General features: G+C 46.0%; 103 protein-coding genes (1 of these 103 only partly in view). 74 read left to right on the forward strand and 29 right to left on the reverse strand.

Annotated features, from left to right (window positions below; translation table 11 throughout):
- From yaaA to deoD, 9 genes are all read left to right on the forward strand, one after another.
- Positions 1–710, forward strand: the 3' portion of a protein-coding gene (gene yaaA, locus VNE01S_RS05035) for a peroxide stress protein YaaA (RefSeq protein WP_053396709.1). It extends 64 nt beyond the left edge of the window; only the last 710 of its 774 coding nucleotides appear in the window; the start codon falls outside the window, past its left edge; the stop codon is at positions 708–710.
- Positions 711–727: 17 nt separating this feature from the next.
- A complete protein-coding gene (locus VNE01S_RS19685) occupies positions 728–865 on the forward strand; it encodes a DUF5363 family protein (RefSeq protein ID WP_162208414.1) in 138 nt (45 codons plus the stop codon).
- 2 nt (positions 866–867) lie between these two features.
- On the forward strand, positions 868–1,641 hold the full coding sequence (locus VNE01S_RS05040; RefSeq protein WP_053396810.1) for a TatD family hydrolase: 774 nt from the start codon (positions 868–870) through the stop codon (positions 1,639–1,641).
- A 218-nt stretch (positions 1,642–1,859) separates the two neighbouring features.
- Positions 1,860–3,074: a NupC/NupG family nucleoside CNT transporter gene (locus tag VNE01S_RS05045; RefSeq protein ID WP_061781628.1), complete on the forward strand. Its 1,215-nt coding sequence runs from the start codon at positions 1,860–1,862 to the stop codon at positions 3,072–3,074.
- A 370-nt stretch (positions 3,075–3,444) separates the two neighbouring features.
- Complete coding sequence (locus VNE01S_RS05050; protein ID WP_053396711.1) at positions 3,445–3,615, forward strand: XapX domain-containing protein; 171 nt, start codon at positions 3,445–3,447, stop codon at positions 3,613–3,615.
- A gap of 260 nt (positions 3,616–3,875) precedes the next feature.
- Positions 3,876–4,652, forward strand: coding sequence for a deoxyribose-phosphate aldolase (deoC, locus tag VNE01S_RS05055; protein ID WP_053396712.1), 777 nt, complete (start codon positions 3,876–3,878; stop codon positions 4,650–4,652).
- An 84-nt stretch (positions 4,653–4,736) separates the two neighbouring features.
- The gene (deoA, locus tag VNE01S_RS05060) at positions 4,737–6,065 is read left to right on the forward strand and encodes a thymidine phosphorylase (RefSeq protein ID WP_053396713.1); all 1,329 of its coding nucleotides are present in this window, start codon (positions 4,737–4,739) and stop codon (positions 6,063–6,065) included.
- A 61-nt stretch (positions 6,066–6,126) separates the two neighbouring features.
- Positions 6,127–7,347, forward strand: coding sequence for a phosphopentomutase (locus tag VNE01S_RS05065; protein ID WP_053396714.1), 1,221 nt, complete (start codon positions 6,127–6,129; stop codon positions 7,345–7,347).
- Positions 7,348–7,414: 67 nt separating this feature from the next.
- Positions 7,415–8,134: a purine-nucleoside phosphorylase gene (gene deoD, locus VNE01S_RS05070; protein ID WP_053396715.1), complete on the forward strand. Its 720-nt coding sequence runs from the start codon at positions 7,415–7,417 to the stop codon at positions 8,132–8,134.
- 82 nt (positions 8,135–8,216) lie between these two features.
- On the opposite strand, the gene VNE01S_RS05075 is transcribed toward deoD, so the two are convergent.
- Entirely contained in the window at positions 8,217–8,822 is a 606-nt protein-coding gene (locus VNE01S_RS05075; protein ID WP_053396716.1) for a YtjB family periplasmic protein, read from the reverse strand.
- A gap of 102 nt (positions 8,823–8,924) precedes the next feature.
- Here VNE01S_RS05075 and serB point away from each other — a divergent pair, with 102 nt between their 5' ends.
- Positions 8,925–9,908 (forward strand): phosphoserine phosphatase, encoded by a 984-nt coding sequence (gene serB / locus VNE01S_RS05080; protein ID WP_053396717.1) that lies wholly within the window; start codon positions 8,925–8,927, stop codon positions 9,906–9,908.
- Between the two features lie 48 nt (positions 9,909–9,956).
- Here serB and VNE01S_RS05085 read toward each other — a convergent pair whose 3' ends face one another.
- Positions 9,957–12,302 carry a PilZ domain-containing protein gene (locus VNE01S_RS05085; RefSeq protein WP_053396718.1) on the reverse strand — a complete coding sequence of 782 codons (2,346 nt, stop codon included), beginning with the start codon at positions 12,300–12,302 and terminating at the stop codon, positions 9,957–9,959.
- Between the two features lie 272 nt (positions 12,303–12,574).
- Here VNE01S_RS05085 and radA point away from each other — a divergent pair, with 272 nt between their 5' ends.
- Positions 12,575–13,954 carry a DNA repair protein RadA gene (gene radA, locus VNE01S_RS05090; RefSeq protein WP_053396719.1) on the forward strand — a complete coding sequence of 460 codons (1,380 nt, stop codon included), beginning with the start codon at positions 12,575–12,577 and terminating at the stop codon, positions 13,952–13,954.
- Positions 13,955–14,016: 62 nt separating this feature from the next.
- Here the strand turns inward: radA and csdA are convergent, their stop codons facing one another.
- The 8 genes from csdA to VNE01S_RS05130 form a co-directional block, all read right to left on the reverse strand.
- On the reverse strand, positions 14,017–15,228 hold the full coding sequence (gene csdA, locus VNE01S_RS05095; RefSeq protein ID WP_053396720.1) for a cysteine desulfurase CsdA: 1,212 nt from the start codon (positions 15,226–15,228) through the stop codon (positions 14,017–14,019).
- Positions 15,228–15,827 carry a DJ-1 family glyoxalase III gene (locus tag VNE01S_RS05100; protein ID WP_053396721.1) on the reverse strand — a complete coding sequence of 200 codons (600 nt, stop codon included), beginning with the start codon at positions 15,825–15,827 and terminating at the stop codon, positions 15,228–15,230. The genes csdA and VNE01S_RS05100 overlap by 1 nt, the downstream gene beginning before the upstream one ends.
- A complete protein-coding gene (panE, locus tag VNE01S_RS05105; RefSeq protein WP_053396722.1) occupies positions 15,824–16,714 on the reverse strand; it encodes a 2-dehydropantoate 2-reductase in 891 nt (296 codons plus the stop codon). The genes VNE01S_RS05100 and panE overlap by 4 nt, the downstream gene beginning before the upstream one ends.
- A 107-nt stretch (positions 16,715–16,821) precedes the next feature.
- Positions 16,822–17,598, reverse strand: coding sequence for an outer membrane protein OmpK (locus VNE01S_RS05110; RefSeq protein WP_053396723.1), 777 nt, complete (start codon positions 17,596–17,598; stop codon positions 16,822–16,824).
- A 489-nt stretch (positions 17,599–18,087) separates the two neighbouring features.
- A complete protein-coding gene (locus tag VNE01S_RS05115; RefSeq protein WP_053396724.1) occupies positions 18,088–19,479 on the reverse strand; it encodes an AmpG family muropeptide MFS transporter in 1,392 nt (463 codons plus the stop codon).
- 71 nt (positions 19,480–19,550) lie between these two features.
- A complete protein-coding gene (locus tag VNE01S_RS05120; RefSeq protein ID WP_053396725.1) occupies positions 19,551–20,096 on the reverse strand; it encodes a peptidylprolyl isomerase in 546 nt (181 codons plus the stop codon).
- Positions 20,096–20,665, reverse strand: coding sequence for a YajG family lipoprotein (locus VNE01S_RS05125; RefSeq protein ID WP_053396726.1), 570 nt, complete (start codon positions 20,663–20,665; stop codon positions 20,096–20,098). Before VNE01S_RS05125 ends, VNE01S_RS05120 begins: the two co-directional genes overlap by 1 nt.
- Positions 20,666–20,716: 51 nt before the next feature.
- A complete protein-coding gene (locus tag VNE01S_RS05130) occupies positions 20,717–21,844 on the reverse strand; it encodes a methyltransferase (protein ID WP_053396727.1) in 1,128 nt (375 codons plus the stop codon).
- 142 nt (positions 21,845–21,986) lie between these two features.
- Here VNE01S_RS05130 and bolA point away from each other — a divergent pair, with 142 nt between their 5' ends.
- The 10 genes from bolA to VNE01S_RS05180 all read left to right on the forward strand — a co-directional run bounded on the left by bolA (position 21,987) and on the right by VNE01S_RS05180 (position 30,364).
- The gene (bolA, locus tag VNE01S_RS05135; protein ID WP_053396728.1) at positions 21,987–22,295 is read left to right on the forward strand and encodes a transcriptional regulator BolA; all 309 of its coding nucleotides are present in this window, start codon (positions 21,987–21,989) and stop codon (positions 22,293–22,295) included.
- A gap of 435 nt (positions 22,296–22,730) precedes the next feature.
- The gene (locus tag VNE01S_RS05140; RefSeq protein WP_053396729.1) at positions 22,731–24,071 is read left to right on the forward strand and encodes a Na(+)-translocating NADH-quinone reductase subunit A; all 1,341 of its coding nucleotides are present in this window, start codon (positions 22,731–22,733) and stop codon (positions 24,069–24,071) included.
- 5 nt (positions 24,072–24,076) lie between these two features.
- Positions 24,077–25,321 carry an NADH:ubiquinone reductase (Na(+)-transporting) subunit B gene (locus VNE01S_RS05145; protein ID WP_053396730.1) on the forward strand — a complete coding sequence of 415 codons (1,245 nt, stop codon included), beginning with the start codon at positions 24,077–24,079 and terminating at the stop codon, positions 25,319–25,321.
- Entirely contained in the window at positions 25,311–26,081 is a 771-nt protein-coding gene (locus VNE01S_RS05150) for a Na(+)-translocating NADH-quinone reductase subunit C (protein ID WP_053396731.1), read from the forward strand. The genes VNE01S_RS05145 and VNE01S_RS05150 overlap by 11 nt, the downstream gene beginning before the upstream one ends.
- Positions 26,081–26,713, forward strand: a complete 633-nt coding sequence (locus VNE01S_RS05155) for an NADH:ubiquinone reductase (Na(+)-transporting) subunit D (protein ID WP_053396732.1) — start codon at positions 26,081–26,083, stop codon at positions 26,711–26,713. The genes VNE01S_RS05150 and VNE01S_RS05155 overlap by 1 nt, the downstream gene beginning before the upstream one ends.
- Positions 26,714–26,720: 7 nt before the next feature.
- Entirely contained in the window at positions 26,721–27,317 is a 597-nt protein-coding gene (nqrE, locus tag VNE01S_RS05160) for an NADH:ubiquinone reductase (Na(+)-transporting) subunit E (protein WP_053396733.1), read from the forward strand.
- Positions 27,318–27,350: 33 nt separating this feature from the next.
- A complete protein-coding gene (nqrF, locus tag VNE01S_RS05165; protein ID WP_053396734.1) occupies positions 27,351–28,574 on the forward strand; it encodes an NADH:ubiquinone reductase (Na(+)-transporting) subunit F in 1,224 nt (407 codons plus the stop codon).
- Positions 28,575–28,724: 150 nt separating this feature from the next.
- Entirely contained in the window at positions 28,725–29,729 is a 1,005-nt protein-coding gene (locus VNE01S_RS05170) for an FAD:protein FMN transferase (RefSeq protein WP_053396735.1), read from the forward strand.
- Positions 29,730–29,751: 22 nt separating this feature from the next.
- Positions 29,752–29,985: a (Na+)-NQR maturation NqrM gene (gene nqrM, locus VNE01S_RS05175; RefSeq protein WP_053396736.1), complete on the forward strand. Its 234-nt coding sequence runs from the start codon at positions 29,752–29,754 to the stop codon at positions 29,983–29,985.
- Between the two features lie 145 nt (positions 29,986–30,130).
- Positions 30,131–30,364, forward strand: a complete 234-nt coding sequence (locus tag VNE01S_RS05180) for a DUF2789 domain-containing protein (RefSeq protein ID WP_053396737.1) — start codon at positions 30,131–30,133, stop codon at positions 30,362–30,364.
- Between the two features lie 65 nt (positions 30,365–30,429).
- Here the strand turns inward: VNE01S_RS05180 and VNE01S_RS05185 are convergent, their stop codons facing one another.
- Complete coding sequence (locus tag VNE01S_RS05185; protein WP_156309902.1) at positions 30,430–31,512, reverse strand: hypothetical protein; 1,083 nt, start codon at positions 31,510–31,512, stop codon at positions 30,430–30,432.
- Between the two features lie 230 nt (positions 31,513–31,742).
- Between VNE01S_RS05185 and dinB the strand changes: the two genes are divergently transcribed.
- On the forward strand, positions 31,743–32,807 hold the full coding sequence (dinB, locus tag VNE01S_RS05190) for a DNA polymerase IV (protein ID WP_053396739.1): 1,065 nt from the start codon (positions 31,743–31,745) through the stop codon (positions 32,805–32,807).
- On the opposite strand, the gene VNE01S_RS05195 is transcribed toward dinB, so the two are convergent.
- The gene (locus VNE01S_RS05195) at positions 32,793–34,742 is read right to left on the reverse strand and encodes a RecQ family ATP-dependent DNA helicase (RefSeq protein ID WP_053396740.1); all 1,950 of its coding nucleotides are present in this window, start codon (positions 34,740–34,742) and stop codon (positions 32,793–32,795) included. The two genes, dinB and VNE01S_RS05195, sit on opposite strands and share 15 nt — an antisense overlap.
- Before the next feature lie 78 nt (positions 34,743–34,820).
- Here VNE01S_RS05195 and VNE01S_RS05200 point away from each other — a divergent pair, with 78 nt between their 5' ends.
- The 3 genes from VNE01S_RS05200 (at position 34,821) to VNE01S_RS05210 (ending at position 37,676) form a co-directional block, all read left to right on the forward strand.
- Complete coding sequence (locus VNE01S_RS05200; protein WP_053396741.1) at positions 34,821–35,297, forward strand: GreA/GreB family elongation factor; 477 nt, start codon at positions 34,821–34,823, stop codon at positions 35,295–35,297.
- A gap of 55 nt (positions 35,298–35,352) precedes the next feature.
- A complete protein-coding gene (locus tag VNE01S_RS05205) occupies positions 35,353–36,096 on the forward strand; it encodes a YggN family protein (RefSeq protein WP_053396811.1) in 744 nt (247 codons plus the stop codon).
- A gap of 215 nt (positions 36,097–36,311) precedes the next feature.
- A complete protein-coding gene (locus tag VNE01S_RS05210) occupies positions 36,312–37,676 on the forward strand; it encodes a sodium-dependent transporter (protein ID WP_053396742.1) in 1,365 nt (454 codons plus the stop codon).
- 48 nt (positions 37,677–37,724) lie between these two features.
- Here VNE01S_RS05210 and VNE01S_RS05215 read toward each other — a convergent pair whose 3' ends face one another.
- From VNE01S_RS05215 to VNE01S_RS05230, 4 genes are all read right to left on the reverse strand, one after another.
- Positions 37,725–38,792, reverse strand: coding sequence for a succinylglutamate desuccinylase/aspartoacylase family protein (locus VNE01S_RS05215; protein WP_373278529.1), 1,068 nt, complete (start codon positions 38,790–38,792; stop codon positions 37,725–37,727).
- Positions 38,779–39,684, reverse strand: a complete 906-nt coding sequence (gene rimK, locus VNE01S_RS05220) for a 30S ribosomal protein S6--L-glutamate ligase (protein ID WP_053396744.1) — start codon at positions 39,682–39,684, stop codon at positions 38,779–38,781. Before rimK ends, VNE01S_RS05215 begins: the two co-directional genes overlap by 14 nt.
- Positions 39,684–40,124, reverse strand: coding sequence for an ATP-dependent zinc protease family protein (locus VNE01S_RS05225; RefSeq protein WP_053396745.1), 441 nt, complete (start codon positions 40,122–40,124; stop codon positions 39,684–39,686). Before VNE01S_RS05225 ends, rimK begins: the two co-directional genes overlap by 1 nt.
- Positions 40,125–40,389: 265 nt before the next feature.
- Positions 40,390–41,862 carry an aminoacyl-histidine dipeptidase gene (locus VNE01S_RS05230; RefSeq protein ID WP_053396746.1) on the reverse strand — a complete coding sequence of 491 codons (1,473 nt, stop codon included), beginning with the start codon at positions 41,860–41,862 and terminating at the stop codon, positions 40,390–40,392.
- A 466-nt stretch (positions 41,863–42,328) separates the two neighbouring features.
- Here VNE01S_RS05230 and vcdP point away from each other — a divergent pair, with 466 nt between their 5' ends.
- The 15 genes from vcdP to pgpA all read left to right on the forward strand — a co-directional run bounded on the left by vcdP (position 42,329) and on the right by pgpA (position 55,354).
- Positions 42,329–42,415, forward strand: a complete 87-nt coding sequence (gene vcdP / locus VNE01S_RS19820) for a small protein VcdP (protein ID WP_486679478.1) — start codon at positions 42,329–42,331, stop codon at positions 42,413–42,415.
- A 468-nt stretch (positions 42,416–42,883) separates the two neighbouring features.
- Positions 42,884–44,173 (forward strand): NCS2 family permease, encoded by a 1,290-nt coding sequence (locus tag VNE01S_RS05235; protein WP_053396747.1) that lies wholly within the window; start codon positions 42,884–42,886, stop codon positions 44,171–44,173.
- 79 nt (positions 44,174–44,252) lie between these two features.
- Positions 44,253–44,717, forward strand: coding sequence for a xanthine phosphoribosyltransferase (gene gpt, locus VNE01S_RS05240; protein ID WP_053396748.1), 465 nt, complete (start codon positions 44,253–44,255; stop codon positions 44,715–44,717).
- Between the two features lie 99 nt (positions 44,718–44,816).
- Positions 44,817–46,064: an esterase FrsA gene (frsA, locus tag VNE01S_RS05245; protein WP_053396749.1), complete on the forward strand. Its 1,248-nt coding sequence runs from the start codon at positions 44,817–44,819 to the stop codon at positions 46,062–46,064.
- A 102-nt stretch (positions 46,065–46,166) separates the two neighbouring features.
- On the forward strand, positions 46,167–46,556 hold the full coding sequence (crl, locus tag VNE01S_RS05250) for a sigma factor-binding protein Crl (RefSeq protein ID WP_053396750.1): 390 nt from the start codon (positions 46,167–46,169) through the stop codon (positions 46,554–46,556).
- A 182-nt stretch (positions 46,557–46,738) separates the two neighbouring features.
- Positions 46,739–47,872 carry a glutamate 5-kinase gene (gene proB / locus VNE01S_RS05255; protein WP_053396751.1) on the forward strand — a complete coding sequence of 378 codons (1,134 nt, stop codon included), beginning with the start codon at positions 46,739–46,741 and terminating at the stop codon, positions 47,870–47,872.
- A gap of 17 nt (positions 47,873–47,889) precedes the next feature.
- Positions 47,890–49,140, forward strand: coding sequence for a glutamate-5-semialdehyde dehydrogenase (locus VNE01S_RS05260; protein ID WP_053396752.1), 1,251 nt, complete (start codon positions 47,890–47,892; stop codon positions 49,138–49,140).
- A gap of 104 nt (positions 49,141–49,244) precedes the next feature.
- Positions 49,245–49,694 (forward strand): transcriptional regulator NrdR, encoded by a 450-nt coding sequence (nrdR, locus tag VNE01S_RS05265; RefSeq protein ID WP_053396753.1) that lies wholly within the window; start codon positions 49,245–49,247, stop codon positions 49,692–49,694.
- 12 nt (positions 49,695–49,706) lie between these two features.
- Complete coding sequence (gene ribD / locus VNE01S_RS05270) at positions 49,707–50,813, forward strand: bifunctional diaminohydroxyphosphoribosylaminopyrimidine deaminase/5-amino-6-(5-phosphoribosylamino)uracil reductase RibD (protein ID WP_053396754.1); 1,107 nt, start codon at positions 49,707–49,709, stop codon at positions 50,811–50,813.
- A 2-nt stretch (positions 50,814–50,815) separates the two neighbouring features.
- The gene (locus VNE01S_RS05275) at positions 50,816–51,472 is read left to right on the forward strand and encodes a riboflavin synthase (protein ID WP_053396755.1); all 657 of its coding nucleotides are present in this window, start codon (positions 50,816–50,818) and stop codon (positions 51,470–51,472) included.
- A gap of 62 nt (positions 51,473–51,534) precedes the next feature.
- Positions 51,535–52,644 carry a bifunctional 3,4-dihydroxy-2-butanone-4-phosphate synthase/GTP cyclohydrolase II gene (gene ribBA, locus VNE01S_RS05280; RefSeq protein ID WP_053396756.1) on the forward strand — a complete coding sequence of 370 codons (1,110 nt, stop codon included), beginning with the start codon at positions 51,535–51,537 and terminating at the stop codon, positions 52,642–52,644.
- Positions 52,645–52,817: 173 nt separating this feature from the next.
- Complete coding sequence (gene ribH / locus VNE01S_RS05285) at positions 52,818–53,288, forward strand: 6,7-dimethyl-8-ribityllumazine synthase (RefSeq protein ID WP_053396812.1); 471 nt, start codon at positions 52,818–52,820, stop codon at positions 53,286–53,288.
- Complete coding sequence (gene nusB / locus VNE01S_RS05290; protein WP_053396757.1) at positions 53,288–53,755, forward strand: transcription antitermination factor NusB; 468 nt, start codon at positions 53,288–53,290, stop codon at positions 53,753–53,755. Before ribH ends, nusB begins: the two co-directional genes overlap by 1 nt.
- 114 nt (positions 53,756–53,869) lie before the next feature.
- Positions 53,870–54,838 carry a thiamine-phosphate kinase gene (gene thiL, locus VNE01S_RS05295; RefSeq protein ID WP_053396758.1) on the forward strand — a complete coding sequence of 323 codons (969 nt, stop codon included), beginning with the start codon at positions 53,870–53,872 and terminating at the stop codon, positions 54,836–54,838.
- A 12-nt stretch (positions 54,839–54,850) separates the two neighbouring features.
- The gene (gene pgpA, locus VNE01S_RS05300; RefSeq protein WP_053396759.1) at positions 54,851–55,354 is read left to right on the forward strand and encodes a phosphatidylglycerophosphatase A; all 504 of its coding nucleotides are present in this window, start codon (positions 54,851–54,853) and stop codon (positions 55,352–55,354) included.
- Between the two features lie 58 nt (positions 55,355–55,412).
- On the opposite strand, the gene VNE01S_RS05305 is transcribed toward pgpA, so the two are convergent.
- The 3 genes from VNE01S_RS05305 to map form a co-directional block, all read right to left on the reverse strand.
- Entirely contained in the window at positions 55,413–55,796 is a 384-nt protein-coding gene (locus VNE01S_RS05305; RefSeq protein ID WP_053396760.1) for a DUF3461 family protein, read from the reverse strand.
- A 118-nt stretch (positions 55,797–55,914) separates the two neighbouring features.
- Complete coding sequence (gene glnD, locus VNE01S_RS05310; RefSeq protein ID WP_053396761.1) at positions 55,915–58,536, reverse strand: bifunctional uridylyltransferase/uridylyl-removing protein GlnD; 2,622 nt, start codon at positions 58,534–58,536, stop codon at positions 55,915–55,917.
- 164 nt (positions 58,537–58,700) lie between these two features.
- Positions 58,701–59,579, reverse strand: coding sequence for a type I methionyl aminopeptidase (map, locus tag VNE01S_RS05315; RefSeq protein ID WP_053396762.1), 879 nt, complete (start codon positions 59,577–59,579; stop codon positions 58,701–58,703).
- 374 nt (positions 59,580–59,953) lie between these two features.
- On the opposite strand from map, the gene rpsB reads away from it, so the two are divergent.
- From rpsB to VNE01S_RS05420, 21 genes are all read left to right on the forward strand, one after another.
- On the forward strand, positions 59,954–60,682 hold the full coding sequence (gene rpsB / locus VNE01S_RS05320; RefSeq protein WP_053396763.1) for a 30S ribosomal protein S2: 729 nt from the start codon (positions 59,954–59,956) through the stop codon (positions 60,680–60,682).
- A gap of 132 nt (positions 60,683–60,814) precedes the next feature.
- Complete coding sequence (gene tsf / locus VNE01S_RS05325; protein WP_053396764.1) at positions 60,815–61,657, forward strand: translation elongation factor Ts; 843 nt, start codon at positions 60,815–60,817, stop codon at positions 61,655–61,657.
- Positions 61,658–61,810: 153 nt separating this feature from the next.
- Positions 61,811–62,542: a UMP kinase gene (pyrH, locus tag VNE01S_RS05330; protein ID WP_053396765.1), complete on the forward strand. Its 732-nt coding sequence runs from the start codon at positions 61,811–61,813 to the stop codon at positions 62,540–62,542.
- Between the two features lie 108 nt (positions 62,543–62,650).
- A complete protein-coding gene (frr, locus tag VNE01S_RS05335) occupies positions 62,651–63,208 on the forward strand; it encodes a ribosome recycling factor (protein WP_053396766.1) in 558 nt (185 codons plus the stop codon).
- A gap of 96 nt (positions 63,209–63,304) precedes the next feature.
- Entirely contained in the window at positions 63,305–64,060 is a 756-nt protein-coding gene (uppS, locus tag VNE01S_RS05340) for a polyprenyl diphosphate synthase (RefSeq protein WP_053396767.1), read from the forward strand.
- Positions 64,061–64,072: 12 nt separating this feature from the next.
- Positions 64,073–64,915 (forward strand): phosphatidate cytidylyltransferase, encoded by an 843-nt coding sequence (locus VNE01S_RS05345; protein ID WP_053396768.1) that lies wholly within the window; start codon positions 64,073–64,075, stop codon positions 64,913–64,915.
- A gap of 41 nt (positions 64,916–64,956) precedes the next feature.
- Positions 64,957–66,165, forward strand: a complete 1,209-nt coding sequence (ispC, locus tag VNE01S_RS05350; protein WP_053396769.1) for a 1-deoxy-D-xylulose-5-phosphate reductoisomerase — start codon at positions 64,957–64,959, stop codon at positions 66,163–66,165.
- Positions 66,162–67,520, forward strand: coding sequence for a sigma E protease regulator RseP (rseP, locus tag VNE01S_RS05355; protein WP_053396770.1), 1,359 nt, complete (start codon positions 66,162–66,164; stop codon positions 67,518–67,520). The genes ispC and rseP overlap by 4 nt, the downstream gene beginning before the upstream one ends.
- Positions 67,521–67,558: 38 nt before the next feature.
- Positions 67,559–69,973 carry an outer membrane protein assembly factor BamA gene (bamA, locus tag VNE01S_RS05360; protein ID WP_053396771.1) on the forward strand — a complete coding sequence of 805 codons (2,415 nt, stop codon included), beginning with the start codon at positions 67,559–67,561 and terminating at the stop codon, positions 69,971–69,973.
- A gap of 16 nt (positions 69,974–69,989) precedes the next feature.
- Complete coding sequence (locus VNE01S_RS05365) at positions 69,990–70,499, forward strand: OmpH family outer membrane protein (RefSeq protein ID WP_053396772.1); 510 nt, start codon at positions 69,990–69,992, stop codon at positions 70,497–70,499.
- A 6-nt stretch (positions 70,500–70,505) separates the two neighbouring features.
- Entirely contained in the window at positions 70,506–71,537 is a 1,032-nt protein-coding gene (lpxD, locus tag VNE01S_RS05370) for a UDP-3-O-(3-hydroxymyristoyl)glucosamine N-acyltransferase (protein WP_053396773.1), read from the forward strand.
- A gap of 97 nt (positions 71,538–71,634) precedes the next feature.
- Positions 71,635–72,087: a 3-hydroxyacyl-ACP dehydratase FabZ gene (gene fabZ, locus VNE01S_RS05375; protein WP_053396813.1), complete on the forward strand. Its 453-nt coding sequence runs from the start codon at positions 71,635–71,637 to the stop codon at positions 72,085–72,087.
- 1 nt (position 72,088) lies between these two features.
- Positions 72,089–72,877, forward strand: a complete 789-nt coding sequence (lpxA, locus tag VNE01S_RS05380; protein ID WP_053396774.1) for an acyl-ACP--UDP-N-acetylglucosamine O-acyltransferase — start codon at positions 72,089–72,091, stop codon at positions 72,875–72,877.
- 86 nt (positions 72,878–72,963) lie between these two features.
- Positions 72,964–74,109: a lipid-A-disaccharide synthase gene (gene lpxB / locus VNE01S_RS05385; RefSeq protein WP_053396775.1), complete on the forward strand. Its 1,146-nt coding sequence runs from the start codon at positions 72,964–72,966 to the stop codon at positions 74,107–74,109.
- Between the two features lie 2 nt (positions 74,110–74,111).
- On the forward strand, positions 74,112–74,732 hold the full coding sequence (rnhB, locus tag VNE01S_RS05390) for a ribonuclease HII (protein WP_174522327.1): 621 nt from the start codon (positions 74,112–74,114) through the stop codon (positions 74,730–74,732).
- Between the two features lie 105 nt (positions 74,733–74,837).
- Positions 74,838–78,317: a DNA polymerase III subunit alpha gene (dnaE, locus tag VNE01S_RS05395; protein WP_053396777.1), complete on the forward strand. Its 3,480-nt coding sequence runs from the start codon at positions 74,838–74,840 to the stop codon at positions 78,315–78,317.
- A 36-nt stretch (positions 78,318–78,353) separates the two neighbouring features.
- Positions 78,354–79,313: an acetyl-CoA carboxylase carboxyl transferase subunit alpha gene (accA, locus tag VNE01S_RS05400; protein WP_053396778.1), complete on the forward strand. Its 960-nt coding sequence runs from the start codon at positions 78,354–78,356 to the stop codon at positions 79,311–79,313.
- Positions 79,314–79,409: 96 nt separating this feature from the next.
- Positions 79,410–80,720 (forward strand): tRNA lysidine(34) synthetase TilS, encoded by a 1,311-nt coding sequence (gene tilS / locus VNE01S_RS05405; RefSeq protein ID WP_053396779.1) that lies wholly within the window; start codon positions 79,410–79,412, stop codon positions 80,718–80,720.
- A 75-nt stretch (positions 80,721–80,795) separates the two neighbouring features.
- Positions 80,796–81,110, forward strand: coding sequence for a c-type cytochrome (locus tag VNE01S_RS05410; RefSeq protein WP_053396780.1), 315 nt, complete (start codon positions 80,796–80,798; stop codon positions 81,108–81,110).
- A 106-nt stretch (positions 81,111–81,216) separates the two neighbouring features.
- A complete protein-coding gene (gene glnB, locus VNE01S_RS05415) occupies positions 81,217–81,555 on the forward strand; it encodes a nitrogen regulatory protein P-II (protein WP_053396781.1) in 339 nt (112 codons plus the stop codon).
- A gap of 48 nt (positions 81,556–81,603) precedes the next feature.
- Complete coding sequence (locus VNE01S_RS05420) at positions 81,604–82,452, forward strand: endonuclease/exonuclease/phosphatase family protein (RefSeq protein ID WP_053396782.1); 849 nt, start codon at positions 81,604–81,606, stop codon at positions 82,450–82,452.
- A gap of 1 nt (position 82,453) precedes the next feature.
- Here VNE01S_RS05420 and VNE01S_RS05425 read toward each other — a convergent pair whose 3' ends face one another.
- The 3 genes from VNE01S_RS05425 to gloB form a co-directional block, all read right to left on the reverse strand.
- On the reverse strand, positions 82,454–83,140 hold the full coding sequence (locus tag VNE01S_RS05425; protein WP_053396783.1) for a YIP1 family protein: 687 nt from the start codon (positions 83,138–83,140) through the stop codon (positions 82,454–82,456).
- A complete protein-coding gene (locus VNE01S_RS05430) occupies positions 83,137–84,693 on the reverse strand; it encodes a lytic transglycosylase (protein ID WP_053396784.1) in 1,557 nt (518 codons plus the stop codon). Before VNE01S_RS05430 ends, VNE01S_RS05425 begins: the two co-directional genes overlap by 4 nt.
- A 70-nt stretch (positions 84,694–84,763) precedes the next feature.
- Positions 84,764–85,522, reverse strand: coding sequence for a hydroxyacylglutathione hydrolase (gene gloB, locus VNE01S_RS05435; protein ID WP_053396785.1), 759 nt, complete (start codon positions 85,520–85,522; stop codon positions 84,764–84,766).
- A 38-nt stretch (positions 85,523–85,560) separates the two neighbouring features.
- On the opposite strand from gloB, the gene VNE01S_RS05440 reads away from it, so the two are divergent.
- Complete coding sequence (locus tag VNE01S_RS05440; protein ID WP_053396786.1) at positions 85,561–86,289, forward strand: class I SAM-dependent methyltransferase; 729 nt, start codon at positions 85,561–85,563, stop codon at positions 86,287–86,289.
- Position 86,290: 1 nt separating this feature from the next.
- Here the strand turns inward: VNE01S_RS05440 and rnhA are convergent, their stop codons facing one another.
- Positions 86,291–86,755, reverse strand: coding sequence for a ribonuclease HI (gene rnhA, locus VNE01S_RS05445; protein WP_053396787.1), 465 nt, complete (start codon positions 86,753–86,755; stop codon positions 86,291–86,293).
- A 56-nt stretch (positions 86,756–86,811) separates the two neighbouring features.
- On the opposite strand from rnhA, the gene dnaQ reads away from it, so the two are divergent.
- Positions 86,812–87,552, forward strand: a complete 741-nt coding sequence (dnaQ, locus tag VNE01S_RS05450) for a DNA polymerase III subunit epsilon (protein ID WP_053396788.1) — start codon at positions 86,812–86,814, stop codon at positions 87,550–87,552.
- 8 nt (positions 87,553–87,560) lie between these two features.
- Positions 87,561–88,811 carry a TIGR03503 family protein gene (locus VNE01S_RS05455; RefSeq protein WP_053396789.1) on the forward strand — a complete coding sequence of 417 codons (1,251 nt, stop codon included), beginning with the start codon at positions 87,561–87,563 and terminating at the stop codon, positions 88,809–88,811.
- A gap of 76 nt (positions 88,812–88,887) precedes the next feature.
- Here the strand turns inward: VNE01S_RS05455 and fadE are convergent, their stop codons facing one another.
- A complete protein-coding gene (gene fadE / locus VNE01S_RS05460) occupies positions 88,888–91,341 on the reverse strand; it encodes an acyl-CoA dehydrogenase FadE (RefSeq protein ID WP_053396790.1) in 2,454 nt (817 codons plus the stop codon).
- 304 nt (positions 91,342–91,645) lie between these two features.
- On the opposite strand from fadE, the gene lpcA reads away from it, so the two are divergent.
- On the forward strand, positions 91,646–92,224 hold the full coding sequence (lpcA, locus tag VNE01S_RS05465) for a D-sedoheptulose 7-phosphate isomerase (protein WP_053396791.1): 579 nt from the start codon (positions 91,646–91,648) through the stop codon (positions 92,222–92,224).
- 104 nt (positions 92,225–92,328) lie between these two features.
- A complete protein-coding gene (locus tag VNE01S_RS05470; RefSeq protein WP_053396792.1) occupies positions 92,329–93,174 on the forward strand; it encodes a class II glutamine amidotransferase in 846 nt (281 codons plus the stop codon).
- Between the two features lie 104 nt (positions 93,175–93,278).
- Here the strand turns inward: VNE01S_RS05470 and VNE01S_RS05475 are convergent, their stop codons facing one another.
- Entirely contained in the window at positions 93,279–94,994 is a 1,716-nt protein-coding gene (locus VNE01S_RS05475) for a proline--tRNA ligase (protein ID WP_053396793.1), read from the reverse strand.
- A 112-nt stretch (positions 94,995–95,106) separates the two neighbouring features.
- Positions 95,107–95,802 (reverse strand): tRNA (N6-threonylcarbamoyladenosine(37)-N6)-methyltransferase TrmO, encoded by a 696-nt coding sequence (gene tsaA, locus VNE01S_RS05480; protein ID WP_053396794.1) that lies wholly within the window; start codon positions 95,800–95,802, stop codon positions 95,107–95,109.
- A 121-nt stretch (positions 95,803–95,923) separates the two neighbouring features.
- Here tsaA and VNE01S_RS05485 point away from each other — a divergent pair, with 121 nt between their 5' ends.
- The 3 genes from VNE01S_RS05485 (at position 95,924) to VNE01S_RS05495 (ending at position 98,118) form a co-directional block, all read left to right on the forward strand.
- The gene (locus VNE01S_RS05485) at positions 95,924–96,181 is read left to right on the forward strand and encodes a type B 50S ribosomal protein L31 (protein ID WP_053396795.1); all 258 of its coding nucleotides are present in this window, start codon (positions 95,924–95,926) and stop codon (positions 96,179–96,181) included.
- 3 nt (positions 96,182–96,184) lie between these two features.
- On the forward strand, positions 96,185–96,310 hold the full coding sequence (ykgO, locus tag VNE01S_RS05490; RefSeq protein ID WP_053396796.1) for a type B 50S ribosomal protein L36: 126 nt from the start codon (positions 96,185–96,187) through the stop codon (positions 96,308–96,310).
- A gap of 221 nt (positions 96,311–96,531) precedes the next feature.
- A complete protein-coding gene (locus VNE01S_RS05495; protein ID WP_053396797.1) occupies positions 96,532–98,118 on the forward strand; it encodes an AbgT family transporter in 1,587 nt (528 codons plus the stop codon).
- A gap of 123 nt (positions 98,119–98,241) precedes the next feature.
- On the opposite strand, the gene VNE01S_RS05500 is transcribed toward VNE01S_RS05495, so the two are convergent.
- The 3 genes from VNE01S_RS05500 to metN are packed head-to-tail and all read right to left on the reverse strand — an operon-like array spanning position 98,242 to position 100,783.
- Entirely contained in the window at positions 98,242–99,051 is an 810-nt protein-coding gene (locus VNE01S_RS05500) for a MetQ/NlpA family lipoprotein (RefSeq protein WP_053396798.1), read from the reverse strand.
- A gap of 30 nt (positions 99,052–99,081) precedes the next feature.
- Positions 99,082–99,759 (reverse strand): methionine ABC transporter permease, encoded by a 678-nt coding sequence (locus tag VNE01S_RS05505; protein WP_053396799.1) that lies wholly within the window; start codon positions 99,757–99,759, stop codon positions 99,082–99,084.
- A complete protein-coding gene (gene metN, locus VNE01S_RS05510; RefSeq protein ID WP_053396800.1) occupies positions 99,749–100,783 on the reverse strand; it encodes a methionine ABC transporter ATP-binding protein MetN in 1,035 nt (344 codons plus the stop codon). Before metN ends, VNE01S_RS05505 begins: the two co-directional genes overlap by 11 nt.
- A gap of 217 nt (positions 100,784–101,000) precedes the next feature.
- Between metN and gmhB the strand changes: the two genes are divergently transcribed.
- The 5 genes from gmhB to treC all read left to right on the forward strand — a co-directional run bounded on the left by gmhB (position 101,001) and on the right by treC (position 106,403).
- Positions 101,001–101,552: a D-glycero-beta-D-manno-heptose 1,7-bisphosphate 7-phosphatase gene (gene gmhB, locus VNE01S_RS05515; RefSeq protein ID WP_053396801.1), complete on the forward strand. Its 552-nt coding sequence runs from the start codon at positions 101,001–101,003 to the stop codon at positions 101,550–101,552.
- Between the two features lie 45 nt (positions 101,553–101,597).
- Positions 101,598–101,921: an MliC family protein gene (locus VNE01S_RS05520; RefSeq protein WP_053396802.1), complete on the forward strand. Its 324-nt coding sequence runs from the start codon at positions 101,598–101,600 to the stop codon at positions 101,919–101,921.
- A gap of 104 nt (positions 101,922–102,025) precedes the next feature.
- On the forward strand, positions 102,026–102,973 hold the full coding sequence (gene treR / locus VNE01S_RS05525) for a trehalose operon repressor TreR (protein ID WP_053396803.1): 948 nt from the start codon (positions 102,026–102,028) through the stop codon (positions 102,971–102,973).
- 233 nt (positions 102,974–103,206) lie between these two features.
- The gene (gene treB / locus VNE01S_RS05530) at positions 103,207–104,631 is read left to right on the forward strand and encodes a PTS trehalose transporter subunit IIBC (protein WP_053396814.1); all 1,425 of its coding nucleotides are present in this window, start codon (positions 103,207–103,209) and stop codon (positions 104,629–104,631) included.
- A gap of 80 nt (positions 104,632–104,711) precedes the next feature.
- Positions 104,712–106,403, forward strand: coding sequence for an alpha,alpha-phosphotrehalase (gene treC, locus VNE01S_RS05535; protein ID WP_053396804.1), 1,692 nt, complete (start codon positions 104,712–104,714; stop codon positions 106,401–106,403).
- The last annotated feature ends 146 nt before the right edge of the window (positions 106,404–106,549 follow it).

A 106,549-nucleotide genomic window follows, 5' to 3' on the forward strand; every position in this document is an offset into this window, starting at 1 on the left:
TCACTCAGCCTGAATTGATTGATTATTCGAAAGCGTTGATTGAGGTTTGTCGACAGTTAACCCCTGCAGATGTGTCCAGCCTGATGAAAGTGAGTGATAAGATCGCAGACCTCAACGTCGGCCGTTTTCAGGAATGGAGTGAAGAGTTCACCACGGAGAACTCACGCCAAGCGATTTTGGCGTTCAAAGGGGATGTCTATACTGGCTTAGATGCTCAGACACTCAGTGACGAGGACTTTGATTACGCCCAGCAGCACCTGCGCATGCTTTCTGGTTTATATGGTTTATTGAAACCTCTCGACTTGATGCAACCTTACCGCTTAGAAATGGGTACTAAACTAGAGAATGATAAAGGGAAGAACCTCTATCAATTCTGGGGGAATGTGATCACCGAGAAACTGAATGAAGCACTTGCAGCTCAGGGCGATAATGTCTTAATCAACTTAGCTTCCAATGAGTATTTTAAAGCGGTGAAACCGAAAGCCTTGGATGCACAAGTGATTACACCTGTGTTTAAAGATTGCAAAAACGGTCAGTACAAAGTGATCAGTTTCTACGCGAAAAAAGCGCGCGGTATGATGGCTCGTTATATCATCGAAAATAGAATATCCAGTGTTGCAGATTTGACTAACTTCGACATTGCGGGCTATTACTTTGTAGAGGAAGAGTCGACACCAACCGACTTGGTGTTTAAGCGAGAAGAGCAGTAATTCTTGGAGGGTAGGGCATGATCACTTGGTTTAAGAAGGTAATCGCAAAGTATGATGCTTGGTGTTTATCGATGGGGCTGACGCCTGAAAATAAACGAAGCTGTGTCCCTTACCGCAAAGACCCGACGCACGAAAACAAAACAAAGGCGCGCTAATGATGCGCCTTTTTGATACCCACTGTCATTTTGACTTCGAACCCTTCAGTGACGACTTTGCATCTCAGTTGCAGCAAGCTCATCAGCACGGCGTTACACGACTGCTGATCCCGGCTATTGGACCTTCAAATTGGCAAAAGGTTATCGATCTTTCAAGCCAGTATCCATCAATCTACTATGCTTTGGGCTTTCACCCTTATTTTCTGGATGGTGACAGCATTCAGTATTTGCAATCGCTAGAGACATTATTGTCAGGCTCTGATCCAAATTGTGTCGCTGTGGGCGAGTGTGGCTTGGATGCAATGATTGATGTAGAGATGGGACTGCAAGAGATGCTGTTTATCAGACAGATTGAATTAGCCAGCCAATCGAAAAAACCGCTGATCCTGCATGCACGAAAAACGCATAATCGACTCATTCAATTATTGAAGCAGTATCGGTTTCAGTATAGCGGTATTCTTCACGGTTTTTCTGGCAGCTACCAGCAGGCGCAGCAGTTCATTGAGCTTGGTTTCTATATTGGGGTAGGCGGTGTCATTACATACCCAAGAGCAAATAAAACCCGCCAAGCGATCGCGCAACTGCCAATAGAGCGGTTGGTCTTGGAGACTGACGCACCAGACATGCCGTTGAGTGGTCACCAAGGGGAAGACAATCACCCCAAAATGTTGGCAGCGGTGTTAGATTGTCTGGCTGAGCTAAGGCCTGAATCAAAAAGTGAGATAGGGCAGGCTGTTTGGAATAATAGCAGCCGAGCACTAGGCCTTTGTGAATAGAATCTAAACGAAGTATGGATGCTGTGATTTAATATGCATATAAAGGAGATTTGTATCACAATGTGGAATGAATGTTAGTTTGATCTTATTAGAAACTGTGAACACGGCAGTACTTTGTTGATGGACGGATGAGTATAATTGCGGTTGCTTTTTTAGCTCCATTTTGTAACACGCCAAACAAATAACCTATAAGGAAGTCATAAACTATGAGCCTGTTTATGAGCCTGTTTATGAGCCTAGTCGGTATGGCAGTTTTGCTAGGTATAGCATTACTACTGTCTGATAACCGCAAAGCTATCAATCTAAGAACTGTGGGTGGCGCTTTTGCTATCCAATTTATTATCGGTGGTTTCGTTCTTTACGTGCCATGGGGTCGTGATCTACTGGCTGGTTTCTCAGCTGGTGTACAAAACGTTATCGACTACGGTAAAGACGGTACTGGTTTCCTATTTGGCAGCCTAGTTAACTTCTCAGTTGACGGTATCGGTTTCATTTTTGCGTTCCAAGTACTTCCAACGCTAATCTTCTTCTCATCGCTAATCTCTGTACTTTACTACATCGGTGTTATGCAATGGGTTATCAAGATTCTTGGTGGCGGTCTACAAAAAGCACTAGGTACATCACGTGCCGAGTCTATGTCTGCAGCAGCGAACATTTTCGTAGGTCAAACAGAAGCGCCTCTAGTGGTACGTCCGTTTGTTCCTAGAATGACACAGTCTGAGCTATTTGCAGTAATGTGTGGTGGTCTAGCGTCAGTTGCTGGTGGTGTACTAGCTGGTTACGCAGCAATGGGTGTTCCTCTAGAATACCTAGTTGCGGCATCATTCATGGCGGCACCAGGTGGTCTTTTATTCGCTAAGATCATTAAGCCAGAAACTGACACGGCAGATGAAGATCTAGATAAAGACATCGACGGTGGTGAAGACAAGCCGGCTAACGTTATCGACGCAGCTGCGGGCGGTGCATCTGTTGGTCTAATCGCACTTATCAACGGTATTCTAGGTGGTCTTGGTGGTTGGTTCGGCATGCCGGAGCTAACTCTAGAACTTCTACTAGGTTACCTATTCTCTCCTCTAGCATTCCTAATCGGTGTGCCATGGGAAGAAGCAACATTCGCGGGTTCATTCATCGGCCAGAAACTGGTAGTAAACGAATTCGTAGCTTACCTAAACTTCGTACCTTACGTTGGTGACGCTGCACAAGTGGTTCCAGCAACAGGTGCAGTAATGTCTGAGAAGACTCAAGCAATTATCGCATTCGCTCTATGTGGTTTCGCAAACCTTTCTTCTATCGCGATTCTACTAGGTGGTCTAGGTGGTCTAGCGCCAAACCGTCGTCACGACATCGCTCGTATGGGTGTTAAAGCGGTTTGTGCGGGTACGCTATCTAACCTAATGGCGGCGACAATCGCTGGCTTCTTCCTATCTTTCTAATTAAGTAAGAGAAAGATTATATAGACGCCACTTTAAAAAGCCCCGTAGTCACATTCTTGTGCTACGGGGCTTTTTTGTTTTCTGCATAGTCAGTGCGATAGCTAAGTGACTGGGGGCGAGTCCCTGTTGTCTTGTTCTCACACTAACTATCTTGAAAACGGAGAGTGTTTAGCTTTGATTAAGTTAAGCGCTCAAACAATGTCTGAGCTCGGTTCAGACAACCAGAGACTTGACGTTTGCGGTAGGTAAGTCCGCGCAAACGTTGAACAGGATCTTTTTTGAGATACAAACCGTTTGCGCTCTATGAGCAACTACAGTTCTGCGACAAATATCTATAATGTATATATGTATAGAAAGTAGGGTAAAACTCATGAATGAAGTTATCCTCGCAATCCTCGCAGGTTTTGTCGTTGGAGTCCTGTTTTCTGCCATTAAGTTACCCATACCTGCTCCGCCTGTTTTGTCGGGTGTGATGGGGATTGTCGGGGTTTACTTAGGTGGCATAGCTTATCAATGGATTATTGAAAAGTTTTTTAGCTAGCGTTAATCAATACATGGAGTATGATTTCTGTTGGCAGCAACGTTAAGTTGCTTGGGTGTTATGCCCATATACGTTAGACACCGCAATCGCAGATTGTTGTGCCATAGACCAAACTGGTACTGTGCGGTGACAGGGATAGCAATTGGTATATTTTTCGCTGTATATACCGAGTCTTCAAGGAACCAAGTCCGTTCATAAATGAATGCGACCTTAAAAAGAATCAAGGTTGTAACTTTTTTGAATATTGATCGGAGATAGAAATGAGCGATTTAAAAGCAGCAGCACTACGTGCACTTAAACTAATGGACCTAACTACGCTGAATGATGATGACACTGATGCGAAAGTTATCTCTCTATGTCATGACGCAAAATCAGCAGTAGGTAACACAGCTGCAATTTGTATTTACCCTCGCTTTATTCCTATTGCTAAGAAGACACTTCGCGAGCAAGGTACACCAGAAATTCGCATCGCAACCGTAACGAATTTCCCACACGGTAACGATGACATCGAAATCGCAGTTGCAGAAACAAAAGCTGCTGTGGCTTACGGTGCAGATGAAGTAGACGTCGTTTTCCCATACCGCGCCCTAATGGCGGGTGATGAGAAAGTGGGCTTCGAGTTAGTTAAGCAATGTAAAGAAGCCTGTGGCGATATTCTTCTAAAAGTGATCATCGAAACAGGTGAACTGAAAGAAGAAGCATTGATCAAGAAAGCGTCGCAAATCTGTATCGAAGCGGGCGCAGACTTTATTAAAACATCCACAGGTAAAGTGCCTGTAAACGCAACCCCAGAATACGCACGCATGATGCTAGAAGTCATCCGCGATATGGGCGTAGCAGAAACCGTTGGTTTCAAACCTGCTGGTGGTGTACGTACTGCAGAAGACGCAGCTGCGTACCTAGCAATGGCAGACGAAATCTTAGGTGATGGCTGGGTTGATGCTCGACACTACCGTTTCGGTGCGTCAAGCCTGCTAACCAACCTCCTAAATACATTAGAAGTAACAGACGAAACGGCTGATCCAGCCGCGTACTAATTACAACAGTCTGAATGTGGTGAGCGTTCGCTTGCCACATACCTTTTACTCTACAAACCACCTAATAATGTGTGGGAGGCTCTAATGTATTTACCACAAGAAATTATCCGTAAAAAACGCGACGGCGAAGTACTGACCGCGGAAGAAATCAACTTTTTTATTCAAGGTGTTGCGAACAATACCGTGTCTGAAGGCCAGATCGCTGCATTCGCAATGACGATCTTTTTCAACGAAATGACGATGCCAGAACGTATTGCCCTGACGTGTGCAATGCGTGACTCAGGCATGGTGATTGACTGGAGCCACAAGAACTTCGGCGGTCCGATTGTCGATAAACACTCAACTGGTGGCGTTGGTGACGTAACCTCATTGATGCTTGGCCCTATGGTGGCAGCATGTGGTGGTTTTGTACCAATGATCTCAGGTCGCGGCCTTGGTCACACGGGCGGTACGCTTGATAAGCTTGAGTCAATTCCGGGCTACAACATCACCCCAACCAATGAAGTATTTGGTGATGTCACCAAAGATGCGGGCGTCGCAATCATCGGCCAAACGGGCGACCTTGCTCCGGCAGACAAACGTGTGTACGCAACGCGCGATATCACCGCAACGGTCGACAACATCTCTTTGATTACTGCGTCAATTCTGTCTAAGAAACTGGCAGCAGGTCTTGAATCACTGGTTATGGACGTAAAAGTAGGTTCTGGTGCGTTTATGCCGACTTACGAAGCGTCTGAAGAGCTGGCGAAGTCGATTGTTGCCGTAGCAAATGGCGCTGGCACCAAGACAACGGCCATCCTGACTGATATGAACCAGGTACTGGCTTCTTCAGCCGGTAACGCGGTGGAAGTACGCGAAGCGGTTCGATTCCTAACAGGCGAATACCGTAACCCACGTTTACTTGAAGTGACTATCGCATCGTGCGCAGAAATGTTGGTGCTAGGTAAACTGGCTGAAAACACAGAAGACGCGCGTGCGAAACTGATGAACGTGCTGGATAACGGCAAAGCAGCAGAGTGCTTCGGTAAGATGGTGGCAGGCCTCGGCGGCCCGGCAGACTTTGTTGAAAACTACGACAACTACCTAGAAAAAGCAGACATCATCAAGCCCGTCTTTGCGGATCAAACGGGTGTGGTATCCGCGATGGATACACGTGCCATTGGTATGGCTGTTGTGGCTATGGGTGGCGGTCGTCGAGTGGCGACTGACAAGATTGATTACGCAGTGGGTTTTGATGGTTTCATCCGTTTGGGCGAAGAAGCATCAAGCGACAAACCGCTAGCGATGATTCACGCGCGCAGTGAAGAGCAGTGGCAAGAAGCAGCACAAGCACTGAAAAATGCCATTACGATTGGCGGTGAATATACACCGACTCCAGAGGTCTACCGCCAGATCCGCGCAGAAGATATTTAATTAGTAATAAAAAAGGCCTGCTGCATTCCAATGATTACCGAGTGGGCCTAAGGAACGAGCAATGAAAAGAGCATTTATTTTAGTACTAGACTCATTCGGTATTGGCGCGACAGCAGACGCTGAAAAGTTTGGTGACGTTGGTTCAGACACGCTAGGTCATATTGCAGAGCAGTGTGAAAAAGGTTTGGCGGATAATGCCGATCGTAGTGGCGCACTTAAGCTACCTAACCTATCGAAACTGGGTTTGGCGATGGCGCACAAAGAATCAACGGGTCAGTTTGCCCCAGGTCTGGATGCAGATGTTGACATCATTGGTGCATACGGCCACGCCGCTGAGCTATCTTCAGGTAAAGACACGCCGTCTGGTCACTGGGAAATTGCTGGTGTGCCTGTTTTGTTTGATTGGGGTTACTTCACAGACAAAGCAAACAGCTTCCCGAAAGAGCTGACTGATCGCATCCTAGAGCGTGCGGGCCTAGACGGGTTCCTAGGTAACTGTCACGCGTCTGGTACGCAGGTTCTTGATGATCTGGGTGAAGAGCACATGAAGACTGGCATGCCAATCTTCTATACCTCAGCGGACTCTGTATTCCAGATCGCTTGTCACGAAGAGACATTCGGCCTTGAGCGTCTACTTGAGCTTTGCCAAATTGCGCGTGAAGAGCTAGAAGATTACAACATTGGCCGTGTTATCGCGCGCCCATTCATTGGCCCGGGTAAAGGTCAGTTTGAGCGTACGGGTAACCGCCGCGATTTGTCTGTTGAACCACCATCAGCGACTATCTTACAAAAGCTAGTGGATGAGAAGGGCGGTCAGGTTCATTCCATCGGTAAGATCTCAGATATTTATGCAGGTTGCGGGATCACTAAGAAAACCAAAGCGACAGGCATTCCAGCGCTATTTGAAGCAACGAAAGAAGCGATCAAAGAAGCGGGTGATAACACCATCGTCTTCACTAACTTCGTTGATTTCGACTCGGCATACGGCCACCGCCGCGATGTAGCGGGTTACGCAGCTGCGCTTGAATATTTTGATGGCCGTATTCACGAAGTGCTAGAGCTAATGGAAGAGGACGATGTACTTATCCTAACTGCAGACCACGGTTGTGATCCAACATGGCAAGGCACTGACCATACTCGTGAACACATCCCTGTGATTGTGTACGGTCAGAAAGTTCCTGCTGGTTCACTAGGTCTTCGCGACACATTCGCAGACATCGGTCAAACCTTGGCGAGCTACTTCGGTACGTCTCCAATGGATTACGGTAAGAACTTTCTATAACCAATTGATGAGCAGAGAGGCATAGTGCCTCTCTACTTTTTTGTTCAGATATAAGGAATATACAGACATGGCTACTCCACATATTAACGCTGAAATAGGTTCATTTGCAGACGTCGTTCTAATGCCGGGTGACCCTCTACGTGCTAAGTACATTGCAGAAACCTTCCTAGAAGACGTAGTACAGGTGTGTGATGTTCGCAATATGTTTGGTTTCACTGGTACATACAAAGGCCGTAAGGTTTCTGTTATGGGCCACGGTATGGGTATCCCATCTTGTTCAATCTACGCGACGGAGTTAATTAAAGACTTTGGCGTCAAGAAGATCATTCGTGTCGGTAGCTGCGGTGCAGTGAGCGAAGATATCAAAGTACGTGATGTTGTGATTGGCATGGGCGCATGTACGGATTCTAAAGTGAACCGTATTCGCTTTAAGGGCCATGACTTTGCAGCAATTGCGGACTACAAGATGGTTCGCGCCGCTGAAGATGCAGCAAAAGCCCGCGGTGTTGATGTGAAAGTCGGTAACCTATTCTCAGCAGAGCTATTCTACACGCCAGACCCAGAAATGTTCGATGTGATGGACAAGTACGGCATTGTTGGTGTTGAAATGGAGGCCGCTGGCATCTACGGTGTATGTGCGGAATATGGTGCTAAAGCGCTAACGATTTGTACCGTATCAGACCACATTAAAACAGGTGAGCAAACCACCTCCGATGAGCGTCAGACTACGTTCAATGACATGATGTTGATCGCGTTAGATTCAGTGATCCTAGGTGATGACGAATAAATCACATTAGCGTGTTGATGATAAACTAAAAAGCCTTGGCATTTGCCAAGGCTTTTTATTAAGTAGGTTTGGAGAAGAGTTTTTAGCTGATCTCCTTCAGCAATAAGTTTTCGCCTTTTTTCTTCGGTTTTCTGCGAATGACAACCGCCAGCAATAATCCAGCAATAAAACTCAATCCAACCATGGTGTACATATAGCGATCGCTTTTACGGTAGTAGTGATCGGAGAAAGCAGTCACGCGTCCGGTTTCAAAGGTAATGCGCACAAAGCCGATCACGGCATTATCGTGAAAAACGGGTTCGACAAGTTGTTGTTTGCCGATACGAGCAGTTTCTAATGGTGTGTCTAACCCCAGAGTTTCTCTCACCGTGGAGGCATTATCGCTGGATGCCAAACGAATACCTTCGGCATTGTAGATAGCCGCATCATAAACCAAGCGATCTTTTGATAATTGGTTGGTCAGTTTGAGTAGGCGCTCTTGATCTTGAGTAGAAAGCAGCTCCCCTGCAGAAAGGGCGGCTTGGGTAACCAGCACTTGAGTGAGCGTTTTGAGCTGATTTTGCTGGATTTGCTCATTACCCTTGGTAATTTTGACACTATTCACGCCGATGACAGCCACCATGGCTATCAGAGCCAGAATGGCAAGGGCTCTGACCGCGACTCGAAATGAGAATAGAGAAGAATCCATGTGACCCCAAAGATTAAATTATTTAGCTATACGCATATTGATACTTGCGTAGTCAAATTGCAATAGGGTAACTTGTTGCAAGGTTTTCTTAGGATTAGATACATGGACAGGTTAAACACACTATCAATACGACGCCACATTCCGCTGATAAACCGCTTGCCGGAAACTCGTTTGTCGAATCAATTTGATGTCGCTAAGGCAAACTGGATTGTTTACGCGCCTTTTCTATCGGCTGGGCAATTTGAAGATATTGATTTCTTTACGGGTGTCTACAACGCGGTTGTGGAAGTTTGGAAAGTGGGGCAATACGAAGTTGCTTTGATGGAAGGTGATTTAACACCTGAGCACGAACAAATTTTGCAAGCGCTGGAGCTAGATTACGCGAAACTGCAAGACTTACCGGATCTGACTAAGCCTGGGGTTGTGGTCTTTGATATGGATTCAACCGCAATTCAGATCGAGTGCATTGATGAGATCGCTAAGCTAGCTGGTGTGGGTGAAGAAGTTGCCGAAGTGACCGAGCGCGCGATGCTTGGGGAACTAGACTTCGAACAAAGCTTACGCCAACGAGTAGGCAAGCTTAAGGGAGCAGACGAGTCCATTTTGAGCGAAGTCAGAAATGAACTGCCGCTGATGCCAGATTTACCCGAGCTTATTTATACGTTGAAGCAGTTTGGTTGGAAAACCGCGATAGCATCGGGTGGGTTTACCTATTTTTCCGATCACTTAAAAGCTCAGTTAGAGCTCGATTTCGCCCGCTCCAATAAGTTGGAGATCATTGATGGCAAGTTGACGGGCAAAGTGTTGGGTGAAGTGGTTGATGCGCAAATTAAAGCGGATATCTTGCAAGACTTAGCCGAGCAGTTTGAGATTGAATCTCACAATACCATTGCTGTGGGTGATGGCGCCAATGACTTAACGATGATGGGCGTAGCAGGCTTAGGGATCGCTTATCACGCGAAGCCAAAAGTGGAACAACAAGCTCAAGCGGCTATTCGCTACAGTGGGTTAGGCGGTGTGATTTGTATTCTTTCTGCAATGCTAGTGAAGAAAAAGCGCGTCAGCTTTTCTCCAATCCCGCAGTAGACAAAGCACAGACAGTAATAAAGGCGAACTTGGTTCGCCTTTTTTGTTTTATTGGGTTAGCTCTAATCGGATCAGAACTTCTTCGGTGATATCGATTAACTCACCGTAGCCCACAATCCCCATGATCTCATTTTCCAAGGTACGCGCTTTCGGCATGCTAATTTGACTGAGTTCCTCAAGGTCTTTCTGCATTAAGTTTGTCATCGCGTTGAACACAGGCGCACTTGAAATTCTTAAAGCATAGAACTCACCCATCGATTGCGCTTTCTTGATAAAAGCGATGCGCTCTTTGACACTACGGAACTCGCTGCTTAATTTGGACTCTATCGATTGAATTCGATTACCAAACCTCATTGCCGTCAAATACAGCTCATGGTATTGAGGCTGCGCTCCATCTATACGTTTCATCGGCTGGGCTAATAGCGTGTTAGTGCGCCCTTTATAAATGGGTTCTAGCGAGTAGTTTTGACCGTTCCCCAACTTGGCGAGTAGAGCCACATGGGGAGGTAGTGGGTAATTGATACCAATAACTCGCGGTCTTAGGTTCGCGCCTTTCTTTTCGATGTAGACCGGGGTGCACACAATCTTGTCGAGAAGAATGTCGTGCAGGCCTTCGAGTAGTTTATTACTTGGTAACAGCTCTTTCTTCGCTACCAGCTTTTCTTGGTTATGGCTTATCAAGCGGCCAAAAAATGCAATGGTGCGCAGTGTATAGCTTTCTTCCACAATGGCGAGCTGGATATTTTTCCCGTTTGGGCTCACGCGTACAACTTTGTACGGCACTGCATCCAACAAGACTTTCTTATCGTACTGCTGCAGCTCTTTGTAATTGAGCTCGCAAGCATCGCCCGCTTTTAGCGAGCTAGACTCAGAAAGAAGAATACTGACACCATGCTGAGATAAGTCCACAGTGTGTCCAGTCAAGGTTTGATGCGTGTCTGTAGAGAGCGAAATGGGGGAAGAAAACTGGTATCTGGGCTCTTTACGACGTGATTTTGCATCAAAATAAAGACAGGTCGGATTGTATTGGGGATTCCTGTCGTGTTTGAATCCGTTGAGCTCGCTACTTGCTAGCCTAGGTTTGTCGGTCAGTAAGTAGTCTGGGCTGCTTGTATCATCGCCAATCTCTTGCAAGATGCCGCAATGTGTTAAGGCATTCGGATCGACATTGAGCTCGGTTGAGTGATGAGATAGCTCTTCTTTTTCTTCTTTCGATAGTTCAAAGACAGAGAGTCGGAATGCTTTCCAACTCTTTCTTTTGGCGCCGATATGCCAGAATAACTGACGAGTTTCGCGTGTCGCTTCAGGCATCATCATCGAGAAAAAATGGATTTTGCTTTGATGCTCATGGGTAAATGAGTAAAGAACATTATTACTGCCCCGCATTCCAGGGGTAGTGAGATGAGACATCCGCTGCGAATTGAAAAGGTTACTTAATGTTTGTTGGTTTCGCTCGTCTTGCCAGTATTGCCAAATCGGCTGGTTATGTTCCGTCATCAACACAAGCTTGAGTTCGCTGCCACTAAAAAAGACAGGTAAACAGTTGGTGTGTTTTAAGTAAGTGTGCTCATACCCGCGGGTGCGTGCGCGAAGTATCTTGTCCTGATTATCATGCTTGGCTCTTTGGTTATCGCTTTTCAGGCATTGTTCTATAACCTCGGCCAGCGTATCGCTGTCATCCACTTTTACTAAGCGTACATATTTAACGGCATCTGTTTCATATGACTCTTCTATTCCCACAATTCGGTAAGGGATTGGGCTAAGGATGCCCTCTATATCGCTCGACTTTGCCAGTTCAACAAAACGAACTTTGATGACTTCCCCTAATTTGTAGTTGAAGGCTGCCGGCACTTTGAATTTGGCGCCCGAGGGCGATAAGTCAACGGTGACTGCATGGACAAGGTGCCCGTTTGACAATTTAAATTCGATTTGAGATGAGATTTTAAAACGGTTTTCTTTACGTTTGAGATCGTAACCGAGGTTAATCGCTTCAACTTCAAGGGGATGAGAGTCTTCATTTTTGGTGTTATTTAATGACACCCCTTTTTGTTTCATTACGCGGAAGTTATTGTGAGTATTGCAAAGCGCCTCCCAGACACCTTCTGTATAGCCACCAAACTTATGCGTATTTTTATGGTAAGCATTAAACGCAACATCATCGAGCCAGTGCTTTCTCCCATCCAGCTCATACTCCCGGCATTCACCCTGCACACGGCCCCTTAAGTCGACACTTTTTGTGCACGGCGCCATAACACGATTGAGTTCCATCTTAACCAATAGCTTTACCGAAGGGGCTTCACCTTTCGTCATCTGGTTGAGTAGGACATCGAAATCGCTCGAGTGATAGGCGGGAATAAGCCTTTCTGCTAATGAGAGAATTTCTGATTGCTGCATAAGGGGTGTTTTAATGCTCCATGCTGGATTAGTACCTAAGTAACTTCTTCCTTTGTACCCTGCGCCAGTATTTTTCAGCGTTAAGCTGATCGCAAATTTGGTTTTCACATTGTCCCGAAATTATATCTGAGACAAGGTTTTTAGTACGGCATCTTGAAGTTACACGGATATATCGACCTTGATATTAAGATCTTTAGTGATATGTTACGGCGAATCAAGCAAAATTAGGCGCAAAGCAATATCCAACTTCACAATTTATAACTTGAGGCGACATGGCAAAAGCGAAAACAGCATATGTGTGTAACGACTGTGGGGCAGACTTTCCAAGATGGCAGGGGCAATGTAATGCCTGTGGTTCGTGGAATACCATCAGTGAAGTTCGATTAGCAGCTTCTCCTGCGGCGGCGAGGAATGAACGTTTATCAGGTTATGCGGGTAACAGTGGTGAAACAACCGTTCAAACATTAGCAGAAATTGATCTTCAGGAAGTGCCTCGTTTTACCAGCGGCTTCAAAGAATTTGATCGCGTTTTGGGTGGCGGTGTTGTGCCTGGGGCAGCCATACTGATCGGTGGTAACCCAGGTGCGGGTAAGTCGACATTGTTGCTGCAAACCATGTGCTTGCTCGCATCTCAAATGCCAACACTGTACGTGACGGGTGAGGAGTCGTTACAGCAAGTTGCCATGCGTGCCTCCCGCCTTGGTTTGCCAAAAGACAACCTGAAAATGTTGTCTGAAACCAATGTCGATCGTATTTGTCAGATTGCTGAGAAAGAGCAACCCAAGATCATGGTGATCGACTCGATCCAGGTTATGCATGTGGCTGACGTGCAATCGTCACCGGGCAGTGTGGCGCAAGTGAGAGAGTCTGCGACGGCTTTAACGCGATATGCTAAGCAGAATAATGTCTCTGTATTTATTGTCGGTCACGTGACGAAAGACGGCACGTTGGCCGGTCCGAAAGTGTTGGAGCATATCATTGACTGTTCGGTGTTGATTGATGGTGGCTCTGATAGTCGATTCCGTACTTTACGTAGTCATAAAAACCGTTTTGGTGCAGTGAATGAGCTGGGCGTGTTTGCTATGACAGGACAGGGGATGAAAGAGGTGAGTAACCCTTCGGCGATCTTTTTATCTCGCGGAGAAGAAGAAACCTCGGGCAGTTCGGTCATGGTCGTATGGGAAGGGACACGCCCGCTACTTGTTGAAATTCAGGCGCTGGTGGACTACTCCCAACTGGCAAACCCACGCCGCGTGGCAGTGGGGTTAGAGCAGAACCGTTTGTCGTTGCTTTTGGCGGTATTACATAAACACGGCGGGCTACAAATGGCCGACCAAGATGTGTTCGTCAACGTCGTTGGTGGTGTGAAAGTAACGGAGACCAGTGCTGATTTGGCGTTGGTGATGGCGCTGCTGTCGAGCTTTAGAGACAGACCATTACCCAAAGATGTGGTGGTATTTGGTGAGGTTGGCTTAGCCGGAGAAATTCGCCCGGTGCCGAGTGGTCAAGAGCGTTTAAACGAGGCATTTAAGCACGGCTTTAAGAAGGCAATCGTCCCTGCGGCGAATATGCCAAAAGGCGGGATCCCTGGGATGCAGATCCACGGTGTGAAGAAACTGTCTGAAGCAATCGAAGCGTTTGATGAGCTGTAACCAGTACATATAAAAGAAGCGAGCCCAAGTGGCTCGCTTCTTATATTTAGGAGCAACAAGATTTAGAGCATATCGACTGCTTTTTCGACGGCTTGGATCAGGCGATCGACATCTTCAGCTGTGTTATAGATAGCGAAAGAAGCTCTTATGGTTCCTTTCACATTTAATGCGTCCATTAACGGGTGCGCACAGTGATGTCCAGCTCTAACCGCAACGCCCTGCTGATCAAGCAGTGTCGCGATATCTTGATGGTGGACGCCTTCAATAATGAAAGAGAGCACCGATGCATCTTTTTGATAGCCGAGAACTTGAACGCCTTCAATCTGACTGAGTCGAGTATAGGTATTGTGGACAAGCGAATGAATATGTTGTTCTACTTCCTGTTGCTCAAAAGAGCGATACCAGTTAATCGCGGTTTCGAGTGCAATGGCACCCGCCACATTTGGCGTGCCAGCCTCAAATTTCCCCGGTAGTTCACTGTAGGTGGTCCCAGAAAAAGAAACCCTTTCGACCATCTTGCCACCGCCATGCCAAGGCGGCATCGATTCCAGTAACGCTAGCTTGCCATATAGCACACCAATTCCAGCCGGCGCGTATAATTTATGCCCTGAAAAGACGTAAAAGTCGGCGCCTAATGCGCTGACGTTTACTGGCTCATGCACAATACCCTGTGCGCCATCCACAACCACTACAGCTCCCGCTTGGTGAGACCGTTCAATAATACGTTCGATAGGCTGACGCGTTCCAGTCACGTTGGTGATGTGGGCCACCGCGACAATTTTCGTTTTACTTGGGAGCAACGTGTCAAACGCAGATAGGTCAAGTTGGCAATCTACAGTCATTGGGATCTTTACGACTTTTGCGCCCGTTTGCTCTGCGACAATTTGCCATGGAACAATATTCGCGTGGTGTTCCATCTCGCCGACAAGAATCTCATCACCCGGTTGTAAGGTGCTGCGCGCGTAAGTTTGCGCGATCAGGTTGAGTGCTTCAGTGGCACCTCGAGTCCAAATGATTTCTTTACTTGATTTTGCACCAATGAAGTTTGCTACGGTGTGACGCGCAGATTCAAACTGGCTGGTCGCGTTGGCCGTTAAGCTGTGACTGCCGCGGTGCACGTTGGCGTTTTGCTGGCTGTAATAATCACTGATGGCTTCAATAACACACTGGGGCTTTTGTGTGGTTGCAGCGCTATCTAAGTAGACTAAGCGCTGGCCATTGATGTTCTGCTTGAGTGCCGGAAATTGAGCCGTAACTTGATTGATATCCAACATTATTCTTCACCGAATTTTTGGTAGTGCAGAGTAGGGAGCGTTACCATAGGCTCAGCGACTGTCCAAGCATGTTTTTTACCGGAGAGTTGGATGATGATCTCCATGGCAAATTCGAGTGCTGTGCCTGGACCTTGGCTGGTTAACAAGTTGTGGTTGATGTCATAGGTGACGCGCTTAACTCGCCAGTTTTGTTCTGCAATATGATCTTGAAAGCTTGGGTGACAAGTCATCAGCGCCTTTGGGTAAAGGTTATGGTGGGTTAATACCAGTGCAGGTGCTGCGCATATCGCCGCCACGAGCTTTCCCTCGTAAGCCTGTTGACGGACAATTTCAACTAGCACTGTACTGTCACGGAATGTTTCTGCACCAACAACGCCGCCAGGAAGGATAACGGCATCAAACTCATCATCGGCAATATCAACCAGCTTGCAATCTGCGGTTAGCGTCACCCCGCGCGATGCCTTCATGGTTAAGTTACCATCGAAATCTGCGCTGGCAACGATGGTTTCATAACCGGCACGAACCATCATATCTATAATAGTGATCGCTTCCATTTCTTCAGTGCCAGGAGCAATCGGGACCAATACTTTTTTACTCATGATGATTTCCAGCTTTGTTCAATTCGTTTTATTTTTTCATAAAGGGCAGCGTTGTTTGGCGCTGCGATATCGTGCACTTTGGCTCTTTCTAGTAAGTATCCGGTGATAAAGTCGATCTCACTTGAACGTTGATAAAAAATGTCCTGCTGCATTGAAGAGTGGTTTTTAGCTGTCTCATTAATTACGGTATAAACCGTCTCTTTTAGTGTAGCCAACGAAGTGGGAATACCTTCTGCATTCATCACTAATGCGACTTCGCTAATCACTTTGGTGAGCATGTCACGGTAAAGATCAGCGGCCAGTTCTCCATTGGTGATTTGATGGAGAGCCGTCAAGGGATTGATAGCACAGTTAATGGCTAATTTATGCCACAGTGCTTCTTGTATGTTTGGGTGCCAGCGAGAGTTGGGGAGCGCATGGTGGAAGACCTGTTCTAGGAACTGGCATTGCAACCCCTTGGCATTGTACCCACCTAACTGCGTGATTCCCTTACCTGTATGCTGTACATGGGAAGGTGCCGGGCGATATGCGCCATGCGTCGTGGTGGCTAATACAAGCGGATTATGGGGAAGTAACGACGCAATACGTTCAGCTGTGCCCATACCGTTGTGCATTAATACAATTATGCAGTCAGGATGAATACGTTCAAGTAAGGGAGTGATGGCATTTTCTACTTGCGGAGCTTTGACGGTGACCAAAAGTAAATCCGCATTATTGAGATCACTGTCTTGGCGGTTGGCGAAGCTGTTTTCGGGGCCGTCATCAACTTTAATTGATTGTACGCTCGATGAACTTCTCGACCATAACGATACGGAGTGGCCAGCGTGAAAAAATGAATAGGCCCAAAGTGACCCGATAGCCCCAGGGCCGAGTACCACAATGTTCATGTGTCAAAGTAGAAAAATGGATTTGCCCAAAGGATAAGGTTATCCATTGAGAAAGCAAATAAAAATGGCACCCGAAGGTGCCATAGGTCATCTCTACGAAACAACAATTAGAAGTTGTATTGTACGCGGTAGATCAATAAGTCTTGGTAATCTTTACGTGCTAGTTTGTTCACTGTGTAGCGGTAAAGCACACCAGTTGACCAGTTTTTATCGAAGTTCCAAAGTAGGTTTAAGCTACCGTTTAGACCCCAGCTCTCTGAACCGTTACCACTAGCAAAATCTGTACTTTGAACATTTGAGTATGCATCGTTGCGTGCGAATTCTAGTTCGTTCCACGTTGAGAATGTGAAGTTTTCGCCAGATAGATCAAAGTTGTAGTAACCTACGTAACCGAACATACCACCATTATCACCGCTGATCTCACCATTGTTGATTTGGTGTACGCCGATAAATGGAGTGAAGCCCCAACCGTCACCTTTCAGGCCAGTGTAGCCCAAACCTAGAACACGGTTTTGCTCATGGAAACCTTTATCGGTATCTGTGTTATACACCTGAGCGTATAGAGAAACACCAGAGTCCGTTAGGTTGTAGTGAATGGTACCTTTTGTTGACGCGCCACGGTCATCACCAGCACGGTCAACGCCTTCGTAGTCATAAAAGCCGTAGATTTGGCCCCAGTCAAATCCTGCACCACCTTCGATACCGATAACAAGTTGGTTACGATCATCAATGTCGTTACCAAAGTTATCAGCGTCATTACCGAAACCTTGATCCCATACTTGGTAGTCGGCATACATGCTGCCGAAACCGTAAAGATATTCTGCTTGTGCTGGTACTGCTGAAACTGCTGCTACTACACCAAGAGCTAAAAGTGATTTACGCATAGTGGTACTCTCTATGTTTGTTCATGTTCAAATGTGTTCGTATAGCCACTGTTGCACAGTCTTTGCCGTGCTTTGTTGATGCGAATAATAGCGATAAAAATCTCAATTTGAAGTGACATGGAGTGTAAAAAAACATAAAACGAGTGATCTGGATCTCGTTAACAAGTAAAAAACAAAAGTGTTTTGGAACTTTCATATTTTTGCATAAAAAGTGATAGGGGTAACGATTGCGTAGTATTTCCCATAAAACTTGACGGCCGTCACACAATAAATTTATGTAAATAAAAAGTGTCAATAACGGCTATGAGATTGCTTGAGTATTGATTGGGTGCTGCACATTTACTGTTTTTAGGCTTGGATCGTGACTGGGTTGGAGAGGGTTTATTAACTGCTTCTGTGATCGTATTCAGTCGCACGATTTATACAAACAGGACAAAGAAAACAAAAAAGGCTTGGTGTTGACCAAGCCTTTTTATTATCTGCGTTTATTTACGAACCTTGCATTTCTTGCTCTGCGCTTTCTTGCGTATCACGTTTCCTTGCTCTATCGAGAATATCGGTAAAGTAGTGACGAAGAGAGTAGAGCATGATCAAACTCGGCACGACCATCAGGGCGGTGAGCACAAAGAACGTCGACCAATCATTCAAGTAATCAACTAACTCTCCTGAAAATGACGCGAGAGTGGTACGGCCAAAGTTGCCCAGTGAGGCTAATAGCGCGTATTGCGTCGCCGAGAACGCTTGTCCAGTGACCACGGTTAAGAATGAGACAAAGGCAACGGTAGAGAATGCCGAGGTAAAGTTGTCTACTACTAGTGTCGCTAAGAAGAGCTGCTCATTTGGGCCTACCTGCGCGATCCAAGAGAACATAAGGTTACTCGATGCCATGGCGATACCACCAATCATTAGCCCTCGAACAATGCCAAACTTCACGTTGACCATACTACCCAGCAAGGTGAATAGGATAGTGAGCCCCCAACCAATCAGTTTTGAGTAGTAGCCAATCTGCTCATTGGAGAAGCCAATTTCTTTGTAGAAGGTAATCGACATTCGGCCTAGGAAAGCCTCACCAATCTTGAATAGGAAAACGAACAGCAGCAGAGTCAGCGCTACGCGGAAACCATTGCTCTTGAAGAAGTCGATGAAGGGCTCAATGACCGTCACGGTAATCCAGGCTAAGATAGGGTTTCCCACCACTTTACTGTGGCGTTGTTCGGCTTCGGCCTGCAACGAGTCTCGATGAGTTTTTGGTTCGCCAACCAGTAAAGTAAACAGCATTAATACCCCGACGATCGCGGCCATACCGTAGTAAACACCATTCCAACCCACAGAGTCGGCATTGATAAAGGCGAGGTAGCCAGGAACGGAGTAACCCGTCCACCAGCCAATAACGGCCATGGCAGAAGCTTGTGGTAATTTCGACGGCTCTGATTTCGGGAAGCTATCAATACGGAAAGCGTCAATAGCAATATCTTGTGTTGATGAAGAGATGGCAATCCCTAAAGCCAACATTGACGTCAGCATCAGGTTTTTCGCCGGGTCAACGCCTGCGATGAAAAGCGTACAAATAAGCACTATGGACTGGCATAGGAAAATCCAGCTTCGTCTTTGCCCTAGTATGGCATGCAGAACAGGCAGCTTTACGCGATCGACAAGCGGAGCCCATAAAAAGTTGATCGCATAGACAGCAAACACACTACCAAAGTAACCAATCGCGGCACGAGTAAGGCCGGCATCTTTTAACCAGCCCGACATATTTGAACCGATCAGAACCCAAGGGAAACCGCTAGAACAACCAAGCATAAAGACCCACATCAGGCGTTTATCCATATAACTACGGATGGTTTCTCGCCAGGACATGGAAGGAGAATCAAATGACATACACGATTCCTTTGTTTTTGAGTATCTGGTCAGTAAAAAGGCTCTAGCTCAAAAGCTAGAGCCTAAAGCGATTAAGGTTGGAGGGTGACTTTGTTAATGATGATAGGGGTAACTGGCACGTCTGCGTAGCGGCCAACAGTGTGAGTCGGCTTGGTCGCCATTGCTTGGATAACATCAAAACCTTGAGTCACTTGACCAAAAACGGCGTAACCCGGCGGACGTTGGTCGTAGTCTAGGAAGTTATTATCCGTTAAGTTGATAAAGAACTGACGCGTAGCCGAGTTCGGGTTGCTGGTTCTTGCCATCGCAATAGAAGCGGTTTGGTTCTTTAAGCCATTAGACGCTTCATTTTTGATTGGCGCGTAAGTCTCTTTCATCTTCATGTCAGTATCAAAGCCACCACCTTGTGCCATGAATCCTGGAATCACGCGGTGGAAAATCGTACCTTCATAGCTACCATCTTCAACGTATTTCAAAAAGTTGGCGACGGTAACTGGCGCTTTTTCTTGGCTTAGCTCAAGAGTAAAGGCACCTAGGTTGGTTTCTACTTCTACTTTTGGGCCTGCAAACACCAGACTACTGACTAAGGCGAGAGAGGCTGTTGCGAGTTTCCACATTAAAATCTCTCCTGCATGTAAGTCTGTAGTTCACGATCGTTAGAAATTTCCTGCAACACCAGTTGAACGACGTCATTAAGTACAACTTCGATGTCTTGGTTTGATGCACTTAGAGCACCAGTGCGCTTTGCCGTGCCAGTATACGTTTTCACCAGTTTGCCTTGTGGCGTTTCAGCGGTAATTTCAACGACCACTTTGCCATCCATGATGTTTTCCATCACGGAATGTTTCACAGACACCAGCATTTCTTGAACTTCGAGTTCTATGCTGTTTTCACTGTTTACTGTATTACGAAAACCTTGAGATTGTAGTTGTTCTAACAGCGCATTTTCGAACGAGATACGAACATTCTGTTTGGCATGGATTGGCTCAATATGAGAGCGGCCACTATCAACCAATGCAACATATTGGGCTGAACGGACATCTTTGCTGGTTAGAGTGAAAGAGGCGTCACGTACGATGTCGCTGCTACTTAATACCGCTTGTGGCATAAAGTTGATCTGCTCTTGCTGCGGTGCTGCACATGCAGTGAGTAGTGCCATGGATGCGGCTAGGACCAGTTTTCTCATTGAATTTTCCTTTGTTCGTCGCTCTAAATTTACAGGCGTTATGATAGTGAACTATTTAGTCGCTTGTAAAATAACAAATTTATCATTGGAAGCGACCAGTCTGACGTTCTTTTTACCAAATAATCGGGATAGTTTTACATCGTAGCCGAGGTGACGGTTGCCGATAACTAATAATTGGCCACCATGAGTAAGAACATGCTTTGCATCACAGAACATTTGCCAAGCAATATGATCAGTAATCGCTTGTTGCTGGTGGAATGGGGGATTGCAGATCACGACATCAGCACACCCTTTGTCGAAGCCGTCCAAGCAGTTGTTTGCAATGCAGTCAAACTTGAAACCTTCGGGCAGGTTTACAGCTAAGTTTTCTCGTGCAGATTCAACTGCCATAAAACTTTCATCGACGCAGGTGATGTGTATTCCTGGATTAAGTTGCCCTAATTTAACGGATAGTACGCCGTTTCCGCAGCCTAAATCGATCACGCGTTTATCACCCAGATCTTGAGGTAAGTGTTCTAGGATAAAGCGCGCACCCAAATCGAGTTTTTCACCGGAATAGACATTGGCAAGGTTTTTCAGCGAGAAGCCGTGATTGTCGACTTCCCAGCAGGTGTATGGCTCTACCTGAGGAGGAGCGATGCAATCTGCTTGTGCAAAAACCAAGCGGTGTTTTTTTCGGGCCAGGGAGGTCGTCGTTGTGCCCAAGTACTTCTCAAACAGTTTAAGCGTTGATGTGTGTATTTCCTTCGCTTTATTTACCGCGATAACGGGCACAGATTCTGAGAGTGAACGGCGCAGTTGCGCCAACTGCCAAGTTAAGTGGCGATTACTTTTAGGGATTTGCATCAGAACCAAGTCGACGTCTGCTGGAATGTCGTCCATGGTTGTGGCGAAGGTAACTTTGCTGCATTCATTGCGGTGTAGGTTCGACAGCGTGCCTTTGTGTGCAATGAAAGAGTCACTCATCATGATGACGTCGTGTTTTTCTGAAAACCAGCAACTGAGCGCACCAAAGTGATCGTTCAGTATCAGAATACGTTTTCCTTCTAACCCTAACTCTTCAACATGGTTAATAAGGTACTCATCGCCAGCATCCCATGCTTGGAGAGTTTCATAACTTCTTTTCGGGAATCGATACAGAGAGAGGGTTCGCTCATGGAGAGTAAGCTCGTTTTTCATAATTGGGGTGCTAGCGATTGAACAACAGGATTAAATTGTCGCAGATGCTAGCCAAACTGAAAACTAAAACCTTTTGCTTTATCAGTAACAAGATTATTATCTGTACTTTAAAGCTGTTCAAAAAAATAGATGGTGACACACTATGCTGCAAGAAGCGATTGAAACGAAGTTGCACAATGCCTTTGATCCCGAACACTTGAAGGTGATCAACGAGAGCTACATGCACAATGTGCCAGCGGGTTCTGAGAGCCACTTTAAAGTGATTGTGGTGAGTGAAGCGTTTGACGGTTTAAGGCTCATTGCTCGTCACCGAGAGGTGAACAAGGTGCTGGCTGATGAGCTCGCGGACCACATACACGCGCTCTCGATGCACACATATACGCCACAAGAGTGGAAAGCGCAAAATGAATCAGCGCCAGATAGCCCAATGTGTTTGGGTGGTTCAAAGTAACACCAATGAGAAGAGGCAGCTATGGTTGCCTCTTTTTTTGTTGATACTATTGATTGTATTAACAATGTATAAACAAATTAATGAGAGGATGAGTTGTAATCAGCTTTGTTTCAAAAAATTAATAGACATTGTCCATAGTCAATATAAGGACTAATACGATTGTGCGATGGTTCAAAGTTATGACTATTCCTTAACCTTTTAAACTCAAAACCTCCCAAATATCCACTCTAACCCCCCCATTGGTCATGGCATCCCATTCCCAAAAGATGCTAGACTATCGCACCTGATAAATCTCTGACAGTTCTTGTTGAGATGTTATTAATTGGATGTTGCGATTTTGGTGTTTCAAACAACACCGAAACCGGACACTAGTGTCGTGTCTAAAAGTTACGCAATCAAAGAATCTTTTTCCCGATAAAAGTAGTGCAAGTGCGTATGATTACAATAAAGAAGGGTTTGGACCTTCCTATCGCAGGAACTCCTACCCAGGTGATTAATGATGGTAAGACCATCAAGAAAGTCGCCTTGCTTGGCGAAGAGTACGTTGGCATGCGTCCTACTATGCATGTTCGCGTAGGTGATGAAGTAAAGAAAGCTCAAGTTCTTTTTGAAGATAAGAAGAACCCAGGTGTTAAATTTACTTCACCAGCAAGTGGTAAAGTGATCGAGGTTAACCGTGGTGCTAAACGTGTTCTTCAATCCGTAGTGATTGAAGTGGCAGGTGAAGAACAGGTTACTTTTGACAAGTTCGAAGCTGCTCAACTAGCAAGTCTTGACCGTGAAGCGGTGAAAACTCAGCTTGTTGATTCAGGTCTTTGGACCGCTTTACGTACTCGTCCGTTCAGCAAGGTTCCAGCAATTGAGTCTTCAACTAAGGCAATCTTTGTGACTGCTATGGATACTAATCCATTAGCGGCGCAGCCGGAGTTGATCATCAATGAGCAACAAGAAGCATTCGTTGCTGGCCTAGATGTACTTTCAACTCTGACTGATGGCAAGGTTTACGTATGTAAGTCTGGCACCAGTCTTCCACGTTCTTCTCAGTCAAATGTCGAAGAGCATGTTTTTGATGGCCCTCACCCAGCAGGTCTTGCTGGCACCCACATGCATTTCCTATACCCAGTAAATGCAGAAAACGTGGCGTGGAGCATCAACTACCAGGACGTTATTGCGTTCGGTAAGTTGTTCCTAACTGGTGAACTTTACACTGATCGTGTTATCTCTCTGGCTGGCCCAGTAGTGAATAACCCTCGTCTAATCCGTACAACTGTAGGTGCTAGCCTAGAAGACATTACGGACAGCGAGTTAATGCCAGGTGAAGTTCGTGTGATTTCTGGTTCGGTACTGACAGGTACTCATGCAACTGGTCCTCACGCCTACCTAGGCCGTTACCATGTACAGGTTTCTGTATTGCGCGAAGGCTATGAGAAAGAATTGTTTGGTTGGGCGATGCCTGGCAAGAACAAGTTCTCTATAACTCGTGCATTCCTTGGTCATATCTTCAAAGGTCAGTTGTTCAATATGACAACAACGACTAACGGCAGTGACCGTTCAATGGTTCCAATCGGCAACTACGAACGTGTAATGCCATTAGATATGGAACCTACTCTGCTACTTCGCGATCTATGCGCAGGCGACACTGACAGTGCACAAGCACTTGGCGCTCTAGAGCTAGACGAAGATGACGTAGCATTGTGTACCTTTGTTTGTCCTGGCAAGTACGAGTACGGTCAACTACTTCGTGAATGCTTAGACAAGATCGAGAAGGAAGGGTAATTTTCATGGCTCTTAAAAAGTTTCTTGAAGACATCGAGCATCATTTTGAGCCTGGTGGTAAACATGAAAAATGGTTTGCCCTGTACGAAGCTGTAGCGACAGTTTTCTACACGCCAGGTCTAGTAACAAAGAAAAGCTCACACGTTCGTGATAGCGTTGACCTAAAACGCATCATGATTATGGTTTGGTTTGCGGTATTCCCAGCAATGTTCTGGGGTATGTACAACGCAGGTGGCCAAGCTATCGCTGCACTTACTCACATGCACGCTGGTGGTGAACTAGCAGCAGTTGTTGCGGGTAACTGGCACTACTGGTTAACGGAAATGCTGGGTGGCACCATTGCTGCCGATGCAGGCGTTGGCAGTAAGATGCTACTGGGTGCGACTTACTTCCTACCTATCTACGCGACGGTATTTATCGTTGGTGGTTTCTGGGAAGTTCTGTTCTGTATGGTGCGTAAGCACGAAGTTAACGAAGGCTTCTTTGTTACTTCTATCTTGTTCGCGCTTATCGTTCCGCCAACACTTCCTCTATGGCAAGCGGCACTAGGTATTACCTTTGGTGTTGTGGTTGCTAAAGAGATCTTTGGTGGTACAGGTCGTAACTTCCTAAACCCTGCGCTTGCAGGCCGTGCTTTCCTATTCTTCGCTTACCCAGCACAAATCTCGGGTGACGTAGTATGGACTGCAGCTGATGGCTTCTCTGGTGCAACGGCTCTTAGCCAATGGGCTCAAGGTGGTAACGGTGCTCTAGTTAACACTGTAACTGGTGCTCCTATCACTTGGATGGATGCGTTCATCGGTAACATCCCTGGCTCTATTGGTGAAGTTTCAACACTGGCTCTGATGATCGGTGCGGCGTTAATCGTTTACATGCGAATCGCTTCATGGCGCATCATCGCGGGTGTATTGATCGGTATGGTTGCAACTGCAACGTTGTTCAACGTTATCGGTTCTGAAACTAACCCAATGTTCAACATGCCATGGCACTGGCACCTAGTTCTAGGTGGTTTTGCATTCGGTATGTTCTTTATGGCGACAGACCCTGTATCAGCTTCATTTACCAACAAAGGTAAGTGGTGGTACGGTGCTCTAATCGGTGTAATGTGTGTTCTTATCCGTGTAGTTAACCCAGCATACCCAGAAGGTATGATGCTGGCGATTCTATTCGCGAACCTGTTTGCACCTCTGTTCGACCACTTAGTTATTGAGAAGAACATCAAGCGGAGACAAGCACGCTATGGCAAGTAATAACGACAGCATTAAAAAGACGCTGGGTGTTGTTATCGGGTTGAGCCTTGTTTGTTCAATCATCGTATCAACAGCAGCAGTAGGTCTACGCGACAAACAAAAAGCGAACGCTGTACTAGATAAGCAATCGAAAATCGTCGAAGTAGCTGGCATTGATGCAGAAGGTAAAAAAGTACCTGAGCTATTTGCACAGTACATCGAACCACGTTTAGTCGATTTCGAAACTGGTAACTTCATTGAAGGTAATGCAGCAACGTTTGATCAGCGTAAAGCGGCAAAAGATCCAGCACAGTCAATCAAGCTATCAGCTGATGAGGATGACGCTAAGATCTTACGTCGTGCTAACCAAGGTGTTGTATACCTTGTGAAAGACGGTGACTCAGTTTCAAAAGTTATCCTACCTGTTCACGGTAACGGCCTATGGTCAATGATGTACGCGTTTGTTGCAGTTGAAACAGACGGTAACACAGTGTCTGGTATCACTTACTACGAGCAAGGTGAAACTCCTGGACTTGGTGGTGAAGTTGAAAACCCATCATGGCGCGCACAGTGGGAAGGCAAAAAACTGTTTGATGAGAACCACAAGCCAGCGATTAAAGTCGTGAAAGGTGGTGCTCCAGCAGGTTCTGAACACGGTGTTGACGGTCTGTCAGGTGCGACACTAACTAGTAATGGTGTCCAACACACATTTGACTTCTGGTTAGGTGACATGGGCTTTGGTCCATTCCTAGCAAAAGTTCGTGACGGAGGTCTGAACTAATGTCTAGTGCACAAAACGTTAAAAAGAGCATTCTAGCGCCAGTATTGGATAACAACCCAATCGCGCTGCAGGTTCTTGGTGTATGTTCTGCTCTGGCAGTAACAACTAAACTAGAAACAGCGTTTGTTATGACTTTGGCGGTAACATTTGTAACTGCACTGTCTAACTTCTTTGTATCTTCAATCCGTAACCACATTCCTAACAGCGTGCGTATCATCGTTCAGATGGCGATCATCGCATCTCTAGTAATCGTGGTAGACCAAGTATTGAAAGCTTACCTATACGATATTTCTAAACAGCTATCAGTATTCGTTGGCCTTATCATTACTAACTGTATCGTAATGGGTCGTGCTGAAGCATTCGCTATGAAGTCTGCGCCAGTACCGTCTCTTATCGATGGTATCGGTAACGGTCTAGGTTACGGTTTCGTTCTAATCACTGTTGGTTTCTTCCGTGAACTACTGGGCAGCGGTAAGTTGTTTGGTATGGAAGTACTACCTCTAGTGAGCAATGGTGGTTGGTACCAGCCTAACGGTCTGATGCTACTAGCACCATCTGCATTCTTCCTAATCGGCTTCCTAATTTGGGCGATTCGTACGTTCAAGCCAGAACAAGTAGAAGCGAAGGAGTAAGGACGTCATGGAACATTACATTAGTCTGTTAGTTAAATCGATTTTCATCGAAAACATGGCTCTGTCTTTCTTCTTAGGTATGTGTACGTTCCTTGCGGTATCTAAGAAAGTTAAGACCTCTTTCGGTCTTGGTGTTGCGGTAGTGGTTGTATTGACTATTGCTGTACCGGTAAACAACCTTGTTTACAACCTGGTTCTGAGAGAGAACGCGTTAGTTGAAGGTGTAGACCTTAGCTTCCTAAACTTCATCACCTTTATCGGTGTAATCGCAGCACTTGTACAAATCCTAGAAATGGTTCTAGACCGTTTCTTCCCACCTTTGTACAACGCGCTTGGTATCTTCCTACCGCTGATCACAGTAAACTGTGCGATCTTCGGTGGTGTATCTTTCATGGTACAACGTGACTACAACTTTGCGGAATCTGTTGTTTACGGTTTCGGCTCTGGTGTGGGTTGGATGCTAGCCATCGTTGCTCTTGCAGGTATCCGTGAGAAGATGAAGTATTCTGACGTACCTCCAGGTCTACGTGGTCTTGGTATCACATTTATCTCTGTAGGTCTTATGGCGTTAGGCTTTATGTCTTTCTCTGGTGTTCAACTGTAAGTCGGGTAAACCGCAACAATTAAGGAATAGTCAATGGACATTATTCTTGGTGTCGTGATGTTTACTCTGATCGTACTGGCTCTAGTACTAGTGATTCTTTTCGCTAAGTCTAAGCTTGTACCAACAGGTGACATTACAATTTCTGTGAACGACGACCCATCACTGGCGATCGTTACACAACCAGGCGGTAAGCTTCTGGGTGCTCTAGCTGGTGCTGGCGTATTCGTATCTTCTGCTTGTGGTGGCGGTGGCTCTTGTGGTCAGTGTCGCGTAAAAATTAAATCAGGTGGTGGCGACATTCTACCAACCGAGCTTGACCACATTACTAAAGGTGAAGCGCGTGAAGGTGAGCGTCTAGCGTGTCAGGTTGCAATGAAAACTGACATGGATATCGAACTTCCTGAAGAAATCTTCGGCGTTAAGAAGTGGGAATGTAGCGTTATCTCTAACGATAACAAAGCGACATTCATCAAAGAGCTTAAGCTGCAAATTCCAGATGGCGAATCAGTACCTTTCCGTGCTGGTGGTTACATCCAGATTGAAGCGCCTGCTCACCACGTGAAATACGCTGACTTCGATGTACCTGAAGAGTACCGCGAAGACTGGGACAAATTTAACCTGTTCCGCTACGAGTCTAAAGTAAACGAAGAGACAATCCGCGCTTACTCAATGGCTAACTACCCAGAAGAAGAAGGTATTATTATGCTGAACGTGCGTATCGCTACGCCGCCGCCTAATAATCCTGACGTACCACCTGGTATCATGTCATCGTACATTTGGTCTCTTAAAGAAGGCGACAAGTGTACAATTTCAGGTCCATTTGGTGAGTTCTTCGCGAAAGATACTGATGCTGAAATGGTATTCATTGGTGGTGGTGCTGGTATGGCGCCAATGCGTTCGCACATCTTTGACCAACTTAAACGTCTAAACTCTACGCGTAAGATGTCTTTCTGGTACGGTGCGCGTTCTAAGCGTGAAATGTTCTATGTAGAAGATTTCGACGGCCTAGCGGCTGAGAACGACAACTTCGTATGGCACTGTGCTCTATCAGATCCAATGCCAGAAGATAACTGGGATGGTTACACAGGTTTCATCCACAACGTATTGTACGAAAACTACCTGAAGGATCACGAAGCTCCTGAAGATTGTGAATACTACATGTGTGGTCCACCAATGATGAACGCGGCTGTTATTGGCATGCTGAAAGATCTTGGTGTAGAAGATGAAAACATCCTTCTAGATGACTTCGGTGGTTAATCTTCCTAAGTGATTGAAATCTATGGCTGACTCAATTGAGTCAGCCATTCTTTTTTTAAACTAAAGTTCTATCGACAGTCGATATTGAAAATTGCACCTGATAGTAGATGCCATTTTCAATATCCATTTACCGACAATAGGAGTTAACAAGTGAAAAAGTGGCTTGTTGCATTTGCTTCTCTATTGATTTTGGCGGGTTGTGAAAAGCCTGCTGAACAAATTCATCTCACTGGCCCGACGATGGGGACCACCTACAACATTAAGTATATTTCAGGTGAAGGTATTCCTGCTCCAGATGATCTCCAAAAGGAAGTCGATCGCTTACTGGAAGAAGTGAATGACCAAATGTCGACTTATCGAGAAGATTCAGAGTTAAGCCGCTTTAACCAACACTCAACATCTGAACCATTTTCGGTATCGACTCAGACGGCTACTGTCGTCAAAGAGGCGATTCGTCTTAACAAAGTGACACTCGGGGCTTTGGATGTGACTGTTGGGCCACTGGTCAACCTATGGGGTTTTGGCCCCGAAGCGCGCCCTGAAATTGTTCCGACAGATGCCGATTTAGCCGAGCGAAGAGCGAAAACGGGCATAGAGCACCTTCAGGTTTCAGGCAATCTGCTACAAAAGGAGATTCCAAGCCTTTATGTTGACCTTTCAACCATTGCCAAAGGTTGGGGAGTTGATGTTGTCGCTGACTACATCCAATCACAAGGTGTGGTGAACTACATGGTTGAAGTGGGTGGTGAAATGCGCCTGAAAGGTGTAAACCGTGAAGGTGTACCTTGGCGTATCGCTATTGAGAAGCCCTCAGTAGAAGAGCGCGCAATTCAAGAAATTATCGAACCGGGAGATATGGCGATTGCGACTTCTGGTGATTACCGTAATTACTTTGAGCGTGATGGTATCCGCTATTCGCATATCATCAATCCAGAAACTGGAAAACCAATCAGTCACAAAGTGGTATCAGTAACAGTATTGGACAAATCATCCATGACGGCAGATGGCTTAGCAACGGGCTTGATGGTGTTGGGTGAAGTGAAAGGAATGCAGGTCGCACAAGAGCATAACATTCCAGTTTTAATGATTGTTAAAACTGACGATGGATTTGAAGAGTTGACGTCAGAGGCTTATAAGCCGTTTATAAACCAATAATTACTTTAGTGAGCGTGTCATTATGAGTACATTTTTAATTACATTTGGTGTTTTTATCGCTGTGATTGCGGCAATGTCAATTGGCTACATCATTCAGAAAAAAGTGGTGAAAGGCAGTTGTGGTGGCCTTGGCGCAGTCGGTATCGAAAAAGTCTGTAACTGCCCAGAACCATGCGATGCGCGTAAAAAGCGTGAGGCACGTGAAGCTGCCCGTGCTGAAAAGCTCGCCGCTTGGGAAAAAGATCGCATTGCGTAAATAGTGCAGAACTTATCAGTAGTTATATTAACCCGGCTTAGTCCGGGTTATTTTTTGCCTTTAATTTGCCCTCTGGTCTTTCCCTGTGATGAAAGTAACTATACTCATGTTAACAAACCTAAAAGCATAGAGAGTGGAGGACATTATGGAACTGCACCAACACGGTATGGCTGAATTGTTTCAACAGCTGGGGTTAGGCAGCTCAGAACAAGATATTAATAAGTTCATTCTTGAGCATCGGCAGCGCCGTGGCTCAACGCTATTGCACGAAGCCAGTTTTTGGACAGACGCTCAAGCGGCTTTTCTTAAGCAAGCCATAGAGGAGGATGCAGACTGGGCAGAGCTGGTCGATCAGCTGGACGTGATGCTGAGGGACTAGAGGTTAGTGAGTAGAATGAAAGCAAAGCGACAAGCCTATGTCGCCTTGCTTTTGAATTGTAAATCCTACTGACGGTCAGTTAAGCGGTAATCCGCTGGAATGTTAAACACGCTGTCGCGAACGCCTTGTTCTGATACTGACGTTACTTCGTAAACGTAGCGTATCAGTGCGTCTTTCTTCCATTCATTCACTTGGTCATCGACTTTTTTGCTTAAGAAGTCGCCGACTAACCCTGTGGCAGATTCAGTTAGTCCGTCAACGCCATTGGTGAAATCAAGTTGCGCCGTAGAGGCTTTTTGTTTTTCATCTTGGCAAGCTTGAGATTGTTGGAAGAACTCCATCTTCAGGCTGAGTGGGTAGCCATCAATGGTGTTTAACTTTTTAAACACTGAGTTCGTCGATTTTGCATCAGTATTCTCTATATCACCCGCAAAGGAGCTGATTGCCTTGAAGCCATCTCGGCCGAGGATTCGTACCAGTGGGTTGTTGTCTCCGACCGCATCTAGGTAGTTATCGGTTGCCTTTGCGTGAACTTTCCAAGCTTGTTTGATATCGCTGTTTGGTGTGGCAGTCCAAACACTAAAACGGAGTAAATTCTGGTCGGCTTTTTTCTTGTCGTCTTCAAATACCACATGCCAAGTAACCGCATATTCGCTGGTTTCCATTCCTGAGATGACGCGCGTCTTGCCTGTTGGCTTAACGTCAAATTCATTCTTTTTAAGTGCAACCGAGCAGTTCATTTCCTCGTAAGATTGAGGTTCTTCAGACTCTTCACCGTCTTGTGTGAATTGGTCAGTAAAACTAAAGCTCGTACAGCCTTCAATCGGGCATTCACGGTATGTTTCTGCGTCGTGGTTTAACTCCCACAGCAAGTTTTTATCGAGTCTGAATATGTCACTACGCTCGAAGTTAGCGAGGCTACTGAGAAAGCTTTCTGCCTCAAAGTCTGATTGAATATGGCGCATGGATGGGCGCGTATACACTGTTTGATTCCCTTTACCATCAGGTAAATACAAACCTTCCATGGAATATTTTGCTTTTACTACTGTGGTTGGATTGAGCGGTGTCGTGTCTTTGACCGGAGCACTACATGCAGCAAGTAGAAATACTGACGACAATGTCAGTAGATGTTTAGAGTTTGTGTTCATTTTGTTTAGCCCTATGCGCTGACTTGTTATTTTATGTGTTGTTGTGCATAACCATATTCGCTTGGTTGTTATTAAATCAATTGATATTTTTGATAAGCGTGATTCTCTCTCAAATATAATATTGAATTACAAGCAACCTCTATTGCTGCCAGCGACGAATAAAGTGTGTTCCCATCGTCTATGGAACGATTTATACTGTTTTTTTAAACAGTGCCTTTTGGGTTAAAGCGATGCTTGAGCGAACAAGGAAAATCATTCATGTCGATATGGACTGCTTTTATGCGGCGGTCGAGATGCGTGATAACCCAAGTTATCGTGGCCGGCCTCTTGCGGTTGGTGGGCATGAGAAACAGCGTGGCGTTCTCAGCACATGCAATTATGAAGCGAGAAAGTTTGGGATTCGGAGTGCGATGCCGACGGCTCGTGCTTTACAGTTATGCCCCAACTTGTTGGTTGTTCCTGGTCGAATGCAGGTCTACAAGCAAGTATCACAACAAATTCGTGAGATCTTTTCGCGCTACACCTCCCTTATTGAGCCACTTTCTCTCGATGAAGCCTATTTGGATGTGACCGAGTCCACCCAGTGTCATGGTTCTGCGACATTGATTGCAGAAGCCATCCGGCGAGATATTTGGAATGAACTCCAGTTGACGGCGTCTGCGGGGGTGGCTCCGGTAAAGTTCCTTGCTAAAGTTGCCTCAGATATGAATAAACCGAACGGGCAATATGTTATCCCTCCCGAGCGCGTACAAGAGGAGGTGGACAAGCTGCCGTTGGACAAGATCCCTGGAGTAGGAAAGGTAAGCTTAGAAAAACTGCATCAAGCGGGCTTCTACAAAGGTGCGGATATTAAAAATAGTGACTACCGCGAGCTACTGCTTCAATTTGGTCGCTTAGGGGCATCATTATGGAAAAAGAGCCATGGTATCGACACCCGAGAGGTGGTGGTAGAAAGAGAGCGAAAGTCAGTCGGCGTTGAACGCACCTTTAGCGAAAATATTTTTACTTACGATGAATGCTGGCGGGTAATTGAAGAAAAGTTGTTTCCTGAGCTAGAGAGGCGGCTTGAAAAGGCCTCCCCAGAAAAGGCCATCATCAAACAAGGGATCAAAGTAAAATTTGCTGATTTTCAACTCACGACGATCGAGCATATCCATACGGAGCTCGATTTAGAGTACTTTAAGCAGCTATTGAGGGATATTCTCAAGCGCCAAAACGAGCGAGAAATTCGTTTGTTGGGCTTAAGTGTCATGCTTAAGCCCGAAGATCAGACTCGGCAACTAAGCTTTTTCTAATGCCTCTCGATCTGTGACTTTGTTTAATACTTCAGCAAAAGGAGTCGCTTCCATTTTTCCAAATCCAGGTAATGAGCGGGCTTTGAGTTTTGTGAGCATCGGTGTCGCGATGCCACAGAGAAACTTGCTTTTTAACTGCGCAGAAAGTGGGTGGGGGGCTTTGTTCTCTAGATCGATGAGCCACGAAGAGAAAGCCTCTTCGTCTATTTCTGGCTGCTGCCTCACCGGTAGCTTGGCAATCTTGCCTCGGCATACACTGCAATGACCACAAGTATGGGGTGCATTGGCGTCACCAAAGTAGTCAGCGAGTCTATGGCTTAGGCATCGTTCTGATTCAAAAAAGGCCAGTAGGTTATGAATGCGGTTAATATCGCTCTGCTCTTTATCGCGATAGAGCTTCTCAAGGTTTTTACTGTAACTCTCCACTGACTCAACAAGCGGTTTCACTCGGTACACTTCCGTCATCAGCTTGCTTTCTAATTCGATCCATCCTTTTTCATGGAAATAGTCCAGGGCGGCAATGGCACGCTGCCTGTCACCGTGAAAATGATTCCATAATGTATCAAAGTCGACCTGACACCATGTTTTCGCTTGCGGTGAGCAATTAAACAACGCAGTGATAAAGTCTCGTCGCTCACCACTAAATTGCTCAATAATCGACGGTTTGTCAGTCATGTACTTAAAACGGTAATCGGCAAAATAGCTGTATTGGGCTTCGATGTGACCAGCCATTTCCATGTACACCAGCAAGGTTTTAAGGGGTAATTGACGAATATTACTCTCGGTAGCCAAACGACTGAGCACCACTTCCCATTGAGGAGACGACTGATTGGCAAGCTCAATAATCTGCTGAATTTCTGCCAGCTCAGGGGTATCGCCGAAGATAAAGTTCTCTAGTGTGGAAATACCATCTTTGTTGGCGAGTAGAATGCACTGAGAAGGCTTGCCGTCTCGACCTGCTCGACCAATCTCTTGTGCGTAGTTTTCGATGGATTTAGGCAGATCATAGTGAACAACCCTGCGAATATCGGATTTATCTACCCCCATACCAAACGCGATGGTCGCAACAATGCAGTCAATTTCGCCCTGCATAAAGGCATGCTGGATTTGTTCTCTGAGATCATTCGCAAGACCAGCGTGGTAGGCTTGGGCGTTAACCCCACTTTTTTGCTGTACGTTGGCAACGCTTTCGGCTGTGCTTTGCAGCGTGACATAAACAATGGTTGGCTCGGTTGGGTTTTTAGCAATAAGTGATAGCAGTTCGTCGGGCTTTTGTTCGCTTTCGCACGGCATCACACTGATGTCTAAGTTAGGGCGATAAAAACCTGTAATAACGACGTCGGATTGATGAATCGCAAATTTATCCTGCATATCTTGGATGACGTCTTTCGTCGCGGTTGCCGTAAGCAACAACGTCTGCGGGATATTGAATTCTCGCACATACTGAGGCAGCTTGAGGTAGTCTGGACGAAAGTTGTGCCCCCATTCAGAAATACAGTGCGCTTCATCCACCACCATCATTGAAATTGGCACCTGAGCTATGAATTGGCGAAAGCGTTCATTTTTGAGCCTTTCAACCGAGATCATCAGTATCTTGATGTTACCGTGTTTGACGCCCTCCATCACTTGCTGGGTTTCTTCGCGGCTAAGCGTTGAGTCGATAGAAGCGGCAGCAATGCCTTTGCCGTTGAGAAAGGCTAACTGATCCTTCATTAAGGCTAATAAGGGGGAAATAACCAAGGTTAAATGGGGAAGTACCGTTGCGGGTAATTGGTAGCACAACGATTTGCCCGAGCCTGTAGGGAATATAGCGGCGCATGAGCGGTTAGCCAGTACGGTTTCAATAACATGCTCTTGCCCGGCACGCAGCGTATCAAAGCCAAATACAGAGCGTAACGTTTGGTATATGTGATTCTCTTGATTCGTACTGTTCATAACTAACTATTCAGGTATCCTTTGCGCGCGATGACATCTATTCTAGGGGGAATTGTATCGATGGGACATGATTTTAGTATGAATAAATCGGAACTGCGCCTAACAATTCTGGAAGTACTAGAGCAAAAACGACAAGTTGCGCACCGCTCGGCGCAGCGAGCAATTGAATCCGCAACCGATGAAGAAACCGTACCAGAGCACAAATACGATACTTTGGCACTCGAAGCTTCTTATTTAGCCCATGGTCAGGCAATGCGCGTTCAAGAGTGTGAACAAGAGATCCGCTTGATCCGCGAATTACACTTATCGACAGAACCGGAAAAAGTGGGGGTGGGTAGCTTATTAACGTTGGTTGATATGGATGAAAACCATCAGCTTTTTTTTGTCGCTCCTTGTGCTGGTGGCCTGAAAGTACGGTTTAATGATAAATTAGTTACCTTGGTTACTTTTGAGTCGCCGCTGGGTAAAGCGTTAAAAGGTAAGCAGCTAGGTGATGAAGTCAGCTACCAAGTTGGCGCAAACGCCTACTATTACGAAATAGAAACCATAGCCTGACATTATTAAATGGCTTTCTGATAGGGTGTGAGTAAATAGACAAGGTGAGATAATGATGAATAGAGTACTGTTAACACTACCTTTACTGCTGTCTGGCCCTGTATTGGCAGCTCAGTGTAAGGTAGATTTAAAAAATGAAATCCACCTAGACGGGAAAGCGGTCGAAATCTATCAAGAAGGTGGAGAAAGCGCGGTTGTTGACGCCAACAATAACCTTCTTATCGCGGGAGAAATGGTTTCTCTCAGTCAAGAACAGAAACAAGCCATCGCAGAATATCGAGATAGTTTAAACAGCTATATCCCACAAGTTAAGCAGATGGCGCAAGATGGATTAGCCCTTGCCAATAATATCGTTGATGATGTTGCCACGAGTTTTGATATGCCTGGTGCTTTCGATAGTGTGAAAGAGTCGATGAAGTCGTTTTACGCCGATGTTGAGTCTCGCTACTACAAAAATGGCGATTTGATCCTGCCGGCAGAAACCTTTGGTTCTATGGCAGACACTTGGACGCAAGACTTAGAAAAAGCAGGTGAGCTGTTTAACGAGGAGTTTATTGCTAGTGCTTTCAACGCGATGTCGGAAAAGATGAAAGCGGAGGGTGGGCTCAACCTGACGCAAATGGCCGACTCTATGGCCGAGCTAAAAGAACGAATTTCTGAACGTTTAGCGGAGCATGAGGAAGATGTCATCAAACAAGGTCAGGAGTTCTGTGACTCTTTGGATGAGATGGCTGAACAAGAACAGCAATTACACCAAAAGATCCCCGAATTGAAAGACTACCAAATCTTCACTATTTAATTACCGTTCAGAGGGCGCTTAAGGCGCTCTCTTTGTTTCTCTCCGCTTTTTGAGTGCCTCAATAGCATTAAACTTGAGTGTACGCGTCATTTTATGAACTGAATTTCTATTCGTTGATCTGGTTGTCGAGTTATTAACCAGATCTTGCTTGTTGTATAGTGCATATTACTATATTGTACTAGCTAACTAGTTCATTGATATTCTGTGTGAGTAGTATGACACAACAAACCTCTTCTCAGCCTCGCGAACATTTTGGTTCCCGTCTTGGTTTTATACTTGCAGCAGCAGGTGCGGCAGTCGGTCTTGGTAACATCTGGGGTTTTCCTACTCAGGCGGCAAGTAACGGTGGTGGTGCTTTTCTGCTGGTATACCTAGTGATGATTCTTGTCGTCGCTTTCCCTATGCTGGTGGTTGAAATGGCGATTGGTCGTCACGGGCAAGCAAACCCTGTTGATAGTATGCGCTCATTAACCGCTAATCCTATTGGACAACGATTGGGTGGCGCTGTCGGCTGGATTGGCCTAAGTGTTCCTAGTGCTGTTTTGGCGTTTTATAGCATTGTAGGCGGCTGGTTGATTTGCTTTTTACTTGGTGCCATTACCGACATCTTAGGTCTAGAGGCGGCAACGGCTTGGTTTAAAGGTTTTAGCGTTGAAAGAAACCTATTTGGCACGATCACCTTCTACGTGTTGACCGTTCTGATTGTTCAGGGTGGTGTCAAACAGGGGATTGAAAAGTGGTCAACTCGTTTAATGCCAGCACTGTTTGTTCTGTTTGCACTGCTGTTCGCGTACATCATGACTCAATCTGGTGCGATGGAAGGGCTGAAGCATTACTTGGTGCCAGACTTCGAAAAAATCATGGATCGTAAGTTGATCCTAGCAGCGATGGGGCAGGGGTTCTTCTCTCTGACTATCGGCGGGTGTTCCATGCTGATTTATGGTTCGTACCTAAGTAAAAAAGAGAACCTGCCTAAAATGGCGATGAATGTGACGCTAGTTGATACCGCTGTGGCCTTTATCGCTGGTTTGGTTGTGATGCCGGCTATGTTTGTCGCGATGCAAAAAGGTGTTCAGATTTATGCCGAAGACGGTTCGCTACTTAGCTCAGATACGTTGGTCTTTACCGTGTTACCGCTTATGTTTGACAGCTTAGGTCTGCTGGGTCAACTGTTTGCCATTGTGTTCTTTTTACTGCTGACTATCGCCGCGCTAACGTCTTCCATTTCGATGTTGGAATGTCCAGTCGCATTGGTGAGTGAACGCTTTAATACCAAAAGAGGCACAACAAGCTGGGTGTTAGGCGGATTGATTGCGCTTTTCAGTGTGGTTATTGTGTACAATTTTGGCAACTTATTTGGGTTGGTTGCAACCGTAGCGACGCAATATTTACAGCCAACGGCCGCGCTGCTGTTCTGTCTGTTCGGTGGTTGGGTATGGAACCGTCACTCTAAAGTGAAAGAATTAGAACAAGGTAACCCTGAATTTACGTTAGGCCTATTCGGTAAACTGTGGCCAGCGTATGTGAAGTTTGTTTGCCCAATTTTGGTTGCCACTGTGATTTGGGCTTCATTCGGCTAAAGAAACACGTAGAGATACCAAGAGCCCGCGTAATCTGCGGGCTTTTGTTTACATGGAAGGCGTGGTTATCTGGCCGGTTGTTAATGGCTCTCTGTCTGTGTCAGAGACATCTTCAATAAATTCACCAACGGCTTGCTCAATTTCCTCGTCGTCTTCCTTAAAGTAAGCTAAGTGGAAGACGGCATCCCCTTCGTTAACCAGCGGCAGTGTTTGTTGGCCAATGACTATCCCACTCTTGGGGGCTGTCAGGGCTATTTCACTGTGTCCGAGCGGGGCACTGATGTAAGCCAGTACTTGCCCTTTCTCAACTTTATCGCCCAGTGTCACTAGGGTACGCAGAATGCCATCGCTTTCTGCACGCATCCAACTCGTCGACTTTGCGATCACGGATGAAGGCAGTTTTTTACGACTCGCACGTAGCATGCCTATGGCACGCATCACGCGTTGAACCCCCAAGAAACCAGCGTTGATGCAGATAGGTTCAAAACGTAGTGCTTCTCCTGCCTCGTAGGTCAATACCGGAATGCCCAGCTTTTCTGCTTCACTGCGTAACGAGCCATCACGAAGAGGCGCGTCGATAATGACGGGGGTAGCAAAAGCTTGAGCTATGCGTAGAGACTCTGGATTGCTCAAATCTGCTCTGATTTGAGGCAGATTCGTCCGATGGATCGCACCAGTATGTAAGTCCAAAATATAGTCACACCGCCTTGCGACTTGATCGAAGAAGGTGTGTGCCATCCTAGAGGCAAAAGAGCCTCTTTCACTCCCTGGGAAACAGCGGTTAAGATCTCGGCGATCGGGTAGGTAACGGGACTTATGAATAAAGCCAAATACGTTGACGATCGGAACCGCAATCAACGTCCCTTTTAGTCGATCAGCATCAATGGTGTTAATCAGGTGTCTAACGATCTCGACACCGTTAAGTTCGTCACCATGTATGGCTGCATTGACCATCAGCACAGGACCAGCATATCTACCATTCACTATCTCCACCGGAATCGACAGCGGCGAGTGGGTGTAGAGCTTGGCTGCCTCTAGCTCCATCATTTTTCGCTCTCCCGGTGAGATAGACTCACCGAGAAAATCAAACACAGAATTTCGTTTAGCCTTTACCACGGGTTCTCGTCCTCTGACTGGCTGCATTTTTTTCAATAAACTCAACGATCATGCCTGCAATGTCTTTGCCCGTTGCATGCTCTATCCCTTCAAGGCCCGGAGATGAGTTGACTTCCATGACCAGAGGTCCACGTTCAGAACGAAGAAGATCCACGCCCGCCACATTTAACCCCATGACCTTGGCTGCTTCGACTGCGGTGCGGCGTTCTTGAGGCGTAATTTTCACGAGCGATGCACTGCCACCTCTGTGTAGGTTTGAGCGAAATTCGCCTTCTGCGCCTTGACGCTTCATTGCTGCAATCACTTTATCGCCAATCACGAAGCAGCGGATATCCGCGCCACCAGCTTCCTTAATGTATTCTTGTACCATGATGTTGGCTTTCAGCCCTAAGAAAGCTTCAATGACACTTTCTGCCGCTTTGCGTGTTTCTGCTAATACCACGCCAATCCCTTGAGTACCTTCAAGCAATTTGATGACGACAGGGGCACCACCGACCATATCAAGCAAGTCTTTGACATCGTCCGGTTTACTGGCAAATCCAGTAATTGGCATACCAATACCTTTACGAGACAGCAACTGCATTGAACGCAGTTTGTCACGTGAACGCGTAATGGCTACCGACTCATTGACCGGGTAAACGCCCATCATCTCAAATTGACGCAGCACAGCTGTACCATAGAACGTTACCGATGCGCCGATGCGAGGAATAATGGCGTTATAGTCAGATAGCTGCTCGCCTTTGAAATGAATCTCAGGTTTCTCTGAGTTGATATTCATATAACAGCGCAGTGCATCGATGACTTTCACTTCGTGACCACGCTCATTGCACGCTTCAATCAGGCGTCGTGTGGAGTACAGCTTAGCGTTACGAGATAGAATACCAATCTTCATTATTTACTTTCCTCGAAAGGGACTAAAAATGATTCCGCTGGGTCAACGACAATGCGGTTATTCATTGCTGTTCGGCCTAGCAGCATGCGAAAAGCCATGTTTTCTCTGTTCGTGAGCGTAATCTCTATTGGCCATTGTTGGCCGCCGATATTTACTTCGGATTCGATGACATAGCGTGACTCTTCATGGCCACCAGAGTCGCGTACCGTACGTTCATCCATCACTTTCGCTTCACAAACAACTTCGACCTCAGAGTTATGCTGAATTGGGTGGATCCAAAACCTAACCCACAACGTATCGCCTTTGTGAAAGCTTTCCACTTTAAATGCGTGTAAGCAGGACGTTCTTGCCCCGGTATCAATCTTGGCTTTGATCTTGTCGATACCCAAATTCGGGAGGCTAAGCATTTCACGCCACCCAACAATCAGTTTTTCTTTCATAGCAATAACTATTTAAAAGTAGAGTCAAGATGTTCTAGTGAGGTGAACATCGCCAACATAACTCGTAGAAGTATAGACGAGTATGGCTTGAAGCCGCGGAAGGAGAGTGTGTCCCAGAGCCTCAAGGAGGGCGAATGTAGCAACCGTAAGTAGAGGTGACTAACGAAAAAAAATCACCGTTACGACAAAATTTATTTATGGCGTGCTGTGGGACAGGTAATAAAAAAGCCAGCAATAATGCTGGCTCTGGAAGGATTGAGTAAGGTTATGCCTTCTCTGGAATGGCTTCGAGTAACGCAACCATTTGATCCCAGTAAAGCGATACCGTATCGATTTTCACTTTCTCATCTGGAGAGTGTGGGAACTTGATTGTCGGACCAAACGAAACCATATCCATATTTGGGTAAGGTTCTTTGAATAGGCCGCACTCTAGGCCAGCGTGAATCACCATAATGTTTGGTTTGTGGCCGTAAATGCCTTCATACATATCACGGAATATTGCCATGATTTCTGAGTCTGCATCGGGTTTCCAGCCTGGGTATGCGCCAGAGAATTCGATCTCGGCACCGGCGAGTTCCGCAACAGACGTTAGCATGCTTTCGACTTGTTGACGGCCTGAGTCAATCAGCGAGCGTACAAGGCAAAGAACGTTAACTTGGTTTTCTTCGGTTGTAATCACACCCACGTTAAGTGATGTTTCTACCACGCCTTCGATTTCATCGCTCATACGGATCACGCCATTAGGGCATGCGTTTAATGCTGCGATAAAGCGTTGCTGATCCGCGGTTGCAAAAACGTTGGCATCAGTTTCAATCGCTTCATTGAAAGACACAATGTTCGTTTCGATTTTACCAAGCTCTTGGCTGATCAGGTTAGTATAGAACTCGAACAGTTCAGCAAGCTTCGCTTCATTTTCAGCAGGGATAGCTACAGTGACAAAGGCTTCACGAGGGATTGCGTTACGCAGGCTACCACCACGGAATTCAATTAAGCGTAGGTCTAGCTCTTGTGCATGGCCTGCCAAGAAACGTGCAACCAGTTTGTTGGCATTACCTCGGCCTGTGTGAATGTCACAACCTGAGTGGCCGCCTTTTAAGCCTTTTAGGATCAACTGACGTGTGATGTAACCAGCAGGAAGTGCTTCACGTTGGATATTGAATGTCATCGCGCCATCGATACCGCCTGCGCAACCCATATAGACTTCGCCTTCTTGCTCTGAGTCAGTGTTCAGAAGGATTTCACCTTCCAACCAACCTGCTTCAAGACCAAACGCGCCTGTCATGCCAGCTTCTTCATCAATTGTTAGCAGAACCTCAATTGGCCCGTGTTTGATGTCTTTTGACGCCAACACGGCTAGACAAGAAGACATACCAATGCCGTTGTCTGCACCCAGAGTGGTCCCTTTTGCGGTGACCCATTCGCCATCAATGTACGGTTGAATAGGATCTTTAGTGAAGTCGTGATCCGTATCTTCGTTCTTCTGAGGAACCATATCGATGTGTGCTTGAAGAACAACACCTTTCTTGTTTTCCATACCCGGCGTAGCCGGTTTTTTAATGAAAACATTGCCCGTTGGATCGCGGCGAACGTCTAAACCTTGTTGCTTAGCCCAGTCAATAATGTATTGGGCAAGTGCCTCTTCATGTTTTGAAGGGTGAGGGATAGAACAGATCTTATCGAAGAATTGCCAAAGCGGGGCAGGTGATAAGTTGCTGATTTCAGAATGGAATTCAGACACGGATGACTCCTTGTAACGAATAATGCCAGATCTTGTGGGGGAGTTAAGCATAAAATGCAGAACAAAAAACTAAATCTGACCTATTAAATAGAGGGATACAGAATAGCACTACCCGTCTCTGGGGAATAGTACGAGGCGAAAGTAAATGTTTCGGAGCTATCACAGAATCTAAATGAAGTGAAAATTTCAAATACTCATCAATGTTCTTATGTGTTTGTTGTTAAATTAAACAATAAAATGATATTTCTGTAATTAAATTACAGTGCTCATTTGATCTTAGTCACTTTATGAATTTTTTGTGATTCTAATCACTATTTTTCTTGTAATTAAATTTCTTTGGGGTATATTTGTATCAACTTCGAAAGCGAAGAGAAAATGCTCAAAGGATGAGTCCGATTTGTCGCCTCCAAGGAACCGAGAAATCAATACTTGTTATCTGTTTTATTTGATTTAGAAGGTGATATTTATGAAAGGTTTACCAAGTGCAGCGTTCTGGCTAAACAGCTCTGTTTATACTGGCAGCTTTGCATACCCAACAACTTTTGGTTACTAATCCAAAACTTGTACTCTCGAACAGTTTGTTCACCCCTATATATTGGAATTTATTTACAGCTCTTGCTTAGCTGACATGATTCAACCGCCACTCATTATTGAGTGGCGTTTTTTTATCTTCTCATTCCTCTTCATAAAATGCCTCGATTGCCATTCAGAGCATATATTGCGCATATTATTCGCATAAATTCATACGAACACTCCCGTAAAAATTCGTTTACTCGCTGAAAGTTTACGACATGGCGCAAAAAAGCATCTTTTAGTGTTTTTATTCAAATACTTTTTTACTTACTGATTAAAAAAGGTTTTTTACTATTTCTAGTCATACAGTGAGTGGGGGTATGGCGTGTTACTAATAGAAATATTGGTTATAGAGTCAGATCTGTCTGGAATTTGATATTTGATGACTTTATAATTCCCGCCAATCGATTACGCAACCGTTTACCCTCAATCCCTATAGGATTCGATTATGTTCGAAAAACTATTCAAGCTCAGTGAAAACGGCACTAACGTGAAAACTGAGATCATCGCAGGTGTTACTACCTTTTTGACAATGGCCTACATCATATTTGTGAACCCAGCTATTTTGGCTGACACAGGTATGGACCGTGGGGCAGTCTTTGTTGCTACGTGTGTGGCAGCGGCTATTGGCTGTTTCATCATGGGTTTTGTCGCTAACTACCCAATTGCGCAGGCGCCAGGTATGGGCCTTAACGCTTTCTTTACTTATTCGGTTGTACTTGGCATGGGGTATACGTGGCAAGTGGCTTTAGCTGCGGTATTCTGTTCAGGTTTACTGTTCATCTTGCTCAGCGTATTTAAGATTCGCGAATGGATTATCAACTCGATTCCGCTTTCACTGCGTACCGGCATTTCTGCGGGTATTGGCCTTTTTCTTGCGTTTATCGCACTGAAAAATGCGGGTATCGTCGCTGATAACCCAGCAACACTTGTCTCTCTTGGTTCAATTACATCTTTACCAGCGGTTCTTGCGTCAATTGGTTTCTTTCTGACCATTGCCTTGGTGCACCGTGGGGTTAAAGGTGCCGTAATGATCGCTATTCTTGCTGTTACGGGGCTAGGTCTACTATTTGGTGATGTTCAGTGGGCCGGTTTGATGTCTACACCACCAAGCATTGCACCTACTTTCCTTCAGCTTGATTTTTCTGCGGTATTCGAAGTGGGCATGATCTCTGTTGTGTTTGCATTCCTGTTCGTAGACTTATTTGATACGGCGGGCACTTTGGTTGGTGTTTCGCAAAAAGCAGGGCTTGTGGGCGAAGATGGAAAAATTCCTCGCTTGAATAAAGCGCTGCTGGCTGACTCAACAGCCACTTCAGTGGGAGCCTTGTTAGGTACATCCAACACCACTTCATATATTGAGAGTGTTTCTGGTGTTTCTGCTGGTGGGCGCACAGGTTTAACTGCTGTGGTTGTTGGCATTTTGTTCTTACTTGCACTATTCTTCTCGCCACTGGCAGGAATGATTCCAGCATATGCGACCGCGGGAGCGTTATTTTATGTGGCGATCCTGATGCTTTCTGGCTTGGTAAGTATCGACTGGCGTGATTTAACAGAAGCGGCTCCGGTTGTTGTAACGTGTCTGCTTATGCCTCTGACTTTCTCAATTGCAGAAGGTATTTCTCTGGGCTTCATCGCGTACGCTGCTATTAAACTGTTTAGTGGTAAAGGGCGCAGTGTTTCTCTGAGCGTTTGGATAATGTCTGCCATCTTTATCATCAAATACATCGTCGCTTAATAGGTTTTCAAGGGTCTGTATTGCTAGAGCCGATCTTGTAATACAGGCCCTCACATTTTTAGATTTTAGGTTAATAATAATGAGCAAGAAATTTGTCATCACTTGGGACCAAATGCACACATACTGCCGTGAACTAGCAGAAAAACAGATGCCAGCAGAACAGTGGAAGGGCATTTGGGCAGTGAGCCGTGGTGGTTTGGTTCCTGGCGCTATTCTGGCGCGTGAACTCGGTATTCGTTACGTAGATACCATCTGTATCTCTAGCTACGACCATGATCATCAACGCGACATGAGTGTAATCAAAGCGCCAGAAGGTGACGGTGAAGGGTACTTAATCGTTGAAGACCTTGTAGACAGCGGTGATACTGCGCGTAAACTGCGTGATCTATACCCTAAAGCGAAATTGATTGCGGTTTGTGCAAAACCATCAGGTGCCGCTTTGCTTGACGACTATGTTGTCGATATTGCTCAGGAAACTTGGATTGAGCAGCCATGGGATATGGCGATTCAATACATTGAACCTATCAATCGCAAGCAAAAATAATGCTTCACTGAGCTAAGTTTCAGTTTCTTGATAAATGACCCTTCATTGGGTCATTTTTTTTATTACTATTGTCTCAACAGCAATTATTTAGGTTCGATTATGTCCGAAGAAGTGAGTAAAAACCTCTCAGAGACTCTTTTTGTTAAACACAAGCAAGCGCGAGAGACTTCAGCACTGATTCAGTATATGCCAAGTAGCCAGTCGTTATTGGAAGAAAAACGTGAGCAAGAAGGCTACCGATGGTATCGCAATTTACGTCGTATGCAGTGGGCTTGGCAGGGCTTAGATCCGATAGAAATCGAAGCTGTTCTTGCTAAAATTGCTTCTTCTAAACATTCACGAACTCAAGATCAATGGCTAGATACCGTGATGGGCTACCACAGCGGGAACTGGACTTATGAATGGATTAAATTGGGAATGCTTCACCAGAAGCGTTCTGACAAGTTGTCAGGCGAAGAGGCAGCCGATGAGCTTTTTAACGCGTCACTGTGCTTTAGTATTGCCGGTTATCCTCATCTAAAAAATGATAACTTAGCGACACAAGCTCAGGTGCTGGCCAATTCTGCTTACACTGATGCGGCTAAGAAAACCAAGTTTATTGTTAAACGAATCGAAGTTCCGTATCAAAACAAGAAAATTACCGCTCACCTTCATTTGACGAAGACAGATAAACCCCAGCCAGTTGTGATGGTTAGCGCGGGCTTGGACAGTTTACAAACCGATCTTTGGACGCTGTTCCGAGACCACCTAGCGAAGAAAGACATCGCTATGTTAACCGTCGATATGCCATCTGTTGGTTCTAATACTTACTGGAACTTGACCGAAGACACGTCGTGTTTACACCAAGCGGTACTTAATGAGCTTTATAATATTCCTTGGGTAGATCATTACCGAGTAGGACTGATTGGTTTCCGCTTTGGTGGTAATGCTATGGTGCGTTTGTCTTTCATGGAGCAAGATAAGATCAAAGCTTGTGTTTCTATGGGGGCGCCGATTCATTCCGTGCTGGCTTCACCGGAAAAGCTTAAAAAAATGCCGCAAATGCATTTAGACGTTTTAGCCTCTCGCCTTGGTAAAAGCGCGGTTGATATCCATAGTATGGCCAGTCAGCTTATGGCATGGTCATTAAAAGTTCAGGGTATTCTTTCTAGCCGAAAAACCAGAGTGCCAATATTGGCAATGAGTTTAGACGGTGACCCTGTTTCCCCATTTAGTGATAACCAACTTGTGGCATTATTCAGTGATTACGGCAAGGCCAAGAAAATCAACACTAAGACAATTACACAAGGATATGAGCAATCCCTCGATTTAGCCATTCAGTGGTTAGAGGATGAGCTAACTAGGTGACATAACGAGCAATTTGGACGAAACTGAGTGTAAGGTGCACTGAAATAAAACGTTAACAGTGCACCTGTAACAATACATACAGTCATGAATACGGAGATTCATATGTCTGATACGACGAAAAGTCCAACTCATTATCGCTTGCTTTCTACCCTCAGAGCCATTGGTCCTTACTTACGCGAATCGCAATGCGTGGATGGCTCTTATCTTTTCGATTGTTTATCCGTTTGTGTAAACGACAAAAAGTCCCCGGAGAAAAGAGAGTTTTGGGGATGGTGGCTTGAACTAGAACAGCAAGGAAATGGCTATCAAGCGCGTTACAGAAGTGGTTTATACGACACAACAGGCGAATGGTTGGACGAAAAATTGCCACAGAACGTGGTTAAAGACGTGAACCATACGCAAGAAGCTTTCCACCAAAAACTGATCGAAACGATGCAGACGGAATTTGGACTTCAAGTTCATTTACATGAAGATTCTGTCGAATTTGTCTAATTTTGACCGCTTATCTTTCTTCTCTATCAAAAAGGCGCGATTCAGCGCCTTTTCTACTTGTGAATTTGGTCTTTGATTGCTAAAACATCAGGTCCGGATGCCATTTACCCCTAAACAGAAAAACTGTTGGTTTCATATAAGTGGCATAGAACCATGTTTATTTTATTCATAGCAGAACGACAATGAATCAAGAATGCGGACAAACACTACAGCCTCAAACTGTGGTTGTTAAACTAGGTACCAGTGTCTTAACTGGTGGTACATTAGCGCTTGATCGTGCTCATATGGTTGAGCTGGCGCGCCAATGTGCAGAGCTAAAAAAACTAGGCCACGCTGTGGTTATGGTATCGTCAGGCGCGATCGCCGCTGGACGTGAGCACCTAGGTTACCCCGCACTCCCCAACTCAATGGCAAGTAAACAGCTGCTTGCTGCCGTCGGTCAAAGCCAACTGATTCAAACTTGGGAAGCCTTGTTTGCTATCTACGGAATTAAGATAGGTCAAATGCTGTTAACCCGAGCTGATCTGGAAGACCGCGAGCGCTTTCTAAACGCCCGAGATACGATCAATGCTCTGGTTGAAAATGACATCATTCCAATCGTGAATGAAAACGACGCGGTCGCGACCAGTGAAATCAAAGTGGGTGATAACGATAACCTATCGGCATTGGTTGGGATTTTATGCGGCGCAGACAAGCTCTTGCTGCTGACTGATCAAAAAGGCCTGTTTACTGCCGACCCGCGCAAAGACCCAGATGCAGAGCTCATCAAAGAAGTCAAAACCATTGATGACACCCTACGTAAAATCGCAGGCGGCAGTGGCACCACATTAGGTACTGGCGGAATGGCGACCAAGTTACAAGCAGCAGACATTGCGCGCCGAGCGGGGATCGAAGTCATTATTGCAGCGGGTAGTGCACCTAACGTGATTTTTGATTCACTGGGTAACGAGCCTCATGGGACACGTTTCTTGCCGTGCGAAGAGTCACTGGAAAACCGAAAGCGTTGGATACTGGCGGGCCCTGCAACATCGGGTGATATCGTGATTGATGAAGGCGCAGTAAAAGCCGTCTTTGGTAATGGCAGTAGTCTGCTGGCGAAAGGTGTCACCAAAGTGAGTGGTGAGTTTGCTCGTGGTGATGTTGTCCGAGTGACAGACATCAATGGCAAATTGGTTGCCCGCGGGATCTCTAGCTACTCAAGTAAAGACATGGCCAAGATTATTGGCAAACACAGCAAAGATATTTTAGGAATATTAGGTTACGACTACGGCAGCGAAGTACTGCACCGTGACGATATGGTCGTAATACAAGAATAAGAATTGAGGGATTTATAGTGGAACTGATTTCTATGGGTAAAGCTGCCAAGGATGCAGCTTTCCAGCTTGCTACCGCATCAACGGCACAAAAAAACAAAGCATTGGCTATTATAGCGGATGAACTTGAAGCGAATTCAGCGACAATTCTGGCGGCTAACGCCAAAGATATTGAACTAGGCCGTGAAGCGGGGTTAACAGATGCTCTGCTTGACCGCTTACTGCTAAACGAAGAACGCTTAATCGGCATTGCGAACGATGTTCGTAACGTTATTGGCCTGAATGATCCTGTCGGTAGTGAGATAGACAGTAAAGTGCTTGAAAATGGTATGTCACTGTCACGTCGCCGCGTACCGCTTGGTGTTGTCGGTGTGATTTATGAAGCGCGCCCGAACGTGACCATCGATATTGCTGCACTGTGTTTAAAAACGGGTAACGCGAGTATTCTGCGTGGCGGAAAAGAGACGTTCTTTTCGAACATGGAACTGGTTAACGTAATTCAATCGGCACTGGCGAAGGCAGAGTTGCCAGCAGCTTCAGTACAATATATTGAAAAACCGGATCGCGAGCTGGTTTCTCAATTGCTTAAACTCGATGACTATGTGGACATGATCATTCCACGTGGTGGTGCAGGCTTACACAAAATGTGTAAAGAAAACAGCACGATCCCAGTCATCATTGGTGGTTTTGGTATCAGCCATATCTTTGTCGATGAAAGTGCTAACTTAGCAAAATCAATCGACGTAGTTGAAAACGCAAAGGTCCAACGCCCTTCGGCATGCAATTCTCTCGATACGCTACTGGTACATGCAAGTGTGGCAGCCGAGTTCTTGCCTATGCTGGTGGAACGCATGAACGAACAAGTCACTTTTGTTACCGAGCCAAAAGCCAAGGCGCTGATGGGCAATGCGAAAAAACTATGTGATGCGGTTGATGGTGATTTTGACACAGAGTGGCTGAGTTACACGTTGGGCGTAAAAATCGTCGACGATGTAAAAGAGGCGATTGATCATATGCGTGTTCACAACGCGAGCCACTCTGATGCCATCATGACCAACAGTTTAGAAAACTCAGAACTGTTTATTAACTCAGTGGGCTCTGCGGCGGTTTATGTAAATGCATCTACGCGTTTTACCGATGGCGCACAGTTTGGTTTAGGTGCAGAAGTGGCGGTATCAACACAAAAACTTCACGCACGTGGGCCAATGGGGCTGGAAGAGCTAACCAGTTATAAATGGGTTGGTAAGGCGAACTACTTGCCGCGTAGTTAACAAAACGGGCTGTAGGTTGATTAAAAAGGGGCTATTCGAGCCCCTTTTGCTTTTCCTAGCTTTGTGAATTCCGCTACACTAACTGGCATTATTTTGGAGGTGATATGCATTGTCCTTTTTGTTCAGAGAATGATACTAAAGTAATCGACTCTCGTTTGGTTGCGGATGGTCATCAGGTTCGTCGTCGTAGGCAGTGTCTGGCGTGTAGCGAACGTTTCACTACGTTTGAAACCGCAGAGTTGGTTATGCCGCGCGTGATTAAATCGAATGGCAACCGTGAGCCGTTTAATGAAGATAAAATGGTCGGCGGTTTGCAAAGGGCGTTGGAGAAACGTCCGGTCAGTGCAGACGCAGTAGAGCTTGCGATCAGCATGATTAAATCGCAACTACGCGCAACAGGTGAACGCGAAGTACCAAGTGAAATGATTGGTAACCTCGTGATGGATCAACTGAAAGAGCTGGATAAGGTGGCGTATATTCGATTTGCGTCAGTGTACCGAAGTTTTGAAGATATCCGAGAGTTTGGCGAAGAAATCGCTAAGCTGGAAGATTAACGGACGCAGCTCATGTCTGAATTCACTTCTCTAGATTTTCAAATGATGTCACGTGCTATCCATTTGGCGCAAGGTGGCATCTATACCACGCCTCCAAACCCAAACGTGGGTTGCGTGATCACTCGCGATGGCGAAATTGTGGGTGAAGGTTTTCACTTTCGTGCAGGCGAACCCCATGCGGAAGTGCATGCGTTGCGCATGGCGGGCGAGAAAGCCGCAGGTGCAACCGCCTATGTGACGTTAGAGCCTTGCTCTCACTACGGACGCACACCTCCCTGCGCGGAAGGCCTGATTAATGCCAAGGTTGCGAAAGTTATTTGTGCCATGCAAGACCCGAACCCGCAAGTGGCAGGACGCGGCATCCAAATGCTGCGCGACGCTGGGATAGAAGTGCATGTCGGCTTGCTTGAACAAGATGCACACGCTCTAAATCCAGCGTTCATCAAGCGAATGAAAACCGGCATGCCTTTTGTGCAGTTGAAAATGGCGGCGAGCTTAGACGGCCAAACCGCACTTGCTAATGGGCAAAGCCAGTGGATTACCTCCCCGCAGGCGCGTCAAGACGTCCAGAAATACCGAGCGCAAAGTGGCGCTATTCTGTCGACCAGTAAGACAGTCATAGACGATAACGCGTCACTCAATGTTCGCTGGAGTGACTTACCGCAACATGTACAAGCCAATTACTTACAACAAGACTTACGTCAACCTGTTCGAGTGATCTTGGATCGCCAGCAGCAACTAACTGCCGATCTCAAGCTGTTCCAAGCTGAAGGCGATAAGCTCGTCATCGCTGAGCAAGGTGATATTGCTCCTGTTTTAAATCACGATCAGCAAATTGACTTAAAGGCGATGTTTGCCCAACTGGCTAGTCAGTACAACGTTAACCACCTGTGGGTGGAAGCGGGCGCAACGTTGGCGAGCAGCCTGATCAAAGCCGAGCTGGTGGATGAGCTTATCCTGTATCTCGCGCCTAAAATTATGGGAAGCGATGGCAGAGGGTTACTCGGTGCATTAGGTCTTGACTCTATGGCGGATGTGATCGAGCTGGATATTCAAGATGTAAGACAAGTGGGCAAGGATATTCGAATCGTTGCCAAACTATTGAAAAAAGAAATGTAATTATGTTTACAGGTATTGTAGAAGCAGTCGGAACACTGACTGCCATCACGCCAAAAGGCGAAGATATCAGTGTTACCGTGGCAGTCGGTAAGCTGGACATGTCGGATGTAAAGTTGGGTGACAGTATTGCGACTAACGGCGTGTGCCTTACCGTCGTGGACTTTAGCTCAACCAGCTACACCGCGGACTTATCGCTCGAAACGTTAAAGAAAACAGGCTTTGCCGATTACGAAGCAGGCGACAAAGTTAACTTAGAGAAAGCCATGTTGCCAACGACGCGATTCGGTGGACATATTGTTTCAGGGCACGTTGACGGCGTGGGTGAAATCGTTGAACGAAATATGGTGGGTCGTGCGATTGAGTTTTGGGTCTCGATGCCACAAGAGCTGTCTAAGTATGTCGCGGAGAAAGGATCGATCACCGTTGATGGTATTAGTCTGACGGTCAATGCGTTGCGTAAGAATGCTTTCAAGCTCACCATTGTTCCTCATACTGGGGAAGAAACGACGATTGCAGATTTTCATGTAGGGCGCAAAGTGAACTTAGAAGTTGATGTGCTTGCACGTTATATGGAGAGATTACTGACAGGACAGCGTGAAGAGCAGGAACCAGAATCTCGTATCACCATGGAATTTTTACAACAGAACGGATTTGCATAAGCAACGCCAAACTCGCGTTCGATAAACCATTCGCCGCTAGAAGCTGAGACAGGAATAAAAAGATGCCAATTAGTACGCCACAAGAAATCATTGAAGATATTCGCCTTGGAAAAATGGTCATCCTGATGGATGACGAAGATCGAGAAAATGAAGGTGATTTAATCATGGCTGCGGAGCATATTACTCCGGAAGCAATTAACTTTATGGCGACTCACGGCCGCGGACTGATTTGTCTGACGATGACGAAAGAGCGTTGTGAAATGTTGGGTCTACCGCCAATGGTGCAAGACAATAATGCGCAATACACCACAAACTTTACCGTTTCTATTGAAGCGGCTGAAGGCGTAACAACCGGTATTTCAGCGGCAGACCGCGCTCGCACGGTACAAGCTGCTGTGGCGAAAGACGCAAAAGCGGCAGATCTTGTTCAGCCGGGTCATATCTTCCCGCTTGCGGCTCAAGAAGGTGGTGTATTGACTCGCGCAGGTCATACTGAGGCTGGTTGTGATTTGGCTCGTCTGGCAGGTTTGGAGCCAGCAGGTGTGATTGTAGAGATCCTTAACGACGATGGCACTATGGCACGCCGCCCAGATCTCGAAATCTTTGCAGACAAACACGATATCAAGCTAGGTACCATCGCTGATCTGATTGAATATCGCAACAACACCGAAACGACGATTGAACGCGTTGCGGAATGCAAACTGCCAACTGAGTTTGGTGAATTTGAGTTGGTCACTTACCGCGATACGATCGACAACCAAGTGCATTATGCGCTTTGCAAAGGCGATCTTGAAAATGAAGTGCCGCTTGTACGCGTGCATTTGCAAGATACCTTTACTGATCTACTCCGTAGTGATCGCAATGCTGAACGTAGCTGGACATTAGACAAGGCGATGAAGCGAATCGGCCAAGATGGTGGCGTGTTGGTTATTCTGGGTAATGAAGAGTCGACTGACCTGCTAATCCACCGAGTCAAAATGTTTGAAGCGCAGGATAAAGGCCAAGCCCCAACGCTTGCTAAGAAGCAAGGCACATCACGCCGAGTCGGAGTTGGTTCGCAAATTTTGGCGGATCTTGGTGTGCATGATATGCGTCTGCTATCGTCAACTAACAAAAAATACCATGCATTGGGTGGCTTCGGTCTGAATGTCGTTGAGTATGTTAGTGAGTAGTTGCTAAGTCTTATGAAATCGCAAGAGGGCAAAGGTTTTCAGAGCTTTTGCCCTCTTTGCATTCAATCCTTTGCGAAAGGGAAAAGGAATGCAAATTTCCATTAGATATTGCTCACAAAACTATGCTAGAATCCGGCGATTCTCACTTGATGAACATAGTTAAAGGAAAGCTTATGAAAGTGATCGAGGGTGGCTTCCCAGCGCCAAACGCAAAAATTGCTATCGTTATTTCTCGTTTCAACAGTTTTATTAACGAAAGTCTATTGTCTGGTGCAATCGATACTTTAAAGCGTCATGGACAGGTTAGCGAAGAAAACATCACTGTTGTTCGTTGTCCTGGTGCAGTGGAATTACCTCTTATTGCTCAGCGTGTAGCAAAAACAGGTAAGTTCGATGCAATCGTGTCACTAGGTACAGTTATTCGTGGTGGTACACCACACTTTGACTATGTTTGTAGTGAATGTAACAAAGGTCTTGCACAAGTTTCTCTGGAATACAGCCTTCCAGTAGCATTTGGTGTACTGACTGTTGATACTATTGATCAAGCAATCGAGCGCGCAGGAACCAAGGCTGGTAATAAAGGTGCAGAGGCTGCACTGAGCGCACTTGAGATGATTAACGTTCTTTCAGAAATTGATTCCTAATGGGGGCCAGTGTGAAACCAGCCGCACGTCGTAATGCACGTCGATTCGCTTTACAAGCGATCTACTCATGGCAAATTACCAAAGAGAATGTTGCCACTATTGAAGAGCAGTTCTTATCTGGTGGTAAGTATGATGAAGAAGAACATCATGCAGCAGAACCAGCACTTGCAGCTCCAGACACAGACGTTGCATACTTCCGTGACCTGCTAACAGGTGTTGTGCTAAGTCACACAGAGCTAGATAGCAAGATTCGTCCTTACACGGCTCGTCCGATGCAAGATTTGGATTTGATGGAGCTAGCATTGCTTCGTCTTGCTATGTATGAAATGACACGTCGTGAAGACGTACCTTACAAAGTGGTTATCAACGAAGCGATTGAACTTGCTAAAGTATTCGCAGCTGAAGAAAGCCACAAATTCGTGAACGGTGTACTTGATAAAGCGGCACCTCACGTACGTAAGAAGTAAGAGATTATCAAGAATGAAAAGGTCAGCAATCGCTGACCTTTTTTATGCGTATTAATTAGTGTTATGCGCATAAAGCAATGTTATCCGTATTAAAAACAATCTAGTGGAATCCCGATGGCTGGTGAATTTAATCTGATTGAGAAATATTTTGTGGGCCGACAGCAGCAGCGCCGCGATGTGTTGTTGGCAGCGGGTGATGACTGTGCGCTTGTGCAGGTTCCTCAGGGACTATCTGTAGCGATCAGTACGGATACCTTGGTGTCAGGCACCCACTTTCTTCCAGAGGCTAACCCTGCATGGGTAGCTCATAAAGCGTTAGCCTCTAACATTAGCGATCTGGCGGCTATGGGCGCCACGCCCGCATGGGTCTCTTTTGCTCTTACCATGCCTAAGCCTGATGAAGCTTGGCTAGCCCCATTCTGCGACGCCTTTTTTGAGCTGGCCGATTACTTCGGGATCCAGTTAATTGGTGGTGATACCACCAAGGGGCCGTTGAGTTTGACGTTGACCGTGCAAGGGTTAGTTGCCCCTGACAAAGCATTGAGACGTGATGGTGCCAAAGTCGGTGATTGGATATATGTCACGGGCGATTTGGGGGATAGTAAAGCTGGGCTTGAGGTCGTTCTAAATCGTGATGAGGGAGAGGGCAAGCCTTTTGCTCGTGAATTAGAGCAACGCCATTATTTATCTACCCCGCGAGTTTTAGTTGGCCAAGCCCTGCTTGGATTAGCGAGCTCCGCGATTGATATTTCTGATGGATTGATTTCGGATGTTCAGCATATTTTGCAACGTTCAAAGGTTGGAGCTAGTATTGATGTTTCAAAGCTTCCCGTTTCGAATGAATTGGTCCAGTTTTTAGGTGATCCACAAAAAGCACAACAGTATGCTCTCACCAGCGGTGAAGAGTATGAGCTCTGCTTTACGGTACCTGAGCAAAATCAAGGTGCCATTGAAAGTGCATTGGCTCACTGTGGGGCAAAATTCACTTGTATCGGTCAAATAAGACCAGAAGGTATTTTTGAGATCCACTCGCAAGGTGAAGCGCTCAATTGGTCACTTAGTGGCTATGATCATTTCCAATAATTAAGCAGTAGTATGACAAACCCTCTATCTCGAATTTCACTGAAGAACCCTTGGCATTTATTGGCTACGGGGTTTGGCAGTGGTTTATCTCCGATTATCCCCGGAACCATGGGAACACTCGCAGCGGTTCCTGTGTACCTTTTGCTGGCTCAAACCCCGCTGATGGTGTACTTACTGCTGGTGCTTATATCTTGTGTGGTGGGGATAAAAATCTGCCAAGTAACCTCTGATGATATGGGCGTTCATGATCACGGTTCTATCGTCTGGGATGAGTTTGCCGGTTTCTGGATCACTATGTTGGTAGTGCCCGTGTTAGGGGTGCCCGTTTTCGATTGGAAGTGGCTTTTGGCTGGCTTTGTCTTATTCCGATTCTTCGATATGGTAAAACCTTGGCCGATTGGTTGGCTAGACAAGCGAGTTCATGGTGGCTTAGGCATCATGCTGGATGATATTGTAGCAGGTGTTATGGCTGGGGTGTCACTGTATTTAGTGGGTGTGTACTTAGGTTGGCTATAGCGATATTAATACGCTGAAAAGGCTTCCAAACGGAAGCCTTTTTTATACTTTAACGAGGTTACTTGAGTTTCTCTAGATCCGCTTCTATCTCTGAAATCTTACTTGAAACAACTTTTTCCAAGTGACGCAAATCTGACAGGATTTTCTGTTTTACATCCACTTCTATCAACTTCTCTGGCTTGGTGATTTTATTCAGCTCATCAATAACCAAAGTGAGGTTACGGTTGATCTCGGTGACTTCTTTGTACTGGTGGCTACCGCTATCAACAAGTACACTTTTTACTTGGCGTGGATATTTGAATTTTACACTCTTCGCAAACAGCTCGCCCTTCTGCTTATGAAAATAGATTTTTAACACATCCTTGTGCGCTTCTTGGCGAAGTGAATAGCGCTCAATCTGTTTAGGGTCTTGAATGCCTAAACCAGTGAGGTGTGGAAACATAGGCTACCTCTTTAACTGTGTCGAAGTTATTAATTAGTTCAATAGTTAATGTAGCAGCCTATTAATGTTGTAGACAGTGGATTTTTCAAGCAGAGCAATAACTTGTGGTCAAGATCGCTTACGGAGCCAGCTTGGCCACATTTTCGATCAGATGCTGCCTCAGCAGTTGCTCTTCATCTTCAGTTAATTTCCCACCATTATTACTGGTGATGATGAATAAATCTTCTGCGCGCTCGCCAATGGTGGTGATCTTCGCACCGTGTAAATGCATGCCTAAATCAGCAAATGTTGCGCCGACAGTGGCCAGTAATCCAGGCGTATCTAAAGCAACAAACTCCATTAACGTGCGTTTCCTACTTTTGGTTGGCAGGAAGTCCACTTGAGTTTTAACCGTAAAATGCTGCAATTTACGTGGCATACGACGAGTTTTGATCTTTGTCGGACGACCATCTTGTAAAACATGCACCAAGTGCCTAATCACTGCTTTATGACGGTTTTCATTAATGACATCACCATGCTGGTCCAAAATGATGAAAGTATCGAGTACGTAGCCGTCTTTACTGGTCATAACTTGCGCATCATGAACATTAAGGTTACGGCGGTCGAGTTCTGCCACTACTGTTGCAAATAGGGCGTGCTGGTCTTTGCTGTAGACAAATATTTCTGTGCCACCACGAGTGGCTTTCTTAGAAACTAAGATAAGCGGCTTGGAGTGATCTTCATGACGCAGCAGATGAGAGCAATGCCAGGCAATTTGCTTGTGAGTATGGCGCAGAAAATAGTCCGCTTTAAACCGTTGCCAGAGCACTTCTATCTCTCGCGCACTAAAGCCTTCTTTGCGCAGTAACGCAGAGGCCAGTTGTTGGTTGTGACGAATTCGCTCCCGAACATCGACGGGGTTTTCTAAGCCGCGACGTAGCGCTCTTTGAGTTGAGTAGAATAGTTCAGCAAGCAGCGTTCGTTTCCAGCTGTTCCAGAGCTCTGGATTAGTCGCACAAATATCGGCAACCGTCAGGCACACCAAGTACTCTAAGCGTTCTTCATCACGTACCTTTTTCGCGAACTCGGTGATCACATCTGGGTCATAAATATCGCGTCTCTGCGCGGTTACCGACATTAATAGGTGATTGCGAACCAGCCAAGAAACCAGTTTGGCTTCTGGCTTGGAAAAACCATGCTGGATACAGAAATCATAGGCTTCTGATTCACCAATAACAGAATGATCGCCGCCACGCCCTTTACCAATGTCGTGAAAAATAGCAGCTAATATAAGAAGCTCTTTTTTCTGAATTTTTGGGTAAACTTCGCAGCAAATAGGGTGCTTTTCGTGGTTTTTTGCATAGCTGAAAGTGTTGATGTGCTTGAGAAGGCGAACGCTGTGCTCATCCACCGTGTAAACATGGAATAAATCAAACTGCATTTGGCCGACAATTTGGCTCCATTGTGGTAAGTAAGCCGCAAGTACGCCAAGATTATGCATGAGCCCAAATGCGCTATGCAGTGCATTAGGGTGGCGGCAGAGTTCAATGAATTTTTCTCTGGCGGCCGGGATAGTATGCAGAAACTTATTGAGTCTTCTTCTGGCGGTACGCAGCTGGCGCATGGTGGGAGGAGCCACGCCCTCAATCGTCGAGTCATTAGCAATGTGTAAAAACATGTCGAGTATGGTTTCTGGGCGAGCTTGAAACAGGGCAGGCTTCCTTGCTTCAATAAGATGGCCACGGCGCAGAAAATCATCACTGATGATCTCAGGTTCACTTTCGACCCCATTTTCCAGAATGGCTTGGTCAAACAGTTTTAGTAACATTTTGTTGAGTTCAGCAACGCGTCGTAAGGTGCGGTAGAACTCTTTCATCATTTTTTCGACGCCACGGTTCCCCTCACCGGTAAAACCGAGGCTTTCAGCTACTTGGGCCTGATGCGCGAAAGTGAGTCGGTTATCATAACGCCTTAATTCGATATGCAGCGCAAAGCGAACCCGCCACAAAAAATCTTGGCACTCGACGAGTTCTCGATATTCCGCATCTGTTAAAAAACCAAAGTGGCTCATTTCTAACAAAGAGGTGGCACCAAAGTGGCGCCTGGCCACCCAGCTCAAGGTATGAATATCGCGTAAACCGCCCGGCGTTGATTTTATATCCGGTTCAAGGTTGTAGGTAGTATCGTGGTAGCGAGCATGGCGCTCTCTTTGCTCTTGTACTTTAGCTTTGTAAAAAACTTCGCTTGGCCAAAATGATTCCGAATGAATGACCATTTTTAGCTGGTAAAAGGTGTCTTCACACCCACATAGCAGACGTGCTTCTTGTAGGTTGGTGGCGACCGTTAAGTCTTCTTTACCAATGCTCGCACACTCATCAATACTGCGAACAGCGTGACCGACTTCGAGCTTTAAGTCCCATAGCAAGGTAATAAACTCGCTGACTTTGGCGGCTAAGCTTTCTGGTAAAGATTTACGAGAGATAATTAAGATATCGATATCAGATAAAGGATGCAGCTCTCCGCGGCCGTATCCACCGACAGCGACTAGGCTGATATTGGGCAGTTCTGAGAACCCGAAGTGAGACCACAATCGATTAAGCATCAAGTCTATGTATTCTGCTCGGCCTAACACCAAATCAGTGATGGGGTGATGATTGAGGAATTCCGTCTTTTGATAATCAGCGAATTGCTCTAATTGATGTTTTAGTTCACCAATCGTGATTTGTTCTTTTTCAAAAGTCAGAGGAGATTGAAAGCTCATACAGCCAGTCCGTGCAAAGTATCCTAATGGTATTCAATCTATCAAAATAGGGTACTAAGCTAAATAACTAATTGGCCGTGTATTGTGGCAAGAGTAGAAGGAACGATGGAGGAAGGCAGATATAAAATATCCCCGGCAGAGCGGGGATATTAGGGAAAAACGGGTTACGCGTTGTTCATGATACGAGGAATCGTGTCGTCGCTGCGCAGCGTGAATACTTCACAACCAGTTTTAGTCACCACAATGGTATGCTCGTACTGAGCTGATTTTTTACCGTCGCCAGTGTAAACCGTCCAATCATCTTCGGCATCAACGCTAACGCCGAATTTACCAGCATTGATCATTGGCTCAATGGTGAAACACATGCCTTCTTTTAAAACGCGACGGTCGTTGTTTTTGTAGTGAACAATTTGTGGTTCTTCATGGAATTCGTTACCAATGCCGTGACCACAGAAATCTTTAACAATGGAAAACTTATTGCGTGGGTTCTTTTTGTTGTTTTCTTTGATGTACTTTTCAATCGCACTACCAATATCACCCACAGTTGCGCCTGGCTTAACTTTACGCATGCCAACATAAAGTGCCTCTTGGGTAACCATGCATAGGCGTTTGTCCGCTGGGCTTACATCACCAACAAAGAACATTTTCGATGTGTCGCCATGGTAACCTTCTGGGCGAACAGATAGATCCGCGTTTTCGTCATTCGGTACGATAACCGTGATATCGATATTAATAATGTCGCCACTTTTCAATACTGCCGGCTTCATTTGGCCATTGCTGCCAGTTTCGTCCTGTGACGCAGGAATGCCGTGACACACGATATGGTTAATTGACGTACAGATTGACTTAGGGAAACCATGGTAATCAAGTGGAGCAGAGTAAGCCCCTTTCTCTAAAGCGTAATCGTGACAGATTTGGTTAAGTTCATCCGTCGTTACCCCTTCTTTGATATAAGGTTCAATCATCTCCAGAATTTCAGCGGCTAAAGCACCCGCTTTGCGCATACGTTCGATTTCTTCAGCTGTTTTTATCTTGATTGACATCGGCTTTCTCTACTTTGTTCAATTGCACTTTCTAGTGCGATGCGGCGCATTCTAACAGGAAGATATCAGAAAGTGTATTCGTGACTGGAGTTGGGGGGCGCTGAACGGAAGTACGCACGGCGCTATTTACAGTTTAAACGCAATGCTTCAATCGTTTTTTTACTAGCCATATGCCTTAAAAATATGGTATAAAGCGCGCCGGAATGTGGACCGTTCTCTTCGCAAGCGAATCGCAAAGCGGCGAAATTGTTCACACCCAACTAAACTTATATCTTTAAATCACACACATTCCGTCACATATTCCGGGGTGCTGGGCAGAAGCTTAGTCGGAATTATGGGGGATGTGGAGGCCTAACCCCATAGAGGATTATAAAATGGCAACTGTATCAATGCGCGATATGCTTAAAGCTGGTGTTCACTTCGGTCACCAGACTCGTTACTGGAACCCAAAAATGAAGCCGTTCATCTTTGGCGCTCGTAACAAAGTTCATATCATCAACCTAGAAAAAACTGTACCAATGTTCAACGACGCTCTAGCAGAGCTAGCTAAAGTTGGCGAGAAAAAAGGTAAAGTTCTTTTCGTAGGTACTAAGCGCGCTGCATCTGAAGCTGTTAAAGAAGCTGCAATCGCAAGCAACCAGTTCTACGTAAACAACCGCTGGTTAGGCGGTATGCTTACAAACTACAAAACTGTTCGTCAGTCTATCAAGCGTCTAAAAGATCTTGAAGCTCAGTCTCAAGACGGTACTTTTGACAAACTAACTAAGAAAGAAGCTCTAATGCGTACTCGCGAAATGGAGAAGCTAGAGAAATCTCTTGGTGGTATCAAAGATATGGGCGGCCTACCAGACGCTCTATTCGTAATCGACGCTGATCACGAGCACATCGCAGTTAAAGAAGCTAACAACCTAGGTATCCCAGTTTACGCTGTAGTTGATACTAACTCTAACCCAGATGGCGTTGACTTCGTTATCCCAGGTAACGACGACGCAATCCGTGCGGTACAGCTATACCTAAACGCTGCTGCTTCTGCAGTTAGCGAAGGTCGTAACAAAGACGTTGCTGCAGCTGCTGAAAAAGACGGTTTCGTAGAAGCTGAATAATAGCGGCTCCGTGTCACACTTGGTTTTATGTGCAAACAAGTTGTAGCATAAACTGAGTTATAGTTATAAGCAGGGGCCTTTGTTATTGGCCCCTGTTTTTTACCAAATCTAGAATCAACTGAGGAATAGAGAATGGCTGTTACTGCTGCTCTAGTTAAAGAACTGCGCGAACGCACTGGCGCAGGCATGATGGAATGTAAAAAAGCGCTTGTTGAAACTAACGGCGACATCGAACTAGCAATCGAAAACATGCGTAAGTCAGGCGCTGCGAAAGCTGCTAAAAAAGCAGGTAACGTAGCTGCTGAAGGCGCAATCATCATTAAAGAAGAAAACGGCGTTGCTGTTCTTCTTGAAGTTAACTGCCAAACTGACTTCGTTGCTAAAGACGCTAACTTCACTGCATTCGCAGAAAAAGTAGCAGCAGACGCTCTAGCTTCTAAAGCTTCTGTTGAAGAGCTAGTTGCTAAATTCGAAGAAGAGCGTGTTGCTCTAGTTGCTAAGATCGGTGAAAACATCAACATCCGTCGCGTACAGTATGTTGAAGGCGCTGCAATCGCTTCTTACCGTCACGGTGAGAAAATCGGTGTAGTTGTTGCTGGTGAAGGCGACGCAGAAACTCTTAAGCACGTTGCTATGCACGTAGCTGCTTCTAAGCCAGAGTTCGTTAACCCTGAAGACGTACCTGCTGACGTAGTAGAAAAAGAGAAAGCTGTTCAAGTTGAAATCGCTATGAATGAAGGCAAACCAGCTGAAATCGCAGAGAAGATGGTTGTTGGCCGCATGAAGAAATTCACTGGCGAAATCTCTCTAACTGGTCAAGCGTTCGTTATGGAACCTAAGAAATCTGTAGGTGAAATCCTTAAAGAGCGTGGCGCTTCTGTTTCTACTTTCGTTCGCCTAGAAGTAGGTGAAGGTATAGAGAAGAAAGAAGAAATGAGCTTCGCTGAAGAAGTAGCAGCAGCTCAAAAAGGTTAATCCTTAGAGATTGCATAAAGTTTAGACCGTAGCTCCGGCTGCGGTCTTTTTACGACTACTGCTAGCTTGTTTAACCGTGATTAATAGATACAAGTGACTTGTGTTTATTCATGACTGTTAATCAAAAAAACTCTCTTTTGGAAGGTAAAGTCCATGACTACAAACCCTAAACCTGCGTATCAACGTATTCTGTTAAAACTGAGTGGTGAAGCTCTTCAAGGTGAAGACGGTTTTGGTATTGACCCAGCGGTTCTTGACCGTATGGCTCAAGAGGTTAAAGAACTGGTTGAACTAGGCGTTCAGGTTGGTGTAGTTATCGGTGGTGGTAACTTATTCCGTGGTGCAGGTCTGGCTGAAGCTGGTATGAACCGCGTTGTTGGCGACCACATGGGTATGCTGGCGACTGTGATGAACGGTCTTGCGATGCGTGATGCACTGCACCGTGCTTACGTTAACGCTCGCGTGATGTCTGCGATTCCTCTAAAAGGTGTATGTGACGATTACAACTGGGCAGACGCAATCCGTGAACTTCGTCAAGGTCGTGTGGTGATCTTCTCGGCTGGTACAGGTAACCCGTTCTTCACAACAGACTCAGCGGCATGTCTACGTGGTATCGAAATCGAAGCGGATGTTGTACTAAAAGCAACAAAAGTGGATGGCGTATTTACAGCTGACCCAGTAGCAAACCCAGACGCAGAGCTGTATGATAAGCTTTCTTACGCTGAAGTTCTTGATAAAGAACTGAAAGTGATGGATTTGGCAGCGTTTACACTAGCGCGTGACCACAAAATGCCAATTCGCGTATTTAACATGAACAAACCAGGCGCACTACGCCGCGTGGTTATGGGTGAAGCAGAAGGCACATTGATTAGCTCTGCTGAATAAGTCAATTCAACCGCAGCATGTGTTAGGTATATAGATGCTGCGGTATTGCCTTTTGAAGAATCCTGATTAGGCTTTCTTCAGGAAGAATTATATATTTAAGGTGATATTGTGATTAACGAAATCAAAAAAGACGCTCAAGAGCGCATGGATAAAAGCGTTGAAGCGCTAAAAAACAACCTTTCTAAAGTTCGTACTGGCCGTGCGCACCCAAGCCTGCTGTCTGGCATTTCTGTAGAATACTACGGTGCACCAACGCCTTTAAACCAAGTTGCTAACGTGGTTGCTGAAGACGCGCGTACACTTGCTATTACCGTATTTGACCGCGAGTTAACTCAGAAAGTTGAAAAAGCGATCATGATGTCTGACCTAGGTTTAAACCCAATGTCAGCGGGTACTATCATTCGCGTTCCTCTACCTCCCCTAACAGAAGAGCGTCGTAAAGACCTCGTGAAAATCGTGCGTGGCGAAGCAGAAGGTGGCCGTGTTGCCGTTCGTAACATTCGCCGTGATGCAAACGGTGATCTAAAAGCACTGCTTAAAGATAAAGAAATCTCTGAAGATGAAGATCGTAAAGCACAAGACGAGATTCAAAAATTGACTGATTCTGCAGTGAAGAAAATCGACGAGGTTCTTGCTGCTAAAGAAAAAGAGTTGATGGAAGTTTAATTCCGCTTACACTCGGCTTTAAGAAAACGCTGTGCTCGCAGTACAGCGTTTTTTTATGCTACTCTCTGTCCTTTGCTGATAACTTATCAACCCTTTATGCAAAATTCTCAACTCTCACCAGATGTACTCCCTCAACATATCGCAATCATTATGGATGGCAATGGCCGCTGGGCGAAAGCGCAGGGTAAGCCCCGTGTTTTTGGTCATAAAAACGGTGTTGCAGCAGTAAGAAAAACCATCTCTACCGCCGCGAAGTTAGGCATTAAAGCGGTAACTTTATTCGCCTTTAGCAGTGAAAACTGGCGTCGTCCTGAAGAGGAAGTCGGTGTGTTGATGGAGCTGTTTATCACGGTATTGTCAACAGAGATAAAAAAGCTGCATAAGAACAACCTACGTTTGCGGGTCATCGGCGATACATCGCGATTTAATGATCGATTGCGAAAAAAGATTACGCAAGCCGAAGCGTTAACCGCTGAAAATACTGGCATGATGATCAATATTGCTGCTAATTACGGTGGTAAGTGGGACATCACACAAGCGACCCAAGCGCTGGCGGAAAAGGTGGCTCAGGGAGAGTTACAAGTAAATGATATCAATGAAACATTGATTACTCAGCATTTGACGATGGCTGACTTACCCGAGGTTGATTTAATGATTCGTACCAGTGGTGAGTGCCGAATTAGCAACTTTATGCTGTGGCAAATGGCCTACGCTGAGTTGTATTTTATGCCAATTTATTGGCCGGAGTTCGATGAGAACAGCTTAATTGAAGCAGTGACTTGGTTTGTTAACCGTGAAAGAAGATTTGGTTGTACTGGTGAACAAATCAAGGCATTGATGGAAAGCGAATAAAGGACCCCAAGTTTGAAACAAAGAATAATAACAGCCCTCATCCTTGCTCCGTTAGTGATCTTAGGAATTTTTGAGCTCTCTTTACCCATGTTTACCGTAGCGATAGCTGCGATTATGCTCATTGGTTATTGGGAGTGGACTCAGTTTGTAGAATCAAAATCGCGAGTTAGTGCTCTTGTCCCAGCGATTTTAGTCAGTGCATTCAGTTTTGCGCTTATTCCTTATGATTCAAGCAGTTTAAATTTAGTGCTTGAACCTCACTATCTGATCTTAGGGCTAGGATGCCTCTGGTGGGTTGCCGCCAGTACTCTGGCTATTACTTATCCTAAATCTTCTGCACTATGGCAACACTCAAAACTCTTACGTCATGCTTTTGGGATTTTGACATTACTTCCTTTCTTTTGGAGTGTACTGCTATTGCGAGCGGAAGGTATCAATAATGATGTGTACCACGGCGCTAAACTCGTACTGTACGTTTGTTTTATCGTTTGGGCTGCCGATAGTGGCGCTTACTTTGCGGGTAAGAGCCTGGGTAAGCGAAAAATGGCACCTAATGTTAGTCCAAATAAAACCATTGAAGGTTTAGTCGGTGGGATCATTACCGCGGTTCTTGTTGGGTGGGGGACATCAGTTTGGTTTGATATTGAATTCACTAACCCTCTGACAATGATCGTAATTACTTTGATTACGGTTGTTATTTCCGTGCTAGGTGACTTAGTCGAAAGTATGTTTAAGCGCGTCTCTGGAATCAAAGACAGCAGCAATATCATCCCTGGACATGGCGGCGTTCTAGACCGTATTGATAGCCTTACCGCAGCGTTTCCTGTTTTTGCATTTCTTTACTTTACTCTTTAGGCAGGCTTCGGCTTGCCTGAATCACATATCGGTTTCTTGCTATGCGTAAGTTAACAATTCTTGGTGCGACTGGTTCAATCGGTGCCAGTACATTCAAAGTTATCGAACAAAACCCTGAGCAGTTTTCTGTAGTGGCTTTAGCGGCGGGCAGCAATGTCGAGAAAATGCGTCAGCTATGTCAAAAATGGCAGCCCAAATATGCGGTTATGGCATGCGATTCAGCAGCGCTGCAACTCAAACAGCAGCTTAGTCAACTGAAGCTCAACACAGAAGTACTGTCTGGTGTTGAAGCAATGTGCCAAGTCTCATCCACTGATGAAGTGGATACCGTGATGGCTGCGATTGTTGGTGCTGCGGGTTTATTACCAACGATGGCTGCTGTCAAAGCCGGTAAACGTGTTTTACTCGCGAACAAAGAAGCTTTGGTTATGTCTGGCCAGTTGTTTATTGACGCAGTGAAACAGCATGGCGCTGAGCTGATGCCAGTAGACAGTGAACACAATGCAATTTTCCAGTGTTTGCCGAGTGAGATTCAAACCAATCTGGGGCAATGTGACTTGGAAGCCCATGGCATACAGCACATCTTATTGACGGGTTCTGGTGGACCGTTTCGTTATAGCGATATTAATGAACTCAGCACGGTGACGCCAGAGCAAGCTATCGCGCATCCCAATTGGTCAATGGGGCCTAAAATTTCGGTGGACTCCGCCACTATGATGAATAAAGGACTGGAGTACATCGAAGCCAAGTGGTTGTTTAATACCGCTCGAGAACAACTAAAGGTGCTCATTCACCCACAGTCAGTGATCCACTCAATGGTTCAATACAAAGATGGCTCTGTGTTAGCACAAATGGGTGAACCGGACATGGCTACGCCTATCGCTTTGACCTTATCTTACCCTCAGCGAATCAGTGCGGGTGTTGCACCACTTGATTTTACCAAGGTTGGCGAATTAACGTTCCTAGAAGCAGATTACAGCCGTTACCCTTGCCTCAAACTCGCCATAGATGCTTGCTACGAAGGGCAGCACGCGACAACAGCACTGAATGCGGCCAATGAAGTTGCCGTAAATTCATTCCTGAATCGAGAACTTTCATTTACAGATATTGCTATAGTCAATGAAGCGGTTCTGTCTAAAGTGTGTGCTGGCTCGAGTCAGGCAAATTGTAACGACTTGGAAAGCATTCTTGAGCTAGATAGAATGGCCAGAGATTTGGCGACGGCATTTATAAGTGAGCGTAAGTTATGACAGGTATTTTGTGGAACTTTGTTTCATTTATCATTGCGTTAGGCGTTTTAGTTGCTGTTCATGAGTTTGGTCACTTTTGGGTTGCACGCCGTTGTGGTGTTAAAGTTGAAAAATTCTCTATTGGTTTTGGTAAATCCATTTGGAGTAAAGTGGGAAAAGATGGAACAGAGTATAGCGTATCTGTCATTCCATTAGGCGGTTACGTCAAAATGCTCGACGGCCGTGTAGATGATGTCCCAGAATCTGAACAGCAGTTTGCGTTTGACAAAAAGCCACTCTGGAAACGCAGCGCGATCGTCGCGGCTGGCCCTATCTTTAATTTTCTTTTTGCCATAGTAGCATATTGGTTGGTATTCCTTATCGGTGTACCAGCAGTGAAGCCTGTTGTCGGTGAAGTTACGCCTTATTCTATCGCCGCTGAGGCTGGTTTAGAAAAGGGTATGGAACTTAAATCAATTTCGGGCGTCAAAACCGCAGATTGGGAATCAGTCAACATGGGACTGATTTCCCACATTGGTGACGAGCGCTTAACGATGACGGTCTCACCTGCTGATGAAGTTGGAATCGAACAGACCATCACACTTGACCTACTAAACTGGAACTTTGACCCAGAAGAGCAGTCTGCTATGTCAGCACTTGGCTTTGTTCCGTTTACACCGGAAATATCGACAACATTGGTCAATATATCCGAAGGTAGTGCAGGTGAAAGAGCGGGATTACTGGCAGGCGACACATTGGTGGCGATTGGTGGTAAACCACTCACCGGATGGCAACAAGTGGTTGAATCTATTCAGCAGCACCCCAATGAGCCATTACAGTTGGAAGTATTGAGGAATGGCGAGCGTTTAGAGCTAACAATTACACCTGATAGCCGAGAAATAAAAGGCAAAGGTGAAGTTGGGTTTGCTGGAATTGCCCCTGAGGTTGCGGAGTGGCCTGAGAGCTATCGTTTTGATTTGCAATTTGGCCCGATGGAATCTATCGGTAAAGCGGTTGAAAAAACGGGCCAAGTGATCGGTTTGACGATCAGCATGCTGAAGAAATTGATTGTTGGGGATGTTGGACTTAATAACCTGAGTGGACCAATTTCAATTGCGAAAGGAGCGGGAACAACGGCCGATTATGGGCTGGTTTACTTCCTCGGCTTCCTTGCTTTAATTAGCGTCAACTTAGGCATCATAAACCTTGTGCCGTTACCTATGTTGGATGGCGGACATCTTTTGTTTTTTGCTATTGAGGCTGTAATCAGACGTCCCGTTCCTGAAAAAGTACAGGAGATGGGATACCGCATTGGTGGTGCAATTATTTTCTCTCTCATGGCAGTGGCGATTTTCAATGATTTTGCGCGTCTATAACGTGACAAATGTTGTAGTAAGGAATAACTAAAACAAATATGGCGATGAAAAAGATTCTGTTTGCCACGTTGCTTGCAACAAGCGTAAGCGCAACGGGCGCTGAGAACTTCGTTGTTCGAGATATTCAAGTAGAAGGTTTGCAGCGTGTCACGCTTGGTGCGGCTTTATTAAAAATGCCTGTACGTATTGGTGACACCGTTGATAACCAGGACATCTCTCAGATCATTCGATCTCTCTATGCTTCAGGTAACTTTGAAGATATTAAAGTAATGCGTCAGGACGAGGTGTTGGTTGTTCAAGTGAAAGAGCGTCCAACCATTTCGAGTATCTCGTTCTCGGGTAACAAAGCGATCAAAGAAGAGCAGCTTCAACAAAACTTGGAAGCATCCGATATTCGTGTTGGTGAAGCTCTGGATCGTACTACGCTGGCCAACATCGAAAAGGGGCTAGAGGACTTTTACTACAGTGTTGGTAAATATAATGCCAATGTACAAGCAGTAGTAACGCCTTTACCGCGTAATCGAGCGGACCTTAAGTTTGTCTTTTCAGAAGGCGTTTCGGCCAAAATTCAGCAAATTAACTTTATCGGCAATGAAGCCTTTAGTGACGATGATTTAAGAGGCCGTTTTGACCTTAATGTCGATGTGGCTTGGTGGAATTTCTTATCTGATGATAAATATCAGAAACAGGTCCTTGCTGGTGATTTGGAAGCATTAAAGTCCTATTACCTCGACCGTGGTTACCTAAAATTTAAAATAGATTCGACACAAGTTTCAATTTCTCCTGACAAAAAGGGTGTATACATTACGCTCGGACTAAATGAAGGTAAGCCTTATACCGTTAAGGACGTTCAGTTCCGCGGTGATATGGTCAATGGAGAAGCTGAACTAGAAAAGTTGGTCACCTTTGAAATGGGTGAGTTGTACAACGGATCAGCGGTGACCAGCTTAGAAGAAAATGTGAAGCGACAGTTAGGGGAGGCAGGCTATGCATACCCTAAAGTCCGCACTATTTCAGAGTTTGATGACGAAAAACAAGAAGTGTCTTTGGTTGTGAATGTGGAAGCGGGCAAACGAATTTATGTTCGTGATATCCGCTTTGTTGGCAACAATGCAACGAAAGATGAAGTTCTGCGTCGTGAAATGCGTCAAATGGAAGGTAGCTGGCTAAACTCTAAATCGATTGAAACGGGTAAAAATCGTTTGAGTCGTTTAGGTTACTTTGAAACTGTCGACGTACAAACCGTTCGAGTGCCAGGTAGCGAAGACCAAGTGGACTTGGTATACAGCGTTAAAGAGGCAAACTCGGGCAGCATCAACTTTGGTGTGGGTTATGGTACGGAATCAGGCGTAAGTTTCCAGGTAGGGTTACAGCAGGACAACTTCCTTGGTACGGGTAATCGTGTTGGTGTGACAGCCATGATGAACGATTATCAAAAGAACATCAGCCTTGATTACCGCGACCCATACTGGAACCTAGATGGTGTTAGTCTTGGCGGAAAAGTTTTCTACAACGAGTTTGAAGCGTCAGAAGCGGGCATTGTTGAATATACCAACGAAAGTTATGGTACCAGCTTAACTTGGGGTTTCCCGTTTGACGAACTAAACCGTTTTGAGTTTGGTGTGGGCTATACCCACAACAAGATCGGTAACGTACCAACGTATGACCAAGCGCAGCGTTTCGCGCAGAGCATTAACCAAGCGGTTGGCGATATCGTGACTAATGATTTCGATGTCAACGTTGCTTGGACACGCAACAACCTGAACCGTGGTTACTTCCCAACAGCGGGTAATTACCAGCGTGCGTTTGCGAAAGCGACGGTTCCGAGTTCAGATGCGCAGTACTTTAAATTGCAATACGATGTGCGTCAGTACTTACCTTTGACCAAAAAACATGAATTTACCCTCTTAATGCGCGGTCGCTTAGGGTACGGTAACGGTTATGGCCAAACGGATGGCAATGATAACTTGTTCCCATTCTATGAAAACTACTACGCGGGTGGCTTTACCACGCTCCGTGGTTTTGGTTCGAACTCGGCTGGCCCGAAAGCGGTATATACCACACCTGCAGGTGGCGGTGAGTTTATCTGTGGCGAGTACGAATGTGGCACAGCGACGGATGACGCTGTAGGTGGTAATGCGGTAGCGTTAGCAAGTTTAGAGCTAATTGTTCCAACACCATTTGCGTCGGATGAAGTTCGCAGTCAGATTCGTACCAGTGTGTTTATCGATGCTGCAAGCGTATGGGATACGGAGTTTGTTTATAGTGACAGTATCAGTGACCGATACTATTACGACTATTCTGACCCAACTAATTACCGCGCATCTTATGGTGCGGCATTGCAATGGATGTCTCCAATGGGGCCATTAGTATTCTCCATTGCGAAACCAATCGAAATTTACGAAGGTGATGATGAAGAATTCTTCACTTTCACCATCGGAAGAACCTTCTAATACAGAGGAAAATTAAGTGAATAAAACAATTAAAGCGGCTGGTCTTGGCCTTCTTATTATGACGTCATCTCTTTTTGCTAATGCTGCAGAAGCTGCGCAAAAGGTAGGCTACATCAACACAGCTCAAGTATTCCAAGCTCTTCCTCAGCGTGAAGTTGTATCGCAAAAAATGCAGAAAGAGTTTAAAGACAAAGTTGACGAACTGAAATCGATCCAGGCGCAAGCTAAGACGAAAATTGAAAAGCTAAAACGCGATGGCGAACTGATGAGCGAAGGTGACGTAGAGAAACTGCGTATCGAAATTGCTCAGCTAGATAGCAAGTACAAAGTAAAAGCTCAGGCTCTTGAACAAGCGACTGCGCGTCGTGAGGCACAAGAAAAGCAAAAGCTATTTAAAGTAATTCAAGATGCCGTTAAAAAAGTGGCAGAAAAAGAAGGCTACGACATGATCGTAGATATTCAGGCGATGCAGTATGGTAAACCTGAATACAATATTTCTGAGAAAGTAATCAAACAAATTAAATAATCGATTATGAAAGCAATTTCTTTAGCCGAATTGGCTAATATCACCGGGGGGGAGCTACATGGTGACGCAGCAGCCACTGTCACCATGGTTGCGCCGATGGATAAGGCTCAGGACGGTCATGTGACTTTCCTGTCCAATCCTAAATACGCAAAGCACCTTGCCGAGTGCAACGCTACCGTTGTGATGGTGAAAGAAGCGCAGCGCGATGCTTGCAAAGGTAATGTTTTAGTGGTCGACGACCCGTACGTTGCTTTTGCCAAAGTCGCCCAAGCTCTAGACACAACACCCGCGCCAGCGATGGATATAGCGCCATCTGCGGTCATTGCAGCTGACGCCAATATCGGTAAAAACGTTTCAATTGGTGCAAATGCCGTGATTGAGTCTGGTGTGACACTGGGTGATAACGTGGCAATTGGTGCAGGATGCTTTATTGGTAAAAACGCCGAGATCGGTTCGAACACGAAACTGTGGTCTAACGTGAGTATTTACCATGATGTAAGCATCGGTTCAGATTGTCTTATTCAAGCAAACACGGTTATTGGTTCAGACGGCTTTGGTTACGCGAATGCCAAAGGTGAATGGATTAAAATCCCTCAGCTTGGTTCGGTCAAAATCGGAAATCGCGTAGAAATCGGCGCATGTACTACCGTTGATCGAGGTGCATTAGACGATACGATTATCGAAGACAATGTCATCATTGATAACCAACTGCAGATCGCCCATAACGTACACATCGGATATGGTACTGCTATGGCTGGTGGTACAGTTGTCGCGGGCAGTACAAAGATCGGTAAATACTGTATTATCGGTGGGGCTACTGTTATCAATGGTCACATTGATATTGTCGATGGCGTTACCATCACTGGTATGAGTATGGTGATGCGCAGTATTACTGATAAGGGTATGTACTCATCAGGAATTCCACTGCAGACCAACAAAGATTGGCGTAAAACTGCGGCGCGCGTTCATCGTATAGACGACATGAACAAGCGCTTAAAAGCGGTTGAAAAGCACTTTGAGCAGAAAGAAGAATCTTGATTCCGTTTTTTGCTGAAAAAGGCTCGCGAAGTGCGAGTCTTTTTCGTCTATAATGCTGCCAGAAAAAATATTTAGCATTCAACATAGGAATATGACTTTGACTACTGAAAAGAAAACGATGAACATCACTGAAATTCAGGAACTGTTACCTCATCGCTACCCATTCTTACTGATTGATCGCGTAACGGATTACCAAGAAGAAAAGTACCTAACGGCGATTAAAAACGTTTCAGTGAATGAACCTCAGTTTACAGGTCATTTCCCACAACTACCTGTGTTTCCAGGTGTATTGATCTTAGAAGCGATGGCACAGGCTACTGGGCTACTAGCATTCAGATCATTTGGTGCACCTACAGAAAATGAACTTTACTATTTCGCAAGTGTGGATGGTGCAAAATTCCGCAAGCCAGTGGTTCCTGGTGACCAACTGGTTATCGAAGTAGAGTTTTTAAAAGAGCGTCGTGGCATTGCTGCATTTAGTGGCGTGGCAAAAGTTGACGGCGAAGTGGTGTGTTCAGCCGAGCTGAAGTGTGCTCGTCGAGAGTTTTAATATGATTCATGAAACTGCACAAATTCATCCATCAGCCGTGATTGAGGGTGATGTAACAATTGCTGCAAACGTGACCATCGGCCCATTTACTTACGTCTCAGGAAATATTGAGATAGGTGAAGGGACGGAAGTTATGTCTCATGTGGTGATTAAAGGTCACACAACCATTGGTAAAGAAAACCGTATTTTTCCTCATGCTGTTATTGGTGAAGAAAACCAAGATAAAAAGTACGGCGGAGAAGAGACTACGGTTGTTATTGGTGATCGCAATGTGATCCGCGAAGCGGTTCAGATCCATCGTGGTACGGTTCAAGATAAAGCGACCACAGTCATTGGTGATGATAACTTGCTGTGCGTGAATGCGCACGTAGCGCATGATGTTATCGTTGGGAATCACACCCACATTGGTAACAACGCCATTCTTGGTGGCCACGTTACGGTTGAAGACCACGCTGGTGTTATGGCGCTGTCTGCAATCCACCCATTCTGTAAAGTGGGCGCGTATAGCTATGTTGGCGGTTGCTCGGCGGTAGTAAAAGATGTACCGCCGTACGTACTTGCACAGGGTAACCACGCGACACCGTTCGGTCTAAACCTGGTTGGTTTGCAGCGTAATGGTTTCGAAAAAGCAGAGTTACGTGCTTTGCGTAATGCTTACAAAGAGTTCTACCGCGCAGGTAAAACTCAGGCGGAAGCAAAAGAAGTGCTAAACGAGATGGCTCAAGACTGGCCTTCCATTAAGCATTTCATTGATTTTGTGGAAACTTCAGAGCGTGGCGTTATCCGCTAATATCTCTAAGTGATTGTGTAAAAAGATCGCAGCTGTTTGGTTGCGGTCTTTTTGTGTTTTTATACCAATAGTTTGAAGTGGCTGAGATGGAAAAACCATTACGTGTAGGTATTGTCGTTGGAGAGTTATCAGGTGATATGCTTGGTGAAGGCTTTATCAAGGCAATACAGGCTAAGTACCCTAATGCTGAATTTGTCGGTATTGGCGGACCTAAAATGAACGCGCTAGGCTGTCAGTCTTTGTTTGACATGGAAGAGCTGGCCGTCATGGGCCTCGTAGAAGTACTGGGTCGGCTGCCTAGGCTACTCAAAGTGAAAGCGGAGTTAGTTAAGTACTTTACCGACAACCCGCCTGATGTTTTTATTGGTATAGATGCACCAGACTTCAATCTGCGTTTAGAACTCGACCTCAAAAAAGTGGGCATTAAAACCGTTCACTATGTGAGTCCCTCAGTCTGGGCTTGGAGACAAAAGCGCATTTTCAAAATAGAGGCGGCAACCAATCTCGTCCTAGCGTTTCTGCCATTTGAAAAAGCGTTTTATGATCAATATAAGGTGCCGTGTGAGTTTATTGGCCACACCCTGGCGGATGCCATTCCGTTAGTGTCAGAGAAACAGCCCGCACGAGAATTGCTAGGCTTAGAACAAGATAAAAAATGGCTCGCTGTCTTGCCGGGTAGTCGTGGCAGTGAACTAAAAATGCTCTCTCAGCCATTTATCGAAACTTGTAAGCGCCTAAAACAGCAACATCCTGATCTTGGTTTTGTAGTGGCACTAGTCAATCAGAAGCGCCGCGAGCAATTCGAGCAGGCGTGGCAGGAATTTGCGCCAGAGTTGGATTTTAGACTGGTTGACGATACGGCGCGCAATGTTATCACAGCGTCTGACGCCGTTATGCTCGCTTCTGGTACGGTTGCTTTGGAGTGCATGCTCATCAAACGCCCTATGGTGGTCGGCTATAAAGTGAATGCTTTTACCGCCTACCTTGCTCGTAAGATGCTAAAAACCAAATACGTATCGCTGCCGAACATTTTAGCCGATCAAGAGTTGGTTAAAGAGTTCCTTCAAGAAGAGTGCACAGTTGAAAACCTAGCGGCAGAAGTGGGACGTTTGCTCGGTGATGAAGGTGCGCAGATGGTCGAGAAATTCACCGAAATGCATCATTGGATCCGCAAAGACGCTGATAAGCAAGCAGCCAAAGCCGTACTTAATCTGATAGGCAAAGATTATTAACAATTATGACTAAAGAAAAAAAAGAACTTCCTCCATTTGAATACCCGTTGGGTTACCAATTTGTCGCGGGTGTTGATGAAGTGGGGCGCGGCCCTTTAGTGGGTGATGTGGTCACAGCAGCGGTGATTCTTGACCCACATAATCCTATTGCAGGTCTCAACGACTCAAAAAAACTGTCAGATAAAAAACGTTTGGCGCTGCTGCCTGAAATAAAAGAAAAAGCGCTGGCTTGGTCTATCGGTCGTTGCTCACCAACTGAAATTGACGAGCTCAATATTCTTCAGGCGACCATGGTGGCGATGCAAAGAGCCATTGAAGGTTTAAGTATAAAACCCGACTTAGCGCTGATTGACGGTAACCGTATTCCAAAACTTGATATGGATGCGCAAGCGGTTGTCAAAGGGGATATGCGCGTGGCCGAAATCAGCGCAGCCTCGATTATCGCGAAAGTGGTTCGTGACCAAGAAATGGAAGAGCTGGATAAGTTACACCCTGAATTTGGCTTTGCTAAACACAAGGGCTATCCGACCAAAGCGCACTTTGAAGCGATAGACAAACACGGTGTGATAGACCAGCACCGCAAGAGCTTTAAGCCAGTAAAGCGCGCACTTGGTCTAGAATAAACCAGACGGAAGTATACCCTAGTGAATTAGGGTATATCTCCGATTTTATATCACGTAAAATACTTCGATTATCTCTCCGATTAAGCATTATTTGCGGAACACAGCATGTCAGATCCTAAGTTTGTCCACCTTCGAGTTCATAGTGACTTTTCTATGGTTGATGGCCTCTCCAAAGTGCCCCCATTGGTTAAGAAAGTGGCTGAAATGGGTATGCCCGCGGTAGCCCTTACCGATTTTACTAACCTGTGTGGATTGGTGAAGTTCTATGGAACGGCGCATGGATGTGGCGTTAAGCCGATCATTGGTGCTGACTTCGCGATGCAGTCGCCAGAGTTTGGTGATGAGTTAACCAAACTCACCGTACTGGCGGCAGACAATGTGGGTTATAAGAACCTGACTTTACTGATCTCTAAAGCCTACTTGCGTGGTCATATCCAGCATCAGCCAGTGATCGATAAAGAATGGTTAGCCGAGTTATCAGAAGGTTTAATCGTCCTATCTGGTGGAAAAAGCGGAGAGATTGGTAGAGCGTTACTTAAGGGGAACAATGGTACAGTTCAATCGTGTGTGGAGTTTTATCAAACACATTTCCCTGACCGATTCTATCTAGAGCTCACGCGGACAGGTCGTGCTGATGAAGAAAGCTACCTGCACTTCGCGCTTGAACTGGCGGAACAGACTGACTTGCCTGTTGTGGCAACTAACGACGTGGTCATTCTTGATGAGTCCTTTTTCGATGCGCATGAAATCCGCGTTGCGATTCACGACGGCTATACCTTAGAAGATCCTCGACGTCCAAAACTCTACAGCCCTCAGCAATATCTGCGCAGTGAAGAGGAAATGTGTGCACTGTTTGCCGACATTCCCGAAGCACTCGAAAACAGTGTTGAAATTGCTAAGCGTTGTAACGTGACTGTCCGTTTAGGCGAGTATTTCCTTCCAGCCTTCCCAACTGAAGGTATGGAGGAAACCGAGTTCTTGGTTAAGAAATCAGAAGAAGGCTTAGAAGATCGATTAGAGTTTCTATTCCCAGATGCAGAAGAGCGCGCTAAACGCCGCCCTGAATACGATGACCGTCTTAAGATCGAACTCGAAGTAATCAACAACATGGGATTCCCAGGTTACTTCCTGATCGTAATGGAGTTCATCCAGTGGTCTAAAGATAATGATATTCCGGTTGGTCCGGGCCGAGGTTCGGGTGCGGGTTCTTTGGTGGCCTACGCACTGAAAATCACAGACTTAGACCCTCTGGAATATGATCTGCTGTTCGAACGTTTCTTGAACCCAGAACGCGTTTCGATGCCCGATTTCGATGTCGACTTCTGTATGGATAAACGTGACCAAGTAATTGATCACGTGGCTGATATGTATGGTCGTGATGCGGTATCTCAGATCATCACATTCGGTACCATGGCCGCCAAAGCGGTAATTCGTGATGTGGGGCGTGTGCTTGGTCACCCGTTTGGTTTTGTCGACCGTATCTCGAAGCTGGTACCACCCGATCCAGGCATGACGCTTGAAAAAGCCTTCAAAGCCGAGCCGGCGCTACCGGAATTATACGAGGCAGATGAAGAAGTCAAAGAGCTGATCGATATGTGCCGCATCCTTGAAGGTTGTACACGTAACGCCGGTAAACACGCGGGTGGTGTGGTGATCTCGCCGACCACTATTACTGACTTCGCGCCAATTTACGCCGATGCTGAAGGTCACTTCCCAGTAACACAATTCGATAAGAATGACGTTGAAACCGCGGGCTTGGTTAAGTTTGACTTCTTGGGTTTGCGTACTTTAACCATTATCGATTGGGCGTTGGGGCTTATTAACCCGCGTTTAGAGCGTGAAGGGCTAGAGCCAGTTCGAATTGAATCAATCCCACTAGAGGATGAAGCGTCATTCCGATTGCTGCAAAACTCTGAAACAACAGCGGTATTCCAGCTTGAATCTCGCGGTATGAAAGAGCTGATCAAGCGTCTTCAGCCGGACTGTTTCGAAGATATCATCGCATTGGTGGCACTTTTCCGCCCTGGTCCACTACAGTCAGGCATGGTAGATAACTTTATCGACCGTAAACATGGCCGAGAAGCGGTATCGTACCCAGATGAAAAGTGGCAGCACGAATCACTAAAAGAGATCTTAGACCCTACCTACGGCATCATTCTGTATCAGGAACAGGTAATGCAGATCGCTCAGGTCTTATCCGGTTATACCTTAGGCGGAGCAGACATGCTGCGTCGTGCAATGGGTAAGAAAAAACCAGAAGAGATGGCCAAGCAGCGCGCTACCTTCGAAGAAGGGGCGGTGAAGAATGGTATCGACGGCGAACTGGCGATGAAGATCTTCGACCTGGTAGAAAAATTCGCAGGTTACGGCTTCAACAAATCTCACTCGGCAGCCTATGCACTGGTTTCTTACCAGACCCTTTGGCTTAAAACCCATTATCCGGCCGAGTTTATGGCAGCGGTAATGACGGCTGATATGGATAACACGGAGAAGGTTGTTGGCCTTGTCGATGAATGTATTCGTATGAAGCTTAAAGTGCTGCCGCCAGACATCAACTCAGGCTTATACCGATTCAATGTTGATGAAGATGGTGCAATTGTATACGGTATTGGAGCGATCAAAGGGGTAGGTGAAGGCCCGATCGAAGCCATCTTAGAAGCTCGCAATAAAGATGGACACTTTAAAGACCTGTTTGACTTCTGTGCGCGTATTGATCTTAAAAAGGTTAACAAACGCGTGATTGAAAAGCTGATTTATGCAGGGGCACTTGACCGTCTTGGGCCTCACCGAGCCGCAATGATGGCGTCATTGAATGATGCGGTGAAAGCAGCCAGCCAGCACCACCAAGCGGAAGCATTTGGCCAAAGTGACTTATTTGGTGTACTTACCGAAGCTCCGGAAGAAGTCGAAAATAAATACACCAAAGTCCCTGCCTGGCCGGAAAAAGTTTGGCTGGAAGGCGAGCGTTCCACTCTGGGCCTTTATTTGACCGGGCACCCAATTAATGCCTATTTAAAGGAACTGGGTAAGTACACCAGTTGTCGACTAAAAGACGCCACACCAACCAGACGTGACCAAAGTGTGACAGTAGCTGGTTTAGTGATTGCGTCCAGAGTCATGACCACCAAGCGCGGCACCCGAATCGGAATCATGACATTGGATGACCGAAGTGGTCGAATGGAAGTCATGTTGTTTTCAGATGCGCTGGATAAATACGCAGAACTTCTCGAAACAGACAGAATTTTGGTGGTTTCGGGACAGGTCAGCTTTGATGATTTCAATGGTGGTCTTAAAATGTCCGCGCGCGAGGTTATGGATCTCGGCACCGCACGCGAAAAGTATGCACGCGGATTATCTGTTTCGATTGATGAATCTCAAATCGACAGTCAGTTTTTTGAGCGCTTTAGTAAAATTCTAGAGCCTCATCGGGCAGGAACCGTTCCTGTCCATGTATATTACCAACGTAGCGATGCACGAGCGCGTTTAACGTTAGGTACTGAATGGCGAGTAACGCCAAGCGACACATTATTAGATGATTTAAAACAGCTACTTGGGAAAGGCCAGGTAGAACTCGAATTTAACTAAATTCGGTGACAGCACCGAATCAAAAAGGATCTATAGATGAGCCTGAACTTTTTAGAATTTGAAAAGCCTATCGCAGAACTAGAAGCTAAGATTGAAGCACTTCGTGATGTCTCTCGTCACGGTGGTGATTCTGGCGTAGATCTGGATAAAGAGATCGAACAGCTAGAGAAAAAGAGCTTAGAGCTTAAGAAAAAGACCTTTAGCGATCTTGGTGCTTGGGAAACAGCTCAGCTAGCTCGCCACCCACTACGTCCTTACACGCTGGATTATATCGAGCACGCTTTTACTGAGTTTGAAGAGCTAGCGGGTGACCGTGCTTATGCTGACGACAAAGCGATCGTTGGTGGTATGGCTCGTCTGAATGGTCGCCCAGTGATGATCATTGGTCATCAGAAAGGTCGAGAAACAAAAGAAAAAGTAAAACGTAACTTTGGTATGCCAAAACCGGAAGGTTACCGTAAAGCATTGCGCCTAATGGAAATGGCTGAGCGCTTTAACATGCCTATCATTACGTTCATCGATACCGCGGGTGCATACCCAGGTGTTGGTGCAGAAGAGCGCGGTCAGTCTGAAGCGATTGCGAAGAACTTAAAAGTGATGTCTGGCCTTAAAGTACCTGTGATTTGTAACGTTGTGGGTGAAGGTGGTTCTGGTGGTGCACTTGCTATCGGTGTGGGTGACTACGTAAACATGCTTCAGTACTCAACGTACTCTGTTATCTCACCAGAAGGTTGTGCCTCTATCCTATGGCGTGATTCAGACAAAGCGCCACAAGCTGCGGACGCGATGGGTCTAACTGCTCCTCGTTTGAAAGAGCTAGAGCTGATTGACCAAATCATCGAAGAACCTCTAGGCGGCGCACATCGCGATCCTGTTCAGATGGCAGCCAACATGAAAGAGACTCTTCTAAAACAGCTAGAAGAACTGGAACAGTTTGATAACGAAACGCTTCTAGAACGTCGTTACCAGCGTTTGATGAGCTACGGCTACTGCTGATCACCAGCGTAATTGATTTGAAAAGGCTGAACTTAGGTTCAGCCTTTTTGTTTTTGGGTATAGACTAAAGCCAACTATTTTTCCTTACATCATGTTATGAACTTATATCAGAACTTCTCGACCATCCTTGACCGACACTACGTACCAGGAACTCGTATTATATTGGCCTTCAGTGGTGGTGTAGATTCACGGGTCTTGCTGGATCTATTAGCTCGTTATAGTGAGGAAAACCCCATCGAGTGCAAAGCCGTATATGTTCACCATGGGTTGAGTGACAACGCAGATACCTGGCAACAACAATGCCAAGCGTGGGCTTTACAGGCGGGTATCGACTTTGTTGCGGAGCGCGTTCAAGTTGAGGCCAAAGGGAAAAGTCTTGAAGCGTGTGCACGTGAAGCCCGCTATAACGCTTTGGGGGGGCACCTTAATTCTGGGGATCTTTTGTTAACCGGACAGCACAGTGACGATCAAGTAGAAACCTTTTTGTTGGCGCTTAAGCGGGGAAGTGGCCCTAAAGGCTTGTCAGCAATGGCTGAGGCTATGGCATTTGGCAGCGCGACGATTGTGCGTCCTCTACTGACGGTGAGCCGCTCGCAGATAGAAGCCTACGCGCTCCAGCAGGGTTTACAGTGGGTAGAAGACGAAAGTAACCAAGACGTTCGTTTTGACCGCAACTTTATTCGTCACCAAATCTCTCCGCTACTTAATCAACGTTGGCCTCACTTTGCTCAGGCGGTCAATCGCAGCGCGCAATTGTGTGCCGAGCAAGAAATGTTGATCGAGGAGTTACTGCAAGAAAAATTGGAAAAAGCACTAACACTGGATGGCGGTTTGGATATCGATGTGCTGAGCGCTGTCAGTGAGTTGTCACGAGCAAGGCTAATTCGTATGTGGTTAACACAGCATAATATTCGTATGCCGAGTCGAGACCACCTTAGCAAAATTTGGGCAGAGGTTGCTCAGGCAAAGCAAGATGCCAACCCAGTATTAAACCTTGCCGGTACGCAGATACGCCGTTTTTCAAATAAGCTGTATGCCATTGCCGAGAGTGAAGACTTAAGTGGTTGGGAAAAAACACTTGAGGTCGATGAGAGCATTGAACTACCAGATAGTTTGGGCTGCTTGACCGTTCAGTCTTCAGAAAGTGGAAGCTTATCGCTGCAGGCGTTGGTGGAAGGGGAACTGAGAGTGACCTTTAATCCTGAAGGATTAAGTGCCCGCCCGACGGACAGAGTGCATAGCCGCAAGCTTAAAAAACTATTTCAAGAGTATGGTGTCCCTAGTTGGCAGCGCCGTCGCATGCCGATATTGATGTGTGGGGAGAAGGTTGTAGCCATCGCAGGTTTGTTTATTGATCATCAATTTACAGGCCAAGATTGTGAACTAATCTGGGACAAGTCATCCTAAGTTGTGTAAAAATCTCTCCCATAAAAAGCACATAATAACTAGGTCAATGGATCTACGACATAATAAGGAAGAGCAATGAAAAAACTCGCTATTGGAATGGTAATCGGTATGAGCCTTCTTGGCGGTCAGGCGATGGCTGCTGGTGACGTCGCTGCTGGTAAAGCAAAAGCAGCAGTGTGTGCGGCTTGTCATGGCGCTGATGGTATCGCAGTGATCCCAGGTTACCCAAACCTGAAAGGTCAGAACGAGCAGTACATTGTCTCGTCAATTAATGCATACAAAAACAAAGAGCGTAATGGCGGTTTGGCTGCTGTGATGCAAGCGCAAGCCGCTATGCTAAGTGATGCAGATATTGCTAACCTTGCCGCGTACTACTCAAGCCTTAAGTAAGCACTACTTAAAGTCAGTTTTAGCCTGAGCTTAAATCGCTCGGGCTTTTTATTGCTTAAATAACATGGGATAATGGCCGATATAGCCAAAGTTTAAGGGATGAACAATGAAAAAGATTGAAGCGATCATAAAGCCATTTAAGCTCGATGATGTTCGTGAGGCACTGGCAGAAGTAGGTATTACGGGTATGACAGTCTCTGAAGTGAAAGGCTTCGGTCGTCAAAAGGGCCATACCGAGTTGTACCGTGGTGCAGAGTATATGGTGGACTTTTTGCCTAAAGTGAAGCTAGAGATTGTGGTTACCGACGACGTGGCAGAACAGTGCGTTGACACCATTGTTGAAACCGCTCAAACAGGCAAAATCGGTGATGGTAAAATCTTCATCACGGATGTTGAGCGCGTAGTGCGTATTCGTACTGGTGAAGAAGACGAAGACGCGATTTAAGTCTCCTGATAAAAAGAGCCGCAAGGCTCTTTTTTTGCATTTTAGATCATGAATAAAAAGCATTTAATCCTCACAGTTATCACTCTTACTCTCTTAGCTGTCATCGGCTATCAAACTGTTTTTACTGTCCCCAAGCATGAGCAACTCTCTTCAATATCCGGTGATGGCGTTAAACTGTCGCTGAAGTGCTATAACAATACCCAAGCGAAAACTTTAGATAGAGAGCAGCGAATCAATGTTCTGGTTTGGAATATCTACAAACAAAACCGTGATAACTGGAAAAATGAGTTAGCCGAGCTCAGTCAAAGTGCTCAGTTAGTATTGCTGCAAGAAGCAAGCATGACACCAGACTTGCAGCAATGGATTGATCAGCAAGGCTGGTTTGGCAGCCAGGTCGACGCTTTTAAAGCGTTTGATGCGACGGCGGGGGTGTTGAATCTCTCGCAGGATACGCCAAACTTAGCTTGTGCCTATACGGAATTGGAGCCTTGGTTACGATTGCCTAAATCCGCGTTGTACGCGACCTACCCGTTGTCAGACGGTTCAGAGCTGGCTGTGGTAAATATCCATGCCGTTAATTTCACCTACGGTACAGAAGAGTATCATCGTCAATTGAGCACGCTGGTGGAAGAACTCCTCAGTCATGAAGGTCCCATTATTGTGGCAGGCGACTTTAACAGTTGGAGTGAGTCTCGACTGCAGGTTATGAAAAAGGCGCTGGACCGAGTCGGGCTGCTAGAAGCGGCTTACGACATAGACAACCGCACACAGTTTATTACCGGGTTACCACTAGACCACATTTTTTACCGTGGCTTAGAGCTGATAAAAGCAGAGGCACCCATCTCGAGTGCCTCTGATCACAATCCAATTTTAGTCAGCTTTAAATTAAAGCCGTAAGCTAAAAGATGACGATATATAACGCCCAAATGACATAGTAAACCAACCAAGGCAGAGCTGAGATCACCAAGGCTTGTCCTCGTTCAAACTCTGTCCAGGTTCCCACTGCCGCATAGCCTAAAACAATGTACCAAGGCAGCAATAACGGGAAAGAGCTGGCAAACTGGGACCACTCACTGGTCAGTGGCAACTTAAGTAAGCCATTTAAGCTGTTTAAATCGGCCGCGTAGACCATCACTTGCCCATGCTTTAACAGCACACTTACGTAGCTCGCAATGTCGCCGATGATGGCTGGGAAGGTGATGACAGCACTGGCTGCAAACCATCGCCAAAAACCGTGCTGATGTTGGCTCGGTTTTGTGGCTAAGTTGAACCAAAAAGCCAGCATTAGAATGGTCAGCGTTCTGTTTAAAATATCACTAATGATTTCTTTCGCCATTAGCGTATTTGCATCAAGCAGCTCCAATTGTTGAGGCGCGGTTGTAGCCAGCTGGGCAGACAACTCACTCTTCAACCACTCAAAGTTGACGATATCAAAGTAGGCGCCCCAAAACAGGAAAGGCGAGAGTATCAAAAAGATATAAGGCTGCCATCCCCACATGCCGCGTTGATATAGGGCGAGAAAGCATGAACTCGGAGAACGAAAAATATCGATCAGCATGATTAACGGGTTGCTAGACGGGGTCATACGCTCACCTTAGTCACGTCCACATACAGTTTGAGTTTTTGCCCTGGTTTTAGGTACTTAGACTTGTTCAAGTTATTCCATTTGACGACATCACGCGACTTCACTTTGAATTTATTGGCGATACCACTGATGGTGTCACCTGAGCGCACATTGTAGAAAACGGTGCGGATAATCGCGCCATCAGAACTGTTTTTCCAGATAACCAGCTTTTGGCCTTTACGCAGTGTATCGCGTGGGCCCATACCGTTCCATTTCGCCAACGATTGATGAGAGATCTTATTGGCTTTTGCAATACTCCAAAGGCTTTCACCCGAAGAAACGATATGCGTCAGTTTGTATTTTCCTCGGCTTCTGGATTGCGTTTTGGCCAGGCGGTTTGCTGCCGATAGCTCGTACGCTTTTTCATCTCTTGCCGATACAGGAATTAATAGGTATTGGCCTGCACGGATATTGTGGCCTTTCAGTCCATTCGCTCTTTGAATGACTTTAGTGGTGGTGTTGTTTCGTTTAGCTAACACGCTGAGTGAGTCGCCAGATTTCACTTTGTAACGAACCAGTTTTAAACCTTTACCGCGGTTTTTCTCCACCAGAGTACTAAACTGGCTAACAGTATGGCTTGGGAGCAGCAGTTGATGAGGGCCATTCGGGGCTGTTGACCATTGATTGTAAGCCGGATTCAGGCTTTGTAGCTCTTTGACAGAGATGCCAGCGTATTTCGCTGCAATGGCAAGGTCGAGTTGCTCTTTAGGGTCAACAACGCTCACTACTGGTTTGTTGGCGATGGCTGGTATCTCAATACCATATTTCTTCTGGTTGGCAATAATGTCTGCCAGCGCCAGTAGTTTTGGCACATAGCCACTGGTTTCTTTTGGAAGGTCTAAAGAGAAAAAATCAATCGGCTTACCCAGTTTTTTGTTTTTACGGATAGCTCGGGATACACGTCCACCACCGCTGTTATAAGCCGCGATAGCGTGGGTCCACTCTCCATCAAAACGTTTATTTAATCTGGTTAAGTAAGTGAGAGCCGCATCTGTTGCTCTGTAGACATCGCGACGACCGTCGTACCAGAAGTTTTGCTCTAAGCCGAACATTTTTCCTGTGGAAGGGATAAACTGCCATAAACCTGCGGCACTGCCGTGAGAGTAGGCAAATGCATCAAAGGAGCTTTCAACAACAGGCAGTAGCGCCAGTTCAAGTGGCAGGCCGCGTTGCTCAATCTGTTCGGTGATCAAGTAGAGAAACGGTTCAGCACGCTTAGAAACGGTTTTTAAATGATGAGGGTGCTTTAGATACCACTTTCTATAGTAATCGACGGACTTATGATCCGGTACTGGCATATCTAGTTGCATAGCGATACGCTGCCAGACATCTTCTTGAGACTGTGGTGTCTCAACGGGTGTCAGCTTCGCTTCAGGTAGCGGGGTTGGCTCAGTCTGTTTAGCCGTCGGTGGATTATTGGTTTCTGAAGAAGCGTTATCTTCAGAGTTGTTTGGCTGGGTTAGCTGACATCCGGCTAATAAAAGTGCTAATACCCAGCTGTACTTTACTCGCATTACACAGCCCTTTTTTTATGTGGCTGGTGATAATACTTGCCTGTCCGTCACAGTGACAAGCATCAAATCGTTAAAATTCGTTTTTCCACTCACGTAAAGCGGTAAAAATTGACAGTGGATCGGTTTTTTGAGTCCGGTTGGTGACTGATCGTATTACGCTTTTTTGATCGGTTCTTAGGAATGGGTTTATCCACTTTTCGCGACGAATGGTTGTTGGTAACGTTGGCATATTTTGCGCTCTGAGGCGATTAACGTCGTCTCTATATCGTTGCAGTTGCGTATTGTCAGGCTCGACGGCTAGCGCAAAAGCTACATTGCTTGCGGTATATTCATGCGCGCAATAAACCTCGGTTTCTTCGGGTAGCGCGGCCAGTTTGGTCAGTGATGTGTACATTTGCTCCATAGTGCCTTCAAACACACGCCCACATCCTGCTGAAAAAAGAACATCGCCGCAAAATAGCTTTCCATCGCCCACATAGCCAATATGGCCGTTGGTGTGCCCTTCTAACCCTAACACAAGGAAAATTTCGTCAAACAGCTCTATTTGATCGCCTGCTTCTACAGCATGAGTCAGCGTTGGTACAGGTTCATTCGCTGGGCCTACCACGTCAATATTGGGGTATTGTCTGACTAACTCGGGCACTCCACCGATATGATCGTTGTGGTGGTGGGTAATTAAGATCGCTTCTAAGCTTAGGTCATGCTGTTTTAGGTACTCAAGCACTGGCTTGGCGTCACCTGGGTCGACGACAGCACAACGCTGATCGCTATTTTGAATCAGCCAGATGTAATTATCATTAAACGCAGGTATGCTTTTGATATCTAACATGGTTATCTCTCCAGTTACCAGAGTGAAGCAGGTTATCTATGAAACCAGCACACAGCAATAAAAAGCTTGAATGGCCTCATTCATGGTCTCAGCTTAAAAACGGTCAATGGGTTCATGAATCAATTCAGACCCGCATCGACGAATGGTGCCCGAAACTTTTTGGCTACCATCTGCTTAAGCTCGGGGGACTTAGCTGCGAGTTAACCAGCTTTGCCTGTAATATTCAACATCAAGTCCACCTTGATATCCAGAACCCGTTGCATAATGTTATTGCGGATGGTTACAACTTACCCTTTCTAGAGAAAAGCTTTGACGCAGTTGTCATGGCGCATCAACTTGACTATAGCAATGATCCGCACCGGTTATTACGCGAAGTCGATCGAGTCATGATTGATGACGGTTATCTGATTGTTACGGGCTTTAATCCGATCAGTTTTACTGGGTTGGCGAGCTTAATGCCTTGGAGGAAACATTGCCTTCCTTGGAGTGGACGTATGTTTACACCTAACCGCATCACAGACTGGTTGAGTGTACTCAATTATCAGGTGGTAGAGTGTGACTGTTATGCGCTGTTTCCGATGCAAAAGTACCGCACCATGTGGACGTGGTTCGAAAACAGCTTAGGAGAGTGGGCGTCGCCGTTTGGCAGTTTGTACTTTGTGGTTGCAAGAAAGCGGACTTACCCGCTTAAACCGATAAAACCACATTGGCAGCTAAAACGAAAATTGACGCCGCTTGGCGTCAATTACAAAATTTCCAATCGCTAGCTTAATTAGGAATGTAGCCGGTATCTTCTTCTGTGGGGTTTTCCGCCGCCGTGCGAGCCAATTCGTCACACATTTCGTTTTCTCTGTGTCCGGCGTGACCTTTCACCCAATGCCATTCTACTTGGTGACGTTGAGTTTCTGTATCGAGCGCTTTCCATAAGTCGGCATTTTTAACTGGTTTTTTATCGGCGGTTTTCCAACCGCGTTTTTTCCAGTTATGGATCCATTGCGTAATGCCTTGACGGACGTATTGGCTGTCTGTGGTTAGGACCACCTTACAAGGCTCTTTGAGAGTTTGCAGCGCAACAATGGTTGCCAGCATTTCCATACGATTATTGGTGGTGAGGGTATAGCCTTTTGCCAGCGTTTTTTCGACATCTTTATAGCGAAGTACGACGCCATACCCACCTGGCCCTGGATTACCTAAACAAGAACCATCTGTGAAAATTTCCACCTGTTTCGTCATGATTTGATACTATTGGTTAAAGCATATAATTGGCATAGTCTGACACACATATTGTTATGAATACCAGCGACAATTCGAAATACAATCGCATCGTAGTACTCGATACCGAAACCACAGGTATGAACCGCGAAGGGGGGCCTCATTACCAAGGCCACCGGATCATTGAAATCGGCGCGGTAGAAATAATCAACCGCAAATTAACCGGGCGTCACTTCCACGTTTACATCAAACCCGACCGTGAAATTCAATCAGAAGCGGTAGAAGTTCACGGTATTACCGATGAGTTTTTGCTTGATAAGCCAGAGTATCAAGACGTTCACGCTGAATTTTTAGAGTTTATCAAAGGCGCTGAGCTGGTGGCTCACAACGCGCCCTTCGATACTGGCTTTATGGATCATGAATTCTCGATGCTTGATCCGTCTATTGGTAAAACGGATGACTATTGCAAGGTGACCGATACCCTTGCCATGGCGAAGAAAATCTTCCCGGGCAAGCGAAACAACCTTGACATATTGTGTGACCGTTACGGCATTGATAACTCGCACCGTACTCTTCACGGGGCATTGCTCGATGCGGAGATTTTGGCTGACGTCTATCTGTTAATGACGGGCGGGCAGACCTCGCTTCAGTTTAACGCAGGTAGTGGAGAGGGTGATGTGGGAGGCGCTTCAATAAAACGCGTTGCCGCTGATCGTAAAGCGCTAAAGGTTATCCGTGCTTCGGCCGATGAGTTAGATGCACATCAGAGCAGATTAGATATCGTCGAGAAAAGCGGAAGCTGCCTTTGGCGTCAGTAGGAGATAGGATGTTAAGGATTTGGTTTGTTATTTTCGGTCTATTATTGAGCGGTGTTGGTTTGGCTGCGCAAGAATCATCGATGTCTTTACTTGATAACCGTTTTCGAGTCGATCCTTCGATCCAGCAGATCACCTTCGTAGTCTATCGAGCAAAAGAATCTCAGCCGGTGGTGTTAGTCAGGCCGGATGGAAAAAAGTACTACGCATGGCGAAGCCCAGATAATGTTCGTTGGTACCAAGAGTCATCCATGGACATTATTTCGATAGACAACCCTATGCCGGGCCCGTGGCAGGCGGTGGGGCAGGTGACGCCAAAAAACAAGATTAAGCTGATCTCCCACTTAAAGCTCTCTTCTGATGTTTTACCTGCGCGTCTTTATCAAGGTGAGTCGATAAAGTATACGGCGAGACTAACATCAGATGACAAGCCACTCGTATTAAGAGACTTCCTTGACCGAGTGAAGCTCAATGTCACCTTTACTAAGTTCGTAGAGAATGAAGAGTCACTCGCGAAAGAAGCGAGACCGATCCCAATGGAAATTGGTGAGTTTGCGGACGATGGACAAGAGTTGGATGAAATCGCCGGGGACGGTGTCTTTACCGTGGCTTTGCCCATCACCAGTAACCCAGGCAAGTATCGTGTCCGTATTACCTCAGGCAATGGGATTTTTCTCCGAGCGCAAGAGCAAGAAGTGTTGGTTTACCCAACGCCAATGGAAACGACCTTCATTCAGTCTCGCGCCCAGTCTGAGCCGCATCGAGTTGTCGTGTCTGGTGAACAAGGCATGATTGCCCCAGGGTCTATCGCGGCTTATGTTGAGCACAAAGATCCGCAAGGACACGTCTTGAATGTGCAAGGCTCGGCTGAATCAGACAGTAACAAACTAGAGTTAACGATTCCTTACACTGAGCTACTCGGCAACTATTCGTGGAGTGGGGAAGTATTCGCGACGGAAATGGGTTCTGGTCGTCCTTTAACGTTCTCGATGGATGAGTATACCTACAGCGTTGTTCAGGAAGTGGATATTGCTGAAACAAGACGCTTGCAAGAGATCGAGCGCCTCAAGCAACAACAGCTGCTGGAGGAACAGCGTCTAATCGAGGTGCGCGAAGCACAGAAGACCAAAGGGATGATTATGATCGCTATTGGTAATGTGGTTGTGATTATTCTTGCTCTAGTCGTGTGGTTTATTATGGGCAAACTTAAAGCCCGTAAAAAAGCCCTGCCGGAAATGCAGCTAGACGTACCTAAGAAATAGATAATATTCGAGAGACAAAAAGGGCTGCGATTGCAGCCCTTGGTTTATTTAGAGGGTTACCCGTAGGGTATAATTGTTATGCCACTTCAACCATGGTTGGAGCTGAATGATTTCGCGGTTTGGCCGCAAGCTCTTCGGGGCTAAAGTCATCTACGTTGATCACATACAAACGATGTTCTTCCGCTTCTCTCAGTAGTTTCGCTTCATTGCTATCGATAATGCCGCGCTCTAAACCAAGCTCCGCTACTTTATCTAAGCCAGTGAACGGACGTCGCTCTCCTAGGGCTTTACAGACTTTGTTAAACAGAGGTTCCGCTTGCAAAATCACCTCTAACGCTTGCTCAATTCGGCCTGCTGGGTTGAACTGTGTCGCTGCCATGTATTGGTTGCGTCCAATACGAGAGCGTGTTTCTGATGGCGTTTGCAAGATACGCGCAACTTGGCTGTCGAGCTTATCACTTGGTGCTTTTCTTACACGACCAAACGGTAAGATAACCACACGTAGAGCTTTGCCTAACCACTTATTCGGGAAGTTAGCTAAGAACTCATCAATCGCCAATTCCGCTTGTTTCAAACTGTCTTGCAGCCCCCAGTGAACCAGAGGAAGGTCTTCGGCGTTGCGACCGTCACTGTCAAAACGTTTCAGAGTGGCGGAACTTAAATACAACTGGCTTAGGATATCCCCTAAACGTGCAGACAAACGCTCTTTACGTTTAAGAGAGCCACCCAGTACCGCCATTGATATATCGGCTAAGAAAGCAATGTTAGCGCTGTAGCGGTTAAGTTGCTGATAATAACGTGCTGTAGAATCTTGCACGGGGGCGGGAGAGAAGCGCCCATCGGTTAAGCCTAACCAGAAACTGCGCACTAAGTTACTCAGCGTAAAGCTCACGTGCCCAGCCAATGCACTATCAAATTTATTCAATGCATCAGAAGAACCTGAATAAGCGGCATTCATTTCTTCCAACACATAGGGATGGCATCGAATTGCCCCTTGACCAAAGATGATCATAGAGCGAGTAAGGATATTGGCGCCTTCAACGGTAACCGCAATCGGTGCTCCTTGATAACCACGCGCCAAAAAGTTAGAAGGCCCCATGCAGATCCCTTTACCACCGACGATATCCATGGCATCGATGATGCTTTGCTGACCACGATGGGTACAGTGGTACTTCACAATCGCTGAGATCACCGATGGCTTTTCACCAAGGTCGATACCCGCAACGGTAAGGTTGCTGGCGGCATCCATCACGTAAGCATTACCACCAAGGCGTGCCAACGGCTCTTCAACACCTTCCATGTGGCCAATTGGCTGTTTAAACTGACGGCGAATACGTGCGTAGGCACCGGTTGCCAGAGCCGCACTTTTAATACCGCCAGTCGAGTTAGAAGGCAGTGTAATGCCACGACCGACCGACAAACATTCGACTAACATTCTCCAGCCTTGGCCAGCCATTTTCGGACCACCGATAATGAAGTCTAACGGCACGAACAGATCATTTGCGCGGGTTGGGCCATTTTGGAATGGGACATTAAGCGGGAAGTGGCGGTTGCCGATTTCGACGCCTTCAAGATCTGTTGGGATCAGTGCGCACGTAATACCAATATCTTCTTTGTCGCCCAGTAAACCTTCTGGGTCACGCAGCTTAAATGCTAAGCCCAGTACAGTCGCCACTGGTGCTAGGGTAATGTAGCGCTTATTCCATGTTAGGCGCATCCCCAACACTTGTTTACCTTGCCATTCGCCTTGGCAAACCACGCCATAATCAGGAATCGATCCAGCATCGGAGCCGGCTTCTGGGCTGGTTAAAGCGAAACAAGGAATTTCTTTACCTTCGGCAAGGCGGGGCAGGTAATGATCTTGTTGCTCTTTAGTACCGTAGTGCTGAAGAAGCTCGCCAGGGCCAAGTGAATTTGGCACGCCTACGGTAGAAGACAATACGCCAGAGACCCCGGTGAGTTTCTGTAACACTAGTGATTGTGCGTATGCGGAAAACTCAAGACCACCATATTTTTTCTTGATGATCATCGCAAAGAACTTATGTTCTTTTAGGAATTGCCAGACCTCAGGTGGCAGATCGGCCAACTCATGTGTGACTTGGTAATCACTCACCATGGCGCAAACTTCATTGACTGGGCCGTTTAGAAACGCCTGCTCTTCTGCACTGAGTGTTGGTGCTTTGATATCGTGCAGTTTGTCCCAATCGGGCTTGCCTTTAAATAGCTCTGCTTCCCACCAAACCGTGCCTGCATCAAGCGCTTCTTTTTCTGTCTGCGACATAGCAGGCAGCACTTTTTTAAACATTGCCAGTGCTTTTTTACTGAGCATCGCTTGTCGGATTGGGGCAACACCCAAGACAAGAACAGCGGTGATATACAGCACCCAGCCGACGGTTCCAGCGGTTCCAATCATTGACAGCAGCAGCATGGTGACGGTCAAAGCACCAATGGCGGTAATGAGTGAGGTTCTGTGGTACAGACATAGTGCCAGTACCGCAGCAAAACCCAGTATAGAGAGCGAGATATCCATATTTGTTTTCCTTATTGCGGCGGTTTGTTTTAACGCGCCGTTATTTTAGTAAGAGGTCTTACCAGTCAAGTGTAATCAAAATATTAAATAAATGTAAAACCCATTACTGTTCAAAAAGTGATCTGAGTAGAGTGAAAGTTCTAAAAGTGGCGAGTCGTGCCGATTTTGTGAGCGTTGAAAGTCAATAAAGCGGTAAATGTTAGTGGTGAGCTATCGACAGTGAGAATTGTTTGAGTAAACTCATCAAATAAGGTTGGGAACGCGTTTGCGGCCCTATTTAATACACAATAACTTGAGATAGCCTATGTACCAGGATCTGATTAAAAGCGAGTTACTTGAAGCTGCTGATGTTCTTAACAAGTTTTTGAGTGATGAGAACAACATCGCGCAAATTGAAGCTGCCGCGAAAATGCTTGCAGACTCATTCAAACAGGGCGGTAAAGTTCTGTCTTGTGGTAATGGTGGCTCACATTGTGACTCAATGCACTTTGCTGAAGAGCTTACAGGTCGCTACCGTGAAAACCGTCCGGGTCTTCCAGGTATTGCCATCTCTGACCCAAGTCATCTGTCTTGTGTAAGTAACGACTTTGGCTATGACCATGTCTTTTCGCGTTACGTAGAAGCCGTTGGCTCTGAAGGGGACGTACTGTTTGGTCTATCGACGTCTGGTAACTCTGGCAACATCTTAAAAGCGATTGATGCAGCAAAAGCAAAAGGAATGAAGACCATTGCTTTAACGGGTAAAGATGGCGGCAAGATGGCGGGATTAGCGGATATTGAGATTCGTGTTCCTCATTTTGGTTACGCTGATCGCATTCAAGAAATTCACATCAAAATCATCCATATCATCATTCAGTTGATCGAAAAAGAAATGGAAAAATAAGACTGTCAGTGTAGTCACTCGGTAAGCATCTATAGTTCAGGTGCTTACCACTATGATCCACTGTTCAATTGGTTGATGGCATTTATTAGGGAGTTTGTTAAGCCATGTGTGAACTGCTCGGAATGAGCGCGAATGTGCCGACAGATATCTGTTTTAGTTTTACAGGTTTGATGCAACGTGGTGGTAAAACAGGTCCTCATCGTGATGGTTGGGGCATTACGTTTTATGAAGGGAAAGGCTTTAGAACGTTCAAAGATCCGACCCCAAGCTGCCACTCAAAAATTGCTGAGCTAGTTCAAAACTACCCGATTAAAAGCTGTGCTGTGGTTAGCCATATCCGACAAGCAAACCGAGGCGGTGTGAACTTAGAGAATACGCACCCCTTTACTCGTGAGCTTTGGGGACGCTATTGGACCTTTGCACATAACGGACAACTGACTGATTACCAAAGCTTTAATACAGGCAGGCACAGACCGGTTGGGCAAACCGACAGCGAGCTTGCCTTTTGCTGGTTACTTAAGCAGATGGAAGACCGATATCCTGAGCCGCCTCAAGATATGGTCGGTGTATTCCGGTTTGTGGCGAAGTGCTGTGAAAAGCTGAAAGAGAAAGGTGTGTTTAACATGCTACTTTCTGATGGCGAGTATGTGATCACCTTCTGCACCAACCACCTGTATTGGATAACGCGTCGTGCCCCCTTTGGCAAAGCGACATTGATCGATGAAGATGTGACGATTAACTTCCAGGAAGAAACCACACCCAATGATATTGTTTCTGTGATTGCGACACAGCCATTGACGGATAATGAGGATTGGCATCGCATGAAGCCTGGTGAGTTTGGTATTTTCCATCTGGGGGAGTTGATAGATGGTAATGCAAACGCGCTAAAAGATGTGGCTTTTGCACCGAAGAAGGTGGCCAGTCAGGCTCCGACAGAACCGTTGGAATAAATATTATTGCGCGGTAATTTGTCCATTGATGAGTGAGCAATGCATAGATACAAAAAAGGTTGATGTTTTCACATCAACCTTTTTATTTGCTTGTTCGTCAGTGATTAAGCCAGTTGTGCTTTCACGTGTTCAACAATGTCTGTCATTGGTACGGCAGTTTTATCGCCAGTACGACGGTTCTTGTATTCGAAGTTACCTTCTTTCATTGAACGGTCGCCGATGATGATGGTGTGCGGTACACCAAGCAGTTCCATATCAGAGAACATTACACCTGGGCGCTCTTTACGATCATCAAACAGTACTTCGATACCCATAGCGGTCAGTTCAGCGTACAGCTTCTCAGCCGCTTCCTTCACTTCTTCTGACTTATGCATGTTCATTGGAACGATAGCAACTTGGAACGGCGCTAATGCGTCTGGCCAGATAATGCCGTACTTGTCGTGGTTCTGTTCGATAGCAGCAGCCACAACACGCGTGATACCAATACCGTAACAGCCCATCTCAAGGATAACGTTCTTACCATCAGGGCCAAGCACGCCACAGTTCATTGCTGCTGAATACGCGTTGCCTAGCTGGAAGATATGACCAACTTCGATGCCGCGTTTCAGTTGGATAGTGCCTTTACCACATGGGCTTGGATCACCTTCAACTACGTTACGTAGGTCTTCTACTTGGCCAAGTTCAACGTCACGACCCCAGTTGATACCGAAGTAGTGCTTGTCGTCTACGTTTGCGCCTGCGCCAAAGTCGCTCATTACTGCGACACTGCGGTCAACGATGAACGGTAGCTTAAGGCCAACCGGACCTAATGAGCCAGGGCCAGCGCCGATAAGTTCACGAATCTCTTCTTCTGATGCCATCTCTAGTGGAGCGGCAACTTGTGGAAGGTTTTCCGCTTTCACTTCGTTAAGCTCGTGATCGCCACGAACGATCAGCGCGATGATTGGTGCGTCTACTTCGTCAGAGGCTTTAACAAACAGCGTCTTCACTGTTTTCTCGATAGGTAGACCGTGTTGCTCAACCAATTCCGCGATGGTTTTCGCGTTTGGTGTGTCTACTAGCGTCATCTCTTGAGTTGGCGCTGGAGCTGCGTCTGCTGGTGCTAGAGCTTCTGCTTTTTCAAGGTTTGCTGCGTAGTCAGACTCAGTCGAGAATGCGATGAGGTCTTCGCCACTTTCAGCCAATACGTGGAACTCTTGTGAGCCACTACCACCGATTGCGCCGCTATCTGCCAGTACTGGGCGGTAATCCAGACCCATGCGGTCAAACGCTTTACAGTAAGCATCGTGCATCGCGTCGTACGATTTTTGTAGGCCTTCTTTGTCGATGTCGAAGCTGTATGCATCCATCATCGAGAACTCACGTGAACGCATCACACCAAAACGAGGGCGACGCTCATCTCGGAATTTAGTTTGGATCTGGTACAGATTCAGCGGAAGTTGTTTGTAAGAACTCACCTCGTTACGCACAAGGCTAGTGATAACTTCTTCTGCTGTTGGGCTAAGTACAAACGGACGAACATGGCGGTCAGTAAAGCGAAGTAGTTCAGGGCCCATTTTTTCGCTGCGGCCTGTCTCTTCCCAAAGTTCAAACGGCTGAACAACGGGCATCAAAGTTTCGATTGCACCTGCATTATCGATTTCTTGACGAACGATGTTTTCGACTTTACGCAATACACGTAGACCAGTAGGCAGCCAGGTGTATAGACCTGAAGCCAGCTTACGGATCATACCTGCACGTAGCATGAGCTGGTGGCTCACTACTTCTGCGTCGTTTGGAGTCTCCTTCAGAGTAGAAAGAAGATAGTTACTGGTACGCATTAAATTTATCCGTTTATCAGAGTTAAGGACTTAAGCTTTGTTGGGCCTAAGTATGGAAATCCCACACGGGGAAGAAAGTTAAGCTATCTATAATATCAGCCAATTGGCTTTGTCAAAAGCATTCAATAGTCGTAACGGTTATTAAGTTATCCGCTGCTGTGAACTTGACGTTTAGATCGAACAAATTTACCGCATATTCTTTACTATCCGGCTTGCCTTTTTTATACGCAGGGCGTGGATCTTGGGCTAGCACTTGTTCTATTACTTGTTGCTCGTGGTCACCATGAATACGTGATTTGAGTATAAGCGTGGCACTGTCTGAGAATGCAACGTTGCAGGTTTTAGGTTCAGCGTCGGCATATCCGCCAGCCGCTTCACTGATGGAATCAGAGTAGGGGACATACGGCTTAATATCGATGATAGGTGTGCCATCGACGAGATCGACGCTGCCTAATTCAAGGTATAGCTGATCGCCTTGTTTGGTTACGCCTTTGACTTCAACCGCAGACATGCCGATTCCATTGGGGCGAAATGTAGAGCGAGACGCAAAGACACCAATCCGTTCATTTCCGCCCAATCGTGGTGGACGGACGGTTGGCTTCCATCCAGCCTCTAAGTTTTGATCGAATAAAAATAGTAGCCAAACATGGCTAAATTGTTCAATGCCTCTTAATGCTTCTGGGCTGTTTGCCGCGCCGACTAAGCGAACCTTTGCGCTTGCAGAAGGGACGAGTCGCGGCTGTCTAGGGACTGCAAACTTCTCTTTATACGGGCTCTCAATAAAGCCGATAGGTTCAATAGAATGCATCTTTCTCTTTTCTTTAAAAACAGACTTTTGGCAAAAGTACCATAAAAATGACTTGCAAATCTTCTTGATAATGATTATTAACTGTGATGTTATAACATAACAGTTAATACCAAGAGGAAACATGAAACCAAATATTCATCCAGAATACCGCCAAGTTGTTTTTCACGATACCACGGTCGATAAGTACTTTGTTGTGGGTTCTACGTTGCAAACCGAGCGCACCATCGAATGGGAAGGTAAAACCTACCCGTACTTCACTATTGAAGTGTCTTCACAATCACATCCGTTTTACACGGGCAAACAGCGTGTTATTCAAAAAGAAGGTCGCGTCGCGAACTTTAACCGTCGATTTGCTCAATTTAGTACAGATAAGGAGTAACCCATGAAAGTCGTTAAATCTCTAAAAAGTGCCAAAAACCGCCATCCTGACTGCCAAGTCGTGAAACGAAGAGGTCGTATGTATGTGATTTTCAAAGCAAACCCTCGTTTCAAAGCGGTGCAAAAGTAGCAATAAGCGCCCAGTTGCATCTTTGTGAATTATAGTTCTAATATTTGTTCTAGATATGGTTATATTTGCTATTTATTTGTTCAAATGACGTTAAATAATCCGATCTATTACACAGTTTGTAACATTTTAGATTTCTATTTGAACGCCTTGTCGAGTAATCTGCGCCCGCTTTTTGACATTCTTGTCACAAATGCGCAGGAATCACTACAAGGAGGAACCAGATGAGTTCATCTGCTTCGATTAAACAAAATTCACCAAAGAAGCCGCTGTTTACGCGTTTTCTAGATACTGTTGAATATTTGGGGAACTTATTACCCCACCCAATCACGCTTTTTGCACTTTTCTGTTTGGCTATTTTAGTTGCATCTGGAATTGCAGGTTATTTTGACGTTTCAGTCGTAGACCCTCGCCCTGAAGGTGCGAAAGGGCGTGCAGCGGACGGCATGATTCATGTTGTGAGTCTGCTTAATGCGGATGGCCTAGAGCTCATCGTCACTAACTTAGTGAAAAACTTTGTTGGCTTTGCGCCGCTAGGCACCGTGTTGGTTGCGATGCTTGGTGTTGCAATAGCTGAGTATTCAGGCCTTTTGTCTGCGGCTATGCGTGGGTTGGTCATGGGCGCCTCTCAGCGCATGGTGACTGTCACCGTTGTATTTGCTGGTATCATTTCTAATACAGCATCTGAGCTTGGTTATGTGGTTCTTGTGCCACTTGCTGCGATGCTGTTCCACTCTTTAGGTCGTCACCCTCTTGCTGGTCTTGCAGCCGCATTCGCTGGTGTATCGGGCGGCTACTCAGCAAACTTACTTATCGGTACGGTTGACCCACTGCTTTCTGGTATCACAGAAACAGCGGCGCAGATGATTGACCCAACTTACACGGTTGGCCCAGAAGTGAACTGGTACTTCATGTTTGTGTCTACCTTCTTTATTGCGGGTATGGGTGCGTTTGTAACCGAGAAAATCGTTGAGCCAAAACTGGGTAAATATAACGATGAAGAAGCGTCTGAAGATCTTTCCAATGACAAAATGGGTGGCCTCACTGCTCTAGAAAAGAAAGGTCTGAAACTGGCGGGTGTTGCGATTCTAGTTGTTTCGGCACTGCTTGCTTGGACAGTCGTTCCGGCGGACGGCATTTTACGTTCTGGCGCAGGTACGATTGCAGGTTCTCCATTCCTGAAAAGTATCGTGGCGTTTATCTTCGTATTCTTTGCAATCCCAGGTTTCGTTTACGGTAAAGTGACTGGCTCAATGAAGACTGACCGTGACGTAATTGATGCGATGGCGAAGTCTATGTCTTCTATGGGCATGTACATTGTATTGGTATTCTTCGCGGCTCAGTTTGTTGCTTTCTTCAAGTGGACTAACTTTGGTCAAGTATTCGCGGTAGCGGGTGCAAGCTTCCTACAGGACATTGGCTTAACAGGTCCAATGTTGTTCTTTGCATTCATCCTAATGTGTGGCTTCATCAACCTGATGATCGGTTCAGCGTCTGCTCAGTGGGCGGTAACAGCACCAATCTTTGTTCCTATGTTAATGTTGGTGGGTTACGCGCCAGAGACAATCCAAGCGGCCTACCGCATCGGTGACTCAACCACTAATATTATCACTCCAATGATGAGCTACTTTGGTTTGATCTTGGCAGTGGCAACGCGCTACATGAAGAACCTAGGTATCGGTACGCTGATTGCGACTATGCTACCTTACTCAATCTGTTTTATCGCGGGTTGGAGTGTACTGTTCTACCTATGGGTATTCGTCTTCGGTTTACCGGTTGGCCCGGGCGCAGCGACGTTCTACACGCCTTAACCTTTAGGTCTACTTTCTTTCAGCAAACCGGAGCAGCGCGCTCCGGTTTTTTTATGACGAAATAGAATGCAAAAAGCCAGCGTGAGTACGCTGGCTTTTGATTATTTTTAACGTTTGTAAGGATTACCAACCCTTAACAACGCCACCTTTAAAGATTTCAGATGCTGCGTTGTACACATCGTCCGTTTGGTAAGACTTAACGAAGTTCTGTACATTCTCCGCTTGAACATTGTCTTCACGAGCAACGATAAGGTTCACGTATGGAGACTCTTTATCTTCAACGAATACGCCATCTTTTTGAGGCGTTAGATTGATTGAACTTGCGTATGTTGTGTTGATGATAGATAGAGCAACGTCGTCTAGAGAGCGTGGAAGCTGCGCCGCTTCTAGCTCAACAATCGTGATGTTTTTTGGGTTTTCTACGACGTCACGTACCGTTGCTAGTAGGCCAACACCGTCACGTAGCTTGATCAAACCTTGCTGCTCAAGAAGAATGAGAGAGCGGCCTAGGTTAGTCGGATCGTTTGGTACTGCAATACGGTCGCCTTCTTTAATCTCATCAACCGATTTTACTTGTTTAGAGTAGCCCGCGATTGGGTAAACAAAGGTATTCCCCGCGATCGTTAGCTTGTAGCCACGGTCTTCGACTTGTTGATCTAGATATGGTTTGTGCTGGAACGCGTTGATATCGATTGAGCCATCATCCAGTGCTGCGTTTGGAGTTACATAGTCAGTAAATGTCACCAGTTGAACATCTAGGCCGTATTTATCTTTTGCTACTTTAGCTGCCACTTCGGCAACTTGTGCTTCCGCACCCGCCATTACGCCAACTTTGATTTTACTGGTATCGACTTCTTTCTCGCCACAGCCAGAAAGAACAAGTGCTGAGGCCGCAGCCGCGATGGTAAGCAAACCCTTAAGATTAAATTTCATGACTATCTCCTTGTTATAAATTCAAAATTTTTATCTGTGATCGACACGGCGAACAATAGCGTCGCCAATGGACTGAATAATCTGTACCAACACGATGAGCATCACTACGGTCACGGCCATAATCACTACATCGTAGCGGTGGAAGCCGTAACGAATGGCTACATCACCTAGACCGCCGCCGCCCACGGTGCCTGCCATTGCAGAGTAGCTGACCAGTGTGACAAGCGTGATGGTCACTGAGTTAACAATGGTCGGCATCGCCTCTGGCAGCAGAACTTTCGAAATGATCTGCGTGGGTGTTGCGCCCATTGATTGCGCGGCTTCCACTAGGCCTGATGGGACTTCAAGTAGCGCGCCTTCAATTAAACGAGCAACAAAAGGAATAGCGCCGATAGTCAGTGGCACAATGGCCGCTGTGGTACCGATAAATGTGCCGACCAAAAGTTTAGTGACTGGGATAATGGCGACCATCAACACTAGGAATGGGACGGAACGGCCAACGTTGACTACCGCACCTAAAATGCTATTGAGCTTGGTATTTTCCAGTAAGCCACCTTGTTTCGTCGTATGCAGGATCACACCCAGTGGAATACCTACTGCGAAACCTACGATGCCAGCAACAGCGACCATGTAGAGGGTTTCCCAAGTCGCGCCAATCAGTAGATTTCCGTTAAGGCTTAGCCATTCTGATACTGTATTAAAGGACATAACCTAGCACCTCTACTTTTACGTTGTGGTCACGCAGGAACTCGATCGCTGCATTATCGTCTTTTTCATTACCGAACAGTTCTGCGACCATCATGCCGAACTTCACGCCACCAGCGTAGTCGAGGTCCGAACTTAGGATGCTGACGTCTATATTGAATTTTCGGGTGATTTGGCTCATCAGCGGCGCATCGACAGTCGCGCCAGTAAATTCAAGCCTTACCAGAGGGTAGCTGCCTTCTACACGTGTTTGCTGTAAGCGAACTTCGTAATCTTCAGGAATCGACAGGTCCAGTGTCGAACGAATGAATTCGTGCGCAAGCTCTGTTTTAGGGTGCGCAAAAATATCGCCCACAGTGCCTTTTTCTACCAGCTCACCATCACCAATGATCGCCACTTCGTGACAGATGCTTTTCACGACATCCATTTCATGCGTGATAAGCAAAATCGTAATATTGAGCTTGCGGTTGATCTCTTTTAACAGCTCCAAAATAGACTGGGTTGTTGCCGGATCAAGCGCGCTTGTGGCTTCATCGCACAACAACACTTTAGGGTCAGATGCCAAGGCACGCGCAATCGCCACACGCTGTTTTTGCCCACCGCTCAAGTTGGAAGGGTAGCTTTCATGTTTGTCTGCTAAGCCAACCAGGGCAAGCAACTCGGATACTTTCGCTTTGATTCGGGCTGAATCAGTACCTGCCAGCTCCAGTGGCAGCGCCACGTTGTCAAAAACGGTGCGCGATGACAGCAGGTTAAAGTGCTGGAAAATCATGCCAATATTGCGTCTTGCTTTACTAAGGTCTGATTTAGAAAGTGTAGTCAGATCAACACCATCGACGATGATAGAGCCTGACGTTGGCGCTTCCAGCATATTGACGCAACGAATCAATGTACTTTTTCCTGCTCCAGAAGAACCAATAACGCCAAAAATCGTTCCTTGAGCAATATGGAGGTTGATATCTTTCAGAGCGTTGATTTCCTTCGTACCCTGATAGAAGACCTTGTTGACTTGATTAATTTCAATCATCGATAAACCCGCTATAAGACTTTGGAGCAGTAGATAATTTTGAACTACATCTCATTGAGTAGTTGATGCTATGGCTTTGTTGCAAATGTGTCAATAGATATTTTTACGTCTAGACGTCTAAACGTATTTTTTACTCAACCGATTAGTAATTAGATAGTGATGAAAGAAATAAAGCGTGCAATAATTCTCACTATATAAAGCAGATAGAGAGCAAGTTTTGGCTAAACCAGCAGTCTTTTTGGATCGTGATGGCGTAATTAACGTGGATCACGGTTACGTACATGACGAACATGATTTTGAATTTATCGACGGTGTCTTTGAAGCGGCGAAAAAGCTCAAGGACATGGGGTACTTACTGGTGTTAGTAACCAATCAGTCTGGTATAGCGCGCGGGAAATTTAGCGAAGATCGCTTTTTATCTCTCACTCAGTGGATGGACTGGAACTTCGTCGATAATGGCGTTGATTTTGACGGTTTCTATTACTGCCCACACCATGCAGAACATGGGCAGGGTAAATACAAAGAAGACTGCGATTGCCGTAAGCCTAAACCTGGTATGTTTATTTCTGCCCGTGACTTTTTAGACATTGATATGGAAAAGTCTGTAATGGTGGGTGACAAGGCCGAAGATATGATGGCCGCAGAGGCCGCTGGTGTAGGGACAAAAATTTTAGTGAGAACTGGCAAGCCAGTCACTGAGGCAGGAGAAGCGTTGGCATCGGTTGTCTTAGACAGCATTAAAGATGTGCCATCTTACTTGTCAAAATAAAGAAAAAAGGTCGCAGTTGCGGCCTTTTTGTTTGCAGGAGGCAGTATGAATTCAAAATGGCTAACAGTTGGAGCATTGGCTTCTTTCGTTGTGGGATGTGCACAGAGCCAACATAAAACAGAGTATTTAACCTATCACTGTGAAGCTGAAAAGAGTTTTGAAGTGGCTTACTTTCCAGAAAAAGAATCAGCAATTTTACGGGTTTCAGGTCAGCCTTACCCTTTAATCCAAGTACCTTCTGGTTCGGGCGCGCGTTACATTTTAGATGATAAAACGACAGCGGAAAATGCGATCACGCTATACACCAAAGGAAATGAAGCCCGTTTAGAGCTTGAGCAATCCGTTTACAAAAACTGTAAAACCGACTAGCGTATGAAGCGGGTTTACTTATAAGCCCATATACTAAGCCTATGATACCTGAGGTGATAGTGTCTCTCGGGCAGCCCTGATCTCTCTTAAATTTATAATCTAATATGAGCAAAAAACTAACCATTCTCGACATTGCAAAGCTTTCTGGTGTAGGTAAATCGACCGTTTCTCGGGTACTGACCAATGATCCTAAGGTAAAACCTGAAACCCGAGCGAAAGTGGAACGTGTGATTGAAGAGTCTGGTTATGTGCCTTCAAAGTCCGCACAAGCGATGCGTGGTGGCAGTCAAAAGGTTGTCGGGGTGATTATATCTCGACTTGATTCGCCATCAGAAAACAAAGCCGTTGGCAGCATGTTGCAGGCGCTTTATCAGGCTGGTTATGATGCCGTGATCATGGAAAGCCAGTTTGACCGCGAGAAAACCAATGAGCATTTGGATGTTCTGAAAAAGCGCAATGTGGACGGCGTGATCGTTTTTGGCTTCAGCGATTTTGATATCTTTCGGCTAACGGCTTGGCAGAATCGTAGCGTAGTCATTGCTATGGACACAGATGTGACCTCATCAATTAACTATGACAACCATGGTGTCATCACGCTTGCCTTAGACTACCTAGCAGAGCAGGACGTCAATGATATCGCGTTTATTGGCGTCGATCCCTCGGATAAAACGACCGGGCAGGTGCGTTTAAATGCCTACCTAGAGTGGTGTGAAAACCACAATGTGGAACCACATTATCAAACCGGACACCTTTCCCATGAAAGTGCTTATCAGCTAGTGGATGAGCTGCTGACGACTCAAACTCAAGCAATCGCATGTGCCAGTGACACACTCGCTCTCGGGGTGATTAAGCGCCTTCAAGAACTAGAGCGTGAGGACGTGTTGGTGACTGGAGTCGGGGGGAATGAATTGCTTTCTTTTCTTTTCCCTAACGTATTCAGTATTGACCCAGGATACGCTCAAGCCGGGCAGATGGCTGCTAACTTACTGATTTCTCAAATTAATGGTGAATCAGAACTTCATCACCTCACACAATCTCCTATCATTCGATAAGTCATTATTTTCAAAGTGATTTAAAATTATACTGTGATCTTATTCAATTAATGGGACTGTTCCCATTTTTATGTTTGATAAGTTCTGACAATATAATTAGTAATTATTGGGAATGTTCCCATAAAAAGAATAACAAAGTCAGTTTGAATGCCGAGAAAACTTGGCAGTACCAATTCAAAGCATGGTGGATTGGTATCAACATGAATAAGATTCCAATTAGGGTGGACATGGATATGAGTAAGATAACGAAACCAGATGTAGAACGTCTGATAGAGTTGGTGGGTGGGCGCGATAACATCGCTAGCGTTAGTCATTGCTTAACTCGCTTACGTTTTGTACTTAATGAAACGGGGAACGCGGACAAACAAGGCCTTGAAGGACTGCCTTTGGTAAAAGGGTGCTTTACGAATGCGGGCCAATTCCAAGTGGTCATTGGTACGGAAGTAGATGAAGTCTATAAAGTGCTGATTGAGCTAACAGGTCAAACTGCGGCGTCAAAAGATGAGGCTAAGCAGGCGGCCCGCCAGAATATGAATGTCTTGGAACGCGGTATTTCCCACCTTGCTGAAATCTTTGTGCCGCTGCTTCCTGCGATCATCACGGGTGGTTTGATCCTAGGTTTTCGTAACGTAATTGGCGACATCAAGATGTTTGATGGCCAAAGTCTTACGGAGATCAGCCAGTTTTGGGCGACAGTCCATAGCTTCTTATGGCTAATTGGCGAAGCTATCTTCTTCTTCCTCCCTGTAGGTGTGTGTTGGTCGACGGTGAAAAAATTGGGAGGGACGCCGATTCTGGGGATTACCCTCGGTGTGACTCTGGTTTCACCACAGCTAATGAACGCGTATTTAATTGGTAAACAAGTACCTGAAGCGTGGGATTTCGGTTTATTTGTGATTGAAAAGGTCGGCTACCAAGCTCAGGTGATTCCGGCGATGTTAGCGGGGATGGCGCTGGCGTTTATCGAAACTCACCTTAAGCGCATCGTACCATCTTACCTTTACCTAGTTGTCGTACCGTTTGTTTCTATTATTCTTTCTGTGGTCCTTGCTCACTCATTGATTGGTCCATTTGGCCGTATGTTAGGTGATGGCGTGGCGTTTGCGGCTAAAGCGGCCATGACAGGCGATTTTGCTGTGATTGGTTCCATGGTATTTGGTTTCTTATACGCGCCACTCGTGATCACGGGTATTCACCACACCACTAACGCCGTTGACCTACAGTTGATGCAAGAGCTTGGTGGTACACCAATCTGGCCATTGATTGCGCTATCGAATATTGCACAGGCCTCTGCGGTTGTCGGCATCATTATCATCAGTAAGAAACACGGTGAGCGTGATATCTCAGTACCGGCGGCTATCTCTGCTTACCTAGGTGTCACAGAGCCGGCGATGTACGGCATCAACTTAAAATACAAATTCCCAATGCTTAGCGCGATGATCGGTAGTGCCGTAGCCGCAGCGATTTGTGGTAGTGCAGGTGTGATGGCAAACGGCATCGGTGTGGGTGGTCTTCCGGGTATCTTGTCTATCCAGCCTCAGTTCTGGGGTATCTATGCAGTGGCTATGTTAGTCGCGATGGCCTTGCCAGCCGTATTGACTCTTTTCTTCTATAAGCGAGCTGAAATGAAAGGCGAACTAGAGCCAGCAAGCGCTTAACCAGCAACAAACAATCTTTTTAGGAGCGGCACATTGTCGCTCCCTTTTCTCTGAATTAATTTTGGTAAGTGAGTTTAGCAATGACAGCAATTTCCAATGATGCGAACTGGTGGAAAACCGCCTCTATTTATCAAATTTACCCGAAAAGCTTTTGTGATAGTGGTAGTAAAGGGACGGGGGATATCCAAGGGATAATTTCTAAGCTTGATTACCTGAAGCTGCTAGGTGCGGATGCCATTTGGTTAACGCCAGTTTATCAGTCACCGATGATTGATAATGGTTATGATATTTCGGATTACTACGCGATTAATCCAGACTTTGGCACCATGGCGGATTTTGACCAGCTTTTGGCACAAGCCCATCAGCGCGGTATCCGTATCATTATGGACATTGTGGTCAACCATACTTCAACCGAACACCACTGGTTCCAATCAGCCCTAGGCGATAAAAACAGTCCTTACCGAGACTACTATATTTGGAAAGATCCGGTCGATGGTGAAGCTCCAAATAACTGGCAATCGAAGTTTGGTGGGAATGCGTGGGAACTTGATGAACAAACAGGCCAATACTATTTGCATCTTTTTGCCAAAGAGCAGGCGGACCTAAACTGGGAAAACCCAAAAGTTCGCGGCGAGGTAAAGGAGGTGATCAGTTTTTGGGCTGAAAAGGGCGTCGATGGTTTCCGCTTGGATGTGATTAACTTGATCTCTAAGCAGCAAGACTTCCCGAATGATGAGATGGGGGATGGTCGACGTTTTTACACTGATGGCCCTAAAGTGCATGAGTATTTGCAAGAAATCAGTGAAGCTGTATTCCAAAAATACGGCAGTGTCACGGTGGGTGAAATGTCATCCACCACGCTTGAACATTGTCAGCAATACTCTTCGCTCGATAATAAAGAGCTGTCGATGGTGTTTAACTTCCATCATCTTAAAGTGGATTACCCGAACGGAGACAAATGGACCAAAGCACCATTTGATTTCCAGCAACTTAAGCAGATCTTTAATCATTGGCAAACGGGTTTGAATGGCAAAGGGTGGGGCGCTCTATTTTGGTGTAACCACGACCAGCCGCGAGTGGTTAGCCGCTTGGGTAATGATAAAGAGTACCGAGTCGAATCAGCGAAGATGCTCGCTGCGTCGGTGCATATGATGCAAGGTACGCCGTACATCTATCAAGGTGAAGAGATCGGTATGACCAATCCGGGGTATGACTCGATTGAGCAGTATCGTGATGTCGAAAGTACCAATATGTATGACATCATGGTTAACCAGCAAGGTGTTAGCCACGATGAAATGATGGCGATATTAGCGCAAAAGTCGCGTGATAATTCGCGTACCCCTATGCAGTGGAGTGACGCGCCGTACGCTGGGTTCTCCAAAGCGCAGCCATGGTTAGGTGTGGCCAACAACTATTTCGAGATTAATGCATGTGCTGCTGTCGAAGATACCAACTCGGTATTCTACTTCTACCAAAAGTTGATCCAGTTACGTAAAGAAATCGACGTGATCACCACAGGTAGTTACCAAGATCTTTATCCAGAGCACCAAGCGGTATTTGGGTATCAACGTCAGAGTGATACGCAGACGCTGATTTGTCTCAACAACTATTACGGCGAAGAGGCAGAGTGTGTTTTGCCTAATGGCTTTGATGTGGGCAAAGCGAAATACGTACTGGGGAACTACGATGATTTACCACAAGGGGTAACCCAACACCAAGTGCTGAGACCGTATGAGACAAGAGTCATTCTTGCTGAACGAGTTTCGGAATAAGCGATTTTAAACACCAACGTGTTTGTTCCATTGCCCCGACATATCGGGGCTTTTTTCTATGTCGAAGAGTGGCCAAAGAAACTACTGTTTAGAAATTAAAAAAGTGTTCAGAAACGAAAAAAGCCAGCTCAATGAGCTGGCTTCTT

The sequence above is a fragment of the Vibrio nereis NBRC 15637 genome, from assembly GCF_001591105.1.
GTDB lineage: Bacteria > Pseudomonadota > Gammaproteobacteria > Enterobacterales > Vibrionaceae > Vibrio > Vibrio nereis.

Excerpts from the sequence above, each read along its gene's own strand:
- VNE01S_RS05495 (WP_053396797.1), top strand. The coding sequence starts at position 96,532 with ATGAGTTCATCTGCTTCGATTAAACAAAATTCACCAAAGAAGCCGCTG.
- VNE01S_RS05180 (WP_053396737.1), top strand. The coding sequence starts at position 30,131 with ATGGAACTGCACCAACACGGTATGGCTGAATTGTTTCAACAGCTGGGG.
- panE (WP_053396722.1), bottom strand. The coding sequence starts at position 16,714 with ATGAACATTGTGGTACTCGGCCCTGGGGCTATCGGGTCACTTTGGGCC.
- rseP (WP_053396770.1), top strand. The coding sequence starts at position 66,162 with ATGACAGGTATTTTGTGGAACTTTGTTTCATTTATCATTGCGTTAGGC.
- VNE01S_RS05040 (WP_053396810.1), top strand. The coding sequence starts at position 868 with ATGCGCCTTTTTGATACCCACTGTCATTTTGACTTCGAACCCTTCAGT.
- vcdP (WP_486679478.1), top strand. The coding sequence starts at position 42,329 with ATGAAAGGTTTACCAAGTGCAGCGTTCTGGCTAAACAGCTCTGTTTAT.
- treR (WP_053396803.1), top strand. The coding sequence starts at position 102,026 with ATGAGCAAAAAACTAACCATTCTCGACATTGCAAAGCTTTCTGGTGTA.
- glnB (WP_053396781.1), top strand. The coding sequence starts at position 81,217 with ATGAAAAAGATTGAAGCGATCATAAAGCCATTTAAGCTCGATGATGTT.
- glnD (WP_053396761.1), bottom strand. The coding sequence starts at position 58,536 with ATGAGCTTTCAATCTCCTCTGACTTTTGAAAAAGAACAAATCACGATT.
- ribH (WP_053396812.1), top strand. The coding sequence starts at position 52,818 with ATGAAAGTGATCGAGGGTGGCTTCCCAGCGCCAAACGCAAAAATTGCT.
- VNE01S_RS05110 (WP_053396723.1), bottom strand. The coding sequence starts at position 17,598 with ATGCGTAAATCACTTTTAGCTCTTGGTGTAGTAGCAGCAGTTTCAGCA.
- VNE01S_RS05235 (WP_053396747.1), top strand. The coding sequence starts at position 42,884 with ATGTTCGAAAAACTATTCAAGCTCAGTGAAAACGGCACTAACGTGAAA.
- VNE01S_RS05505 (WP_053396799.1), bottom strand. The coding sequence starts at position 99,759 with ATGTCCTTTAATACAGTATCAGAATGGCTAAGCCTTAACGGAAATCTA.
- VNE01S_RS05125 (WP_053396726.1), bottom strand. The coding sequence starts at position 20,665 with ATGAGAAAACTGGTCCTAGCCGCATCCATGGCACTACTCACTGCATGT.
- nusB (WP_053396757.1), top strand. The coding sequence starts at position 53,288 with ATGGGGGCCAGTGTGAAACCAGCCGCACGTCGTAATGCACGTCGATTC.
- VNE01S_RS05065 (WP_053396714.1), top strand. The coding sequence starts at position 6,127 with ATGAAAAGAGCATTTATTTTAGTACTAGACTCATTCGGTATTGGCGCG.
- VNE01S_RS05155 (WP_053396732.1), top strand. The coding sequence starts at position 26,081 with ATGTCTAGTGCACAAAACGTTAAAAAGAGCATTCTAGCGCCAGTATTG.
- proB (WP_053396751.1), top strand. The coding sequence starts at position 46,739 with ATGAATCAAGAATGCGGACAAACACTACAGCCTCAAACTGTGGTTGTT.
- VNE01S_RS05475 (WP_053396793.1), bottom strand. The coding sequence starts at position 94,994 with ATGCGTACCAGTAACTATCTTCTTTCTACTCTGAAGGAGACTCCAAAC.
- accA (WP_053396778.1), top strand. The coding sequence starts at position 78,354 with ATGAGCCTGAACTTTTTAGAATTTGAAAAGCCTATCGCAGAACTAGAA.
- lpxD (WP_053396773.1), top strand. The coding sequence starts at position 70,506 with ATGAAAGCAATTTCTTTAGCCGAATTGGCTAATATCACCGGGGGGGAG.
- VNE01S_RS05420 (WP_053396782.1), top strand. The coding sequence starts at position 81,604 with ATGAATAAAAAGCATTTAATCCTCACAGTTATCACTCTTACTCTCTTA.
- ykgO (WP_053396796.1), top strand. The coding sequence starts at position 96,185 with ATGAAAGTCGTTAAATCTCTAAAAAGTGCCAAAAACCGCCATCCTGAC.
- VNE01S_RS05140 (WP_053396729.1), top strand. The coding sequence starts at position 22,731 with ATGATTACAATAAAGAAGGGTTTGGACCTTCCTATCGCAGGAACTCCT.
- rimK (WP_053396744.1), bottom strand. The coding sequence starts at position 39,684 with ATGAAGATTGGTATTCTATCTCGTAACGCTAAGCTGTACTCCACACGA.
- nqrF (WP_053396734.1), top strand. The coding sequence starts at position 27,351 with ATGGACATTATTCTTGGTGTCGTGATGTTTACTCTGATCGTACTGGCT.
- uppS (WP_053396767.1), top strand. The coding sequence starts at position 63,305 with ATGCAAAATTCTCAACTCTCACCAGATGTACTCCCTCAACATATCGCA.
- lpcA (WP_053396791.1), top strand. The coding sequence starts at position 91,646 with ATGTACCAGGATCTGATTAAAAGCGAGTTACTTGAAGCTGCTGATGTT.
- VNE01S_RS05045 (WP_061781628.1), top strand. The coding sequence starts at position 1,860 with ATGAGCCTGTTTATGAGCCTAGTCGGTATGGCAGTTTTGCTAGGTATA.
- VNE01S_RS05425 (WP_053396783.1), bottom strand. The coding sequence starts at position 83,140 with ATGACCCCGTCTAGCAACCCGTTAATCATGCTGATCGATATTTTTCGT.
- VNE01S_RS05455 (WP_053396789.1), top strand. The coding sequence starts at position 87,561 with ATGTTAAGGATTTGGTTTGTTATTTTCGGTCTATTATTGAGCGGTGTT.
- VNE01S_RS05500 (WP_053396798.1), bottom strand. The coding sequence starts at position 99,051 with ATGAAATTTAATCTTAAGGGTTTGCTTACCATCGCGGCTGCGGCCTCA.
- VNE01S_RS05305 (WP_053396760.1), bottom strand. The coding sequence starts at position 55,796 with ATGTTTCCACACCTCACTGGTTTAGGCATTCAAGACCCTAAACAGATT.
- VNE01S_RS05520 (WP_053396802.1), top strand. The coding sequence starts at position 101,598 with ATGAATTCAAAATGGCTAACAGTTGGAGCATTGGCTTCTTTCGTTGTG.
- lpxB (WP_053396775.1), top strand. The coding sequence starts at position 72,964 with ATGGAAAAACCATTACGTGTAGGTATTGTCGTTGGAGAGTTATCAGGT.
- gloB (WP_053396785.1), bottom strand. The coding sequence starts at position 85,522 with ATGTTAGATATCAAAAGCATACCTGCGTTTAATGATAATTACATCTGG.
- tilS (WP_053396779.1), top strand. The coding sequence starts at position 79,410 with ATGAACTTATATCAGAACTTCTCGACCATCCTTGACCGACACTACGTA.
- tsf (WP_053396764.1), top strand. The coding sequence starts at position 60,815 with ATGGCTGTTACTGCTGCTCTAGTTAAAGAACTGCGCGAACGCACTGGC.
- ispC (WP_053396769.1), top strand. The coding sequence starts at position 64,957 with ATGCGTAAGTTAACAATTCTTGGTGCGACTGGTTCAATCGGTGCCAGT.
- fadE (WP_053396790.1), bottom strand. The coding sequence starts at position 91,341 with ATGGATATCTCGCTCTCTATACTGGGTTTTGCTGCGGTACTGGCACTA.
- deoD (WP_053396715.1), top strand. The coding sequence starts at position 7,415 with ATGGCTACTCCACATATTAACGCTGAAATAGGTTCATTTGCAGACGTC.
- VNE01S_RS05470 (WP_053396792.1), top strand. The coding sequence starts at position 92,329 with ATGTGTGAACTGCTCGGAATGAGCGCGAATGTGCCGACAGATATCTGT.
- crl (WP_053396750.1), top strand. The coding sequence starts at position 46,167 with ATGTCTGATACGACGAAAAGTCCAACTCATTATCGCTTGCTTTCTACC.
- csdA (WP_053396720.1), bottom strand. The coding sequence starts at position 15,228 with ATGTTGGATATCAATCAAGTTACGGCTCAATTTCCGGCACTCAAGCAG.
- pyrH (WP_053396765.1), top strand. The coding sequence starts at position 61,811 with ATGACTACAAACCCTAAACCTGCGTATCAACGTATTCTGTTAAAACTG.
- treB (WP_053396814.1), top strand. The coding sequence starts at position 103,207 with ATGAGTAAGATAACGAAACCAGATGTAGAACGTCTGATAGAGTTGGTG.
- ribD (WP_053396754.1), top strand. The coding sequence starts at position 49,707 with ATGTCTGAATTCACTTCTCTAGATTTTCAAATGATGTCACGTGCTATC.
- dnaE (WP_053396777.1), top strand. The coding sequence starts at position 74,838 with ATGTCAGATCCTAAGTTTGTCCACCTTCGAGTTCATAGTGACTTTTCT.
- nrdR (WP_053396753.1), top strand. The coding sequence starts at position 49,245 with ATGCATTGTCCTTTTTGTTCAGAGAATGATACTAAAGTAATCGACTCT.
- VNE01S_RS05225 (WP_053396745.1), bottom strand. The coding sequence starts at position 40,124 with ATGAAAGAAAAACTGATTGTTGGGTGGCGTGAAATGCTTAGCCTCCCG.
- thiL (WP_053396758.1), top strand. The coding sequence starts at position 53,870 with ATGGCTGGTGAATTTAATCTGATTGAGAAATATTTTGTGGGCCGACAG.
- deoA (WP_053396713.1), top strand. The coding sequence starts at position 4,737 with ATGTATTTACCACAAGAAATTATCCGTAAAAAACGCGACGGCGAAGTA.
- rpsB (WP_053396763.1), top strand. The coding sequence starts at position 59,954 with ATGGCAACTGTATCAATGCGCGATATGCTTAAAGCTGGTGTTCACTTC.
- nqrM (WP_053396736.1), top strand. The coding sequence starts at position 29,752 with ATGAGTACATTTTTAATTACATTTGGTGTTTTTATCGCTGTGATTGCG.
- VNE01S_RS05410 (WP_053396780.1), top strand. The coding sequence starts at position 80,796 with ATGAAAAAACTCGCTATTGGAATGGTAATCGGTATGAGCCTTCTTGGC.
- VNE01S_RS05075 (WP_053396716.1), bottom strand. The coding sequence starts at position 8,822 with ATGGATTCTTCTCTATTCTCATTTCGAGTCGCGGTCAGAGCCCTTGCC.
- frsA (WP_053396749.1), top strand. The coding sequence starts at position 44,817 with ATGTCCGAAGAAGTGAGTAAAAACCTCTCAGAGACTCTTTTTGTTAAA.
- gpt (WP_053396748.1), top strand. The coding sequence starts at position 44,253 with ATGAGCAAGAAATTTGTCATCACTTGGGACCAAATGCACACATACTGC.
- VNE01S_RS05050 (WP_053396711.1), top strand. The coding sequence starts at position 3,445 with ATGAATGAAGTTATCCTCGCAATCCTCGCAGGTTTTGTCGTTGGAGTC.
- deoC (WP_053396712.1), top strand. The coding sequence starts at position 3,876 with ATGAGCGATTTAAAAGCAGCAGCACTACGTGCACTTAAACTAATGGAC.
- serB (WP_053396717.1), top strand. The coding sequence starts at position 8,925 with ATGGACAGGTTAAACACACTATCAATACGACGCCACATTCCGCTGATA.
- dinB (WP_053396739.1), top strand. The coding sequence starts at position 31,743 with ATGCTTGAGCGAACAAGGAAAATCATTCATGTCGATATGGACTGCTTT.
- VNE01S_RS19685 (WP_162208414.1), top strand. The coding sequence starts at position 728 with ATGATCACTTGGTTTAAGAAGGTAATCGCAAAGTATGATGCTTGGTGT.
- metN (WP_053396800.1), bottom strand. The coding sequence starts at position 100,783 with ATGATTGAAATTAATCAAGTCAACAAGGTCTTCTATCAGGGTACGAAG.
- lpxA (WP_053396774.1), top strand. The coding sequence starts at position 72,089 with ATGATTCATGAAACTGCACAAATTCATCCATCAGCCGTGATTGAGGGT.
- VNE01S_RS05195 (WP_053396740.1), bottom strand. The coding sequence starts at position 34,742 with ATGAACAGTACGAATCAAGAGAATCACATATACCAAACGTTACGCTCT.
- VNE01S_RS05115 (WP_053396724.1), bottom strand. The coding sequence starts at position 19,479 with ATGTCATTTGATTCTCCTTCCATGTCCTGGCGAGAAACCATCCGTAGT.
- VNE01S_RS05275 (WP_053396755.1), top strand. The coding sequence starts at position 50,816 with ATGTTTACAGGTATTGTAGAAGCAGTCGGAACACTGACTGCCATCACG.
- nqrE (WP_053396733.1), top strand. The coding sequence starts at position 26,721 with ATGGAACATTACATTAGTCTGTTAGTTAAATCGATTTTCATCGAAAAC.
- VNE01S_RS05145 (WP_053396730.1), top strand. The coding sequence starts at position 24,077 with ATGGCTCTTAAAAAGTTTCTTGAAGACATCGAGCATCATTTTGAGCCT.
- VNE01S_RS05205 (WP_053396811.1), top strand. The coding sequence starts at position 35,353 with ATGAATAGAGTACTGTTAACACTACCTTTACTGCTGTCTGGCCCTGTA.
- VNE01S_RS05210 (WP_053396742.1), top strand. The coding sequence starts at position 36,312 with ATGACACAACAAACCTCTTCTCAGCCTCGCGAACATTTTGGTTCCCGT.
- VNE01S_RS05130 (WP_053396727.1), bottom strand. The coding sequence starts at position 21,844 with ATGAAAAACGAGCTTACTCTCCATGAGCGAACCCTCTCTCTGTATCGA.
- VNE01S_RS05200 (WP_053396741.1), top strand. The coding sequence starts at position 34,821 with ATGAATAAATCGGAACTGCGCCTAACAATTCTGGAAGTACTAGAGCAA.
- tsaA (WP_053396794.1), bottom strand. The coding sequence starts at position 95,802 with ATGCATTCTATTGAACCTATCGGCTTTATTGAGAGCCCGTATAAAGAG.
- dnaQ (WP_053396788.1), top strand. The coding sequence starts at position 86,812 with ATGAATACCAGCGACAATTCGAAATACAATCGCATCGTAGTACTCGAT.
- VNE01S_RS05120 (WP_053396725.1), bottom strand. The coding sequence starts at position 20,096 with ATGTGGAAACTCGCAACAGCCTCTCTCGCCTTAGTCAGTAGTCTGGTG.
- VNE01S_RS05100 (WP_053396721.1), bottom strand. The coding sequence starts at position 15,827 with ATGAGTAAAAAAGTATTGGTCCCGATTGCTCCTGGCACTGAAGAAATG.
- bamA (WP_053396771.1), top strand. The coding sequence starts at position 67,559 with ATGGCGATGAAAAAGATTCTGTTTGCCACGTTGCTTGCAACAAGCGTA.
- VNE01S_RS05430 (WP_053396784.1), bottom strand. The coding sequence starts at position 84,693 with ATGCGAGTAAAGTACAGCTGGGTATTAGCACTTTTATTAGCCGGATGT.
- VNE01S_RS05085 (WP_053396718.1), bottom strand. The coding sequence starts at position 12,302 with ATGCAGCAATCAGAAATTCTCTCATTAGCAGAAAGGCTTATTCCCGCC.
- VNE01S_RS05440 (WP_053396786.1), top strand. The coding sequence starts at position 85,561 with ATGAAACCAGCACACAGCAATAAAAAGCTTGAATGGCCTCATTCATGG.
- VNE01S_RS05185 (WP_156309902.1), bottom strand. The coding sequence starts at position 31,512 with ATGAACACAAACTCTAAACATCTACTGACATTGTCGTCAGTATTTCTA.
- rnhA (WP_053396787.1), bottom strand. The coding sequence starts at position 86,755 with ATGACGAAACAGGTGGAAATTTTCACAGATGGTTCTTGTTTAGGTAAT.
- radA (WP_053396719.1), top strand. The coding sequence starts at position 12,575 with ATGGCAAAAGCGAAAACAGCATATGTGTGTAACGACTGTGGGGCAGAC.
- pgpA (WP_053396759.1), top strand. The coding sequence starts at position 54,851 with ATGACAAACCCTCTATCTCGAATTTCACTGAAGAACCCTTGGCATTTA.
- ribBA (WP_053396756.1), top strand. The coding sequence starts at position 51,535 with ATGCCAATTAGTACGCCACAAGAAATCATTGAAGATATTCGCCTTGGA.
- VNE01S_RS05485 (WP_053396795.1), top strand. The coding sequence starts at position 95,924 with ATGAAACCAAATATTCATCCAGAATACCGCCAAGTTGTTTTTCACGAT.
- treC (WP_053396804.1), top strand. The coding sequence starts at position 104,712 with ATGACAGCAATTTCCAATGATGCGAACTGGTGGAAAACCGCCTCTATT.
- VNE01S_RS05150 (WP_053396731.1), top strand. The coding sequence starts at position 25,311 with ATGGCAAGTAATAACGACAGCATTAAAAAGACGCTGGGTGTTGTTATC.
- bolA (WP_053396728.1), top strand. The coding sequence starts at position 21,987 with ATGCTGCAAGAAGCGATTGAAACGAAGTTGCACAATGCCTTTGATCCC.
- map (WP_053396762.1), bottom strand. The coding sequence starts at position 59,579 with ATGTCAATCAAGATAAAAACAGCTGAAGAAATCGAACGTATGCGCAAA.